The following is a 101,196-nucleotide window of genomic DNA, read 5'->3' on the forward strand; positions in this document are numbered from 1 at the left end:
GGCGCCACGGGCCCGATAGAGCTCACCGCGGAAGACGGCGACCTCACCCTTGACCGGGAAGGGGAAAACTCCAGCGCCAGTCATATCTTTTTCCACGGTCCTTCGTTCTTGTCGAAGAAGCCGACGGCCTCTTCGGTACCGTCGGCGTGCATACGCCAGAGTTCAGCATGGTGGGGGAAGCCGGTGGCCTTGGCAGTCCACTCCGGGATACCCCCGGCGGTGTAGCCGGTGCCGAGGAACGGATCACCATGGGCCCATCCCTCGCTCTGGCTGGCCATGTCGGCGACGTGGTTGGCCCGCTCCTTGTCGCCGACGGCGCCGAGGGACGGCTCGGCACGCATGTCGTGTGGTGCCGGGAAGCGCAGCTGGTACGCCTCGGACGCGCCCGGAGGGGCGGGGGTCCAACCGGCGTCGCCATCGTCGAGAGCGAGCCCGTCGCGCAGTTGGTCCATGCTGCGCAGGTCGGCGGTGTCACGGCCGCGCGCGATGGAGCCGCGGAACTCACTGGGATTGAACTCGTCCGTGCCGGGCTCTGTGACGTTGTCCAGGTAGGCCTGCGCGACATCGGGCTGGAGCACCTTGGTCACCATACGGCCCTCGTCGAGCTTGATCGCTTCACGGACATTGACGACCTCGCGGGCCTGCGCGTCGCTCAGCTCGTTGGTCCGGGTGAGCCGGAGCTTGTCATGCTCGGAGTGGTCCAGGCCGCTTGCCCCCAACTGGTCGTCGATCACCTGGTCGAGCTTGGTCAGCGCCCGAGCGCCGCGTCGCCGGCGTCGGTGACGCGGCGAGACCGCGGTGGCGATCGCCTAATCATCATCGGACACGGCCCGATGATCCAGGGGCCCACAAGGCTGCCCGGTGGCCAACGGATGCCACCAAAAGTTGAGGCGGGCGAGGCGCTTGGCTAGGGTGCGGGCCGGGGGTATGGAGATCATGGAAAACAGCAGGTCCGCAGGAGTCTTCCAGGAACTGGAGGACGACGCCCCGTTGATGGTTGGCGGCTACCGGCTCGTGGCGCGGCTGGGTTCCGGTGGTATGGGCAAGGTCTACCTCTCCTACACCCCGGCCGGCCGCCCCGTGGCGATCAAGGTGATCCGGCCGGAATTCGCCGAGGACCCGGAGTTCCGGCGGCGGTTCGCCGACGAGGTGGCAGCCGCCCGACGCGTCCAGGGGCTGTGCACAGCGCCGGTACTCGACAGCGACACCGACGGCCCGCGGCCCTGGCTGGCCACGGCATACGTGCCCGGCCCCACGCTGTCCTCCGCGGTCGCCGCCCATGGACCGCTTCCGGTATCGACCGTGCTGCTGCTCGTCGCCGGTATAGCCGAGGCGCTGCAGGCGATCCACGGCGCGGGCCTGGTGCACCGCGACTTGAAACCGTCCAACGTGCTGCTCGCCCCCGACGGTCCGCGCGTCATCGACTTCGGCATCGCGCGGGCCGCCGACGCCACGGCGCTGACCGCGACAGGAGTGGCCGTCGGGACGCCGTCCTTCATGGCGCCCGAGCAGGCATCCGGTGCCGAGGTCACCGCAGCGACGGATGTCTTCGCTCTCGGCCAGGTGGCCGTCTTCGCCGCGACAGGCGCCCCCGCCTACGGGGACGGACCCTCGCACGCTGTGCTCTACCGCATCGTCCACCAGGAACCGAACCTGTCCGCAGTGCCGGCGGAGCTGCAAGACCTCGTAGCCCGGTGCCTGGACAAGGACCCGGGGCAGCGCCCGGCGCTGTCCACGGTCATCGACCTGTGCCGCGCCGCGGGCGACGACACCCAGCTGCGGCGCGGCGAGGGCTGGTTGCCGGCCGGGGTCGCGGCGGGCATTGCGCAGCGGCCACCGGCTCCCGGCCCGGCGCTCACGGCCCCGCTCACCGTGGTGGTGCCGCCGTCCCCGCCTACCCCGCCCTCCCCGTCGCCCTCGTACGTCCCGAAGCCGTCCTCGTACGCCCGGAAGCCGCCGCGGAAACGCACCACGCGTACCGTCCTGTCAGTGGCTCTCGGCGTACTCGCCGTGATCGCCAGTGTCGTGGCGGGGTACACCTTGACGATCAGCGGCAGCACGGCTCCCGACGATACGACGAGGATAAAGTCGCAGGTGGACTATCAGAAGATGACCCTGCCCGTCGGCAGTCACTTCGAGCTGGCCGACACCTCGCTCACACCGCGCCAGGGCTACACGGACGACATCTTCCTGCACTGCCCGGAGTCCGGGAGCTGCTACCTCGGTGCTGATACGTCCCGCCTCACCCGGCTGGACAGCCGCGTGAAGGGATCCCGCGAAACCTGCCGGAAGAAGACCGACTCCACCACCTCCATCAACACCGACACACTCAGCAAAGGCTCGCAGATCTGCGTGCGCAACCAGCAGGGCTGGGCCGGCCTGCTCACCATCAAGAGCAAGTCGCTCGCCGATATCCGCGAGGCGTCCGTCGACTTCCACGTGGAAGCATGGATCGACTCCTGAGGCCGGACAGCCCGTAGCCGCTCGGAAAGCACAGCGGCGCCCGGTATCGGTGAGGTAGTCGCCGGTGAGGTCACTGCCGGGGCTTACGCGCATGCGCCCGCTCAGACGCGGCCTTGCTTCGACCCGCGCGGATGCCCTGGACCGTGCCGAGCGCCTTGTGATGCGCCTGCGAGTCGGGTATTGAGCGGCCCTGCTGCCGCAGGGTGGCCTGATGGAGGTCGCTGGTACGTACCGACGGGGATGGCAATGGCCGGTGCAAGCACGGGCTGATCTCACCGTAGCCGGTACTGCCCGCGCGGGCAGGATCGTGAAGCGGGGGCCGCGACAGGGTTGTCTGGTGATCAACAAGGGGGGGCGTACCGCATGTGCACCGTCGCCGTCGCGTCCGCAGGGCGTGGGGCCTTCCGGCTCTCGCCGGGGTGCTCCTGGCCGCCAGTGCCTGTGATGGCGGATCCGCTGGAACGGCTGAGCCCGCGAGGACGGCGAAGGCTACGGACCCGCAGAAGGCTCCGCAGTCCCAAGGGTCCCTTTCCGAGTCCCGGCTGAAGCCCATGCTGCTGAAGGCGGCCGACCTGGGCGCCGGATATACCGAGGAGCCCGGCGACAGCCGCGACAAGGATGAGTACGGCATCACCGGCTGCCCGGCCCTGGAAAAGCTGTCTGGTGATGGCGAGCTGTAGTCCGCGGTCCAGGTGAAGACCGGATTCGCCTATGCGGGCGAGGCAGGCATGAGCGAGGAGCTCGACAGCGACTCTCCTACTGCCCTGTCCGCCCAGCTCCACACGCTCTGCGACGCCTACGCAGCTTGCCCGTCCTTCACCATCACCTCAGGCTCCTCTCCGATCGACGCCAAGGCCGTCATAATCACCGTCCCCGAACTGGGAGACGAGCGCTACGGTGTCACCGTCACCATGAGCGGCCCCGGAGGCACGATGATCATGAAGCAGATCGCGATCCGAAAGGGCAACGTGTCGGTGCTCCTCATGGGCAGCCCGGGGCTCGTCGACCACCACATCGAAAAAGCACTGAGAAAGATCACAACCGACTGACGTCACCACAGGACCACACCCTGCCCCGGGCGGGCAGGTCCGACCGCGCCCGAGGCACTGCGCCACCTGGATCGGCTGCGAGGACGGCGCAGGGCTGCTGTTGCCTGTGCTTGCCGGCTGGTACGGCAGGGGGCCGTGGACGGCCGGGTGGCCCGTGCATCGCGCCGCAGGGTGCTGGTCATACCCCTCCGAGGATGAAGAAGGGGGCGATCAGCAGCGTGATGTGCAGGCAGGCCAGGCCGAATCGGAGCGCAGCGACGCACCGGGGCAGGAGGACGGCGACCATACCCGTGGCGCCGGCCAGCCACATCACACGCCAGGACAAGTGGACTGCGTCCATCAGCGGGACCGTGCATCCCTGGTACTCGCAGCGGTCGTGGGATACCTGCTTGGTGAGATCGGCCAGGCCCAGCAGAGCGAGAGCGGGCAGGAAGAAGAGCAGTCCGATGGCGGCCATCTTGCGGCCCATGGGGACATAGGCCGGCTGTGCGTCGTGCTGCTGACCTGCTACGGCGTCGCAGGAAGTAGGTGCGGTGGTGTCCATGGTGAACACCTCACACCGCGTGGCTGATCACCCACATCCGTCCCCGTACTCATGACGGGCTGCCGACAAGTACTCAACGAACCAGGACAAGAGGCCTGCACCTGGCCTCGTCACGGTGTGCTCGGACGCTCGCGCTGCTGGCCGGGGACAAGGGCCGAGGCTCTGATGACCGCAGCGGTGCTGTGCGCGGTTGGGGATCGTCTTGTGGACTTCAGCGAGGACGACATCGTCCGGGAGGAGGACGAGTTCCTGATCCGTTTCACCCTGTCCGGCGCACATTGCGAAACGGCTGGAGTTGGTCGGGTGACCGGTGAATGCGCTGGTAGCCAGCGGTCGTACGCAGGGCGCAAAGGGTTTGAGTGACCGAAAATCGCTACCGTCGGTGATCTTTTCGGGGCAGGTTGTCAGTGGTGCGTGCTCTCATACGACCTGCACACGGATGTGCCGATGACCTTGGGGTGGGGGCGCCTTCATGATGGTGCAGGGGAAGACGCAGGTACGGGGAGGCGTTCCCGTACGGGCGCATACTCGGTTATGTCTCGGATCGGGACGTCAACTCACGATCACGGGCATCAGCGGGATCCTGGGCTGGGGCGCCCGGGAGGGCGGCGGCAAGTTCAAGGGAGAGGCCGAAGTCCCACCGCGGTACCGGCTTACTCTCACCGCTCCCGTTGAGTCAGGCGGTGCCCGATGAGCCGCCGGCCGGTACGGCGTACGGCGCGGCGCCGGCCGTCCCGCCGGTCCAGGAAGAAGGACGAGCAGGTTGCATTGCTGGTGGCCGCGGTCGTGACCGTCGGCCTTGTGGCTGCCGTGGTGCGGTGGCTGCTCGCGCACTGGTGGCTCTTGCTCCTCGCTGCCGTTGTCATCGTTGTCGCCAGTGGCCTTTGGCTTCGGCAGACGCGGCAGCGGGCCGAGTGGGAACGTGTGCGGGCGCGGGCGCTGCGGCTGCGCATCGCCGAGCTCGACGCATTGGACCACCGGGCCTTCGAGTTCGCCATACGGGATTTGATGCGTCGGGACGGCTGTAAAGCCGAGCAGCTCGGCGGTGCGGGCGACAACGCCTGCGACGTGCGTGCTGTTGACCCTGCCGGTCGCGTCTGGGCGATCCAGTGCAAACACCGGCGGGACGGGGACGGCGGCGCCGCTGTCGGTGTCGGGGTGTTGCAGCAGGTCAATGGCACCGCTCGGCAGATTCACGGGGCGGACATCGCGGTCATCCTGACCAACGGCCGCTTCACCTCCAAGGCCATCCCTTGGGGGAAGGATCACCGGATCCATCTCGTCGATCGCCGCGTGCTCGCTGAGTGGGCTGCGGGCTCTCGTCCCCTGTGGGATCTGCTGGACCGCATACCGCCCCCACGTCGTCCGACTGCCTTGTCCTGACTCGCGGGGGTGGAACAGCGGATGCGGACGGGGGCTGCGCCGGTATGCCGTGAAACCAGCCACGGGACCAGTGCCCTGTGGCCATCCGTTGCTGATGGGGCTGCCGCAGTGCCCGCTTTGGGCTATGCAGAAGGGCGGGGAGTAAGTGCCGAGGGGAGGGCTGGTGGGGTGACCATCAATGTGGCGGTTTTACTGGCCGTGATCATCGTTGTCCGACTGCGCCGGCGCACGGAAGCCAGGAGCCGGTTCGACGAGAAGCTGACGGTGGTCATCGTGCTGGTATTCGGTGTGCTGGTCGCTCCGACCAGCTTCGGGCAAGGGATCCTCAGTTTCGTGGGTCAGCTCGCGCGAAGCATCTCGCAGTCCGGTGGCTTCTGACCTTCGGCTTCGTCCCCTGCTGTCGAGCATCGGCACCCGCACCTGACCGAATTGGTGCTCGAGTGCCCGACTCGACGCTTGCTCGAGTTTGTTGTGCCAGTTCGCGATGGCGATGGTCAGCATGTCGATCACCATCGCTATGGCCGCTCCATCCTCCCCGCGTTCGAACATGTGGCCTCTGTATGCAAGGGTGCAAGCCGCCTTGTGCAGGGCGCGGTCGTGGAGGCGCTCGGCGCGGATGTGGGAACGCACCGAGCGCTCGAAAGTCATGGCAGCTTCAGTTCTGGAGGCTTTGATGTCGGGGCAGTCAGACGTCCGGCCGACAGCCCCCCGTCGCCGATTACCTGGCGACGCCCGTCGGCGACGGGCGCCAAATGGGTGTCCGATCCGCCGTGCAGAGCGGGGCCGTCCGCGCCCACCTGGTGGCGTGCCAGGACCATGTTCGGCAGAAGACGCCGGGGTACGTGAAATGGGGGTACTCACGGCTGTACTCGTGGAAGGACGCGAGGGAGGCGGCGAACACGGCGCTACCGCATCTACGTGCAGTGGACGACAGTGATCAGCAGCGACAGCGTTGACGCCTATGGTTCAAGATCCTGCGCAATGCCGTGGTCGACGTGCTCCGCAAGCGCGACTGGCGCCCTGTGCTGCCTCTGGCCGCGCTCTGGCGGCTGTGGCGCAGTCGGGAGCCTCGTGGAGTGCTGGACTTGCAGCGACGTAGGGCAAGGGAGGCCTGACGATCGACTGACTCCACGGGTGAAGGGGCCGGTCAGCGGACTCGGGTGTGATCCACGGCTGCCTGTGACAGATCCCGTCGGCCTGCCGCCTTCACCCAGGTGCCGCTCCCGTTCGGGTTTTGACAGCTGCATGTCCTTTGCCGCAGCTGTGCGAGCGCAGGTACTTGTGTGGTCTAGGCTCCCTGGGCCAGTAAATGATCATGCAAGGGGGGCCCATGAAGGTTCGGAAAATCATCGCTCTATCGACTGTAGCCATCACGCTCACCATGCTCACCGCGTGCAGTGGCGGGGACGGCGGTGTGCCAGACATGCCGGGCGGTTCCGATGAGGCGAAGCTCAACGCCTCGCCTGCGCCTAAGGGCTTCACCGCGCCGACCAAATTCTCGCCGGACCCGGTCATCGCGCTGCCCGACTCCGCGACACAGGGCAAGGTCTACATCGGCGGTGACCTGCCGCCTCTGCCGGTAGCGCTGCATCAAGGGACGGTCTTCATCTCGCGGCCGGACGGCCTCGATGTGGTGAGCAGCTACGGCAAGAGTTTCCCGGCCACGATTACCCCTGAGCACTCCCCTGTACTGAGGCTGGAGAGCACGGGCGGCGGCTTCGTGGGCAACAATCCCGCCCATGCGCCGCTCATCACGTCCTTCGGTGGAAAGACGTGGGTTCTGAGCGCGGTGGTGGCAGAGGTGACCGGCTCCGGAACAACCAAGTCTCACGACGTAGTGGAGCTGATGGCGGTAGACACCGCGAACACCAGAACCAAAGCCTGGTTCACAGAGACCAAAGTGACGGTGGAAGACCGGTACTCCAGGGACCGGGGCGAGGCCCATGTCGTCGGCCGGGGCGGGAACACCGTCGTCATCCTTTCCCGTGGCCAGCTCTTCGGCGTCGACCTCACCAGTCGCCGGCATCTGTGGACCGCCCAGGGCACGTACGACGAGGGTGCAGTCGTCATCGGGGACCGCGTCATCGCGCTGCGCGACAGACCTGAGGGCGGCGATCAGGTCGTGGGGATCAGCACGGCAGACGGCAAGGACCTGTGGACATCGCCACGCGCGGCAAGGGACGAGCTCTCGGTCGCGGGGCCAGACACCGTCATGACCTACGAAAAGGCGGAGCAGCAAGGCGGCGACCGGCACCACCTCCTCAACGCCGCCACCGGTGAGATTCAGGCGATCCTTCCCAAGGACGCTCCGAGCTCCGGCTGTGCCTACGACGGCGCTGCCGTGACCGTGTGCACAGACGGGCGAGGTTCCGACAGAAAGGTCGCCGCCTATAACCCCAAAAACGGCCAAGAGGTATGGCGTCTGCCCGACGCAGCCGGCACGCGGGTGGCACCGTCGATCAACCTCGTCCGCGCGGGACTGATATACGGAATGGCCAACGGCAACCCTGTCGTCCTGGACGCTGCCAGCGGCAAGGACAAGGAAAACCAGCCCGGGGTCGCCCCGCATCTCACGGACGGCTACGTGGGAATCACCGAGACCAAGGACGGCCGCGGCCTTAGCGCCTACCGCGCGGTCGGCTGACGCACGAGCCCCTGCCGTCAGATCCGGCTTCGGGGATCAATCAGGCCGTGGTTAGCGGTAAGCACCTGATGATCAGGGCGCGGTCGCCGCGGTTGTGATGCGGGCGGCGTAGACCCGGTGGGCCTTGCGCTCTGCGGGGCTGGCGGCTTCGGTGGCGAGGGCGGCGGCCTGCTGCAGCGCGGTGCGGTGGAGTTCGAGCGGCGCGGTGATGCGGAGGGAGTGGCCCTGGCCGCGGCGGATGGTCCGGCCGGAGGTGAGCGCCGCGCGGACGGCCTCGTCGCCGACGTCAGCGAGGCCCGGTTCGCGCTGGACATGAACTCCCGCCTCGACCTCTCCGCCGCGTCGGCCATGGTGCCCGGCTCCCGCACTGTGCCCGAGGCGCAAGCAGCCGTTCGGTCGCGCACGGGGCGACAGGGTCGGCATCCGTGAGGGCCCGTACCCCCGGCGTCGCCGATGGGCGGCTGGATCGCTGACCGGGGTGAGGCGGCGGGGTCTGGCGCCCTGCCTCCGATACGGGTGCCGAAAGACAGCCCCGTGCAAATGTCGGCCGGGTACCGCAGACGACCGGGCACGTCACGCTCGTTCGGGGCACCGATGACCAGGTCTGCGGTGAGGCCCCCGGGCGCGGCGGGCTGTAGTCGGGGGCGGAGCCGTCCGGAGTCTGCGGCTGCGAGGCTCTCGGCGAATTGACTGGCAGATAGTTAGCCGCCATATTACTTCTCATGAGTGACGAGGATGCGAACCCCGGCGCTGTACCCACGCTCGAACAGGCGCGGAAGCAGATCACGCGGTACGGGCTTGAGGCCGATCCGCAGGCGGTGCTTGTCGCGGTGCGCCTGATGGCTGCCGGGGCGCGCCTGGACCGGGCGTCCGAAGTGCACTTTGCGCGTTCCGGGCTGTCGACCGGGCGCTACCGCCTCCTGGTGGATCTCGAGGACAGTGACGGGGAGAAGGCGCCGTCGCAGCTCGCAAAGAGTCTTGGCGTCTCGCGCGCCACAGTGACCGGCCTGGTCGTTGGCCTGGAGCGAGAGGGCCTGGTGGCTCGCCGCGCCTCAACGGAGGACGGGCGGGGCGCAGTAGTCGTACTCACGGCGCGCGGCAGCCAGCGGTTGCGCGATATGGCCGCGGACCACTTCGCACGGCTTGAGGCGCTGGTCGGTGGACTGGCCGCCGACGAACGCGGGCTGTTCCTCAACCTCCTGGAGCGGATCACTCTGCGGATCGACGCCTTGACTGCCGAATAGCTGCGGCATCACTTCCGTGCGGGGGGCGGCTGCCTCGACCGCGCGGCACCCTTTCCTGCATCCCGGTAGTTAGCCGCCTAATCAACTGGTTAGCCAGCTAATTTATTTTGGAGGAGTCGTATGAGCCCCCCTCCCAGAACCGCCCAGCGCGGTTTCGCCACGCGTCCGTTCACGCTGTGGGAGGAAGTCGCGACCGCCTACCTGGCCCCTGCGCTCACCGCCGGGCTCGGCGGATTCCTCAGCGGCCAGCCCGAACTGACCAGGGCCGCCTTCACCTCCATCGGGGCCACATCGGCCTTGGTGGCCTGCATCGTCGGCGTGTGGCTGCACCGCCGTGGCCGGCCCCGGCGCTGGACAGCCTCGGCGCCGCGACCGGTACTCACCCTCGGACTTGCCATTACAGCGGCCGGAATCGCCGGCCTGGCCGGATGGTTCGGATCCGACTGGCTGCCGTCGCACACACCGGTGCCCGATGCCGGATGGCTGGAGCGGCTGCGGATCGACCTGCCGCTGTCGGCCGGCCTGGCCGCCGCCATCGTCACCTGGCGGTGGCACGGCACGACATCCCGGCAACCGGCCTGACCCAGCCCTTCCCACCCGATTCTCCAGACCCCTCACCCACAAAAGGCACACTGTGATCACCATCATCGGCGCCACCGGCGCCACCGGCAGCGCCCTGCTCCGGCGGCTCATCGAACTCGAAGTCCCCTGCCGCGCCGTCAGCCGTACGCCCGACAATCTGCGCGCCGGCATCGGCACAAACACGCCAGTGGAGATCGTCGGTGCGGACGCCGCAGACCCTCAGATGCTCCGCGACGCGTTCGAGGGATCCACGCAACTGTTCCTCGCCATGGCCAACAGCCCGCGTCAAGCCGAGCTTGAGACCAACGTGATAGACGCCGCAGCCCACTGCGGGGTACGGCACGTGGTCAAACTCTCCGCGCCAGCAGCCGAGCCCGCCTCACCGGTGGCCATCTCGCGCAGCCACTGGCGGGTCGAGGAACACCTGGCGAAAACCGAAATGACGGCTACGCTGCTCCGGCCCTACGCATTCATGCAAAAGCTGCTCCTGAATGCCCCAGCGATCGCCGAGGGCGTACTCATCGGGGCCATGCGCGAGGCACCCTGTAACTACATCGACGTCCGAGACATCGCCGACGTCGCCGCCGAGACCCTCCTGCGCCCCAGCCTTGCCGGCGCCACCTACACCCTGACCGGCCCGCGGGCCTTCAGCCACCCCGAGCTCGCCCGTCTACTCGGCGAGCTGACCTGCCGCCCCGTTCGCTACATCGACCTGCCGCCGAGCGAGTTCCACAGCCACCTCCTGTCCACCGCACATATGCCGCCCTGGCTCGCCAGCCACGTGGTAGAGATCCAGCAACTGGCCATCGCACGCCCGGAATCTCCCAACGACACCATCGAGACCATCCTCGGCCGCCCCGCCAGGACACTGCACACCTTCCTCCGCGAACATCTCCACACGTTCACCAAGACCGCCTGACCGACCGCCCAACCGTCTGCCCCCGCCCCTCACCCTTCTCCGGGATACCGGTCCCGGCATCCTGGAGAAGGGCATGCGAGACGGACATCGTCCGCAGTAGATCGCCATCAGCCTGGCGCTGCGACCCCCAGCAGGCGGAAGTTGTCGCCGAAACCGGCCGCCAGTTCCGCTACCAGTGGGACGGCAGTTCTCATAAATAGTCATTTTGGAGAGACTGACCGGATGGACTGAGCGCTACAGGCGGGCCGCGATAGCTGGTGAGACGGGTTGACGTGCCCGTATTCATCTGCCCGGGGAGCGGGACCGGCCGGGTCTGCTGCTTTGAGCAGTACTGGTGCTGACGAGCACCGAGGTGGCCCTGTGGCAAACCATCACTCAGTGCGATCAGGCCGCCGACCAGCATGAGTGCAGCCGCCACTCGTACCAGAGCCCAGGGCGTGTACAGGAAATCGCACCAGGGAGTGTCCTTGAGGGCCAGCAAGCGCCGTCACCGGATCGTCACCGACATAGCCACTGGACAAACCAAAATAGGCAAGGTTCACCTGATTTCCCACTCTACGGTCGTGATGTTGAAACGGACGCGTGTGTTGCTTCGGTGCGTCGGCTGCGTGTAGTTGGCAGCTCCGTCGATGTTCGCGCCACGCGGTCTCCTGACCGCCTCCCAAACCGGTGGACAAACGCTGCTCTAGTCGAAGTGAACGAAGCCACACCTTCCACGAGACACCGCACGGCTGATGCCCTGGATGGGCCGCGTCAGGGTCCGGGGCGTGCGTTGGCCAGGAGGATGAAAGGGGCGACCATCAGCGCGTACTGGAGACAAGTCATTGCGCAGCGCGCTGTGGCGAAGCGGTTGGGCGCCAGCGCGGCGACGAGGCCCGTTCCACCTGCGGCCCACATCACCGGCCAACACCAGCCAATCGCTTCCGTCAGAGGCCCGGAGCATCGGTCGTAATAGCAAGAGCCCGTTGCCATCTGCATGCCCGCCATCACCACGCTCTGGAGCAGGAAGACGGGCATGAAGAGGATGAGGCCGATGATGGCCAGGCGCCGGCTGGTCAACACGTACGCCGGCGCTTGCCCGGCCTCCGGCCCAGAACGGATGCCGTTGATCGCGCCTCCCGGCCGAGCCGGAGAGGAAGGCTGGTGATGAGTCATGCCGCCACTCCACGACCCTGTGAGAGCCGGTAGATCCGTACCGGTGCTCACGGTGGACAGGCGGAGGTACTCAGACGGTTCTACGTGGGCTGTGCGCCGTGCCCGAGGCTGCGCCGCTGCCGACGCGGCAGGGCCACTCGACCTCGGGGGCCGGCGCTCGAGGTAGGCCTGCCCTTGTTGAGAGGTCGTTGTGAGATTGATCTTGAAAGTGGAGGATCCCGGCGCGAAGTGTTCGCCGGGATCCTCCACCTTCTGGTGGTCGGTCAGCGGCGGGGCGCCAGCGGGTGAAGACGCACCGGTCATCGCCTGCGCCGAGCCGGAACGGGAGGGCGATGCGGTCCAGGGGAAAGGTCTCGCCGGGGGCGTGGGCGGTGTAGCCGCAGCGGGTGTAGAAGGCGGCGAGGTCCGGTCGGTGAAGGTGTGGGCGGAGGCGTCGTGGTACGCCTTCGAGCCCGGCGAGCATTGCGGAGGATGCCGAGCCGTTCTGGGCTCCTTCGGATCAGCGGTGGTCAGGGCTTCAGAGGGAGCCAGGTGCCGTGGTCGGCGATGTACAGGATGGTGGTGAGGCCGGCGTCGTCGAAGGCGTGCTCGAGGGCATCGCGGCCTTCGGTGAAGTGGGCCCAGCCGGTGTAGTGCGCGGGGATGTTGACGGGGGCTCCAAGGATGGCGGCGGCCGCGGCGGCGCGGGCGCTGTCGAGGCTGACCGGGCGCTGACGGAACTTGCCGGGGACGCGGGCGGCGCCGGCGTGCAGGACGGTCGCGTCGATGGGGCCGGTGCGGCGGGCGATCTCGGTGACGGTGCGCAGGGAGGCGTTGTCGCCGCTGACGTAGACGGTGGGCAGTCCGTCTCCGGCGAGGACGAAGCCGACGACCTGGCAGTTGACCTCGCCGTCCGCGTCGCGTTCACCGTCCTGGGGGCCGTGGACGGCCGGCACGGCGGTGATGGTCAGTTCGCCGCCGTCCGGGCGAGTGAGCGTGTGGGTGTCCCAGGCGCCCAAGCCCTTCGCGGGGCCGCCGAGCCGGCCGGCGGCGCCGGTGGTGGTGAGCAGCAGCGGGGCGGCCAGCGCGAAGGCGCGGCCGCGGTCGTCGAGGTTGTCGGCGTGATTGTCGTGGCTGACCAGGACCAGGTCGACGTCGGCGAGCCGGTCCTCGGCGACGGCCGGGCCCTCGGTCTTGGTCAGGTAGCCGTGCGGGCCCGGGGCGTCGAAGGTCGGGTCGGAGACGATGCGGAGCCCGCCAAGGTCGAGGACGGTGGTGGGGCCGCCGACGACCAAGGCCTGGCCATCGTGGCGGGGAAGAGGGGAGGACGAGGCCATGCTGCTGCAGCTCCTTGGGCAGGTGAGGGAGGGAGGACGGTGGGTGCCCCGGGCGGTCCCGGCAGGCCCGTCCCCCTGCAGCCAACCGTAGGAGTTGGCAGGGGCATGCGGAAATGCCGCTCCGGTTGCGGCTATGCCTCACCTGCATAGGTGCAGGTCGCGGCCGCTTCGAGGGCCGCGTCGAGGAAGCGGCGCAGCAGCGCGGAGCCGGTTCTGGCCTCCGGGCGGTAGGCGAGGCGGACCGGGCTGGGCGGTGCGCCGGTCAGCGGCAGGAAGCGCAGCGCGGGGTGGTGGATACGGCGTTCGGCGACGTCGGGGACGATACCGAGGCCGCGTCCCGCGGCCACCGATTCAAGCCACTCATCGAAATTCGCGGTCTGAACGTACCGACGGGGGCCGTCCCCGTGCGGCCAGCACCAGGAGCCGGTGGTGCCGCTGGCGGTGTTGACGACCAGGGTCCACTCACGGGCGTCCTGCCAGCGCACAGCGTCGCCGACGGCCTCAGGGTGATGGCCGCGTGAGGCGGCCCGCCCGCCACCCTCGGCTTCCTCCCAGGCGCGGACGGCGACGCGGTGCTCGTCGTACAGGTGCACCGTGCGCACGGCGTCCCCGACCAGCCTGTCGCCGCGCACCAATGCCACATCTACACCCTGACGGTCGAGGTCGTCGAGCGGATCGTCACAGCGCACCAACTCGACCCGCGCACCGGTCTCGCGCTCGAAGCGGGCGATGGCACGCTGGGCCCAGGGGTCGGGCAGCAGCCAGCTGAAACCGAGCCTCAGCGTCGACTCCTGACGAGCGGCGGCCAAAGCCGACTCAAAGGCGGCCAGGGTCCGCTCCGCGTGGACGAGGAACCCGGCGCCGGTATCGGTAAGGGCGACGCCGCGCGACGAGCGTTCCAACAGCCGTACCCCGAGCCCCGCCTCCAGCTGGGCGACGGTGCGACTCAGGGCCGGCTGCGTGATCAGCAATTCCTCGGCGGCCCGGGTGAACGAGCGGCACCGGGCCACCGCGGCGAACGCCCGCAGGTGCCTCAACTCGATACCGGACGCGCTCGCTGCGCCGGGCGCGGTCACCGTCGCCTCGCACTATGCCTGATGGACATGGATGCAGCGTAACCGGCATGTCCACCCTCCGCGCCAGCGGCCCAGCGTCGCTGCGCAAGCCCCTTTTCCCGGAGAAGACCACGAAAGTGCGTGATCATGAAACAGGTGCTTGTGAAGTCCGCCCACGCCCGCACCGCGGCCCGGGCCGCCCCCCGCAGCCGACCGTGCTGCGGCCCTGGCTGTCGCGATGGGGGTGGGCCGGTTCGCGTACACGCCGATCATGCCGCTCATGCATGCCCAGGCCGGGATGCCGGAGAGCCTGGGGCCTCGCTGGCCACCGCCAACTTGCATCACGGTCCTCAGCACTCGAGCAACCCCCACGGGGCACGTGCGCCTCACTGGGATCGTTCACAAGGAACTAGGAGTCTGCGTCCGTCCCCTCCGCCGGCGCCGTGATGCGGGGTTCGCCGCGGTCAGCTGGCGCGGGCCAGCTGCAGGAGTTCGCCGACCCCTTCGGCCGAGTCGTGCCCGGCGAACGCCGGGAGAAGGCCGTGGACCAGCTCGACGCAGCGCGGGGCGCCGATGCGGTTCGCCATCGCAAGCGCCTGCGTGGCGGTGGCCGCCGCGTGGTCGTACTCGTCGTCGCGGAGGTACGCGTCGGCCTCGTACGCGAGGAACACCGCCTTCGTCTTTGTCCGGGCGACCGGCAGGACCTCGGTGCCGTCCTGGATGAGCTGGTGGGCGTGGCGGCGGTGGCCGAGGTCGAGGAGGCACCGGCCGGAATCGACGGCGAGGTCCGAGGCGGACATCCACACGCACCAGGTGGGGGCTGGGTCGGCGGACCGGGCGCCGAGCTGGTGCTCGGCGGCGGCCAGGGCCCGGCTGCAGGAGAGCTCTTCGCCGAGGGCAGCGTGGGCGCGGCCGAGCCGGAGGTAGAGCACTGAGCGGGCCATGGGGTGGTCGGCGCGCCGGATGGCGTACTCGAGGACTTCGACGGCGGCCCGGGGCTTGTTCAGCCAGAGCGACTGGTAGGCGAAGTCGGCAAGGACTCCGGCGCCCAGGTCGCGGTCGCCGGTGGCGTGAGCGCTGTGCAGCGCGCCGTGCCACAGCTTCCCGGCCCCTGCGTGGTCGCCCTGGTCGAAGCGGTACCAGCCGAGGGTCTGGGACAGGTTCGTGGCGAGGGTGTTGAGCCGGACGCCGATGCCGGTGGTGTGGCGGCTGTCGGCGATCAGGTCCGTGACGGTGTGCAGGTGGGCGTCGAGGAGGCGGTGGGCGTGCTGGCGCTGCTCCGTGGCCAGGGTCAGGCGCTTGCTGGTGTCCTCCAGCATGGTCACGAAGTCGCTGTCCACGCGGCGGCCGCGCAGGGCGGTTGCGACGGCGTGCGGTTCGTCGGTGGCCCATTGCAGGGCGAGTCCGGCGAGGGCTGCGCCGCTGTAGGCGGTGAAGGTGCGGCGGTAGAGATCCATGGTGGTTCGCAGGGCCTCTCGAAGAGCGGTCACGTTGCTGTAGGGGCCGAGAGGCAGCGGTCCGTCCATGCCGGGGAGCCAGTTCGGCCAGCCGAGGGCACGTACGGTGCCGGGGTCGATGCCGAAGACGTCGGCGAGGAGGTCCTGGGATTCGTCGTCGGGGATGACACGTCCGGACTCCCATTTCGATACCCGCTGGGGGATGGCTCCCGACCGCAGCCCCCGGCGCTCGGCTGCCTTCCGGATCAGGCGGGCGAGGTCAGCCTGTGACCAGCCGCGCGTGATCCGGGCGTATGCGAGTGGGTGGCGGATTGGTGTGTCCACGCGTCCCATCCCATCACCGGCAGGACTTCGAAGCCTACCGCTGAAGGGGCCGGGGCTACACCAAGGCTAGCCCCAACTCCTGCACGAGCAATCCGAGTTGACGCTGTACTCGGTCGCGACGCAGCGTGACACCCATGTCGGGTGCTCTGCAGAGTGCTCACCCGGACGGGCCCGCCGCTCGCCTTCAGGTCAGCCTCACCGCCCGCGCGTGAGGCGCCCGTGACCACCGCCCGGGAGGCCGAGGACCCCGCCCGCAGGGAGGACCTGTTCATCCGCGACGTCGACGAACGCCCGGCGCAGTTCGTACGACCCGCTGACATCGACCGCCTCGACGAGCTCAGCGACCAGCAGCCCCTTCCCGTTCCACCTTGCGGGCCGCTCCTGCTCTGCTGCGGACGGCCAAGGGCCTACGCGCGCAAAGAGCCATCAGACGCTACCTAGTCATACTTTCTCCATGTCTACAGCCACGGAGATCCCAGTTCCCGCCCCTCGCCCGAAGCGCCGCAAGGCACTGTGGCTCATCGCCTTAGCCGCGACTGCAGCCTTGGGTGGCCTGACGTACGCCTTCACCGGGGTCAAGGACACCGTTGACGAAGGTTTTCAAGAACGCTCGATGGCCTGCTCGGAGGCCATGTACGCCATGGGCTGGGCGCTTCCCGACCATGCGAGCGACCAACGGTGCACCGAGCTCAGCGGCGGCCTTGCGGGCCACACCCAGTCGGGCACCTTCCGTATACCGCGCGCTGATGCCCGCCCCTGGCTCGATTCGCTCTCAGGAGAGCGGAATCAGCCGGGCGGGGTGGGATCCGACAGTGTGGTGGAACGGAAGGAAGGGCTCGCCCTCAGCATCCTCAGGCCGCCGGGCAGCCTTCAGGCCGACGAGGTGAGGGTGGACGTCCGCTGGGAAAGCAGGGACACCGCAGTCGTCACCTTCGAGACGTTCGACCACTAAGGATTGTCCGACGTCGTCAATTCTGCTCACCCAACCGGTCGGACACGCCTGAATGCGGGGGCCATCAACATCGGCCTGGCCCTCGGCGTGCCGGCCCTCTGACACGTCACGCCCCGCCGTACCTCGGGGCGGTGGCGGCGCTCCGGTTCTGCGAAGGAGTGGCCGGGAAAAGGGTGGGGAGATCGTCCGGTCGTGTGACCCACATCATGGGAACCCGTGCCTCCCACCGGACATATCAAGACGTGATGTCAATACACACCCGCATCAGGGACGGCGACCCGGATTCCTTCCGCCATCTCTTCCGCTTGCACGCCCAGATCGTCCATCGCTATGCCCTCCGCGCCACCGGTGACTGGTCCACCGCCGAGGACGTTGTTTCGCTCACGTTCCTGGAGGCCTGGCGCCTCCGCGCCAAGCTTCCCGAGGAGCCGAACGGTGCGAAGGCCTGGCTGATGGGCATCGCGGTAAACGTCCAGCGCAACACCAACCGTGCCGCACGCCGCCATGAGAAGGCCCTGGCCCGCATGCCCGCCAAGGAAGCCGTGCCGGACATCGCGGGTGAAGTGGTGGGCAGGATGGCGGACGCCGAACAGCTGACCGCCGCGAAGAACGCCCTGGGGAAGCTGCGCCGGTCGGAGCGCGAGGTCGTCACCCTCTGCGTCTGGTCCGGCCTGAGCTATGCGGAAGCGGCCGAGGCCCTGGGCGTGGCCGTCGGCACCGTACGGTCGCGGCTGTTCCGGGCCCGGGAGCGCCTGCGCAAGCTCGCCGAACACGAGCTCCGGCAGCACGCGGACGAGACGGCTGCCCGGCGGCCCGAGCACCTCCACCTGCGCCTGAACCTGAACCGGCCGTACGAGAAGTGGAACCGATGATGCGTATCTTCCGGCGGCCCCAAGCGCCGCTCGACCTCGGCGACTTCGACCTCCTGCTCCCGCGGCAGGCCGAGACCGCCCTGCCGGAGGCCCGGCAGGCCCTGCTTGAAGAGGCCCTGTGGGCCGAGGCGCAACGGACTGCCCCGTGCGCGCCGCGCTCCCGTGCGCGCCGCACGGCCTGGGTCGCGCTTCCAGCCGCCGCGGCCGTGATGGCGGGCGCCGTGATCGTCGCCCCGGAGGGCTCGGGTACCTCGGGTACGGACACCCGCCCGCCGAAGGCCGGCACGAAGCTGGAACCCGGCACCACCAAAGGGCTGTCGGCGACCGTCGACCGCATCTCGCTCGCGGCGGCACGGCAGCCGGTTCTGGAGCCCCGGCAGGACCAGTACATCTACGTGGAGAGCAAGGTGACGGGCGGGTGGGTCGACAGGGCAGGCGGCAAGGAGAAGCTCGTGGTTAATCCGCTGCACTCGCGCCAGGTCTGGCACTCGCCCGACGGCCTCAAGAGTTTCATCTACGAGCCCGGCCATAAGTTCATGGACAAGGAGGGCGAGGACCTCGACCTCGACCCTGCCCGTGAAGTCACCGACCGGGGCTCCTACAACAGCGTCAAGATGCTCCCCACCGACCCCGACGTCCTGCTCAAGCGCCTCTACGGGTCGGGCAGGATGGGCGATGCGCAGGCCGACTGGACGGCGTTCGGGGAGATCGGCCAGCTGTTGGAGGAGCAGATCGCGACGCCGCAGATCAGCGCCGCATTGTTCAAGGCGGCTGCCAAGATCCCGGGCGTCACGCTCGTGGACAAGACCGTCGACGCGACCGGCCGCACCGGTGTCGCAATTGCTCACACCAGCCTCAACAGCCGCCAGGAGTGGATCTTCGACAGGAACACCTATGAGTACCTCGGCCAGCGCGACGTGCTGGTCAAGCCGTATCGGGGCCTCGACCCCGGCGCCGTCACCTACGAGACCGTGGTCATCAAGCGGGCCGTGGTCAACGCGAAGAAGGAACTCCCCGACGGCACGACGCTCTGAGCCTTACGCAAATGCGCCCGGCCGGGGCCGCTCAAGCCCGTCGTACGGGCGTGTGGTGCTACGGGGCGGTGATGGTGCCGGTGGGGGAGGTGCTGTGGTTGCGGGCGCTGGTGGCGATGGCGTCGGGGGTGAGGGTGGGGGCGAAGTCGGCGAGGAGGGGGTGTTGGGCGGCGATGGTGCGGAGGACGGTGCGGGGGGTGACGTTGCTGTCGAGGCGTTTGCCGGTGCGGGTGGTGATCAGGGGGCCGGGGGTGGGGCCGAGGCGGTGGGGGAGGTAGGCGTCGATGGCGAGGACGAGTAGCGGGGGGAGGACCATTACGCGGGTGCCGCCGCCTTTCTGCCAGATTTTGGCGGTGGTGTCGGTGCCGTGGGGGCGGAGGTCGCCTGTGTCGAGGCGGATGATGGCGCCGGGGCGGAGGCCGGCGAGCATGGCGTAGATGAGGGCTCTGTTGCGGGGGGTGACGGGGGCGTAGAGGCCGTCGGCGGCTTGCATGAGGGCGGTCATGTGGGTGGCGGCGATGACGGGGAGGCCGGGTTCGTCGCGGAGGTCGGGGCGGAGGCGTTCGTCGAAGGGGTTGTGTCGGCAGAGGTGCTCGGTGACGGCCCAGATGTAGAAGGTGTGCAGGGCGTTGAAGTAGCGGGCGCGGGAGCGTAGGGCGCCGCCACGGTGGTCGAGCCAGTCCTGGGCGTGGGTGTGGTCGGCCTGCCAGGGGTTGATGCCGGCACGGTGAATCCAGTGGAGCCAGTCGGCGATGTCGTCGCCGTAGTGGTCTGGTGTTGTCCCTTGGAGGGCGCGGGCGGTGCCGTCGCGCAGGGGTCGTCCGTAGCCGCGGTTAAGCCAGCGTGAGAGTTCTTCGAGGCCGGGTACGGCAGCCATAGACACCACCCTGAATCTTTAGATAACAGCCCTACCTCAGCCACCCTACTCGCCGCGGTTGCGGTGGTGCCCGAAAGTGCGGGGCGAGGGGCGCGCGCGTGCGGGTTAGAGGGTGGTGGGTGCGGCTGTTATATAAAGATGTGTCGTGGTTCAGAGAGCCGTAGGGCCAGGGAGTTCCGAGGTTCCGTCCTGCTGAAGGATTACCGGACGGCCCTACTGCCTTCCGGGCAACATGGTGGGGCACGGCCGGCCGTCATCGGCCAAGCCCCCACCATCGCTTGCGCTGCGTCAGGGAACCGGATAGCGGTCGCCCGCCCGGGGCATGACCTGCCGCCACCCCGGAGGGTGCTCTCGCCCCGACCGTCCGCGCGCTCGTCTCGGGCACGGCGCGGACCCTACGGGCCCGCGGCCTTTACTAGATCTCCGCGCACCCCGGAGAACAGTGTCGTCGTCCAGCAGTGAGGTCTCTGCCTGGTTAGCTCGCTTTGCTATCGCCGGTGTGATCGCCGCTGTGCATGGCGCGTCGCCAGCGGCCTTCGACGAACTGGGCCAGCTGTTCCAGTTCCTTGACCATCGCCCGGCCGGGCCCCGCGATATGCATCCGTAGACCTGCCGTACCCCAGGAGACAAGGCCGTCTCCCTCATCGTCTTGCTGGCCACCGCTGCGGTCGGGCTGGTCGTCGGAGTCGGAAGGCTCCGCCTCCCCCTGCGTCAATGGCTGTACCGATGTTCCCCAACCCCGATACCCACGCTGCGCGTGGGCGGCAACGTGGGCACCGAGGTCACCCCGCTGCCCGCGCCTGGGGTCGAGGCCGAAGAAGTCCGGCATGCGGCGCAGCATGTCGCCGACGTCGGCGAAGGCCTGTGGGCGGTGCACTTCGCGGGTGGAGTCGATCAGGTCCGGGAAGGTGCCGGTCCGGCGTGCCTGGGCGATCAGTGAGGACAGTCGCTTGTAGGCGGAGGTGGTGTTGGGGATCGCTCCGGCCGTTGCACAGCGGTACTGGACCTGTCGAAGGGTGACACTTCTCGGGGGGTATTCGCCCACAATGCGGCGGGCGAGCCGAAGCACGTTTTCCCAGGTGATGCGCGGAGTGGGACTAGCTAGTCCTCCTTGGCGTCATCCACCACCGTGAGGGCCACGGGGAGAGCGAAGTCACGTATCCGGACGGTGGTCGAGCCGTTCACGGCAGCGGCGCGAGGGCGTCCAGGAGCTTCCGCAGGGGGAGCAGCTCCGCGGAGGGGATCTCGGCGGTTGTCTCCACAGCGGTGGTCACCGGGGCCAGGATGTCCGAGAGATGGCCAGGCGGGGCATCCGCGTACGGCGCGCGTGGGACGCGTCAGCGGGTGCGTTCGTAGTGGCGGCGTGCTTTTTCGCGGTTGCCGCAGACGGCCATCGAGCACCAGCGGGCACGGTTGGCGCGGCTGCGGTCGAGCAAGAACAACTGGCACTCGTCGTTGGCGCAGGGGCGTAGCCGGCCGGGCATGCGCTTCTCGGTGGCGGCCCAGGCGAGAACCACCTCGACGCCCAGCCGGGCGTGCGGCGGAGTCTTGACCGTCCACTGAAGGCCATCCGAAGTGATCTCCGGGATCTGGTGGACCCCTTCGAGTAGCGGGCTCAACGCGGCGGGCGAGCGTTCTCCGCGCACTATGTCCCGCAGGATGTCCCGCGTCTCGCGCAGCAGCGTCAGTTCTGCACGGCTGCCTTCGCCGCCGTGCTCCCGCGCCCAGTGTCTGCCTCCGGCCGGGTCGCCGAGCGCGTCCTGTTCCTCGCCGTTGACCAGTGGCCTGCTGTTGAGCAGGTCCAGCAGCGTGTCCATCGGGTGCCACTCCCCTCTAACCGGATCAAGTCATTTGACAGGTTAGCTCACCCGTGCTTGCATGGCGAGGAGCTAACCAGATAAAAGACTTGAAGGGGTTAGAAATGAGCTCGGTGCGCCACCGGACTGCCACTGTCGACGGCCATGAGATCTTCTACCGTGAAGCCGGCTCCGCCGACGCCCCCGCGATCGTCCTGTTGCACGGCTACCCGACCAGCTCGTTCATGTTCCGCGAGCTCATCCCGCTGCTGGCCGACGACTACCACGTCATCGCGCCGGACCACCTCGGCTTCGGCCACTCCGACGCCCCCCTCGTGGGAGAGTTCACCTACACCTTCGACGCCCTCGCCGAACTAACCTCCGGACTGCTCGACCAACTGGGCCTGGACCGCTACGCCCTCTACGTGCAGGACTACGGCGCCCCCATCGGGTGGCGCCTCGCGCTCCAGCACCCCGAACGGATCTCCGCCCTCGTCACCCAGAACGGCAACGGCTACGAGGACGGTTTCGTCGAGTCGTTCTGGACCGACGTCTGGGCCTACGGGGCGAACCCCGGTCCCGACACCGAACCCGCCGTCCGCGCCGCGCTGAGCGTCGACGCCATCCGCTGGCAGTACGTGCACGGCGTGCCCGATCCGAGCCTGGTCAGCCCGGACACCTGGGAGCACGACTTCGCCCTCGTCTCCCGCGAGGGCAACGACGAGGTCCAGCTGGCGCTGTTCCGCGACTACCAGAACAACCGCCCGCTCTACCCGCTGCTGCACGAATTCCTGCGCACCAGCAAGGTCCCGGTGCTCGCCGTGTGGGGCCGCAACGACGAAATCTTCGGCCCGGCGGGCGCGCGGGCCTTCGCCCGCGACGCCAAGGACGCGGAGGTGCACCTGATCAACGGCGGCCACTTCCTGCTGGAGAGCCACCTGGACGTCGCCGCGGGTTACCTGCGCGGCTTCCTTGGGCGGGTGCTGGGATAAGTAGGGTCGAGGGCTGGAAACGGAGCCTTTGCAGGCCACCGCGCCAGTCCCGACTCTATTGAGCCGCACGCCGTACGCCGCGGGCGCTGGTAAGGGAGAGTGACGGCCCCTGCCCGGCGTCGGGCGGGTTTCCCGGCCGCGCTTCTACCAGGCCGGCCCGCCCCGCTGGAGCACTTCACCGGTACCCGCGCCCGCCGTACGGCGGCGCATACACCGTCCAGCCCCGAATGCCGATCACGGGGTGACGGAAGAGGTCGAGCGGTGGGGCGGGATCTGGATCTGGACAGGGTGGTGGACCACTTCCGCACGGGCGCCGTACCCCGCCAGCTCGAAGCCCCCCGGAAGTAGCCCCAGCATCACCAAGATCAATCTCAGCGGCACTTTCTGTACCGCAACTACTCACACCCGAACTCCACTGGCATGGCGGCTGACCGTACGCCGCCAACCACAGCCGGGGGGGCAACTTCACCAAACCGGAACCCGAGCTCAGAGCGTGATCACGTGCTTAGCGTTAATGGCTGTACCGATGTTCCCCAACCCCGGGATCCTTCATGCAGCAGAGGACCGCCCAGGGGTCGGGGTGCCCGTTGTCAGCGGCAGCTATGCCAGAGTTCGGCAGGGACCGAGCATCACTGTGATGGCGAAGGCCGGAGGACGGACTCCACCTCGGCGAACAATTCCAGCCACACCCCTACCGTGTGGCTGAATCCAGTGCCATGCTGCTGCGCAGAGGCAGTGATCTTCCCGATCCCCCAACGGAGGCTCTCTGCCCGCCGGTCCCGCTCAGCGCCCCAGGCAGGACCACGCGCCGACCCGCCCGGCTCCCCACGGGAGGGTCGACGCGTGCCCAGCGCCCGAATGACCGCGTCTTCAGCACCGACCAGCTCCGCCAGCCAGCCGAGGCCCCCGGCCCCACGGGTAGATGGCAACACCAGCCAACAGCGGCAGCTGTGGTCACAAGCAGCTGGTAAACGAGCCATCCCATGGACGAGGGCGCGGGCACCGGTAGCGACGCGTTCAAGGCCCCCCGTTTCCGGCTCGAGGAAACAAGGGCCGGGCGCTACTGGTGCCGGCGCAGATACGCACCCGACTCCTCGCCATCGACGTGATGGGTAGCCGGGTGGGGCGAGGTGCCTTGAAACGGCCTCATGGGGGGTTCTTCTTGCCTCTACTCTGCGTGGGTGGTCGAGCATGCAGGATGCGCCGGGTCGGTCTTGACGGAAGCGGACCTGCGTCAGGTGCAAGAGGTGTACAGGCTGGGCGAGGTCCGCGCGGTGCAGTACCTGGCTGACGGGCTGATGAACCGGAACTGGCGTCTGCGCACGGACTGCGGCGAGTTCGTGCTGAAGTGCATCGGCGACGTCACGCCATCGCTTGCTCGCCGGAACCTGGGCGTGGTGTCTGAGCTCGGGGCGCGGGGGGTTCCGGTCTGCTCTGCTGTGCGGACTGCGGAGGGCGACTTGCTCGCCCAGATCGGCAGCCGCAGCTATGCGTTGTTCCCGTGGGTGGACGGTGCCCACATCCGCGGTGTTGATCTGACCGTGGAGCAGGCGCGTGCTCTGGGGTGCGAGCTCGGCCGCGTCCACGTGGAGCTGGCCGGACTGGTCCCGGCCGTGTTGCCGTACGCGCCGGAGACGATGGCCGTCTCCGTCCCGCGGGCTGAGCAGGCCGTGGTGGAGGCCGACCGCCTCCTGGCGCTCGCCTCGGATGATTCATCGGCCTTTGCGGGGTATGTGACGGAGTTCCTGGAGCAGCGGAAGGTCCTGCTGGGCAAGTACGCCGGGCAGCGGCCAGCCAGTGATGTCCCGGCCGGTCGCCATGGCTGGACCCATGGGGACTTCCAGCACCTCAACGTCCTGTGGCTCGATGGCGCGGTGCGGGCGGTGTTGGACTGGGACCGGATTCGTGTGCGGCCGTTGGGTGAGGAGGTGGTCCGGTCGGTCACCCTCCTGTTCGGCCGGGAGGAGGGTGACCTGGACCTGGGTCTGCTGGCGTCCTTCGTTCGCGGGTACCGGTCGGTGGTGGAGGTCGGTGGCGGCGAGCTCGCCGATGCGGTGCACCGGCTGTGGTGGAAGCGGATGTGCGATTACTGGCACCTGGAGTTCCACTACGACCGCGGTGATCACTCCTGTGACCACCTGTTCCTCTCGGCCTCCCGGTTCCTCGACTGGTGGACGGGTCACCTGGACGAGGTGCAGCAGGGTTTCGCCGCCTAGAAGGAGACCAGCGTGCGGGCGCCGTGCCGGGCCTGCCCCCGCTGGAAGGCCTCGTCGATCTGTTTCAAGCCGGGCGGCCCCCATGTCGCGCGGCGCCCGGCAAGACGTCATCGCCCCCTGAAAGACCACGGAGGTCTCGCGCTGTGAACAGTGACGAGCTATTCTCCGCCGCGCCGACGATGTCGACGCACTCCCCGCGGCCGACGTGTGGCTGCGTTCCTTCGACGCCGTGCTGCCGTCCGTGCGCCGTGCGCACGACGACGCCGAGATCCGGAACTGGTTCAGTCGCATGCTGATGCCGCAATACGAGACCTGGGTGGCGGTCGCCGAGAACAGGGTGGTGGGGGTCTTGGTCCTCAACGGCAGGGAGCTGAAGCAGCTCTACCTCGATCCCCCGTGGCGCGGACGGGGGCTGGGCGATCGGTTCATGTCCCTGACCAAGCAGCACCCGCCAGACGGGCTGGCGCTGTGGACGTTCCAGGTCAACAAATCGGCGCAGCGGTTCTATGAACGGCACGGTTTCATCGCGGTCGAGCGAACGGACGGGCTGCGCAACGAGGAGCGCGAGCTGGACGTCCGCTACGTCTGGCAGCCCAGACGTGACAGCAGGTTCGGCCGCCTGGCGGTGGCCCCGCGCGCGTGCGTAGGGCGGTCTCATGGGTTCCACGGATGTTCCTTTTCGCAGGTCAGCGCCCTGCACTCCGGTCTCAGGAGCATCCCCGGGCAAGGCCAGGCCGGGGGTGTTGCGCTTTCGGCCGGTGGACTGCGCGCGGTAGTGAAGGCGACGTCAGGGGGCGTGGGCCTCTGGAAGACGTAGGGCCAGGTGACCTGGGGCATTACCGGGAGCCTGGCCCGGCGCATGTCTGGCGCCGGGACCGTAAATCCGCAGCTCAGCGGGCAGTCAAGGTACGGGCCAAGGGGCAATGAGTGGATCTTGGTTCGCGTCAGGAGCATCATCCATATGGGGATACCGCCTGCGATCGCGTGTCGGATTAGTGGGGTGACGACGCCCCGTGACGGTACGCCAGAACAATGGGTGGCCCGCGTCAGGCGAGTCCGGCTTCTCGCGCGATCCAGCAGGCGGCGGTGATCCGGTGATGGATCTCGGCGTCGGCGCGGTCCTGGAGTCCCTCGGGCAGGTCGTCCATGCTGCCGGTCAGGGTCTTCGGCCCGCGCTATGACGTGGAGACGTAGAGGGTCAGCGCCCGGCAGCGTCACCTCCCCGAAAGCCGCGGTGACGGTGTCGCGTATGTCCTGGGCGTGGAACTCCAGGAGCTGCTCGCCCCGGTGCCCGCGCGAGAGGATGTCGGCAGCGCTGTCCAGCCAGTCGGACTTGGGGCTCTCTGTCGATCCTCGCACGGGCTGCCGACCGCAGCTCCTCGGTGCCCGCTGGCGGTCAGCCGCTGCGTCCAGGCCCGCGATGCCGACGAGCGAGAACTGGGCTCGCCCATCCTGCGGGCCGCGCAGCTGGCCCCCTGCGCACCAGGGCCGCCTCGATGATGGGTGGCCACCGACGGGCGAGCTCCAGAAGCAGCTGCCTCTTGAGCGTCGGCTTGATATTTCCGGAGCTCTGGACTGACCACATGCAATAATCGTCCACATGACGATAATGGTCGCGGACGTGATGAACGCCGCGCGCGACATGGCCGCCAAGCTAGAGGTACCCGTGCGGAGCGTGATCGCATTCAGCGCCTACAGCGACTTCTCCACCTACGTCGAAATCGATGGTGATGATCTCCACTGGATCGTTGCGGAGCGGGCAGGCCGGGAGGTCAAGCGCCGCATCACTCACAACCTCGACGAGCTCATGCACTGGCTTGCCGTCGAGGTCACCTTCGACATGGCTAGCGCCTGGGGAATGAAGCAGCAGAACCTCTTCCCCGAGTGTGAGGTCACCGGCACTGACCGACTGGCCAAGCAGGTCGAACTACTGCGGCGTCTCGACGGCTCCTGGGCCGCGCAGGCCCAGGTGGAGCACAACGACGCACACTCACACGCGTTCGGCTGACGGCAGCAATTGACAGGGGCTATCAGCAAGCCGGCGCCACGGAAGTGGCGGTCGGTTTCTTCGACAAGGACGAGGGGCCGTGGAAAAAATATGACTGACACTGCGGGTTTTCCCTTTCCGGTCAAGGGTGAGGTCGCCGTCTTCCGCGGCGACCGCTACCCAGCCCGTGGTGCCGAGGGGCTATGGCCGTACGTCGAGCTGCTGCCCGAGCCCGGCCACCCCGCACCCGAAGGGCTCACGCCACGCGAGGCCGCCGACGGAACGATGGGATACCCGGTTGCGCCGGAGCGCCTGGAAGCCTGGTACACCGTGACGTGGACGTTCCGCTGGCGCGGCGAGCTCTTCGATTGCACCGACGCCGCACCCGCCACGCTCACGGGCTACTACCTCGGCGCCGACGAACACTTCGCCAAGGAACACCTCAAGCGCCGGGGTATCAAATTCCGCAGCGTCTTCCCGCGAGACGAGGCCACCGAGTTGGAGGAGCACCGTGAGGATCTGCTGCAGCCTCTCCACGCTCTGGTGCGACGTCTGGCCGAGGTTGACCATTTCCGCCCCAAGACCTACGCGGTCCACCACGGCCGGACGTATCCGGCCGCTGCTGAGGCCGACGCATCGGGCCTCATCTCACTGACCACCGGGGATGACCGGCCAGAGGATCTCATCGCCGACCCCCAGGACCCGAGCGGCGAGCACTTCCTGGCCACCCCGGAACAGCTGGACACCTGGTACCGCACCCACTGGACCTTCCGCTGGAAGGGCGGCCCCTTCGACGCCGTCGGAACGGTGGACGGCAGGATCAAGGGCGTCTACACAGGCGACAGCTGGGGCTTCGTCGCGAACAGCTTGCAGCTGACCCAGGAGACAGGTCCCGACGGGGTCCACACCCAGTACACGATCAAGGCGGGCCTCAAAGGCGTCACCGACCTCGAACAGCACCGCACCGACCTACTGCCCAAGCAGTAGCCAAAGCCCTGGGGGCTTGCGGTCGCAGGTTCACGCCGCAGCGGCCCGCAGCTCTAGGCGCGGGGTCCAGCGGCTGACGAGGGCCGGACTGCCAGAGGTGACCACTAGGGTCGGCGAACTGTCGAGCCCGCCACCTACCGCCGCACCCACGGTGTCACCTACTTCGCGGCTGCTACTCGGTCGGCGACGACCAGCTGTGGGACGTCAACCGGCGAAGGGCATCGGCCACGCCTGGGCGGCCCTGCGGTCCATCCGCGCTGCCGCCCGGGCGGTGCCCCCATCTACGTGATCCTCGACAATCTCTTCGTCCAGACCAGGGCTCTGCACGCCTACCTGCGCTGGCGCAACAACAACGCCCGCCACCCCAACGTCCTGACCGCCCAACGACGCGAGCGCGCACGCCTCCGCAGCGTGAAAGGCATCCGCTGGGGCGGCAGACCACTGCAACCCGCAGTCGGACCAGCCAGCCTTGGCCAACCAATGCAGTCACAACACTAGCTGGCCGCACCAGGCATCGTGCGGCGCTACCGCCAAGGGGTTGCCGACGAGTGGGGGCTTTCCAGGGCGTTCGGCTGAAGGAGGGAATGAAGGAGGCCCGGGACGTCCCTCAGCAGTGGAGGTCCCGGACGGCCTTCTCGTGGTCACGGGGCCGGCTTCACCCACTGCCCTTTGCGAAGGGCGGGCACGCTGACGAGGAGCGCAAGGACGGGCACAACGGTGTACCAGGCAAGGCCGCTGGTCGGCCCGAACGCGTCCATCAGTCGGCCCAGTACGAGATAGCCGCAGCCGATCAGCAGGGATTCGACGAACGTGATGATGGAGAGCAGGCTCGCCCGGTAGCGGGAGGGGACGCCTTCGTTGAAGACGTTGTCCACGACCACCGCGGTGGTGTCGGGCACGCCGACGGCGAGCAGGAAGACACCGATCGTCAGCCAGGCCAGGCCGAGGCCGCTGAGTCCGAGGGCGGCGGCGAGGACGAGCAGGGTCAGCGGTACCAGCAGGTGTACGCCCAGTCGCCGGTCGGCTCGGTCGGCGAGAAGGGGGGCGAAGCCGCCGATCAGGTAGCCGGCGGACATCACCACGCTCACCAGTGTGGTGGCGATGCCCTGATCGCTCAGGGTCTCCTGGGCAAAGATGAAGTAGGGGGTCATCGTGGCGTGCATCAGTCCGGACACCACGACCAGGGACGCCAGCCGGGGCGTCAGGCTGCGGAGTACGGCGGCCTTTCCGGCTGGTTCGCCACCCGTGGTAGCGGCCTCCGGTTCGTCCAGTGCGGCCGCGTCCTGGCCACGGACCTCTGACACCCTGGTCAGCAGGACGACCGTGGCCAGCAGCAGCGCCCCGGCGGAGGCCAGATATACCAGCTCCCAGGAGACCTTCTGCAGGCTGCCGCCCAGTGCGATGGCCAGTGCCATGGTGGTGGCGGCGAACGTCGCGTACCGGGACTTCACCTTCACGTAGTGGGTCTCGGCACCACGCCGGCGGAGCAGGTCGTACAGCAGGGCGGTGTCGGCGCCGGAGACACAGGCCATACCGATGCCCTGCAGTGCGAAGAGCGCGACGAACGACGGGAAACCGGAGAGTGTCACCTGGCCCACCAGGCAGCCCGCGATCACCACCTGGCCGATCACGATGCTCGCCCGCCGGCCCACTCGGTCCGCGATGAGTCCGGTGGGGATCTCGGCCAGCGCGCTGATGATGTAGAGGAGCGTCTGCAGCAGCGCGATCTGGGCGGCGGAGAAGCCCTGACGGGCCAGGTAGAGGACGAACACGCCGCGTTGGAAGAGGGAGTTGGCGAGTACGGCGTATGCGTAGAAGGGGAGGGCCACGCGCCGAGCCACCCGTGAGGGCGTGGTGGCGGCCTCACTCGGGGCAGGCGTCGTCGGTTGTCCGGTCTCGTTCCGGACGTCGCTCGAATCCGTGGTCAACGTGCCGTCTCCAGTTCCGATGTCGCCCCGCGGCCGCCGAGCAGCGATTTCACCCGCAGGTATGCTGCGCGGTCCGGCCCATTCTCGCTGAACGCACCCGCGACCAGGAACGGCACGATGTCGGGGGACAGGCCGTGCGGCGAGCCGAGGTCCTCGTACATGTGCGCCGCGCCCGAGCTGAGGAGTGCCAGCACCGCCTGGTGCCGCCAGAGTCGCGGCAGGACGAGGGATGCTTCGAAGCCGGTGCACGCCCCCTGGTATGCGGTCTCCGCGGCGCTCTCGGCCGCGGTGAACACGCTGATGGGCCGGCGGTTCGGGAGGAACGGGTGCACGTACGGCTCGGCGCCGCCGAGTATGCCGTCAGCCATGATCCGGGCGATCAGCGGGCTGTTGTGGAAGCCGTCCAGGTAGGTCCCGGTGGCGATGTGCAACCGATCCAGGGGCCCGGGGCCGAGCAGGGGGAAGGTGTCGAGGGACACCGGTCGGTTACCCACGCGCCATTCGTCGATCTGGGCGAATGCGAAGTCGTTGTTCAGCTGGTCGATGGCGCACTGCAGGAGGAAGTGGCTGAGTCCCGCCGAGGGACGTGTCCTCGGGGTGGCGAAGACGACGTTGGTAGCGCCGATATAGGGGTGCCGTTACGGTAACGGCACCCCAACCTGGCGGCGCGCACCGCCGTTCAGGCACAGGCCGCCACGGCCCTACCGTTGGGGGGCCGCCGACCTGGGGAGACCACCGATGTACTCGCCCCCTGAACCCGCCACCGCCCAGCGCATGCGTACCCAGCATCAGTGGGCCGCCGACACCCTGGACGTCACGTGCGACGAGGCCGGGGAATTCTGGGGATGGGCCGGGCGCACCCTCGGCCGGCCAGGCACCATCGTCGGCGGCCGTCGGGTGTGGCTGCGCCTGGTCACTGCTGCCGAGGCCAAGGCGGCGGGCAAACTCTGGGAGGGGGCTGAGACCGCGCACAAGGCCCTGGGCGCTCTCGACGGCCACCGCCCCGAGCTCCTCGCGATCCACGACACGGTCGAGGACGGCGTTGTTTACCGGGCCGAGCTGAGCGAGCACCTGGACGTGCCGGTCATCTCACCCGACCCCGTCCTGCGCGCCCCCGCCGACCTGGCTCCCGGGTGGTGGGACGACCTGCGGACCGTCCTGGGCACGGTCGCCAACACCGCCACGGACCGGGTCGCCGTCCGGCGTGAATACATCGAGCGGGCCCTGCCCGAATTCCTCGACGTGCCCGCCCCGGAGAACACCCGATGGGTCACCGCCCACGGCGACCTGCACTGGGCCAACCTCACCACCCCCGCCCTGCGCATCCTCGACTGAGAAAGCTGGGGGCGGGCACCCTACGGGTACGACCAGGCCACCCTGCTCGCCTACAGCCTCCTGCAGCCCGACACCACCCACCGCGTCCGCACGGCCTTCCCGGAACTGGGCACGCCAGCCACATGGACGGGGGAAGCCGTCATCGCCGCCGAGCTCCTGCAAACCGTCTCCCGAGGCCACAATCACGACCTCAAAGGCCCACTCACCATATGGGCCGCGCAGCTTCGTGCCCGCACTACAGCGTCTGTTCACCCGGGTTCGTCGTACGGTGCGGGGCCGGTCTGGTTCGGGCATCTGGACATCGGCTACGCCCTGCGGGAGCAGGCATGAGTTGCGTGTGTTGTGCTGGAAAGGATGACGAATCCCACCTGGAGGCAGAGTGGTGGATGCGGCGGCAGTGGGAAAGAAGCGGAAGATCTTCCTTGTGCGCCATTGGAAGATCGCGGTTAGCGCGCTGATCTTGGGCTCGGCTCTGTTCCTGGCGTTTTCACTCGGCGGTTCGGGCGTGCTCACCGTACTGAAGAAGCACGTTCCCCTGGTGCCTCTCATCCTCTTCTTGGCATGCTTGTGGTGCGGATGGGCAGCCAACAAGGTCTATCGCAATGCCCATCCGACTCCGCGTACGGCGCCTCCGATCAGATGGTGGTGGGTGGCCGTAGCTGTGGCGATTGTAGTGGCGGCTGTCTGGGTGACGACCGCGGTACTGCTTTCACAGATGGGGAACCTGCCCATCTCCGCCGACCGAGAGAAGCAACGGGTTGAGGTCGTACGTACCGGTTTGGCCGCGGGCGCCGGCGCCGGTGCAGCACTTACGGTCCTTCTCGCATTTCGCCGACAACATCATCATGAGCAGGCCACGCGGAACCTCGAGAAGGACGCCGACGAACGGCGTATCACTGAGCTGTTCACTAAAGCAGTCGAGCAGCTGGGGAGCTCTCAGGCCCCGGTGCGCATGGGGGCTCTGTACTCTCTTGAGCGCGTCGGCCGGTTCGCCCCAGACCATCGCCAAACCGTCATGAACGTCGTCTGCGCATACCTTCGCATGCCCTATACACCGCCGCCAGAAATCTCCAGCGATGGAACTGCCTCCCGCAGGGTTGCTCGCCCAATTGACGCCCTGAGATCGCACCTTAAAAGGAAATCCATCAGCGAGGTTAGACAGGAGCTTGAAGTTCGCGTAACCGCTCAGAGGATCCTGGCACAGCATCTTCAGCCAGGCGAAAAGTTCTGGGAAAGGATGCATGTCAATCTAAGCAATGCCACCCTAGTCGACTTCACCATGCATGAAGCAAGAGTGACAGTCGCCCATTTCTCCAATACCACTTTTATCGGGACAGCATTTTTCAGGGATACAGTTTTTGGGAATGCCGCTTTTTTCATGGATGCCACATTCGGCGGGGCGGCACATTTCGGCGGAGCCAAGTTTGGAACCGACCCGCTCACTGAAGGAGGCGTGTACCGGAAAGGGGCTTTTTTTGACAGAACCCTGTTTTCTGGCTACGCAAACTTCAGGGACGCCATCTTTAAGAGGGCAACCTTTACCGAATGCACGTTTGGCAGCCTAGTCGAGTTCAGTAGCGGGGCAGGAGACTCCTTTTGGTTCGGGGATGCGCGGGTCCTGGAACCGCATTGGAAGCATTCCTGGCCATCGGGGTGGGGGGCTACGGCCCCCCGTAAAGGCCCCGGTCACTTGGTCGAACGGCCGGCCCGAACCGCTTGACGCTAAGCTGCCGATCATGCTCAACGCATCCCCCGAGGCCGTACTGCGGGCACAGACTCGCGTTCGACGCGCCGGCCCACCTCCTCATCATGCCTGGCTGGTCTTGCAGGAGGGCGACTCTCCTGACCGTTCCCGGGTAAATCTGCTATTTACCCGGGTAACAAGCATCGGGTCTGATCATGTTTCCGCAGGTCAGAGCGTTGCGGTGTCGGATCGGGGTAGCGGGGCCCGCGCGGAGATCACGCTGGGTTACTCGTCCCCTGGCCGTCGCTTCGGGAGCGCGGTGTGCCGGGGCTGATCGCGACCTGCCGGGAGTGGCTGGCCGAGACACACCCGAAGCACCCGTGGCCGGCCGGGCAGCGCGTACCGGACAAGCCGGGGACGCCGTACCAGTACGGGCTGACCATGGTGCGCATAGCCGAACACCTCGACCCCGACGGCGGCCGGGACGCCGCCGAGTTCGAGGACGCCGAATACGCGGCCGCACTGCGCGCCCTGTGGGGCGACCGGGCCGAGGCAACCTGGAACCGCAACCGGCAGACCGTCCTGTCCTTCCTCGAATGGGCCCGCGACGCCGAGTACACCACGGCCAAGCTCCCCGCCCGGTGCCGGCCGCGCACGATCACCGTCGACACCACGAAGGCCGTAGACACCGAAGAAGACCTGTCCTCGCTATGGGACGCGGAGCAAATCACGCTGAGGGAACGGGCGTTGTGGCGGCCAATGTACGAATCCGCCGCCCGTGCCTCCACCCTGCTCGGCATCGACGTGCCGCACGTGGACCTCAAACGGCGCCGGGCCCGGTCAGTCGACAAGGGTGGCCACGTCGAGTGGCTCCACTTCGAGCAGCAAGGCACAGACCTGCTGGAGGAGTACATCGGCGACCGGACCTGGGGCCCGGTCTACCTGACAGTGCGCAAGCCCTGGAACTGGCGCACCCGGGACACGGCGGTCGACCTCGGGCCCGGCGGCGGATACCGGCTGTCGTACGACCGCGCGGAGGAGATCTTCAAGGAGACCTCGGCCGCGTTCGGGATCGACGGCACCGGGGACTTCGAGTTCACCTTCCTCACCCTCCACCAGAAGCGGCACTCCCGCCTCACCCACCTCGCAGAAGAGGGCTGGGATACCCCCATGCTCCAGGCCCTCTCCCACCACAAAGACCCCCGCACCCTGCACAAGCGGTACACCAACCCGTCGCCAGCTGCCGTGCAACGGGCGCTACGCCGCCGCGAACAAGGAAGGGGCTGAGCCGACCCCGGACAATGCCAGGCACGAAGACGGAGTCGCCTGCGATCTGCAGACGGCCTCCCCGCTCCGGCGCCTTGGAATCACAGGCAGATCAGCGCTTCATGGCTGGACGGAGACCGCATCGCTGCCCCCGGGGCCGTCGGAGCGGCGTCCGGTCAGCTTTGTACCGGACGGCTGGACTACCGAGGGTCGTGCAGAACAGTGGCCCACTCGGGCAGCTGCGCCGGCACACCCAGAGCGGTGTCGAGCAGGAGTACCGACCCCTCGGACACCGTCACGTCCCGCATCGCCATCTTGTAGCGGCCTTCAAGAACACCGGGCAGCCAACCCGGCAGGCCATCCTCCCCTATACCCATCTGCACGGGTACATCGGCGGTGGACACCTCCTCGGGGAGCGGTTCCAGCAGCACGACGACCTTTGCCTGAGCCCCGTAGCCGCCGACCGCTCGAGAAGCTTGCACCCAGCGGTCCGACACTGGCATGGGGTCGCCGACCGGTCGGCCATGAGCCGCGAACGGGGTCACTGTATTGCCGACGATGTGCAGCGTCGCAGGCAAGGGCAACCGGGGAACGTCAGCCTCCATTTCAGGGCCGAGGAACACTGCTGCCGTGTCGTACTCGGTGCCACTGCGCGCAGCGGGGATAACGGCCGTGGTGAAGTGGATTCCCATACGCGGGCTCGTAGCCGCGCGGTCTGACAGCCGAGAGTGAAACAAGGGCGCAGTCGGCGGTCGTCCCTGCGTCCTTGTTGGAGCACCAGGCCGTCAAAGTCACTTGGCCTTGGCCTTGGCACGCCCAGGCTCGGCGTACAGGCCCCGGCCGGCCATGCGCAGCGTGCCTTCGCTGACGAGCCGGTTCAGGTTGACGCGAAGGCTCTCGACCTGGCTGCGGGTCGGCTCGGTCATGCCCACCACCACGGCGATCTCGTGGGCACGCATCGCGTATCCGGCTTCCTGGACAACCTTGAGGGCCTGTTGCTTCCGCTCGCCTCGCCGTCGCCGTGCCGACGACAGCTCGACCGTGCTCGCCGCGGGCACGTCCATCTTCTCGGCGATGACTGGGAAGCCCTGGAGGGCAGCGTCCAAGCCCGCGATCTTCTCCTCGTGCCACGCGACGATCTCGCGGAGGTTCTCCAAGGCCTTGGCGTGCTGCTGCTTCCCAGCAGTGAGCAGCTCGACAACCTCAGTGCTCATGTCTGGCTCCACCTCATTGTCAGTGTCTGGTTTCAGCACACCGTACGAGGCGGCACGGCACGTGCTCAGTCAACCAGTGACTGAGTGCCAGGGGTCTTCACCTCTAGTGGCTGAACCGTCCGGATCGCTTGAAGCTTTTCTGCTCAAGCCCCGCTGATTAGCGGCAGGTTGGTGGCATCGCGCAGTGTGCTTCAGCGGTGAGGCGAAGCTCTGCGTCTCGTGGCCATCCTCGGGGCGTTCCTCGCGACGGAGCTGGTCACCGCGGCGGCGGACTGACCACCTTCGGACCGAGAGCTGGCGTCAGTGCTACCTGGCTGGTGAGTGTTCGAGCCGCGTTGGGCAGTAATGACGGGGGTGGCTCCCCCTCAGTTCCCGTGAGGAGGAGCCACCGGAGAGTCGGAATTGCGTCAGGCGGTCAGGTTGGAGCCCCATGTGTCGGAGCGAACCTCGGTGACGAAGGAGGACCAGGCGGCCGCTGGGATGAGAAGAGCGGGCCCAGACTTATCCTTGGAATCGCGGACGCCGACCTGGCCGGCCCTGGTGGTGAGGTCGGCGACCTCGATGCAGTTGGTGCCGTTCTCCTGGCTGTAGGAGGACTTGAACCACGCCTCTTCGGGCGCGACGTCGGGTGCCATGCGGTGATTCACGATGCCTTCATCTCTCGTGCTAGTCGTTGCAGAAAGGTGGGTGTTTCGGCCGGGGCCAGTGCACCCGCTCGAAGGGCGTCGAACTTTCGAGTGAACGCCCAGATCGTGGTGTCCTTGTCGCTGACGTTCGATCCTTCGGCACCATCGCTTTGCACAACCGTGGGAAGCGGAGCGCCGAATTCTAGGAGGGGAGCGAACTCCAGCAGGGTGAAGTTCGTGCTGGAGCGGTAGGTGGCGCTGTTCATCGGCATGACCTGAATCGTCACGTTGTCGAGTTTGGCGAGGCGGGTGAGCTCCTCGTACTGCTCGCGCATGACGTCACGGTCTCCGATCAGTCGTCGAAGGGCGGCCTCGTCGAGGATGGCCCACAGTTCCAGGGGGCTATCCGTACGGGTGAGCGCATCCTTGCGCTCCATGCGGAGCTGTGTGGTCCGCTCGACGAACTCTGTGGTGGTCTCCTCGACCGGTTTCGCTGCCAGGAGCATCTCCCGGGTATAGCGCTCCGTCTGAAGCAGTCCGTAGACCACGTTGGGCTGCCACGCCCGTGCCGTGCGAGCACCGCTTTCCAACCCGACGAACATGGCCATGCCCGACGGCATGGTGCTGCGGTACGGCGCCCACCAACCACGGTTGAGAGAGCCACGGTGGATTTCCACCAAGAACCGGACATCATCCTCATCCACGACGCCGTAGCGGTCGAGGATTGTGCGAAGGTCGGCCACAGCAGGCAGCGCCGTGATCCCGTTTTCGACACGGTGAAGCTTGCTGGGGGAGAACGTCAACCCGTCAACAGCTTGCTCAAGGGTGAGTCCGGACTTCTTGCGCAGCCGCTTGAGTTCCCAGCCGAGTTGCATGCGCCGGACCGTGGGCCCGGTTGGTGCTGCCACGAGTGTGCCTCCCAAGGGGGTGAGCCTGCCGTGCCACGGTGCGTGCTGAGAGTGTGACACCGTCAGTCCTCCTTGCACAGCCCGAAGCCGGGCTCATCGCATATGCCATCTCGGATGAAAATTTCACGCTCTCTTGCACACCAGTTTTGAGCGGAAGATGCTGGCTTCGCTACCCCTTCGTCACGTCCCGTAGCGGGACACAGGCGTTGCCCGCGGGGTGGCGTGCGCCCAGACCCTGCCGTCGGGAACGTTGCTGGAGGTGTAACTGTGCCTGCGCCGAACACCATCAATCCGCCGCCCGCCTGGCTGAAGACGTGGATCCCGGCCTTCGACACCGTACGCAAGGAGGTTGGTGTCGTGACCGGCATCGGGGATCCGTTTGCGGTGGACGAAGTGCCGACGACGGCCTACTTACGCCCCGAGCAGGGCGGTACGGAGTGGCAATGTGAGATTGCCAAGTTGGAGCCTGTGCTGCCGCCGAGCGGATCTGCCCACGAGGAGCAGCACTGATGGGCGCCGCCGTTGCCGACACGGCTCGCGTGAAGGCTGTCGGAGAACCCAGGCGATGGATGCCGCTGACGAGGGAAAACGTGGCCTACGTCCTGGAGAGCATGCGGCGCTGGAAGCCGCTCTCCGTAGAGGGCGCCTTCGAGGACCTGAACGAGCTCCTCGGCGAGCAGACGCCACAGCCCGAGCGCTTCGACGAGCTTGCCGAGCGTCTGCGCGGCCATCTGATGCAGCTCGTCAATATCGCCCTGGCCGACCTCTCGGGCAACGAGGGCCCGACAGACCCCCTCATCGAACGGGCCCGCGCACAGCGCTCCCAGGAACTCCCCGGCGACGACCGAAGGGCACTGGGACACCTCCGCCGGCTGGCCAGAACCACCGCTGAGCTCCTGGAACTGCTGATCGAGACGAGGAAGATCAAGGACACTGCATGATGCCGCCCCACTACCCGCCACTCCCTGTCGCCGTCCTGCCCCCGCAGTCCGCCAACGACTACGAGGCGTATCGGAACCGCCTCGTCGACCTCTCGGTGCTGGAACTGAGCCTTGCCATCCATGTGTTCCGTGTGCCCCTTCTGGCCGTTGCCGCAGGAGGACCGCGCCGGGGCGGGGCGTTGGTGAGGTCGGCATGCTGAGTCGTAGGGGCCTGGTCCCTTACATCGCAACGTGGAGCGAAGAGCAGCCCATCCGCGCGGTCATCATCGCCAACCCCCGCCAGCCCGGCATTGCCTTTGTCAACGAGAACCCTCAGGATCGCGACACTTTCGGGGTGCTGTGGGGGACCAACAGCATCGGCTGGGGAAAGGGCAGTCCGCAACTGGGCCACGTCCATCCGCAACGACAGCGTCGCGCCATGAACAACCTGCTGTGTCAGGTCTGCGCCGGTCCCGCTGATGAGAGGTTCGAAAAGGACAAGAAAAACAAGGATGGCGTGGGCGTGCTGTGGCTACTGGACGGCGACGTCCCGGAGCCGGAGGGCGAAATCACGTCACACCCTCCGGTGTGCGTACCCTGCGCTCGCCTATCGGTCCGGCACTGCCCGCAACTTCGTAAGGGCTACACAGCTGTGCGGGTGCAGGCCCCCACCATCGACGGCGTGTACGGCAGGCTCTACCACCCTGCCCATCCATCGCCCGTCGCAGGCAAGAAGGGCTACGTGCACTACACAAACCCCGACGTCCGTTGGGTGCTCGCCGCGCAGCTCTTCGTCACGCTGCATAACTGCACAGTCGTAAACCTGGATGAACTCGCCCATAACGCGGACATGCACGTTCCCTCCCTCACCTGACGAGGATGAGGAAGTGAGCCGACAGCTGCCTGCCGCACCCCCTTCGGGAGGTCCACGTGACTGAGCCACACGTAGTCCGGACCACTGTCTGCCTTGCAAGCGATCAAGTGGCGGCAGCCGACCGAGACGCCTTCCTTCTCCGAAGCGCCCCAGCACCTGCTCGCCCGCCGCCCCGCTGACCTGCCCCCCCCTTGGGCCTGTAGCCCCCGTCTCAAGCCCTGGAGGGCGGCTCCCCGGCCGGCCCGCCGCCGTGGCAGCGGTGGTTGGGCCAGCCTCCGGGGGAGCGCTGTTTCATGCGGCGGGACAGCGCTCTCCCGGCCCCTGGAGTTCCACGGGCTCTCCCGTTATGAGGACGGCAGGGTCCGGGACGACTGGGCCGCAAGGACGCTTCGAGGCACTTGCGGCCCGTCCAATCTTCGAGGTTCCCGGTCGGCCAAGCGGCCTACGAGCATGGCAACCGGCCGGGACCTTGAAGAGCGCACCCCGGGAGTACGCGCGTTCTACACTCCCGGGCATCGAACTCCTGGCCCAGACAGCACGCCGAGCCGGGCCAGGTGCGCAAAGCACATCCAACTACTGCAGAGCAGGAGGACAGAGATGAACGCGAGCGTACCGAACAACCCGGACGCGTCGAGCGGCTTCGACCTGGACGTCACCACGGTGGAGGTCGCCGACCCGGCCAGCCTGGTGGGCGTCACCGATGACGGCTGCGGCGCCACCTGCGGCGCCTGCGTCACCGGCGTCCACTAACCGCTCCCGCCACGAAGTGGCCGGTGCCGCCGTGGGGATTGCCCTGCGGCGGCACCGGCCGCACCGGTTCCGCTCCACGCACCACGGAGGTGAGCGTGCTCGCGTACCGATCAGGAAGCGCTGCCCTTGTACGTGCCGTCGCCAGCCCGGCATCTGCTGTCCCGCCGTGGCCGGACCTGACGGATCCGACGCCCCAGGGCGTCGCGTCCATGACCAGTTGGCTCCGGGCTGTGTGGCAGCACGACGGACTTGCGGAAGGCATCCGGCACGCCAGCCCCGCGCTCGCCGAGCGGGTACAGACGCTCTGCTCGGCCGGAGATCCTGCTCAGCGTGATGTCCGGCGCGCGGTACTGTCCGTGATTCGCTACCTGCTGCGCGCGGCGAACCGCGCCACGCCGTTCGGTCTGTTCGCTGGCGTCACCACTGCCGTCTTCGACACGGAGCCGGTTGCGCGGTGGGGGGTGGATCACCGGGCCGTGGTGCGGGCCAGCCCGGAGTGGCTCTCGGAGGTGGCCGCCCGCCTGGAGGGCTGCCCGCAGCTGCTGGCGCGGCTGCCGGTGGTCGTCAACAGCACGCTGGTGATCCGCGGTGACCGGCTGATCGTGCCGTACCAGCCGCAGGTGCGCGAGGGGGGAACCGGGGCTGTGGAGGTCGCGCTGCGCCATACCGCGCCCGTGCGCATGGCGGTGATGGCGGCTTGCAGCCCGGTGCCCTTCGCCGACTTGGAGGCGAAGCTGCTGGCCGGCTTCCCCGAGGCGGGGGTGGAGAGGGTGGCCGGGCTGCTGAGGGAGCTGGTCGTCCGGCGCGTACTGCTGAGCGCGCTGCACGCTCCCAGCACGCAGACCGCTCCCCTGGAACATCTGGTGGCGCAGCTGGATGCGGTCGGAGCTGACGAGGTCGGTGAGGTCGCCGAGCTGGTGGGTGAGTTACGGAGCATCCGGACGGACCTGGTGCGCTGCACGGCTCGCCCCGTCGGTGCGGCCCGAGTTGCCCGGGCAGCGGCGGCCGCGCGGATGCAGCAGCTCATGCCCTCTCGCCGGCATCCCTTCGCGGTGGATCTGCGGCTCGACGCGTCGCTGCGCCTGCCCCACGAGGTGGCGCGCGAAGTAGAGCGCGCGGCCTCGGCTCTGGCCCGCGTGAGTGCCGCGCCGTACGGAGCGGCGGCGTGGAAGGCCTACCACCAGCGGTTCTACGAGCGTTTCGGCCTGGGCTCGATGGTGCCCGTCCTGGACGTCGTGGCGGACAGCGGCATCGGGTTCCCTGACGGCTATCCCGGCTCGGTGGCCCCGGAGCGTCACGCGCCGGTGTCGAGCCGCGACGAGGCCCTGGTCCGTCTCGCGCAGCGCGCGGTACTCGACGGAGAGGAGGAGGTCGTGCTCGATGAGGGGCTGCTGGCGTCCTTGGAGCTCGGGCCGGTGCGCACTCCGCCGCACCTGGAGGTGGGGGTCCGTGTGCACGCAGCCAGCACGGCGACGTTGAAGAAGGGGGATTTCCTGCTGGAGGTGGTGAGTGTCTCCCGGGGTGCTGGGGTGAGCAGCGGCCGGTTCCTGAGCGTGCTGGACGCCCGGGGGCGCGCGGCCCTGGCGCAAGAGCTTGCGGATCTCCCGGCTGCCGATCGTTTCACGGTGCCGGCGCAGATCTCCTTCCCCCCGCTGGATCCGGGCACGGCCCATGTGGCGCGGGCCCCGCAGGTTCTGCCGCTGGTGATCAGTCTGGAGGAGCATCGCGCGCCCGGCGAGGGTCTGCTGACGGTGGAGGATCTGGCGGTGGGCTGCGACGGGCGCCGGATGTACCTGGCGGCGCCGGGGCGCGGCCACCGGGTGGAGGCGGTGGGGATGCACGCGTTGAACCTGCACACGCACACACCGCCGCTCGCCCGGTTCCTGATCGAGCTCAGCCGCGCCTCGTGCTCGGCGGTGACGGTGTTCGACTGGGGCGACGCGGCACGCACGATGCCGTTCCTGCCGCGGCTGCGCTGGGGCCGTACGGTGCTCTCCCCCGCGCGGTGGCGCCTGGAGCCGGCCGAGCTGCCCGCCCGCTCCTGCCCCTGGGCCGAGTGGGACGAGGCCCTGGCCGTCTGGAGAGCCCGGCGCCGCCTGCCGCGCACGGTGTACCTGACGGAGGGGGACCAGTTGCTCGCGCTGGATCTGGGCGAGGCCGGCCAGCGGGTGGTGCTGCGTGCCCATCTCGACCGGGGGGCGCCGCTGGTGCTGACCGAGGCGCGCCGCGAGGCCGGGTGGTGCGGGGGCCGGGCGCACGAGGTGATCGTCCCGCTCAAGGCGGTTGCCGCACCGGCGTGGCCGCGCCTGCCCCGGCCCTCCACAGCGCGGATCATGGCGCGGGGCCACGGGCTGGTGCCGGCCGCGTCCCGTGTGCTGCTTGCCGGCCTGTACGGGGATATCCGCCGCCAGGACACCGTCTTGACGGAGCACCTGCCAGTGCTGCTGGAACGGCTGGGAGGCCCGCGGTGGTGGTACGTACGGTTCCGCGACCCGGACCAGCAGCTGCGTCTGCGTATCGCGCTGAGCAGCAGCGAGGAGTTCGGGCCGACAGCGGCGGCCGTGAGCACGTGGGCGGAGGAGCTGCATCACTTAGGCCTGCTGCGCGAGGTGCGGTATCCCACTTCGTACCCGGAGACGGGCCGGTGGGGATCCGCAGCAGCCTGGGACGCCGCCGAGGACGTCTTTCGTGCTGACTCGCGTGCCCTGCTCGCCCAGCTCAGGCAGCCCCTCCGCCCGCACCGGCGGGCGCTGGTCGCCGCGCACACCGTCGCTATCGCCTGTGCCTTTAGGGGCGGTACGGCGGCGGGGATGAGCTGGCTGATCGACCGCATTCCTGCCACGGCGCCGGAGCCGGTGCCCCGCCGGCAGTTCACCGAGGCCGTACGGCTCGCCGACCCGCGCCACGAGTGGAAGGCCTTGCGTTCGGTCCCGGGCGGCGACGTCATCGTTGCTGCGTGGGCGGAGCGCGATGCGCTGCTGTCCGCCTACCGCAGCCACTTCCCCAGTCCGGACACCCACGGCATCGACCCCGATGCCGTGCTGGACTCCCTCCTGCACACGCACTTCGTGCGCGCCGTCGCTGTGGACTTTCCCGAGGAGGCCATCGGTCTGTACCTCGCCCGGGCCGCGGCCCTGGCCTGGACGGCTCGCACCACTGGCAGGCCCACGTGAGCGCGCACCCGGCCTTCAGCCTCGCCTGCAGTATCAGCGACCGTCTGGCCCATCCCGATGACGCACCGAGCGGGCCCAGCAGCACCGGCTGGTGGCGGCAGTCTCTCGCCCACGGCGTCCCCGGCATCGCCCTGCTGCACATCGAACTCGCCGCGGCCGACCTGCGATCCTGGCAGCGCGTCCACAACTGGCTCGCCGCCGCCGCTCAGGCCCCGGTCACCGGCGGGCCCGATAGCCACCCCTACTACGGCGCGCCGGCCCTCGCACACGTCCTGGCGCTCGCCGCCGAGCACCGGCCTGGCGCCTACGACCGCGCCCTTCGGTCTCTGGACCGGCAGATCCTCGCCGACGTGCACCGCCGCGTGGCGGCAGCGTACCGCCGCATCGACCGCGGCGAACTCCCGGCCCTCGCCGAGTTCGACACGATCCGCGGCCTGACCGGCTACGGCGCCTACCTCCTGCGCCGGGACCCGGACGGGGACAGCATCCGCAGCATCATCGAGTACCTGGTATGCCTGGCCCAACCCGTCAGCACGCGGGAGGGGCCGCTGCCCGGCTGGTGGACCCTGAGCGGCCCCTCCGGCCGAGGCGACGAGCAGTTCCCCGGCGGCCACGCCAACCTCGGCGTCGCGCACGGCATCGCCGGACCCTTGAGCCTGCTCGCTCTCGCCGCCCTGCGGGGCACCACGGTCGACGGGCAGCTCGAGGCCATCGGCAGCATCTGCGACTCGTTCGACCTGTGGCGCACCGACACCGGGTACGGGCCCGCCTGGCCGTACTGCGTCACCCGGAGCGAATGGCGCAGCGGCCGCCTGGCACCGTCCGTACCAAGGCGCCCGTCGTGGTGTTACGGCACGGCCGGCCTCGCGCGCGCACAGCAGCTCGCCGCGCTGGCCCTGGCGGACACCGGCCGCCGGCTCGCCGCGGAAACCGCGCTGGCCCGTGCGCTCGCCGACGGCCCCCAGCTCGCCGCGACCGCCGACCCCTCCCTCTGTCACGGCTTCGCCGGTCTCGCCCACATCGCCGCCCGCGCAGCCGACGACGCCCTCCCGGAAACTGCCCGGGAACTGCGCACGCTGCTGCCCGCCCTCCTGAACGCCGTGCATCCCCGCGGCGCCGACCCCCACCGCGCCACCGCCTCGCTGATGGATGCGGCCGACCGCGGCCCCGGCCTTCTCGATGGCGCGGCCGGAATCGCGCTCGCTGTCCTCGCGCCGAGCGCCACCGGATCGCCCCGCACCGCCTGGGACGCCTGCCTGCTCCTGTCCTGACCCCCTTGTTGCTTTTTGAGGACACCCGGATGCCTACCGACTGGCAGCAGCTCAACATCACCTTCGCCGACCGTGCCACCGCCCAGCACGTCATCGCCTCGGCCCTCACCCCCGCCCTGCTCGCCGCCGAAACCAGCGGCCTGCACAGCTGGTGGTTCATGAACAAGCAGCCCTGGCCCCTGCGCTACCAGCACCACACCCCCGGCGCTCTCGCCCTCCACGGCCTCTTGGACCAGCTGGCGGCCACCGGCCAGATCATCACCTGGACGCACGCGATCTACGAGCCGGAGAGGCACGCCTTCGGCGGCGACACGGCCATGGACGCAGCCCACGCGCTCTTCCACCACGACAGCCGGCATCTGCTCACCTACGCCCCCTCTCCAGCCGCCCGGCACCTCGGCCGCCGGGAGACCTCGATGGTGCTGTGCACCGCGATGATGCGCGCCGCCGGCCTGGACTGGTACGAGCAGGGCGACGTGTGGGCCACGGTCGCCGAGCACCGGCCCCACCCGCACCCCCTTCCTCCCCGGAAAGCTGCCGCGCTGACCCAGTCCGTACGGACCCTGATGAGCGCCAGCATCCCGGCGCTGTGTGATCCGGCGGCCGGCGGCCCCCTCGCCGGAGCGTGGATCGCAGCGTTCGAGGAGGCCGGGAAAGCCCTGGGACATCTCGCGCGCACCGGCCATCTCACCCGCGGGCTCCGCGCAGTCCTGGCCCACCATCTGCTCTTCCACTTCAACCGCGCGGGCCTGTCTCTGCAGGACCAAAGCACCTTGTCAGCACTAGCGAAAGTAGCCGTCATGGGAACGAGTGACAGCGCCCCGTCAGCCCCCACCACCCGCCCCGCCCGCACTAGCGTCGGCCCGGTGAACAGCGACACCATCGACACCACCGACGCCGCCGCCGAACGCCTGCGCCACGCCCTCGTTGACCAGATCAAGGCCCAGGGCGGCGCGCGCCTGCCCCGCACCGAAGCCGCCATGCGCACCGTCCGCCGCGACCTCTTCGTCCCCGAGGTGCCCCTGGAGGCCGCCTACGCCAACAGGCCGGTGGACATCAAGTACGACACCGACGGCACATCAATCTCCTGCGCCTCCCAGCCGGGCGTCGTCGCCCTCATGCTGGACCAGCTCGACGCCCAGCCAGGTGAGCACGTCCTCGAACTCGGCGCCGGCACCGGCTACAACGCCGCCCTCCTCGGCCACCTCGTCGGCGAGAAGGGGCACGTCACCACCCTCGACGTCGACGACGACCTGGTCGAAGGCGCCCGCGCGCACCTTGCCGCAGCCGGCGCCACCAACGTCGAGGTACTCACCCGCGACGGCGCCCTCGGCCACGCTCACGGAGCGCCGTATCACCGGATCATCGCCACCGTCGGCGCGCACGGCATCCCCCACGCCTGGCTCGACCAGCTCGCCCCCGGCGGCCGGCTCGTCACCCCGCAGCGCCTCAAGGGCAGCGTCTCGCGCTCCATCGTCTACGAGAGCCGCGAGGGCCGGTGGATCTCCCTCGGCTCCCAGATGAACACCTTCATGCCGCTGCGCCGGGGCATCGCCGACGACGACCGCCGCGTCATCCCCCTCAGCACGGACGGCACCGTGCGCCTCCAGGCACCGGCGGGGCAGAACATCGACGCCGACACCCTGGCCGGCGTGCTGGACCAGCCACGCACCGAAGAGTGGACCGGAGTGACGGTCCGCGCCGTGGAGTCCCCCGAGTGGATGGAGCTCTATGTCTCCTGCAGCGTGCCCTCCGGCCTGATCCGCATGCTGTTCCCACACCAGGCCAAGGGCACCCTCCTCACCAACGACCCCTATCCCTCCTCGACTGCGGCCGTCGACAAGGGCGCCGTCACCTACCTCGCCCGCCGCCTGGCCGACCGGACCACGCCCGAAGGCGACAAACTCTGGGAGTTCGGCGTGATCGGTCACGGACCGGGCGGCGAGGAACTCGCCGCTACGGTCGCCGACGCCGTCCAGACCTGGGACCACCACTACCGCAACCGCGAGGCCACCTTCGAGATCCAGGACCTCGACGCCCCCGCCATCGAGCCGCGGCCCGGCCGGTTCACCCTGGAAACACCTCTCAACCGGATCGTCGTCGACTGGCACTGAACGACGCCCACACCACGCCGGTGCCCGTCAGCCGCTGCGCCGACGGGCACCGCCGTTCCCGGCCCCTGCCACCGTCCCCTGGGGGAACCATGGATCCGCACGGCCCGACAGCCCGACGCTTCCCGCTCGTCGCCCGCTTCCGCCCCGCCTGCCTCCCCCTGCCCGAACGCGTCGCCGCTCTGATCGACCTGGCCGACACCGCCGCCCGCAAAACCGACCAAGGACTCGCCTCCGCGGTCTACAACCAGACCGCACTCCTCGCCTCCGACGTGGGCCTGCCCAACCTGGCCCGCGCGATGTGCCACCAGCACGCCGCCGCATACCTCCACGCCTGCCCCCTGCCGAGCAAGAGCGCGATCCGCGCCCTGGAACCCGTCGTCAACCTCGCCCGCCTCCAGATCCGCGCCGGCCGCGAAGACGACGGCCTCCACCGCCTCCGCACCCTGTACAACGCCGTCAGCACCGGCGCCTCCGCCCGCTTCGAAGACATCACCGTGCCCGCCCACCTCACCACTGACCGGGAAGGCCGGCAGGAGATCCGCGCCTGGCTGTGGCGCGTCCTCCTCGCCGACGGCACCCGCGCCCTGACCACCACCGGCCGCTGGACGGACGCCCTCACCCACCTTGAAGAGCACCACGGCATCGGACAGCGCATGCTCGACGGCCGCCAGGTCGCCGTCCTCGCCGCCCTCACCTCCAGCGACACCACCACGGCCAGCACCCTCCTGAGGGAAACCGCCCCCGGAGACCCCTGGGAGCACATCGTGACCAACTGCCTGACCGTGCTGTACCGCCGCGATGCCGGGCTACTGGCTGACGACTACCTTGCAGACCTGGCGGGCTCGTACCTCGGCCACGCCGCCGAGCCGGGCCTAACCGTCTTCGATATCCGACTCGGCCTCTCGGTGCTGGACGTGGTGAGCCCTGCTGACCGCCCCGCCGCAGGGCGCCTCGTGCACGACTTGGCCCGTCGGACCGCGGAAGCCCACGACGGATACGCAGCGCGCGAGATACTGACGCACCCGACGTTCACCATGCTCGCCACGGACCGACAGACACAGGAATGCAGGCACCTGGTCCAAGCCTGTTCCCTCGGCACGGAGGACATCCCCGACCGGCTGCACAACGACCTCATAGCCGCGCTGGAGACCAGTGCCCGAGTGATCCGAGACAGCTTCGCCGAGGGAGAGGCCCCTTGGCAGTAACTGCGACAAATTCGGTCTGTGAAACGTCTCTCAAAGTGCAGGCGTGGCCCAGGCCGGGTGCCACCGCTCACACCAGGGAGATTGCCGAGTGACGGTCACGAGCGATTCTCGCCCCATGTCTACTGAACCGATCCGTAAGCACCGCTGGGTGGTCGCCGCGACGATCGTGGTCGACGAGGATGTTGCCCGTATCGCGGACTTCCGCGGTAGCTGATGAGGCCTGGCGCGACCGCGACCACCGCGGTGTTCTGTGGGTCCGCTACTCCCAGGCCCTTGGAGAGGATGGCCGGCCCTGCGGCGCTCCCCAGTGGAGTGACGTCCATCCGTGGCGGCAGCGCGAGATGATGCTGCGCCTTCGCTGCCAGGTCTGTGCTGGACCCACCAAGACTGCCCGCGGCTACCTCTTCCTCTCCGGTTCACGCAACGGCACGGCTTCCCCGCGATGGCCCGAGGGAGCGCTGCAGGCGCAGCCTCCGCTGTGTCTGGAGCACGCGCGTCTTTCCGTGCGCTCGTGCGGGTTTCTCACGAGGGCCGGGCATGTCGCCATGCTGGTCGAGCGTCCTCAGCTGTTCGGCGTCATCGGGACCTGGTTCCAGGTGACCAAGCGCGGCCTGGTCGACGTGGAGGTGGAGGACCCCAAAGAGCCCGTGTCATACAAGCACCCCAATCTCCGGTGGTTCCTCGCCTCTCAGCTCGTGCGCGTGCTACGAGATGTGACGATCGTCGACCTCGACGAACTCGAGCTCGCCGAGGCCGGGCCGGTGACCGGCTGATGCGGTGGGACAAGCGCAGTGGGGTGCCCTTCATCACCGCGTGGAGCCTGGAGCAGCCGCCCGAGGACGACTGGCTCGTGGCCCACCCCAATGGGTTCGTCGCGTACCACGATGAAAAGCCGCATTACCGTGACGAGGAGATGGTGCTGTGGGTCGCCTGCCGGATGCTCCAGGGACATGGAGAGCCGGAGCTGGGCCGGGTCCATCCCCGGCGGCAGAAGGCCGCCATGGAGGAACGGCTCTGCCAGATGTGCGCTGAGCCCGCCGACCAGAACGAGCAGGGAGTGCTGTGGCTGCTCGACGGCGACATGCCCCGCGAAGGCGCATGGACGGCCGAGCCGCCCGTCTGCCGCGCCTGCGTTCCAAGAGTCGTCTGCGCCTGCCCCGCACTGCGCCGGAGCTTCACGGTGTTGCGGGTGAAGCACCCGGTCGTCGAGGGCGTCCACGGTCGGCTCTACCAGCCGGCTCCCGGCGGTGGCCTCGTGCCCGGGAAGAAGAGGTTTCTGCGGTATGGCGATCCCTTGACGGCCTGGATGGTCGCCGGGCAGCTGTACTCGGCCCTGCACGGCCTGACCCAAGTGGCGCTCGAAGAACTCGCTTCCGACGACGAGCACCTGAACACCGCTTGCGGAGCGCCGTCGAGCTGACCGTTCTGCAAGCGGTACTCCTCCACAACCCCCTAGACGCCCCGGGCTGCGCGTGGCCAAGGATCGGCAGGAAGGCCGCGTGCCAGCGGGATTGTGCGGCTGGCGTGGCCGAAGGGAGGCAGACCGGTGGCGAAGAAGAAGTCCGTGCCGACGCTCACGCCGTTCAGGGCCGATGCGATCGCGGTGTCCATGCCAGACGCCCCGGCGACGGACGGATCATGCACTACGTGCCGGGCATGAAGGTGACCCAGCCCTACCGGCAACAGTTCTGGGCAGCGGTCCACGCCGACGCGATCGATCCGGAGCAGGAGGCGTGGTGCCTGGTGTGGATGGACCACCCTCCCGCGTCCGCTCATCCCGACGCGATGGCGGCCACTGCCGCGGCCTGCGATCAGTACCAGGGTGGGAGAAGGCGGTGTACGGCCAGAGCCCGGGCCCGAAGTACTCCGCCGCCAGCAGCCCTTCCTCCCCCGGATCGCGGCGGCCGATCAGCACCCCCACCGGCGGTCAGAAGGGATGGATGAGCCGACGCCCGCGCTGAGGTGCCGAGCGTGCCGGGGCGAAGAAGGCGGCGCAGCAGTTCGGCCAGACGGCGTGACCTGTGTGAGCCACACACGGTGTTTTCACAGGTGACGGTGTTGGGGTGGGAGTCTGTCAGCTGTGAGAGTGGCGTGTCGTCGTCCCTGGATTGAGCTGGCTCGAGCTCAGCGTCGCCAGACGAACGCCCTTCGCCGGGCGCGGGCCGAGCGGGCCAGTCTGCCTCCCTCCGCAGTGTCCCGGCCGGCGGGCCGTACAGCATGAGCTCAAACGCACAGTGGCGTAGCTTCCGGTCTGAGCAGCCACTCGCGCAGGGCAGGGGCGACGGGATAACGTGGTGCAAAGTCCACAGCAGCACTGCGTGACAGTCGGGCTGTGGGGCCGCTGAGTGCCGGACCGGAAACCGGTGCTCGCATAGCGGCCTGAAGAAGGCCCCCACCGATGGCCGGAAATCCGTCGGCGAGGGCCAACCGCATGGTGACGGTTTTCGACCGTCAGCCCTCAATGTCTCTGAGGACTGGCGGTCACCGTCCGGTGGACCACCCCCAAAGCTCCCGAATCACAGCTGCGATCCGTTCGCGAAGCAGCCTCCTGCGGTGACGCCCCATCGGCGCCCCCCTTCCAGACGAGGCAGCCGTGAATCCCGATCGACTGCCGCCATCTGGAATCGGGCCGGGCCCCGAGGGCCGGGGTCCGGAACGTCCATGGAAGGGGGGCGCGTTGAAGCGCTGACGCCGACCCTATACCTGGGCCATGGGCAGATCAGGCGGTCTTCCGGGAAAGGCGAACCCCGCCTTGCGGCACTCCGCAGGCCCACACGCCGGGGCTCGGGGAACTGCGAGGCCGATCCCGTGGATGGCCGCAGCTCGCGCAGGGTGCGCATGGGCGGTGGTTCAGGCATGGGGCGGTGTTCGGCGGACGGCGCAGTCACGGTGACGGCCTCCTTCGTGAGGGAACCGACGCTACTCGGTGAGCCGGGACCCGCGCGGCCCGTTCCGGGCCGCGCCCTTCAACCTGGTACCCGTCACCAGGACAGGAGCAGCAGTTCGCTCGTGAGGCCCGGCCCAAGGGCGAGGAGGAGGCCGGCGGAGCCCGTGGCGGGCGGTGCGGCGAGGGTCCTGCGGAGGACGTCGAGCACCGAGGCGGAGGACACGTTGCCGTACTCGGCCAGCGAGTCCCGGGAACGCGCGAGCGCCCCGGGCGGCAGAGCGAGGCCGCGGTCCAGGGCCTCCATGATCTTCGGGCCGCCGGGGTGGCAGACCCAGGCGGCGACGTCCTGCGTGCTCAGCCCGTGGCCCGCGAGGAAGTCGTGGACCTCGCCGGGGAGGTGCTTCTCGGCGAAGCCGGGGACCTCGGGGGAGAGGAAGGCGGCGAAGCCGCCGTTGCCCACGCGCATGCCCATGAGGTGCTCGGTCCCCGGATGCAGTCGGCTGCGGGCCGCCACCAGCGCCGGGCCTGCCGCCTCCCGGGCCCGGCGGGCGCCGAGGACCACGACGGCGGCGGCCGCGTCGCCGAACAGGCTGGTGGCGACGAGGTTGGCGACGGACGTGTCCGCGTACTGGAAGTTCAGCGAACACAGCTCGACGGAGACCAGCACGGCCACGTCGTCGGGCCGGCCCCTCAGGTAGTCGTGCACCCGCGACAGACCGGCGGCACCTCCCGCGCAGCCGAGACCGAGCAGCGGCATGCGGGCCACGTGAGCGGGCAGGCCGGCCCGCTGGATGAGCTCGGCGTCGAAGGACGGGACGCAGACCCCGGTGGTGGTCGTGGTGATGACGGCCCCGACCTCGCCGGGCCGCACGCCCGCCGCGGCCAGGGCCTGTTCGAGGGCGTCGAGGCCGACCCGGCGGGCGGTGGCGGTCCACGTCTCGTTGTACTCGGTGAACGTGCGCGGCCGGCGGTACTCGGCCAGGGGCAGGGACAGGTTGCGGTACGCGATGCCCGTGTGCGCGGCGATGCCGGTGAACTGCCGGCGCACGACCGCATCGGCGGAGAGGAACGCCTCGGCGAACACGGTGGCGATGTCCCCCTGACGGTGCCGGTGCGGGGGCGCTGACACCGCCACGGAGGCCACCCGGGGAGCCACCGGGCTCATGTCGCTCATCAGGCCTCCCAAGGGCGGTCGCGCCGGCGACCGCGTCTGCTCGGTACGGGACAGCCCACGGTGACGCGGGCCCGGCCCGTCCGGCAGGGCGTGAAGCCGGGCGTGAGAGCGCGTCATGCGGCGTGGAGGGTCTGCGGTGCTTTCGGAGGCCAGGGGAAGGCGATGGAACCCCGGGCGCGCGGGGTAGCCAAGTGGCCGTCAGCCGCGCCGTGGCCGGCGCACGTGCAGGAAACGAAGGAGTACCCATGGTCGGCAAGCGTGGCGCCGGGATCGCTCTGTCCTCCCTCGCCCTGGTCGCTGCGAGCGCCGGAGCACCGGCGGCCCAGGCCCATGATGGTGGCCATGGCCATGGTCATGCCGTGGACTGCTCGGGCCGGGAGGACATCACCTACACCCCCGGGCTCGGCCTCTCCAGCAGCCCCTCGACCGTCAGCGTCGACGGCACGTACCACTGCGCGGACGGCCCGGGCCACCTGGTCACGGCCACGTACCACACCGAGGGCACCACCGGAGGCAGTTGCCTGCTCCTCGCCGGGAACCGGTCGGAGGAGACCCTGCACTACGCGGACGGCGGCACGACCGTCATCGCGTACCGCTCCGGTCCCTCCGTCCGGCTCGTGGGCGTCAACACCGCGGTGCTCGACGGCGTGGTCGTCGCCGGACGCGGCAAGGGGTCGGTCGCCGAGAAGACCATCCACACGCTGCCCGCCGGCCTGCCGACCGACTGCGTGCTCGCCGACGGCATCAAGCACACGATCGCCTTCACGCACCTGAGCGTCCACCCGTGAGTAGGTTCGGGGACTGGCGCGGTGGCTTCCGCTCCGTTTCCAGTCCCCGCCGCTTCAAGCCGTACGTGCGGTTCTCCCACATACGGCTTTCCGACATCGATCACCGACTGGCATGCGCCGTCGCCCGGGAGTGGGAGCGAACAGCCCACGCGGCCGCGGCCACCGCCGATGCGGTCCGTTAGGCCATGCCATGCGAGGGCTGCGGGCAGGGCCGGGCAGCCGCCCGAATCGGTTCCCGGCCCACTGGCACCGGCGTACTCGACCGGCCATGCCCTCAGCGTATGCCGGGCCGCCCGTCCTGCTCCGGCTCCCGCTCGGCGTCCAGGACGGCGGCGCAGGTCGCGGCCGGGTCGCCGGCGTGGGTGATCGCCTGCTCGTGGGGGGCCGGGGGTTCGAAGCGGGCGAAGAAGTCGTCCAGCGCGGCGGCGGTCACGATGAGGGCGTTGGCGTCCGCGCGCTGGTTCCGGTCGGCCAGGCGCCGCAGGAGTTCACCGCGGTCGACTGGTAGATAGACCAGCCGCCACCGGCCGCCTGCGGCCTCGACCAGCCGCCAGTGGGCCAGGCGGTCGTCCGGGGCGACGCGGTCGAGCATCAGCCCGCCCACCACCTGCCGCCCCGCTTCCTCCGCCGTGGCGATCACCTCGGGCAGTGAGGCGGGGTAGGTGTGGAGCTCGTCGGAGTCGGCCAGCAGGTACCAGCCGGGCCCCGCTCTTGGCAGCGAACGATCGCTTTGAATGCTTTCATCGCCTCAACGAGGCTCGCTTGCCGCACGACACGCACGCTCGGCGTGGTGGGAAACGCGCGGCGGTACTTCGTCAGGAGGACGAGACGCGTTCGAGGGCGGGCCGTTCCATGTCCCCGTTGAACCGGTAGGCCGGCAGTGAGCTCGCCTTGATGAGGCGGAAGCCCTTGCCGCCGTTGTTCAGCGTCGTGGTGCCGGCCTTGCCGTCGGCGACCCAGTGCAGGACGATCGCGAACGCGCAGTCGCCGGTGACGTTCTTCGCATTGACGAGGAAGTCCTCGGGGTCGGTGAGGCTGACCTTGAAGGGGAAGCGCACCGGCGGGATCGCCTTGCCGTCGTTGTCTTGGCCGGCGTCCGCGGTCACCTTCACCGGCCGGCGAGCGAAGTCCGCGGTGAACGACCTCTGGGGCTGCGCCGCGCCACAGCCGAACGCGGTGTTGATGACGACGCCGCGGGTCGGCGGGGCAGCGCTGCGCAGGACCGTGACCTCCATGCCCGTAAGAAGCACCGACTCCTCGGTACGACCCTGCACCGTCATGTCCACGGGCGGACTGTACTGGTCACTGACCAGCTCCGTCGCCGTCGCGTCCTTCGTGTGGTTCTTCCACGCGGTGAAGTACTGCTCCGGCGGGCCGTCGTACCAGATCGTCGGGCACTCGCCGTCGGACCATGCGGCGCGCACGGCCAGCGGCGGCTTGCCTGTCCAGACCGGCCCGTCCGGCGACGTGCCGTCTGCCGAGGACAGGGGCGCGGGTCCGTGCCCGGCGGACGGCGCCGCCGAGGCACCGGTACGGCCGTCGGCGGCCCCGGCCGGGGCCTGGTGATCGGTCAGCAGCCAGACGCCGCAGCCCGCGGCCAGCAATGTGGCCGCGGCGGCGGTGGCCACCCCCCAGGGGGCGAGCCGGCGCCGACCGGCGACGGGGCCCCCGGCCGGCGCCGCGTCGTCCGGGGCCTCTTCTGTCTCCGTTCTCGCCGTTCTCGCCGTTTTCACCGTGCGTCCGGCGGCCTCGGCCTCGTTGCGCTGCCTGCGCGCCGCGTCCCACAGCCGCAGTGCTTCGGTCGCGGCCGCCTGGCCGCCGAGCGCCCGGGCGACGGCCTCGACGTTCTCGCGGCGTGAGAAGCCGCGGCCCTTGAAGAGGTGCGTCAAGGTGCCCTGGGACAGCGACGAGGACTGGTCGTTCTTACGGACCCGCTTGATGATGTCCCTGTAGCTGGGCGATCCGTGCGTCACCAGCAGCTCGCGCATGTACCGCGCGAGCTCCTGCACCGCGTCCTCCTGCGCCGCCGCGTCCTCGATGTCGACCACGCCCGTACCCCTCCCGCACTCCTCCGCCCCTTCCCCGGGCGTTCGGTGGAGCGCAGCCTAGACCGGGCCGCCCGGACCAGAGGCGGCATCCGTTCAACGGGCTTCAGTCCTCTTCAACGCCCTTCAAAGTCCTTCAACCACCTTCAGACCAGCGGCGAATCACGGCGCCGGGCCTTGAACTCAAGGCATCCCACCCGATCGGCCGGGCCCCGTTCGTGCCTCGGCCTCGTTGCGTCCGGAGCTGCCGTGACCCTCACTTTTCACTCGCCCCAGGGACTTCATGAACTCCTGTACGCCTGGGGGGTCCTGCAGCGTCATGCCCGCCCGGAGCGGTGCGTCACGTATCTCGTCCAGCACACGGGCCTCGCGCTTCGCGACCTCGAACACCTGCGGCTGGTACGCAACCGCTGCGCCCACCCGGAGGACGGCTGGCCCGCTCAGGCCGAGATGGACCGCGCTCTGTCCATTGCCCGCCGTGCCCGTCGTCGCCTGGGGCTGGACGAGTGATCGCGGCGGCGTGGCCGTTGGAGGGGAAGTTCAACGGCTCGGGAAGGCAGGGTTTCGACGCCTTCAAGGCCCACTCCGACCAGGTCACCGCCGATCTTAACGGCGCCCTGAATGCGATCGTGGGCGGTCGGTCCGGAAATGGACTCGTCCTTCGGCGAGGGTGACCAGGAACCGGCAGACAACGCGCGTCAGCAGATCGACCGGTGCCACGGCCGGATCGACGTCGCCGACCCCCGCCTCGGCTTCCGCCGCGTCACCCGTCACGGTCCGCCGGTCGGGTGGGCGGACGAGGCCCGCAGCATTGCCACGCGCCGGCGCCCACCTGCCACGAACCCCGGCGTAGGCGGCCCCGGTCGGCGAGAATGGAGGCCAGGACGAGAGGGGAGGCCCACCCTGCGCAGCGGTCGCCTCTTCGAGCACCCGGCGCCGGGGCGCCCCGGCATCTGTCCGAAGTCCCGAGAAGTGGTCCTGACCGGCAAAGAACTGACGAACAGCTACGAGTGCGCCTGCGGAACCTGGGCCCGGATCACTCACAAAGACACGCTCGCCCAGCACCCCACGCCGGAAGGGCAGCGCTGTCCCCTGTCCGGAGAGCCGGTAACGACAGCCGCTCCCCGCCCTGCCGTGAAGGGGCTGCTGCGCATGGTGCCACCCGCGCCGACCCAAGGGTGGCGGGCGGAGCCGCTCCCCAGCAGCGGCGGCTCCAGCGTGTATGCGATCCCGGCCGGCCTGCCCGGCCACGGGCGACGGCGTCGTTGACCGCCTAATGGCGGCGACTCCCAGACGACGTAGCTGCGCCGGGCTCGCTCCCGGGGACGGTGCCGCGCATTCTGCACTCAGGCGAGCTAACGAGGGTCTACCAGTGATGGAAACGATCATTGGCGTCGTCGCGACACTCGTCGGCGTTTTCGCGGGCGCGTCCCTGACACAGCGATCAGCTGACAGGCAGCGCCGGCTGATCGCCACCTTTGACCTGCACCGGGAACTGCACGGGGCGGAGATGATGCGCGCCCGGTTCGCCCCAGCTGAACTGGTCGAGCAGCATGCGGACAAGGACTACCGGGAACTGCGGGATCTGTTGGGCGCCCCGGCGATGTCTGACCTCCGCCAGGTCATCTACTTTTTCCAGCGGCTCTGGTTGGCGATCGAGCTTGGCGCCCTCCATGAGGAGTACGCAGCACGCCTGTTTGGCGACACGTTCTCCTGGTGGTACGACACTACGTTCCAGTCCATGCTCGTTCCGTCAGAAACCGAGATGGCGCGTGACATCGAAGCTCTACACGGTTGGCTGGTGAGTCATGCAACCGAGGCGCAACAGCAATACTGGCGGGGAGCCGACCCTGATGCGTGGCGAAGGCGAGATGCGTAAGGCTGACGGATACTGTCCCGCCAGCCTATCGACCCGGTCGATCCTGGGATTCATCAGAGATGACATCTCGGCGGCCGCCTTCACCGGCCGATTCGGCCAGGTGAGGGGGTGCAGCCCTGCCCTGCGCTGGGAAGGCAGGCATCAAACCGCGCCACCCAGCGTCCTCGATTCACATCGACTTTGATCATGCAGACCCGCGCCAGGCGACCCCGGACTCGCATCGAAAAGACACACAAGCTTGACAGGATCATCCTGTCATGATGGCATTTGGTCATGCTGTACAAGACTCCAGCTCTGGACGCCGACGACCACCATGTGCTCGAAGAGATCGAGCAGATGCGGATGCGCCTGCGCCACCAGCTGCGGGCGCAGCCTCGCTGGTCCGGTCAGCTGCGGCGCAACCTCACGGCTCGCGCGATCGCCGGGTCGAACACCATCGAGGGCTATGCCGCCACCGTCGATGATGTCGAGGCGTTGATGGCGGGGGAGGAGCCGCTGGAGACGGCGGAGCGGACCCGGGTGGAGCTGGAGGGCTACCAGCGGGCGATGACCTACATCCAGGCCCTCGCCGACGCCGGGGAGGGATTCCGCTACGACGTCGGACTGCTCAACGGTCTGCACTTCATGCTGCAGGGCCACCACCTCGACAAGCGCCCGGGCCGCTGGCGCGACGGCCCGGTCTTCGTCACCAGCCCCGACGACCCCCTGGTCCCGGCCTACACCGCGCCGGACTTCGAGGACGTGCCCGCCCTGACGGGGGAGCTGATCGACTGGCTCAACACCGGTGACCTCGACGCCCCGGTCCACGTACGAGCCTCCATGGCGCACCTGAACCTGGTGAACATCCACCCGTGGAAGGACGGCAACGGGCGCATGTCCCGCGCCGTGTCCACCCTCGTCTTCGCCCGGGAATCGACGAGCCTGCTGCCGCCGGAGTTCTCCTCCATCGAGGAATGGCTCGGCCGCGCCCAAAACACCTACGCCTACTACCGCGTCCTGCAACAGGTCGGCGGCCCCGCCTGGACCCCCGACCGCGACACCCACCCGTGGATCCGCTTCTGCCTCGAAGCCCACCATCGCCAGGCCCAGCAGGCACAGCGCCGCACCGACCTGCTCTCCCGCGCCTGGATCCACCTCGGCGAAGCCGCCGAGCATGACGGACTGGACGAGCGCGTGGTCTACGCACTGCTGCCGGCCTTCTGGGGATCGAAGGTGCGCCGCACGGTCTACCAGGCCGACGCCGACCTGTCCGAGCAGCAGGCCATCCGCGACATCCGCGAACTGGTCCGCCTCGGCTGGCTCGAAGCCCAGGGCCAGGCCCGCTCCCGCTACTACGCCCCAGGCCCTCGCATGGCGAGCGCGCAGGACCAGATCCGGCAGGCCGTCGAGCCCTACGCCGACCCTTACGCGCCCCACACCTGACCAGGCACAACTACGCCGACGGCTCCCGGTGCTACTCTTCGTACAGACTTGAAGGGGCACTCGCCACTGGCCACTGCCCCTCTTTTCTTTGGCTCGCACGCCTCCTGGTGTGCGGGCCTTTTGTTCTTGGTCGCCGTACGGCGCCCTACTCGGCAGCTCCGAACAGGCTTCGCCGGTCCTGGACGAGCTGCTGCCAGCGGGCGCCGGCCTCGGCGTCGTCGATCCAGCGTGTAGCAGCGGTGGCCACCGGGATGACAGCGCTCGCGCCCGAAGACGTCGCTCGGCTCGAGGCGCCATCGGCCGGATGCTTGCCGCCGCTGTGGCGGGCGGCCGCCGAGGGTTTGGAAGTGCACTGGGCGGTGGTGCTCGGCGCGGACCGGCCGCTAGGCACCTGGCTGCGCGCGCATCCGCAGGCGAAGGTGCACCTCGATGTGCTGTTCCCCGAGACCAACCAGTTACAAGACCGACCGACGAGGTCTCCGACGAGCCGCGCATCCGCCTGGACCTCGCCGACCGCGTGTCCGTCGCCCCGGTCCCGAAGAGCTTGCGGATCACTGCCTGGCACCCGGGCGGTGGCGCGCATAGGTTCGTCGTCGACACCGTGCTGGGCAACCTGGGATCGAAGCCGGCCGTCGTACTGAGGCTGCCCGCCGGATAGGCAGCACCCCCGCAGGTCCGGGACGTCGCCGGCCTGAAGGGAGCCCGCATCGGCTGGTCGGAAAACCCGAATCCGCCAAGTGAAACTATTGCACAGTCGGGTCAGCCCCAGGAATAACTGCATACAGGAAACCCACTGCAATCACAGTATTCCTTTCAGAGTGCTGGTTCGGTTTTGTCGCTGAATGGCCTGGAAGCAGGGGAGCGCGGTGAGAGGGACGGAGACGTGCGGATTCCGTACTCGTGGCGCAGCGCAGAGAGGGCGGCGAGGTAGCCGGACATGCCGTGCACGCTGGGACCGGGCGGTGTGGAAGCGGAGCACAGGTATACGCCAGGCAGGGGCGTGCGATAGGGATCAATCTGAGGTATAGGCCGCAAGATGCTCTGAGTGAGTGTGAGGGCGCCGGACCCGATGTCCCCGCCGACATAGTTCGGGTTGTACGACTCGTACGCGGAGGCGGTGATACCGCGCTGGGCGATCACTGTGTCGGTAAAACCGGGGGCGTAGCGCTCGATGCGGGCGCGCACGATCTCGAGCGGGTCGCGCGTGTCGCCGTTGGGTACATGCGCGTACGCCCATACGGGGCGCTTTCCAGGCAGCCCTCGTCCGGGGTCGGTCGCCATGGAGTCGACCACGAGCACGAAGGGCTCGGTGGTGGCGACGCCTTTCGAGGTGAGGGTTTCCTGGAGGAACATCTCGCGTTGTGTGCCGCCGAGGTGGACTGTTCCTGCCTTGGCGACCTCGGGATCGCTCCAGGGGATCGGGTCAGTGACGAGGAAGTCGGCCTTGGCGGCAGCAGGCCCGTAGCGAAAGCGCGCGAGGCTGCGCGTATAGCGGCTGGGTAGCCTGTCGCCGGCGATCTGAACAAAGCCCTTCGGGCTTGTGTCGAGCAGCACGGTCTTTGCGTGGCCGAGTTGCTTCAGATCGGTGATGCGTTGCCCGGTGTGAATCTTGCCGCCATGTGCAGTGATGTCGTCGGCCAGTGTTTGGGCGATGCGGGCGCTGCCGCCCTGCGGTATGGGCCAGCCCGTGCCGTGCGCAAGGTGTCCCAGCAGGAGGGCGACTGCGCCGGAGGCGAGGCTGGGCAACCTCCCGACGGCATGCGCGGCGACGCCTGTCAGCAACGAACGTGCCTGTTCTGTACGGAACAGCCTGGGCGCGAGCGGGCTGCCGTGGGCGAGGACCCAGGGCGCCAGAAGCAGAGGAGCCAGGAGGTCGCGGGGGATACTGCGCTGTCCGGAGAGAAACAGGTCGACAACGCCGGTGCTGTGACGAATCAGTGGTTCCATCATGGCCCGCCACCGGGCTCCGTCTGGGCCTAGGTGCTCACAGGTGGCGTCCAGGTCGTGAAACGCGAGAGCGGCGCGGCGGCCGTCCAGGGGGTGGGCGTAGCTGATCTCGGGCTGCAGGAGTTCCACGCCGCGCGCGGAGAGGTCGAACTCGCGGAAGAACCGGGAAGCCGCAGCCATGGGATGTACGGCTGCGCAGATATCGTGCACAACGTCTGTGTCGAAGAGGGACTCGGTGCGCAGGCCGCCGCCGATGGACTCCTTGGCCTCGTAAAGATCGATGCGGAGTCCAGCGCGGGCCAGGGTTGCTGCGGCGGCGAGGCCGTTGGGACCGGTGCCTACCACCGCTACGTCTGTTTGGCTCATAGGGGGCTCCTGAGACGTTTTCGCTGCTCGGGTGATGTGCCGTGATGACGGGAGTCGGGCGGCGCTGTGAGCAGCAGGGGGGAACGCCACCGCCGCTGTCCTAGAGAACAGCGACGGTGGCGAGCAGGAGGAAGGCAAGCAGAAGCATCGCGAACCGGCTCCCGAGCAACGCTGTCTTGAGTGGAGAGGGGGCATGCGGGTGGCTGGCTGTCGAGGTTCGTTTCGTGGCCGATTGGCATGCAACGAGTGCGAGTAGACCGCATCCGAGAGCCCAGGATGTGGGCGGAACGGTGAGCCAGTCTCCGAGGCGGCGTACCAGCGCGAGGAGCGTCGTTCCGAAGGCAAGACTCAAAATGAGGTATGTCCGGTGGAGAGCCGTGGGCCTCCTGAGGAGCATGACGTAGAGGGCGGGAAGGGCGGCGCCGGCGATGCACAGCAGGGTGACGGCCGTGCGGGGCGAGCGTGGCTGCGGGCCGTCTGGAGTGAGTCCCAGGAGCCGTTGGCCGATCGCCACTACCGGCTGGTCCGTGTTCGACAGAACCACCACACCCTGTTTGCTGTTCCGGTCGAAGCCCATGTAGGAGGTGAAGCCGCCGGTAGCGCCATCGTGCCAGGTGATGTCCCGACCTTCCATGGAGGTGGTGTACCAGCCCAGACCGATCCGTCGGGCGTGACCGGCCTCGAACCGCGGCGTCGCCGCGTCTGCACCTGGGCCGACGCCGAGTGCCACAGACCTCAGCAAGAGAGCCATATCCTTGCTGGTGGTCCAGATGTCGCCGGCTGGTGAGTAGCCCGAGGCGAGCCAGTGCTGCATGGTGGCGCCTGCAGCCTTCTGCCCCGTCGCACTTCTGGCTGGAATATCAGCCTCGCGTTGCACAATTTTGGTGCTGTTCATCTGCAATGGTGTAAGCACATGATATTTCAGCAGTTCGACATAGGGTTTTCCCGCGACACGGGCAGCGGTGTGGCCTGCAAGAGCCATACCAAGGTTAGAGTACTGGAATCTTCCGACACTGCTGGCAGCAGCATTTTCTGCCGCAGCAAAGATATCCTTCTCCGTTATTCCCCGGTACGGATCATTGCCAAATATTCGTGAGCTCGCATCGCGAAGGAACATGTCGATATTCGACGGCATCTGGTCCAGCCCGGACCGGTGGCTGGCCAGGTCCCTGAGGGTGACCGACTTCAGTGCTGGGTCATCGAATTGCATGCTGGGCAAGAGCCTCTCCAGCGGAGAGTCAAGCAGTAGACGGTCGTGCTCTGAAAGCTCGGCGAGCAGCATCCCTGTCATAGGCTTCCCGAGCGAGCCTGCCTCAAATACCGTGGACTCGTCGACCTCCGGTCGTTCCGGATTACCTGAGTCCCCGAGGCCTGCAAGGCGGATTTGATCACGGTCGATGAACGCGACCGAAAGCCCGCGGTAACCCGGCGAAGCCCCTACAGCCGTACGAACGCGCTCAGCGAGCTGGTGATCCCCTGTAGTCCTGCCACCGAGGTGCGCCGGACGCGGTGCGAGGAATGCGACTGCTGCCAAGGTGATTGAGGCCGACACGCCCAGTGAGGCAAAAATGCGGAGCCACCATTGCTTTTGCCGCGATCGAGCCGACCACACACTAGTCACCCTTTTCAGGAAGTTTTAACGGGTTCAGCCTGAACTGTTGCCGCCAGGTCTTTGCGGCTTCCCAAAGCCTTACGGACCCTGTTGGCAAGCCGCTTGTAGTGACCGTCTCCCATGATGACCAGCTCCAGGGCAATCATGGTGGCAGAAAACGTCACGAGGCCGGACATAAAAAGTCCGATGCCCAGATGCAAGAGAATCCCTCCGGCGACAACAAAGGGACGCAGTGAACGTTTCAGGAGGAGGAATGAGAATGCAATTTGGAAGAACACTGTCGCATACGTGGCCGCGACGACGAGCGTGGCATGTTCATAAATAAAGCGATTTACCCCCGGCCATCCGAACTCACCGACGCGAAGGATGTAGTAAAGCGCTGTGCCGTTCTGCCAACGCTCACCCTGTATTTTGTACATACCCGAAACCAGGTAGACGGTGCACACTTGAAGAATTACAGCAAGGAGGCCGGCATGGTGCAGGAGAGAGGGAACCCTCTTCCTCATCGATATACTCTCGAAACTCACCCCCTTCCGCCTTTTCATGCGGGCATCAAGAGACAAGTATGCGCTTGAGTCAACAAACATAAAGAAGACTAGCACTATGGCAGTGACATTGTCTCCACCGTCCAGAATCAGCGGGTTCCTCTGCTGCAACGACCACAGAAATACGTAGTGAAGAGCCGTTGTTATGCGCGTCTTCCAGCCCAGCGTAAACAGCAGGGCGACGATGATGCCGACGTGAAATACGAGCTCGAACCAGGCATCAGTTTTTGCGACAGAATAAAGAGAGAGGGCTTCGTTCTCGGGCGCCATGAAACTGCGCCACGGCCACACGCCTTGTGGACCCCAGAGAAAATCGCGATCAAAGTAATCCCGCAGATAAAAGTAGAGGCCCACGCCACCGAGCACAACCCGCGCGAGTGCAGCACCGATAAGCCCATGCCGCCTACCGCTGAAATATTCCAGCCAGGAGTAGATCCTTGTTTTGGCGTCAAGGATCAGGGAGGCCCCGGCCCCCGTGCCGCTGATGCTACTGTTCACCGCTTGACCTTACCCGGCTTCATCCAAGCCAGATCGTAGTAGGAGACCTTGCCCTTTGTTTCCCGTGAGTAGCGCTGGGAAAATCGCGGATACTCGTTTCGAACGATCCTTACCTGCACATATTCGATGTCTTTGCCCCACCGCTTCTCAGCTTCCGTGCCGGCGAACCCCTGAGTGAATCGAATCGCCTCGTCCCGGGCTTTCTCCTCAGCCTGGGAAAGCGGAGGCTCGCTACCCTTTCGCTCCTGCGCCTTGGAGCCTGTGCCGTTGGCGCTGTCCTCCTTCTTGCTCCGCAGCTTCTCAAGCTCCGGGTCTTGCCAGGACTCCAACTGATGGACCACGCCACTGGGGACGCGTGTAGCCCTCGAAGGCCACAATCTTTCCGCGTACAGCTTCTTGAGATTCGGCGAAGTGACATCGGACCATTTGGTCACCAAAACCGATCCCCCCGGGCCCTTCTTCTTCGCCCTGATGAGCACTCCGGAGTCCGTGTCGACAGGATTCGGGGCGAAGAGATGCCAGTCCTGACTAAAATGCGGGGACATATAGGAGTTAATTTCCTCACCATACTTCTCTTTAATCGGATTAAAGGGGGTGTTGTAAAGAGCCGTCATCGAGAAATGAAAAGCCAGGACCAGGACCATCATGGCCCCGGTTGCAACGAAGACCGATCGTTTGGTTCTGCTCCACTGCACGATCGACGATCTCTGGGAATCCGAACTATCCACTGCTACTTGCCTTCCGGGGGTAATGCCTGTGCGGCGGGCCAGATCGAGGCGCCCGCCGCACAGAAACTTTCATGCAACTACTGTCAGTCGAAGGCGCGGGACAAGCCATTCCCGCTGGTCTCCTGATGAGCAGCAGCACCGCCTCGCCGGAAGTTCGTATTGTTTCCGGCCTTGCGCGCGGGCGCGCCCCAGTCAACCTGCTTCGCAGCCTCCCAAGCGGCGTTACCAACGAAAGCGCCAGCAGCCTTGGTAGCGAAAGACCCCCACCCGGCCGGCGCCGCCTCGCCGTCAACAACCTTTTCCGGTTCGGCCGAGGCCTCCCGGAAAGCAATTGCGGTGGTCTCGTCCTGAGAGGCAGATGCTACGGGATCGGCAGAAGCCGCCGTAGCAGCAAAGATCGTGGCACCGACAGCAACAGCAGCGCCCGTAATAATGAGCTTGGTTCTGATCAACTTTCTTCCTTAAACAACGGCAGGTACACGCCGACCAAGAAATATCCCCCACTGATTGCGGGCGGTGATTGAAACCTTACAGCTCGAGATGATCTTGAAGCTGTGACGCGAAGCACATTATGAGAACAAAGGACGATATGGCTGAAACATGCCGCGCTGGCGTGAAATCCACCCTTGGTGGCGGCTGTGCAAAAAATAATGGCCGGATTGCCCGGCCGCCAACGAGAAGTTGTTTTGAATTCAACAAAAGAGGTGTAGTAAGAGGAGCGCGCCTCGCCGCGAAGCGGTCTATCGGCGGATTCAGTTCCGACGTGGTCTGCAGATCAACGGGGATAAGACGAGCGATGATTTCGTGCGCGCAACCAAAGGCTCGGCCGCTATGCGCTTCTACCCGCCCTGGTGCCACCGACGCCGCCAGTTGGCCAGCCGCCCACGATCACCTTATGGCAGGCCCTCGAGGGGTTCCTCGACCTGCAGGATGCCCCAGTGACATGACGCCGCCTGGTCGATGTGGCGACTGAGCGGGAGAGCCGCTTTCTGACGGTTAGGGAGAAGACGACTACCCATTAGGCGGCACACTGGCGCCTCATACAAACGTCGCACCGAAACGCGCGGCCAGGTCTGCCGTCGCCCCGGCCTCGTCTGCGGTGGGGCGCTGCTTCATACGGACGGCCTCAATGGCGAACTGCGCGCAGCTTGGCGATATCTGTTCCGCCGAACCCCTCGCTGCTCTCCTTGTCGTCGCCGGTCAGGTCGCCGTCCTTGTCGTAGAACAGGTCGTGGTTCGCAGAGTTCCAGTTCTCCACGACATGCAGGCCCTCGTGGATCTCGCGGCGTAGTTCGGTGTCAGCGAGGTGGTCGCAGATGAACGCCGTACGAACGGCCCGTCCCAGTTCCTCGATCGCCTGGTCCGAGACGGTCGGGCGTGACCGTGGTCGGACAAGACGAGAACGTGCCCAGGCGGCAGTCGGCGCATGTCGTGGAAGTAGCTGCGGCCGGCGATGACGTCCACGCTAGTCAACGCGAAGGAGCCCATCGGCAGCGACAACTCCGCCCACGCCACCCTCACGGCCATAAAGGGGCTGCGGCCGTAGCCCACAACGCCCCCGTCCCCCCTGCGACACGCACAAGAAAGCGAGCCTGGGCAGTGGGCGAGGCAAGAATGATGACGGGGGGCGAGTGACACACTGCCCCCGCCTGTTGGACGGACGTTCAGCCGGCTTTGGCGGTCGGCACCTGGCCCAGCTCTGCCTGGCGCAGGCGCTTTGCTTGCATCTGGGCCAGGGACTCCAGCGCCTGGGCGCTGTTCGGGTCCTTGTCCGAGTCTTGGTATGTCAGGACGGCGATGACGGTGCCCACGCGGACGGTCATCGTGATCCGCGGACCGGCGTAGGGGGCCCGGGGATCGGCGTAGGCGACGCTCTCGTCGCCGGCTCTCTGCATGGAGACCTCGGCGGCCCCGATTGCTCCATTTTTCTTGCGGTTCTTGAATGCCCTACTGGCCACTTCCCGGCCGGGACACGCCAGCAGGTCCCAGTTCACGGCGCCGGAATCGCCAGGTGCCCTGTACTGCACAGTGCCGGTACTCCAGTGCCACCAGCAGCCCTCAGGGCCATCGCCGTTCTTGGAGCACCGCTTCTCCCGGGGTACTTCCCGGGCCTTGAGCTGCGTCAGACCCGACTTCCAGCCCACTGGCATGCTCTGAAGATCCGGTAGAGCCTTTCTCAGGGCCTCGGCATCGAGCACGGTGTCGGAACCGCTCTGGCGGCTTTCGCCTCGCGCGTCACTCACAGGACTTGTCCCCTCGTGGGAACCGGCCTCACCTCCACCGCATCCGGTCACGGACACCATCAACCCCGTTGCCAGCACCCACGCGCGAGAGCGCGATCCAGACCAGAGGCGTCGCACGAGACCCCCCTTCTGATCCTTCGTCTCAAAGCGTTGAGTAGAGCATAGAAGGCTCAGGTTGCCCGCGCTGCCGCAGGTCAGCTGGCTGCTGCGGAGCATCGAAGCGCTTGGGATCCGCTCCCGATCCGGCAGTCCCGGAAGAAGGTCCTGGTTGCCGTCAGGTATCCGGCTTCGTGCGCGGGGGTATCGGCTCGCCATCGCGCTTGCTGAGGTCGAACTCGCATGGGATGTACTCCCCGATGGTCAGGCGGTCGACCTTGGCGACCCCCAATGTCCGTGACGACGACAGTGATCTCCTCGCCGACCTCGAAGTCCTCCGGCGGACCGGCCACCGGCCTACTGGGTCCGGCCGATATTCCCGGCAGGGACCTTCGCCGTGTCCGTGGAATCCCGCCTCAACGAAGGGCACGCGTGCAGCTCACAGAGCAGGTCGTGCGGTTCTGTCACTACATGCCGACCACGGATCGGGAGAAGTTCCTGCGTCTTGTCGACAGGATCGCAGCTGAGCCTGGTTTCCGTCTCGCCCGAGATGAGCCCTGGCCGCCGCGGTGAGGGGCTTCTCTGGAGCACTCGTGATAGGTGAAGAGTGGTCGGCGCCTCACCGACATGTATCGCGCCATCGCTATCCGCCCTGGCCGCCATGGCGTCAGCTCGAGACCTCGTACCTCGGCATCGGTCGTCGGCTCACTTCCGGTGCATCACTGGATTCCCAAGCTCATGCGGCCACTTGTCCGCCCCAGGCACAGAGCGTTGGCAACGATCTCGGCCCCATAGAGACGCTCTGCCTCGTCGCGGCCCAGGAAATCGACGGTGGAAGTGACCAGGCCTGTATCCCCCAGCATGAACGCCTGGCGAACCGCCCGGACGTGTTCGCGAAGGTCGTCGTCGGGCAGTGGCTGCTGGTCGCCGTCGGCCAGTTCTTCGGTGCCGACCAGGCCCGGGTGAAGCCTGGTGATGGCCTGGCGGACGAGACGGGCGACAGCGTAACTGCGCGGAGTCTGCCAGGTGCCCTCCCATTCGGTGTGGCGGTCGGTCTCTGCCTGTCGCGACTCGCGCCACCAGCAGACCAGTGCCTCCCGCTTGGCAGGCGTGTCGTAGAGCAGGTGCGCACCGAGGAGGCGGTGGGCGAGAAATCCGGAAGGCCGGTGGATGGCGCGGGCCGGGGAGTGGACGCCGAGCACGGCTATGACCTCGGTGGTGGTCCATCCGGTATCGGAGACGTCACGGACGATCCACGCGATGCGGGGTATGGAGGCGCGGTGGAGCCACGGCACCTGCCGGATGAGATCTCGGGCGAGCTGGTAACGGCGGCCGACCGCGTTGAGCCTGCGGGCCGGCCTGGGCTTCTTCAACCTCGTAGCAGACCTGTTTCCCGCGTCGAGCTTGCTCTCAGGGGGTTGGGGAGAACTACCCGCAGTCGAACGACTTGAGGAAGTACCCCCCATTGGGGTGCAACGTGGGGCCGGCGTCACAGGCTTCTGTCGCCGCTTGGAGTTACGGGGGCGGCGAGGGCGTTTCAAGGCTCGCTGTGCCATCTTCGCGAGGCGCTTCATCAGGGGCCGGCCGGCGTCCTCGATCCCGCGTACGGTGCGGATGTACGGGTCGGACGTGCCTGTCCGCAGGTGTAAGGCGCGGTCGAAGGCCGGTGGGATGGTGCGGGCGAATTCGCTGGCCTGGCCGCCTTGGCCGCTCACCCTGGTTCCCTTGGCTCGGTAGGTGAGCAAGCCGGTCTCTCGCAGGATGGCGAGGTGGTACTGGATGGTGCGTTTGGACAGCTTCAGTACGCGGACGAGGTAGGCGATGCCGGGTCGGCAGGGGCTGAGGCGGGTGAGCTCTGCCGCGATCCGTACGGTTGTCTCGCTTACGCGGCGGGGCCCGTGGTCGCGGTCGGAGGCGTAGGCGCTGGTGAAGGTGAACCAGCAGACGGCCTGCATCCAGGTGAAGCCGTCGGTGGCGATACGCCCCGGGGTCGTGGCCAGCCACTGTTCTGGGTACAGAGTTGCCGGCTTCCCCTGGGCGGGGGCCGAGGGCAGGGCAGAGTGCACGGCGATCCGTTTCGGGGTAGCGCGAAGTAGGCTCGTCGCGCCGGGAGGCGAAGACGGGCCTTACGGCTGGCAGAAGTGCCAGTGATGTGAGGCCGTTACACGGCCCGCGTGGTTACCAGAGGGTGAGAGCCGACTGCCTGGGGCTCCGCCGGCGGCTGCGCGATGGCGGGAGTCACTGGTGCTGCGGGGACTCAGGATGCGAGCCGCCGTGGGAGCGGGAGTGGCGAAGAGCACTGCGTAGGTTGGGTGGAATCTTGTCCTCTTCCGCCGTCAGCCGGGTCGGGACGTTCATGTGAGCGGCGGGCAGGTGGGTGCGCAGTCGTACACCGATTCCGAGTACCCCCTGGTGAAGGAGTCCGATCGCCGCAGCCTCCCTGCGAGCGGTGTTATCGAACCCCGGGCGCTTTAGGGACGCTGGATCTTCCGTCGGTCGCTGCTCATCGGCTACCCCCCTTGATGCGGCCGTTCGGGCGTTCTCTCGCCCTGCCGACTACTCGTCGGCAGGGTGAGCGTCTTCTTGCCCAGCGGTCGTGCGGGGTGTCAGGTCGTGTGCGGCGCGGTGGCCGCCTTCGGTGCTGCCCTGCATTGCGCTGGTGGCACGTTTCCTGGTGTGTGCGGTTGGCCTCTGACTGTCCGAGGCGGAGCGGTGGTTGCGCCGACGGAGGTCAGACACCGTCCCGCCCAGCACGACTCGTTGATCACCTTTTGGCCCCCCGCAGCGGCACGGACGGTGGAGGCGCTGGAGAGCGTCTCCACACAGGGTTGTCGACGTACGGGATCATGCTGGGCCCGCGACACAATGTCAACAATTGTAGAGATGGGCGTGTCTACCTCACTCCGGGGCCACCATCGTGTATGTGCAGCATGGCGTGAGCGGCCAGCGCCGGATAACCTCTGACGAACTTGTGCATGTGAGCACTTCACCTACGCCCGAACCAGGAGAGCACCCCGGCCATGACCGACGCCCTCGACGCGTTTCATGCGGATGATCTCGAGAGGGGCATCGCATCGGTCGACGAGCTACTGCACGTGCTCGGCCTCAGCCGCGAGGTCATCGACTTCGACAAGATCTCCTACGACACAGGACTCACCGTCGAGCGCGTACGCGGCCTCCTCGCCGGAGAGGAAGCCGGCACCGAAGACCTCAGCCAGACGTTCCAGCGACGCCTCGTCTTCCTGAGGGAAACCCGCCGCAAGCCCAATGGCAAGAAGTACACCCTCGACGAGATCGGCCAGGGAGCCGGCATCTCCAAAGGGCAGGTCGGATTCCTGCTGAACGGCCAGCGCATGCCCGGGCTGGCAGGCGTCAGCAAGCTCGAGCGGTTCTTCGCGGTTCAGCCAGGCTTCTTCACCGCCACCGACCGGCAAGCGCTTCGCCGGGCGCTGCAGCCCATCCACGAGCAGCTCACCCATCTCGCGCTGCTCAAAGGCCAGGGCATCACCCGTCTCGCCATGCGCAGTGGAGCGAGCGGTGAGGACAGCAAGCTCGACCGGGAGCTTCGCGCGGCTCTTACCGTCGCTCTGGCAGAGCCGGAGGGGGACGGGGAGGACCCTGAGCTCCGTGAGCTCACGGAGGAAATCCGGGCACTGCCCACCAAGAGCCGCAGGCGTATCTTCCCGGTGCTTCGTGGCCTCCTGGGCCTGGCCCGCCCCGAGGAGGAAAAACCCGCCCGGCCCTCGGCCGCCGAGGTCTGAGCGACCATCGACGAGCGGTGACCGTCGTGGCGCGAGCGATGTCCGGTGCCGTGAACGGGACACTGTGCGAGCAGCAGTCTGTCGCCGGTCGCGCCCATGCGGCGGGCGCCCTGCGGAAAGAGCTGGTGGGCATCCCACTTGGCGCTTCTCAGGCCGAACGTGAACCAGCCGCCGGCGGCGTGCATCACGACCTGCCTGATGCCGAGTGCCCACACGCTCCGGCTCCCGGGACCACATGTGGGGACCAGTCGCCGGCCTGCGCAGACGACGCGCACTTCGCCGACCAGCGGTGCGGCCGACGGCAGAGGTGGCGCAAGCCTTGTGGCCCGGCAGAGGGAGTCCGGGCAGGCGGGCCTGGGCAGGGAGTGGCGGCCCGGCGGCGCCCAGGGCACGCCCGCCTCTGAGTTCGACTGTTGTGCTCACCAGGCCACGTTCTCCTGAGCGAGTGCACGGCGTCGTGAGTACTCGTACTCAAACCCGTCCGATGGATGCGCAGACAATGGCGGCTGTCCGTCCGGACCGATCGCCCCTGCCGAGGCGGCAAGTTCCGCACGAACTCAAACCGGACTGCCTGACTCCGGTCCTGGGGGTGGCCGACACCGCCCGCCGCTGCGGCCGGGGACCAGGAGGCCCCGACGCGAGGTCTCTTCTCGGCCATCACGTTCACCCCGCGACAGCTCATATATGCAAATTCGGACACGATGCGGCACGTTGCGTTGTCAGCCATTCACAGGCAGGTAGGTTTACGGCCGCAGAACGAACAGATGTTCCTCGATGTGTCGCTGCGGAATCGCACGGAGATAGGCCAGTCAACCGACCATGTCCAAGCCCTTCAGCAGGCGACGCCAGGCTGACGACCCATCACCCGGACCGGAGCGGAAGCCTCCGGGCGCAGATACGAACCAACCGCCCGGTTCCCTCTGGAGAGCCCTGCGGGAACAATGCGCCATACTCGTCGCCACCTGGTCGATCACCCGGCTCATCCACCGAGACCTCGGACTCTCCGGCATCAGGGACATACAAGATCTCGTGGACGCGGTCGCCACGAAGCGTGGCAAGCCCATCACCGTGACCGCGGTACCCCTCCCACCCGAGGTCTCCGCGTTCTGCGCCAGAGGCAGAGACCGTGACCACATCGTCGTCGACGCGAACGCGGCCGAGCTCACACGCCTCCACGCACAACTTCACGAGCTCTTCCACCTCTGGGAGGAACATCCCAGCGGCGACGGCAACGACCAACCCATGACCGAGGAAGCCGTCCGCCGGCTCCTCCCAGGGCTCAAACCAGGCCCCGTCCTTCAAGTCCTGACCCGATCGCACTACGACAGCGCTCACGAGCGCAGAGCCGAGGCGTTCGCCACCGTCATGCTGCAGCGACACCTACGACTCCGCCGCGACCGCAACACCGACGGCCTCATCACCTCAACCCTTACGCACAGGAGAACGGGTGTCTGAGCACGCCTCAAACATCGCCTACCTGACCATCTGCCTCATCACCTGCGTGATCGCCTGCTGGAAAGGACTGGCCGCCCTGCGCGACCCCACCCCCACACTGGTCCTGATCACCACGACCTTCGTGTGCTGCGTGGCGGTCTACCTGACGGCAGCTCCCGTCGGCTACCGCGCTCTGGGAGAAGCCGTCGGCCAGCCCAGCTTCGCAACCCTGCCGGTCTACATCGGCATCCTCACCTGCTTCGCCCACCTCCACCTGCTGGCCCTGCTGTGGAATCCGCGACTACGGCAGACACCAGGAAAGGTCCGCCGCACCATCACGGCATGGAGCACCGCGTACGTGGCAGCCGCCGTCGTCATGGCCGTCGCCTTCTGCTCCGCCGACCTCAGCGGCCCGGCCGATCCGCTCAAATTCAACACGAACTTCGCCCACGACCCGCTGATTCTCCTCTTCCTCACCATCTTCCTGACCATGCTCACCTGCGGCACGCTCAGCGCCTGGCGCCACTGCCACAAGATGACGCTGGACGACCCCACCCTGCAGCACGCCGTCCGCGCCATCGGCGTCGCCAACCTCTTCTACTTCGCCTACGCGGTGTGCAACGCCCCGGCCATCCTCTGCGCAGCACTGGGCAGCCATGCCCTGGACACCGTCGGCGTCCTGGGATCCTCCTTCGGCGCGACCGGAGCCCTGATCGCCAGCTACGGGCTGTCGGGCGCGGCAGTAAGCGCCTGGCTCAAGGAATGGCGAGACATCCGGGCACTGCAGCCCCTGTGGGAGCTGGTGGTAGCCGGCGTCGATCACGAACTCGCCTTCTCCGAGCACAGCGCCCGCAGCCACCGCCTGGGGTGGAACGCCGGCTTCAACCTGCACCGCAGGGTGATCGAAATCCTCGACGGCATCCGGGCACTCCGCCGCTGGGGATCCCAGGCCCCCGTCGAAGCCGTCCACGCGCTGCACGCCCGCGACTTCCAGAGCAATGACGGCAAGTGCCTGCCCCCGCACGAAATCGAAGCGATCGCGACGGCCGCGGCCCTCTGCTTCGCCTCCGAACGCTTGCAGGCCGCCCGGCAAGCAGCGAGCTCAGCAGGCCGACCGGGCCGGCTCACGCCACCGGAGCAGGAGGCCGCCCCCATCCCCGGCGAGAACACACCCGCCGCCGATGAACGCGCCCGGCTGCTGCGCGTGGCCCAGGCCCTGCACCACCCGCTGGTGACCGCGGCCCTGCACGCCTGCACGCAGGGGACCGAGCCTGCCATGCCCTGACCAGGACCAGACCAGCGAGCGCTTCAGCCGGACACCACGCGAACATCACACCGCCTGCCTCCGCGCGATGCCCGGCCAAGACACCGCGATAGTGTCCCAACACCGCAAAGGACCAACGGAGTTCTTCCGGCGCTAACGACAATGCGGACACCACATCCGCCGAGTGGGGGTTTCATGCGACGAGTAGTTGTCATGGGTGGAAGCTTCGCCGGCTTAATGGCCGCTCGCGTACTGAGCGACCACGCCGACGAAGTCGTCGTCCTCGAACAAGACGAGATATCCGAGAACGGACTGGGCCCAGGAGCGCCCCACCGGGCCCAGCTCCATGCCCTCCTCGCCATGGGGCACATGCAGCTCGAGCGCTGGTTCCCCGGCATCGTCAAGGAGCTCATCGCGGACGGCGCGCAACTGGGGACCGGCACAGCCATCCAGTTCTACGTCGACAACATCCTCAAGGTCCCGGTCCCCGACACCGAGATGATCGGCGCCACACGCCCGTTCATCGAAGCCCATCTCCGAAGCCGAGTTGCGGCGCTGCCCAACGTAGAGCTCAGGACAGCTCAGGCACGCGACCTGATCATCAGCGGCGATCAGGTCCGCGGCGTACGCTTTTCATCGGCATCCGACGGCCGACACTCCGCCACGCCCGACGGGGAGCTCGCCGCCGACCTGGTGGTCGACGCCATGGGGCGCTCGAGCCGGCTGAGCAGCTGGCTGGAGCACCACGGCTGGGAACAGCCCCCTTTGCACCGTCTGCGCGTGGACCTCGGCTATGCCACGGCGTTCTTCCAGCGCGGTGACGAGCTTCCCGGCACCCAGATGGCGCAGGCCACTCCAGGCCCGGCGAGCAGCTACCGGCCCGCGATCACCGAGCCGGGAGCCCTGACGGCAGTAGAGGGAAACCGGTGGAGCGTCGTCCTGGCCGGCTACACCGACTACCGCCCCAGCCGTGACCCCGAACAGTTCCTGACCCGCATGCGCCGGTGCGTCCCCCCTCTGCAGGAGGTCGCGAACCAGTGCGCCATGGTGGACGACGAGGTCAAGACCTACCACTTCCGGGAAAGCATCAAGCGTGACTTCGCCAGCCTCGGCCGCCTCCCCCGAGGCCTGATGGCCATAGGTGACGCACTCGCCTCGGTGAACCCCATCTACGGCCAAGGCCTCACCCTCGCCACCTTGCAGGCCTCATGCCTCTCCGCCCACCTCCAAGCCGGAGGCCGGCCCCAGGACAGCATGTGGGGGTACTTCAGGCGGGCCAGAGCAGTCGTCGACGCCGCCTGGCAGTTGTCCTCGACCGCCGACCTCGCCCAGCCTCATGTCACCGGCCCCTACCCGCCGGGGTACCGCCTCCTTCGCTGGGCAGGCGACAAGGTCATGGTCGCCTCGATCTTCGACCCGGTCGTGAACCAGGCCTTCATGGATGTCCTCCACATGAAGGCTCACCCCAGGACACTCACCAATCCACGACTGCTCAAGCGCGCCGCACGAGCCTTCGCCATACCCGCCGCCTGACAAGACACTCGCGCTGCCTGCCCCGCACCGAGCACAGCGGCCCGACGGCCGGTCCCGCACCCTGGCGAGCACCAGGGGCGGGGCTCACCACAGGGCGGCTGGGTGCTCAGGCTCAGCAACGGGCGCTTTCGGGGCCGTGACTGTCCGCCGGGGCGTCTGGCGGAGGCCCGGCACCATCACCATCTACCCGGCGACACAGCCCTGTCATTGCCGGCGCAGCCGCACTCGTACGCGCCGGCGCGGCTGGCCGTGCTGGAATCGGTGCGGGTCTCGTTCGACGCCACGACCGCGGTGGCCCGCCATCGGAACCACCAGGTCGCAGACCTGGTCATCGGCACCGCGGTGGACATCGGCGCCTTCCACCGCGCGCGGACTCCCGCCCCGTGCACTGCCGAGACGCTGCTGGTTTTCTCGGTGCACGGCAAGGGCATCGTCATGCGCCCGGACGCCCCACGGCCCGCGCCCCGGAAAGACGCTTCCGGCGCTCATCAGCAGCAGGGAGCTCGACCCCTGGCGGAGCTTTCACCTCGCCCGCCAGCACCGCCGCATCCACCCACCCCCTGACCAGGACGGATACGCCCCACGGCCTGATCCACACCATCTTTCAGTCATGGGGATCTGCGGTCCCGAAGCGCAGGTTATCCAGGGTTCCCGAAAGCATGGACACGAGATGTCAGGCCTTGATCCAATAGGGGATGACATCGTTTTGGACGGGCAAGCGGGTACGCCTGCGCGGTATTGAGCCCGATGACTGGACCGCGTTCATGCGCTTCGCTGAGGACGAGGAGCGACTGGGAGACGTACTGCACCCACCCCGGTCCGCCGAGGGCTGTCGCGCCTGGGTGAAGGAGCAGTCCGCTGCCAAACCTGACGGTGACTGCTTCCAGCTGGCGATCGAAGCCGTCGACACGGGGGAAATAGTCGGTGCTGTCGGCTCGCATCACGCTGACCCACGGATGGGCTGGTTCGAGTACGGCGTCACGATCGGCGCCGAGCATCGCCGCAAAGGCTACGCGGCAGAGGCTGTGGTGCTGCTGTTGCGCTTCATGTTCGCCGAGCGGCGCTGTCACAAGTGCGAAGCGCGGGTCTTCGCCCATAACGAGGCATCGCTGGAGCTTCATCGCCGGCTCGGTTTCGTCGAGGAGGGCCGCCTCCGCGATCACGTGTTCCTCGCCAGCCGGCACCACGACCTCGTCATGATGGGCATACTCGCTGACGAGTTCGCCCAACTGCACTCGATAGGAAACCTTGAGTAGGAGAGCAGGCGATACCCCAGACCGCCGCGCGTCTCCCCAGCTCAAGCAGTCCCTACCGGCGAGCCACACCCTTCTCGAATACCTGTGGCAGGCGGCCTGGTCCTTCCACCACAGTGGTGATCCCGCCGCCGAGGACCGGGCCGCCGCCCACGCGCTCACCATCCTGGCCAGCGGTGCCCTGCAGGCAGCTGAATCGATCGGAGACCAGGCCGGCGCCGCTGAGCTGACGCCAGCTCAGCGGCATGGCGCAGACGTCTGCATCCGCTACCTCGCCAGCAAGGAAGCGTTCCTGCGCTACGACCGTGCGCTCGCGGCAGGCTGGCCCATCGCGACCGGCGTGATCGAGGGCGCCTGCCGGCATCTGATCGCCCGACCGCCTCGACATCACCGGCGCCCGATGGGGTCTCGACGGCGCCGAAGCCGTCCTGAAACTCCGCGCGCTCATCAGCAACAGTGACCTCGAGGACTACTGGCGCTTCCACCTTGCGCGCGAGCACTGCCGTGTCTACCCGTACCCTGACCAGGGCAGATACCGTCTCGCAACCTGATCAACGCTCTACGTCCCGCTGCTGGGCGTCCGAGTCCGAATATCCCATTCGAGGCATCTCAGGTCCGACGATGTGCTTCGGACCTCCGGCCAGTAATGCCTGAAGGGTGCCCCGGTCTCAAGGGCGTCGGCCAGAACATTGAACAGCCCGGCGAGGCTGGGCGCCCACTCGGTTGCGTCGACGGCGCCCGAACCGATGCCCATCTCATAGACGCGGCCGTACGTCGGGCCGGGACGGTGGTCGACGAAGGCGACGCCGCCGTCGATGGGGAGGGCGAACGGGACCCACTGGTGGGCATGCCCGTTGAGGTCGTCCTCCTCCCACAGCTCGGACGCAAGGTTCTCCTCACCGAACTCGACGAGCTCCACATGCTGCGAAGCGATCCGGCTGGTGCAGCTCAGCCGGTGACCCAGCGGCAGAAAGCCGCCTGGCTGGTCGCCCACCGCAACACCAGCCTGGAGCTCGGCGACACCGTTGTGCCGCTCAAGCAGTGCTCTCAGCTCCGGGTGAAGAGAGAAACCAAGGTCTGCTTCAAGCCCGGTGATCTCCTGCGCGGTGGCGGACGGCCGCAACGCGGCGTAATCATCCGGCGAGTTCGTGGCCAGCCAGGAGGTGAAGCGATCCCACGCCTGATCGAAGTCGCCAAGGTCTATGTGAGTCATGGTGCGACCCTAAAACGCAGCGCTGACATCCAACCCTGTCGCGACTCCCTCCAGCAGAGCTACACCCGTTGGCGTTGACCACCCAGGATCCGTCCGTGTTCCGGGCGGCGGCATCGGTGCCTGCCTGGAGGGCGCGCAGGATCTTCCAGGTCCCGTCGGCAGACCAGCGGCGGTGGCGTTCATAGACGGTCTACCAGGGGCCGTAGCGTTCGGGCAGGTCACGCCAGGGAATCCCGGTCCACGTCCGCTAGAGCACTCCGTTGACCACCGTGCGGTAATCGGCCCGCCACCCGCCCGGCCCGCCGGTCGCCGGCAGCAGCGGAACAATACGTTCCCATTGCATGCTGGTCAGTTCATGCCGCCGTACCATGCAAAGCTCCAACCCGCGACGGCAGATCCACCACCCGGACACGAGACACCGTTCAGGGGCGTCCACTGCAGGCTCAGACCTCCTGCCTCGTTGGCTACAGGATCGGCGGGCACGCGGAGCCATAGCCGGCGTGCCCATGGGAAGGAGCCGCCAAGCACTGGATCTAACCAGTGGATCAAGTCGGGTTTGGCTCCTATAGTTGACCGACGCACAGATATCACGAAAAGGGTGGGGAATACCTTGAAGTTATCTCGCATGGCCGCGGTGGTCACCGTGGCTGCCATCGCTCCGGCCGTCCTGCTGACCTCGTCGGCCTTCGCTGATGGCGCCGCCACGGGCTCGTCTACACCGTCGGCCCAGAGCTCGGTGACGAAGACCGCCGGGCAGCAGAGCGAAGAGCCCACCGGCAAGGACCAGCAGGTGGAGAAGGACCGGAACGAGATCCTGCGCATCATCAGCCTCGGAGGCCCGGGGGTGAAGGCTGCGGGCAAGGCGGCACTCGATGGCACGCCCGCGGACATGAGGAAGTTCCTCGAGACCGGTCAGTTCGAGGAAAGAGACACCGACAACGAGGTCCTCATCTCGCGGATCATCTACTTCGGTGGTCCTGGGGTGAAGGAGGCCGGCAAGGCCGCACTGAAGGGCACTCCGGAAGACCGGGTCGCCTTCCTGGAGGCCGGTCAGTTCAAGGCCCTGGACGAAGACAACTATGTCCTCATCTCGCGGATCTTCAATGAGGGGGGACCCTTCGTGAAGGCTGCGGCCAAGGCGGCGTTGAAGGGCACTCCGCAGGATCGGGTCGCCTTCCTCCAGACCGGTCAGTTCGAGGCACGCGCTAAGGACAAGAAGGCCTAGAGCTCAAGACTGTCTCGTGGTGCTGTGATCAGGTCCGGGCCGAGCGAGGGCCGGTCGGGCATGCGGGCGACGCCGCTGGTGGCCCAGCAGAGACCGTTACTCTTGAGATGGCAGTCCCGCAGGATCTCCCTCTTGATGAGGGCCTGATGTCACCCAGGCTTGCGTCTACCCGGTGCCAGGGACAGCAGGGCTGTACCAGCTGATGATCCGGCCAGCGGCCGCCCGGGAGATACCAAACTGCAGAGCGAGATGCCGCATCGTGAGGTGGGTGCGGCAGTACATCGCCACCAGCAGCACCCGGTCCTCCCGCGTCAGCACCCACGGACGGCCCGGCCGGTCCGGGACCAGAGCCCGGGCGCCCTCACGGTGGACAGCCCCGCACCAGACGCTGGAACTGACGCGGGCGAAGCCCAGTGAATACCTCTATGAGTTCGCGGCGTTGAGCGGTGACGACCTACACAACCCGCTCAACGCCGCACCCGATCCGGACACCTTGTTCCCCGCGAACAAGATCGACATACCAGTGAACTCGGGACGCGCGCGGCAGTGCGCAGTGCAGAGCGTGGCAAGTGTCGGGGCCGCCGTATCCGTCACGATCATGGTGCTGACGGTGACGGAGGCGACCGTGTCGAGGTTGTCGGCAACGACGGAGGACAAGGCCAGCACGCGGCTCGAGATGCCTTCGTCGTCCGCTTCGGCCTGCATCAGGCACAGCGCGGGAACGATCAGTCGGTCGCCGGGGCCCAGGCCATGTTGCCCGCCAACAGGTTCAGCGTCCTGTGACCGCCTGCGAGGGCTTTGACAGCGCTCGCATCAAGGATGATCACGCAGCAGCGTCTCGAGCCGCCCGAACCTTCTCGGCAGCGATCTTGTAAATGTTGCCGAGCACGTCAGGGGCCTGATCGAACTCCTCATCGCTCACCTCTACACCGATCACACGGCACACAACCTCCCGATCAGCAGCCAGCCGCTCCGCCCGCTGCACCGCGGTCGGCTGCTCTGCGGCAAGAGCCTCCACAAGCCGGCCGATACTCACGCCACGCTCCCTCGCAAGCTCAGCAAGGTGATCACGCCTCTCGCCGAGCTTGGATCATCGTCGGCTATAGAGCATCACCATAGAGTCCCTACAGCGACTGAGGTCAGGGGACGCCCCCAGACCGGACGTTGACCTCAGTCACCACAACCCAGCGGGCGGGTACTCGCCTGATACGGGATCGGGGCAAAATCCCACTGATCGCCGACGGCCTCACCGTCCTGGCATCCATCTCCGTACGTCGCTGGATAGCTCGGCTTGGACGACGAGCACTCCGCAACGTGCCAGGTCAGATGCCGCAGCGCTCGTTCCTGGACGCTCGATTCTACCGACGGTAGAATCGAGGGATGGGCAAGCCGACGAGCATCAAGACCAGCGAAGACGTCCGCGACCGGCTGCGTATCCTCGCGGCCGAGCGCGGCACCACCATCACGGAACTACTGGAGGAGCTCGCGGCCCGCGAGCTCACAGAAGCCGAGCGGGAGCAGCGCGCCCTTGAGGCCGCCCGCGAGCTCGGGGTCGAGTACACGGAGCCGGTGCAACAGGCCGGCCGGGACGCCTGGGCGAGGATCCGCGCTCACCAGGGCGGCGCCGCCGCATGAATCTCACGGCGGTTTTGGATCACACCGCTCTAGCCGCCTTGTACCGAGCGGATCCGTTCTTCACCGGCCTGTACATCGAAGCCTCCCGCGGTGCCGGCCGCGTCCTGATCCCGTCACTGTCCGTTCTCGCCGCCGAACGGCAGGTCCCTGGTGCGGGCCAGCATGCCGCGTCGTTGCGGTTCGCGGAGAGCATCCCGTTCACCGCGGCGCACGCCGTGGATGCGATGGCCTGGCCGAGCGCCGACTGGCCGGTGGCGCATGCCGCCGCGATCGCCTGGCAAGCAATCAAGGCGGGGGAGCCCGCGACCGTACTGTCTCTGGCACCCGAGCTGTACGCAGGCGTCGGCATCACTCCACTGAATCCCACCTGACGCACCACTGCGAACCTCGGCCTCCCCGAACCTCCAGCGATCGTTCCCAGTGAACGACGACAGGAGGCCCAGATGAGTTTCAAGTGGGTGCGGTGCCTGCAGCACGCCGATGCCCACAGCCGTGGTGTGCGCGGGTTGTCAGTACGGATGAAGGCCTGGGCTCGGCGGCGCTGGCAGTTCCGTTCCAGGAACCAGAGGATGCCGCCGGCGCCAGGCGTGCACCCCTGCTCGCCGACCTGATCTGCAGGCCAGAAGTACTGCGGTCTCGACGAGGTACGAAGCCTTTGGGGCACCGCCCCGGCGGGAAGACGGGCCGGCTCGGGACGGGGAGGCTTTACCGCTCTACCGACAAGAGGCAATCGGTGTCGGCCAGCCTCGGTCCGGGCGCCCAGAGCGATTCATGCAGACCACTCACATCTAAGGTCCCCACTGAGCCCGCTCGCCGAGGTCGCCTGGCCCTCGAACTGTAGGCTGAGAACAACTCACTGGGCTGGTCAGTCACTTGACTCTCGCTGCCAAACGCGAGGTCAAGAGAACTGCTGAACCAGCCTCAGTGCCCGTAGAGGACATGCATAAGGAGCACAGGCAATCGTGACCCACCTAGGCATAGCCCGGCTGAAGAGTGCGACGGGAGCCGTCGCGATCGCCCTTACTCTCTCCGCGTGTGGGTCATCGCAGAGTCCTGACCACACGTCGCCCACTGAGGCCAAGTCGGCCGACCCCCTCGCCGGGACTGCCGAACGTCCGTTCAGCTCGGGCGCCACCCCGCTGACCGCCCAGAAGCTCAAGCAGCGACTGCTGGCCGCATCTGACCTGGGACCTGCCTACAAGGCGGTGCCGCAGGCCGGCGAGAAAGATGACAACGACGGGCTCGGACCCTGTAAGAGAGAGTTCGCCAGGTACGGAATCAAGGACCCCAAGGAGCTCGACCTGGCCGCCGAGGTCAAGTTGGGGTTCGCGCTGGAAGTCGGCGACGGCAGATCTGTGTTGCAGGAGTCGCTTTCAACCGACACTCCCAAAAAACTAGCGGCGGTCTACAAGATATTTTTCGACGTATTGAGCACCTGCGGCCCCCTGGAGGCGCCAGCCGAGCCCGGGAAGCACGGCAAGATCACGATCGAGATAGAAAAAGCGCCACTGCCCACGCAAAAACTTGGGGAAGAACAGTACGCCATCGTTTCTACATCGTCCTGGGACTCGGAGACCGAGGTAACCAAGACCGTCGGCGTGCGTGACGGCAACGTCGGCACCATTTTGACCGGCCCGCCGGACATGGTTGATCAGAACATCGCTAGAGCTGTAGCCAAGGCGAAAGTCGGCAAGTAAGCACACTCGCTGGTCTGCCGGGCCGGACCCGGATTGAGAAGGTGCTGGTCGCGACCCGCAACCGGTAGGAGCGGGTGCTCTGGGCGCGGACCATCGAGCGCCTGGGTGAGGCCGGGGCGGCCCGGCTGCTGGCGCTGGTCGCGGAGGGCAACAAGGGCGGCGCCGCACTTCTGGCACTGCTCAAGCATGACTTGGGCGCGGTCGGCCCCGACTCCCTGCTGACTGAGGTCAACAAGCTGAACGACGTACGCAGACTCGGGCTGCCCAAGGGGCTGTTCGCGGACTGCTCGGAAAGCTGATGGACGCGCGGCGGGCGCGGGCGATCAAGATGTACCCGTCGGATTCCCGCGACACCGCCGAGGACGTACGGATCACGCTGCTCGCGGCGCTGCGCTCCTCCCGGCAGGCGGAGATCACCGACGCTTTGGGGGACCTACTGATCACCCTGGTGTAGAAGATCAATGCCCGCGCCGAGCAGCGGCTGGAGAGCCAGCTCACAGCCGAGTTAAAGAAGATCCACGGCAAGGAGGGCATCCTCTTCAGGCTGGCCGCCGCGGCGAGCAGCCAGCCCAAACGCAGGCCGGGGCCGTCGAGTCCGGTAACGAGCGCATCACAGGCGGCACCGACGACGTCGCTCGCACGAACCTCTCCCATGCTCCAGAGAGCGGCGTGGCCCTGAAGATCACGTGCTGCTGATTCAGCCGAGGTCACCTATTTGGGCATTGCCTCACTGTCGCATGGCCGCGCGCACCAGGGCGGTCAGCAGGTGGTAGCGGGTGATGACCGGGCCAGTGCCGATCATGACGTATTCAAGAGAGATGTCCGGCTCGTCTTCTGTGTAGATGGTGAGTGCGGTCAACCGTTCGTGGAGGGCCCGCCACATCGCGGCTCGGATGAAATGGCCGTGCCACGGGCGTTCCCAGGGCTGAGGTGGGTTGTCCTCGTCGTCATCCGGCTCACCTTCGATGAGGGCATGTGCTGCACTTCTGTCCCTCTCCTCTGCGGTGGCCAGGCGCGACAGCAGATTGACCTGAGTGTCCTGTGGGGTGTTTCGAGCGGCCAACGCCTCACGGGCCAGGGCATCACCGTCGAGGCCGGTGTGCCGCAGAGCGAGTTCACAGGCGTAGCGGCGCATGGCGGTCAGGTGGTGAGGGCCGAGGTCGGCCAGGTACTGGGCGAAAGGACGCTCGCTCAGGAGAGGGGAGTTTTCCCAGCCTTGGCTGAGCACGGCCTGCTTCACAGGCTGGATGGGGACGAGCTGGTGGGTTCCCGTACGCCAGGCGGTGTCCAGCACCGCGCCGGTTGCCCTGGCTACGGCTGTGATTCCGGCGGCCCATCGCAAGGGCAGGCCGGCTGCGAAGTCCAGTCCGTCGAGGTAGGGCTCCCATGCGGTCGGCTGTGCGCCTGCTCGGTCGTCGGGGGAGAACATGTCGAAGCTGGACTGAACGAGACCGTTCTCGGCAAGGCTGAGCCGACAGTGTGCGTTGATGTTCCAGAACACGCTTGAGGTGCGGCCGAGCCGGGACAGCGGGCGCAGCACCTCTTCGCGCGTCCCCTGATAGTTGTTGTCCTCGAGGACTACGACCGCGTCTCCGGCCCGGGAGACGAAGACGCACGGACGGTCCGCAAATGCTCCGACGTCGGCGCCTGAGAGCGTGACGGGGCGCGCCTGGGCGAGATCGCCGCCGAAAGCCCGGATCACGTCAGCAGGGGCCGCGCCCGTCACGGATGTCACGCACATCGCCCCGCTCGAAGCCAGCCATCGGACGGCTTCAGTGCAGCGGTCATCGTCATCAGTTCTTGATAAGGCCATGGGCCCACTATGGGTGCTGCCACTGACATCGCCCTGGTCACAGGCTCCACCCGCCACTCGGCCATCCGGTGAGCTGCCAGCGATGCACCATGCCGGAGGGCGGGAGCAGCAATGGCACCTGACAGCCTGCCATCGCGTCCACCGGGTATACCACAGATGGGTTGTCCTTGCGAGATCCGCACTCGTGGTCCTCACGCCATTCCAGGGCCGCCACCGTGCCTCGGGCCCGCTTCGCATCCATCAGAAAGGAAAGCGCACGACCTCCGGCGCTATTCAGCTCAAACGACCGTGGCTCACCTCCGCCTGCGCGGAGAGCACGTGGGGTGGGTGGTCCCTCCGGCCGGTCGGCTCGGCTCACCTCCGCCTGCGCAGAGAGCACACCACGATGGTGTCCGCGGCCTGACCGGTCTCCGGCTCACCTCCGCCTGCGCGGAGAGCACGCGGCGATGCGCTTCTCTTGTTCCTTGGTGAGCAGCTCACCTCCGCCTGCGCGGAGAGCACACCACCCCGCTCAGCCCCGGGTTTGACCCCGGCGGCTCACCTCCGCCTGCGCGGAGAGCACGACAACGTCCTGCCGCTGCCGCTCCACCACACCGGCTCACCTCCGCCCGCGCGGAGAGCACGAAGTCCGTGACCGGCCCGGCCCCCGTCGAACCGGCTCACCTCCGCCTGCGCGGAGAGCACTCGCCGTACAGGCCCACGAGGTGGTCGTACAGCGGCTCACCTCCGCCTGCGCGGAGAGCACCCCCATGGTTCTCGGGCCCCTTTCGAGCTCGCCGGCTCACCTCCGCCTGCGCGGAGAGCACTAGCCCCGTCTGGCCCTAGTGGTTGGGCGGGGCGGCTCACCTCCGCCTGCGCGGAGAGCACATCATGCCGGGGATGCCAGACATGCCGGGATACGGCTCACCTCCGCCTGCGCGGAGAGCACCGCCCCGCCGCCGAACGCCGCACGTTCAAGGTCGGCTCACCTCCGCCTGCGCGGAGAGCACCACCCCGGGAACGAGCAGCTCGCCGTACCCGGCGGCTCACCTCCGCCTGCGCGGAGAGCACCTGTCGCGCACCTGGGGGTTCTCGTCGGCCACCGGCTCACCTCCGCCTGCGCGGAGAGCACTCTTGGCGCCCGCCGGCCTGACCGGTCGGGCTCGGCTCACCTCCGCCTGCGCGGAGAGCACCTGTGGCCGCGTGATGCGAAAGGCCGCCGGGCTGGCTCACCTCCGCCTGCGCGGAGAGCACGGCGTGGCGGGAGACCGGAGCGACGGCGGACCTGGCTCACCTCCCTCCGCCTGCGCGGAGAGCACAGCTCCCCGCCTCCGAAGAGGTGGCTGACCTGCGGCTCACCTCCGCCTGCGCGGAGAGCACTACGAGGGCGGCCGTCGCCGCGTCCGCGTCGCCGGCTCACCTCCGCCTGCGCGGAGAGCACCCTTCGCGACCTGCGACGTTAGAAGGGGTTTGCCGTTTCTTTGCCCCCTTCCTCCGGTGGTGGAGCGCCGAAGGCGACGAGCGTCATGCCGTCGAAGTCAACGGGGTTACGTCGCCGATGACCGGCTGTGCGTAGGTCGAAGCCCTGCTCGTTGGCCGCAGGATAGGTAAGGACGGCTATGCCGTCCTCGATGCAGGCACTGACCGCTGTCCAGAGCTCGTCTCGGACCTTCGCGGATACCGTGCCCACGTACAGCTCGGGGGTGACCTCGAGGAGCCAGCGGGTGAGGGCACCGCGGAGGTGGTCTGGGACTGCCGTCACGGACAGGGTGATCATGGAGGGCATGGGTGTGCCCCTCGGTTGGTCATCGTGATTCGTCTCCGGCGTAGTTGATGCCGCCGGGGAGCGGTCCGGAGACGGGGTCCCACAGGTCGACCAGTTGTTCTTCCAGGTCGACCTGGTCGGGTTCCTGGTCCGGCTCGAGTAGTGCCTGGACGTCGGCGACGATCCGGGGCATCAGGCGGAAGAGTCGCAGTCCGTCGCGAAATCCTCGTCGCGCTACCTGCTCGGGGTGGGGGGAGTCGTGGAGGGAGAACGCCAGGGGGATGGTGAGCTCTGCCTTGTACAGGTCGGCGATGTCGTAGACGAAGGCCTGCTGGTTGCCGCTGTGGACGAAACCGAGGGCTGGGGAGCAGCCCATGGCGAGCAGTGTCGCGTGCACGATGCCGTAGAGGCATGTGTTGGCGGAGGAGAGGGCCAGGTTGACGGGGTCTTGTTGGTCCCAGCTGGCGGGGTCGTAGGTGCGTCTGAATCGGCCGATGCGGTGTTGTCGGGCCAGGAGTTGGTAGAAGGCCTTGAGGCGCTGTCCTTCCATGCCGCGCAGTTGTGCCAGTGAGGCGTTGGCCGGGGCGGTTCCGGCACCGAATCTCTGCTCATACATGCGTACGGCGACCGCGAGGCGTTCGTTATCGTGCGCCCAGGCACGGGCTTGGCGTTCGAGCCATTTGGTGCTGAGGGAGTCGGGTGTCATGCCGGCGTAGGCGCGTACGCCTCCGGAGCCTGCGACGACCACGGTGGTGCCGTGCCGGGCGAGGGTGGTCATGGCTCGTGCGGTGATGCTGGTTCCGGGGCCGAGCAGGACGCAGCTGAGGGCCGCGGTGGGGATGTAGACGAGTTCGGTGCCGCGTTGTTCGGTGGTGACGACGGCGCATACGCCGGTGTCGTCCTGCTGGACACGGACGATGTCCAGGTAGAGGAAGGACAGTGAGTCCCCGATGCGGGGGAGCATCGCGACGGTGGGTGCGGCGAGTTTGCGTCGTGCGGTGGAGTAGGTGGTCATTGAGGCCGCCGGGTCGCTGGTGCGAGGCTGAGCAGGCCGCAGCCGTAGGCTTTGCCGCGCCCGATGCCGGTGAGGAGGGTTTGCTTGAGAGCCTCGGCGTCGGTGATGTAGGCGGTGCCTTCGAAGCAGGTGCGGACGTGTCTGATGCGCTGCTTGTCCTGGCTGCGTTCTCCTCTTGCCGCGTCCAGGGGTGTGGTGTGGACGCTGGTCAGTTTCAGACCGGCCTTTTCTTCGGCTTGGCGCTGCCACCATTGTTCGGCTGCGTGGCCGTTGAGCGGGACGATGGCCTGGGCTCCGGCTGCACGGGTGGTGGGGCCGGACTTGCGTACGGCGCTCGCGGTGATCCGGTAGCGGACTTCCAAGCCGTTGGTGAGGACGTGAAGGAGCTGGGTGATGTCCTTGGCTGCCGCTGTTCCGTAGCCGCTGGGGAGGCGGTCGAGGGCGGGGGCCACGTGGCTCTGGACGAGGATGTGGCTTGTGCCCTGCGCACCGCCGGGTGCGTCTTCGATGCGGTAGAGGACGCCCATGCGTTCGCGTGCCCGGTCTCCGGCGCCGTCGGGGAAGAGCATCATCAGGCGGTGATGCATGCCCACGGCGCTGGCGAGATCGCGCCGCGCGTCTCGGTGTCGCAGGTCGGGCTGGATTCTGGTGAGCCACAGCTTCATGCCGCGGCTCCTTCAAGGGCGTGATCGGCGAGGTAACGGGCCAGTTCCCGGAGGTAGTCGGTGCCGAGTCCGCCGCACTGCTTCGCGGGCAGGGTCACGGAGTACCGGTAGAGGGGGCGCGCGCTGTAGGAGCGTCGTCGGGGGGCCAGATCGATGGGGTCGTCGGTGACGTCTCCAACGGGGGTCGAGGCGTCCAGGGCGTCCCGGGCGGCGTCGTGCGGCAGGTGGTTGGCCAGATGGCCGAGGGGCGCGTCGGAGTGGAAGTCCGTCATGATCTTTTTCTGGCTGCGCTGTCTGGCCAGGGGCAGGTTGACCAGGTGGGTGAACGGGTCGGGTAGCAGGCCGATCAGGAGAGGGCCCTCCGGTGGGCAGGAGCGCCGGCCCAGGTAGGGCGGCCAGGTGGGCGAGCGCAGGGCCTCGGCGCATGTGGCGAGCAGGGGGAGGTCGGTGCTGGTGAGTGCTGCGGTGAAGGCGGCGTCGGCGAGGTAGTAGCGCTGGGAGAGCAGGGTGCCTTGTGAGGGTGGGCGTTTCTTGCCTTCCGCGGTGGTGACTGTTGCCTTGGCGGGCAGGCCGCCGCCGACGGTGTGCAGGTCGCGCAGCAGGATGCCGGGCCGGTCGGTGCGGGTGGTCAGTGACAGGCGCGCGAGGTCGTCGACCGGTTCGCCGCGGCGGCGTCCTAAGCAGGCGGCGAGCATGCCGATGAGGCCTGAGCGGGTCGGGAAGCGCGCGGTGTCGCGTTCGTGGAAGCGGCTGTGCGTGCCCCAGGACTGCAGGGGTCCGGCGAGGTGCAGCAGGAGGCCGTAGGTGGGTGGCTCGGTGGTGCTCACGCGTCCTGCCCGAGCGCGGTGGTCACGGCGGAAGCGATCAGGTCGTCGAAGGAGTCGGCGCGTTCGCCGAGGCCGGTGAGGTCCTTGTCCTCCAGGCTGGCCCAGCCGGAGGAGAGCAGGCCTCGGCGGCCCAGCAGGGTGGTGGCGGCCGTGGCGTACCGGTCCAGGGCGTGGCGGGAGGGCTGGGCGTAGCCGCCGTCGCGGTCGGCCGTGACGGGCTTTTCGAAGGCTGCCGCGTAGGAGACGGGCCGGTCGGCGCGGACGGCAATGTGAACGAGGTCGGGGATGGTGTGGGGGGCGGTCGCGGTCTTCTTCGCTTCGGGGAGAGAGAGGATGAAGGCTTCAGCGAAAGCCTGGGCCAGGGAGCGGGCTGCGGCCTGGTCGCCGCCGATGTTGTGCAGCAGGTCGGTGAGGTCGAGGGTGGCGTAGCGGTAGAAGACGCCGGCGCTGAACTCGGCACTGCCCATGTGGGCGCTGCCGGTGGTGTCCTGCCAGGTGGCCGTGATGTCGTCGACCGCGGCGAAGTAGTCGACTTCGACATCTGTCGCGTGCGTGGTGAGTGCGTGTGCGACCTGGACGGCTCCGTCGACTCCGGCGTCGTCGATCTCGGCGAGCATGCGGCCGAAGAGGTTGATGACGCCGTTGCGGGAGCGGAGTACGGCGTCGATGGCGTCCTTGGGCAGGATGCTCTTGCCGCCCTTCTTCATGTCCTTGGCGGCTTCGAGCTTCTCCCGCTCGGCCTCGGCGATGTCGGCGAGCTCGCCGACGGCGGCCGCGGGAACGTAGACCATGGCGTTGGTGCTCCAGGCGGGGTCGTCGTTGGACGGGGGGTCCGCCTTGATGCTGCTGCCGACGGCGATGTGCTGGCCGGCGCGTCGTGCCAGGTCCTGGGGCCATCCGCGCTCTTGCGCCAGGTGGCGTTCGACGGCTTCGCCGATCCGGCGGGTCCGCAGGGCTTCCTCACCGACGGAGCGCTGGAAGTAGCGGCGCACGGCGCGCTTCCAGCACTGGCTGCTGACGCGGGTGCGCTCGCAGCCACCGTACTGGACCGTTTTGACGGAATTGGTGTCGTCGCGGTTGAGGTTGGAGTACGGCACGCTCTGCAGGACGTGCAGGTCGATGAAGCGGCGGGATGCCGGGCCGGTGCCGGTGCGGGTCTCGGTCATGGGTGACTACTCCTTGATGCGTTGTCTCGGCGGCGTTGTCCGAGCCTGAAGTGAATGAGGCAGGTGCCGGGGTCAGGGGCTAATCGGCAGCCGGCTCGGCGACGGGGGAGGTGTCATCGCTGTGCCGTGCGGCCTCCAGGTCCCGGCGATGGCGGGTGCGGTAGAAGTCCTGCAGCCACCGACGGCCGATGTTTCGCCGGTCCCGGGGCCAGGCCCGCAGGTCCACCAGGAGGCGTGCCCAGTCGGGTGGTGTGCCGCGGTCGCACAACTGCCGCACCGCGGCCGGCAGGTGGCGGTGAAGGCCTGCGGTGCTCTGCCGGGTGAGGAGGTTCATCCGTGTCTCGGCCGCGCTTTCCCGGATCCCTTCACGCGGGCCTCGGCCCACTGCGACAGCGAAGGTGAAGCCGAGGCTTTCGCCATAGCGGCGCTGGCGCCTCTTCTCCAAGGCTTCCGGCCCTTGGCTCTCCTCGGCGCCGCCGACGGCGGTCGTGTCTTCGCTATCAGGTACCGCCTGCTCCGGGGCGCCAGCGCTGTTGTCCGAGGAAGCAGGGCTCTCGGTTTCGTCCGCTGCCGCTCCCCGCCTGTGGGTGGCGATGAGGGCAGCGACCGTGTAGAAGGCGCGCTGGGCGTCGTCGTCGTTCACCACGGTCGGCGGCAGCAGGGGGGCGATGACGCGATGCATTCTCGGTACTTCGTCCAGGTCCTTGCCCAGTCCGCTGCGCAGGGCAGCGCGTACTCCGGAGTCCCCGGCGCTGGCCCGTTCCACCGCCCGCACAAAGGCCCGTGCCTCCGTCAGCCACGGGGCGGGGCGCGGTCCGGTCTCCGTTGGAGGATCTTGTACGGCCGCCACGTCGGTCATCAGCTCTCCGTCCCGTCGGCTTCAGGCGCCGACATGTGCTTCGCTCCCGCAGACGCCCTCACGCGCCCGCCGTACAACTCGATCCGAGCGGCCTCCACAGCTCTGGCGCCCCGCATGCTCGCGGTCGCGACCGCGGTGACGTCGTCGAAGATCCGCTCGGCCAGCATCCGGAAGGCCCTGGCAGCCCCGTCGAACTCCCGCTCCTGCAGGCGCCGCCAGAACTCGGTCTCGGCCGCGGGCCAGTAGCGCGCGGCTGCCTGCGCGGACCAGCCGCAGTCCTCTGCCTTGCGGGCGTTGCTGAATGAAGCCCAGGCCTGTTTTGTCGCACGGGCGAGCCGGGCGCCGGCGCGTTCACCGGCCACACGCAGCTGCCCGACCAATTGGGCACGCTCGAGGTTCTGCTCCTCGGAGAAGTCGCCCACGATGGGGGGAGTCGAGGCAGATACCAGCTGGGTGTCCTTGGCCTGTCCCTCTTGGTGGATTCCCAGGGCCTGCACCCGCAGCGATCTGTGCCCCTTTGCCAGGTCTACCGCAGTGCGGAACACCCGCGGCCGGGTCGTGCGGATCCCGGGCGGCTCTTCCATGAGCAGTGCGTCCAGGTCTCGCCACGGGGCCCGCTGGGAATCGGCGTAGCGGGCGTAGTCATTGCCTGCCTGGCTGACCTGCCGAATCAGGTAGTCGTCATCCCGTGGATGCCGCTGACGAAATGCCCAGGTGATGTACGCGTCGCCTACTGCCGCGCCGGTGTCATCGGGGACGAGAAGGACAGCGTGCTGGGTGCGGGCAGTCAGCTTCGACATGGGACCGGTCACCACGTTTTTGATGGACAACGGGTCCGGCAGGTCAGGGCTCTCCCACGGGCAGGGATCCGCCGTCGGGTCATAGAGACTGGAGAAGTCCGTCTCGGGCAGCCCCGCGAGGAGCGTCTCGAAGAGCGTGCTTCCCAGCGGATGGTAAGACAGTGCCGTCCGCAAGGGGCCGGCCGTGGAATTGGCTTCCCGCGTGCCTCGCACCGTACGGGCTGAGCAGCGGCCCGACGGACCGTAGTAACGCCACACCAGCAGGTGGAACAGGGCTTCGTCCCGGTCAACGGGATCGGGGCGGGCATCGGCCGCGTGCTGGAACCACGAATGGTTGGAGCCTGAGGGCCGGGTCGTCACCAGCTTGTTCAGGCCTGCCGTACGGTCGCACTCAGAAGCCAGCCTCGGGTCCTGCAGGAAGGGCCGATGCGGGTCAAAGAGGCGAAATGCGCCGGAGTGTTCGCTGAAGTACGCATCCACCGCCTCCACGTCGAACCGTTGCCGGTCCAGTACCGCGAAGCGCTTTTCGTGCCAGTCGCCGGGTACTTCCTCCTCCCGCTTCAGTCCATCGAGGCCGGTGATGCGCGCGGTTAAGGCGTACAGGATCCGGTACAGCGCCGAGAGCGCGGGAGGAAGAGGCACCGCCAGCGCGCTGATCTCATGGGCGCGTACGACCAGTTCCCGGAGCCCGACTTTAGGGGGCCGGCTGTCGGCTGGGGCACTCTCAGTCCAGCGCACGGGGAAGACGGGTTCGACCAGGAGGTCGAATGGGTCTGCAGAAGACATGCAACCTCACACACGAGGAGAGGGATGGCAGGCTCACGCCCGCATGACCAGGAGGAATCCCGGTTCTCAGCGGAGATGAGCCGGATGGTGCGGGCTCGGCGACCACGCAGCTGTCAGCCGGGCCCGCACGAGAGCAAGCAGCCTCTTCCCGTGCGCTGTAGCGAACGAAACAGGCTTTCTCGCATCCTAGGGAGAAGTGTGGGGAGATTTCCTAGGAACTGGCGAAACCTTGATCGGAAAAAATGATCGTCCGATCTCCGACGCGACACGTCCACTGGGGTTGACCGTCCGGACCCGGGCCGGGTCGCATCGGCAGCACCGTCAGACCGGCCAGCACTGGCCACTTCCTCCACGAGGCAGGCACCTCGTGTGCATCCGTACGGCCGGCCAGCCAGCGCCCCGGGAGGGGAGCGCTCTGCAGCATCACCGCTCGTACTTCCGCCCCGGTCAGGGATCCGTTTTGCGGCAGCGGCACCGTCCCCTCCGGGTCCAGACTCACCGTTCCGTCGGGCTGCTCGAAGGCGCACACCACACGCGCTGAATCCGCACCCAGCCGCGTTGTCACCAGCGCCTCATCCACCAGCTGACCGCCTTCATTGCTCAGCCGGGACAGATCGAACAGTTTTATCGGTGACGCGATCGCCGTCAGCTGCGCCAGCGTCTCCTCGGCCATCTCCGTGCCCTGCCGCTCAGCCTCCAGGATGCGCAGCCGCTCCCGCTGAGCGGCATCCCCCATGCAGTCGGCGAGGTCCGTCGCGTACACACGATCGACCAGCCTCTGCACATCCCCAGGAACGTCTACCCCTCCCTGGGCGTCAGAGCGAAGCAGCTCGCTGGTCCGCACCAGGAGATCTTCGAAGTAGACGGTCCCCCACGATGCCGGCGCCCTCACCTCGCCGTCCACCGTGGCCGGCTCGAGCACGACCACCCGCGGGTCATCCCCCACCCACTCGGGCCTCCCGCCGGCCCCGAAAGCGAGCTTGCTCCGGTCGTGTCGCATGCAACGCCCAGCGCGCTGCAACAGCTGGGCCAGCGGAGCCAGATCACTGATCACAAGATCGAAATCAAGGTCCAACGACTGCTCCACCACCTGTGTGGCCACCAGTACCGAAGCCCTCGGGCGCGCACTCTCACCACGGGCTTCAGCCTCGCCCGGCTTACCGAAGGCCTCCTCACACACTTGGGTGATCTGGGCACGTCGTGCCGCGGGATACCGAGAGTGAAGCAACAGCAACCCGTCATCGCTCGCGGCCAGTTCCGGAAACCTCTCCCGCAAGAAGCGGTAGGTCTGCTGAGCCTCGGCCACAGTCGTGCAGCACACCAGCACGCAGCCACCCTCGCTCACCACAGGAGCAAGAGCCTGCGCCAGTGCTGTCAAGCGCCGCACCGTTCCCGGCTCGGTGCCGCTGCCGGCATCGTCGCCGTCCCAGATCACAGGGATCGGCTCCAGACGGAGCCTTCGCGAACGGTCACTACCCACCCGCAACGGAGGAGTGACCTTGCCCGTGGTCGCGCTCACGAAGAACCAACCGGGATACACCGGCTCGACCGGCGAGGGCTTCATGTACCCACACCCCCGCCGATAGGCCTCCACCAACACCGACGCGGTACGCCCCGCCAGTGTCGCGGACAGCAGCACCACCGGAGCGCCCATCGCACCCAGCCACTCCAGCAGCCGCACCAGCAGACTCTGCATCCATGGCCCGTACGCATGGGCCTCGTCGACGACCAGAACCTTGTTGGACAGGCCCAGCAGGCGCAGGATGTTGTACCGCACTGGCAGAACACCGGTCAGCGCCTGGTCGATCGTGCCGACTGAGACCGGAGCGAGCAGACCACGCTTGGCTCCGCGTAGCCATTGCCCGGCTGCCACCCTCGTGCCGTTCTCCGACAGCACTGAGCCGCCCTGGACGCCAGTAGTCGTCACTGCCGACACCGCGTAGTCCTTGCTCAGCCAGGCCATGCTGTGCAGCAACGTCAAGAACCGCTCGCCCTCCGCGTTGCCCTCGACGAAATCCCGCACCCGCAGGTACATGGCGTCCGCGGTCGCCATCGTCGGCAGCGCGAAGTACACCCCTGATGACCCCGCAGCCCGGGCCATGACCGATGCGGCATGCAAGCCCGCCTCCGTCTTCCCGTCTCCAGTGGGCGCTGTCACCACCAGCAGGCCAGGCCCGTCGACCAGCTCCTGCAGGCTCCCGGCCAGCGAAGCCTGCAGATCATTGGGCTGAAACGGAAACTGCTCGCTGAAAGGGACGTCCCGGAAGCTGCAAGCCCCAAGGCCCACCTCCGCCACAATCGCCTCGGCACTCGATACAGCCGTTTGCCAGTGCTCACTCAGGCCGTCATCGCCCGCGCGCCATCCTGCCCCGGGCAGACGCTCCTTGATCACATGCTCCTGGCTGGCAAGCCAGTCAGCCACCACGATCAGCCCCAGCAGCGGCACCGCAGCGGCCGCGGGCACCGGACCCAGTAACTCATCACTGTCTCGGCCCATGAGGCGGCGTACCGCGGCAGCATGCGCCAGCCGCTGACTGGACCAGCCTTCCCCGCCCAGGCCCGGAGCCCAGCCCAGCGGATTCAGCGCATGCTTCTGCTCCAACGGGCGGTAGAAACAGCCATGATGGCCCGCCAGCAGCTGGGCGATCTGATGCTGCGCGGAGGCCGCTATCCGCCTCTCCTCCTTGGGGTACCCCCAGAGGTCGAACACCTCGGGCAAGACCCACTGGGCTGCTACATCGTGCCGGAGCTTGCCCTGCATGGCATCAAAACCACCCCGGTAGACAGAATCACCAGCGAGCTCACGGTGCGCATCAGTAACCAGCGCTTGGAAGGATGGCGTGGCCTTTCCAAGATCATGCAGCCCAGCCCACGTGCACACCAGGCGCCGGCAGACCTCGACCGGCACCCCCACCAGCGCAGCCAGCCGGTCACGAGCCCGATCCGTCAGCACCCGATCCCACAGAGCGCCGGCTATCGCACCGGTATCCAGCAGATGGCAGACGAGCGGGTAGCGCGTATGGCCATCCAGCCCATCCGACTTGCCCCATAACCGCTGGTCAACAGACTCCGAGCACACCGGACCTCCAGGTGCAGACTACAGCTCCACAACGACAGCCCAGGTGTACCACCCACCACTGACAATCAGGTCCGTCACCGATCACTCCGGCACGACTCGAGTGGCTTCCCGCTGTCGCTCACGGGTGGGCAAGGCCTGCCACTACTTCCGCCTGTGCCACTGGACGAACTTTTGCTGAGCGGAGGGCTTCACTAGCGGCAGACAAGAACGCCACCAGGTACCCAGCCACTCGTGTTGGGCAGTGAATTTAGCTCAGCCAGTGCAGAGGAGCCGGGACGTCCACTGCGGATCTCACTGGATGGCTGGAGTGACGGCACAGGCCTCAAGATCACACCCTGCACTCAAGGGGCACACCAGAAGACGGTTGGAACGTCTCGCGATCGTGTTCAATGGGGCCCGTGTCGCACTTCCCATGCGTCAAGAACAGGCAAAGCCACTACAACGCTGCAGGTGGCGAAGGGAGAGCTCCGCGCAGGCGGAGGTGAGCCGCAGCTGATCTCGTCGGATCGTCGCTGGCGGCAGAGAGCTCCGCGCAGGCGGAGGTGAGCCGGTGATCGCGTTCAAGGACCGGAGGGCAAGCTGGAGAGCTCCGCGCAGGCGGAGGTGAGCCGTCGTGCATCAGGTAGTCGCCAACAGGGGGCTGAGGCCAGCGGCTGAGCAAGAGTGATCTGATCGGGACCGCCGTTCCAGCCGGACAGCGACCGGGCGACAGCCAGCGCGTCAGCTCGACTGTGGCGGAGAGGGCAGGATTCGAACCTGCGTGGGCAAAACCCGACCGTGAGCTGTGCTCTGGTCCCCGATAAGCCACTCCGGGCACCTCTCCGTGACCTGAGCCGGATATCCCGGCCCGCTCACAAAGGCAACACTGCCAGCCCCCGCTGACACAGCCCTGACACACTACTGACCAGCAACCCAGGGGTGTACGGTAGGACAATCTCCGTGCTGGGCAAGCAAATTGGGATCCCGGCACCCCCAGCCCCAAGGAGGCGTGAGCTCGGCGCAGGCGGAGGTAAGCCGTGGGAGAGGTAGTTGCCCTTGGGGTTCAGGCACGCGCGCTCCGCATAGGCGGAGTCGAGCGGACCCTGGTCTCCGCGAGAGCCGGCGCGTACTTGTGAGCTCCACGCGAGCAGAGGTGAGTCGGTGCCCCGCAGGATCAACGCAGTCACGGCTGTCTGTCCCCTCTGCGCGGAAGGGAAGCACCGAGCAGGCAAGCCCAGTACCTAGCTTTGGGCGTCTGAAGCGCTGGCCTCCTCTGGCCATCCCACCAGCCACTCTTCCCACCAGAGTCTGCCGTCCTCAACGGTCGCTTCCCAGATGTCATCGTCAGCGAACTCGATGATCTTGTCGTCGCTCTCCAGCGCATCGGCCACAGCTTCCAGCAGGACAGCTATGGAGGCGTAAAGAGGAGAAGGGTCGAGGTAGGTGCTGTTGTCGTCCCGGTCGTACGTACCTATCCGGCCGCACGTGGGACCGGGGGCCTGGTCAACGAAATAGTGGGAACGGCCGTCGGTCCGTGCGAAGGGCACGCACATGCGATGCCAAAAGGTGCGCTCCCCGCCACCTCTGGGGACTTTGTTCATCTCACGGGCCGTCTCGTCAGGCGACAGGCCGCCACGCTCACACAGGTACGCCAGGTCGCTCTTCGCAGCTTGATACACCTCGGCAATCTCGCGCGCCGTGACCATCGCGTCTACCGGTGGGATCACCACGACGCCCTCGGATCCGTCATGACGCCGCAGCGAAGCGATCAGATCGTCAGGGAAAGGCACTCCCACGACGCGCTGCGCGTATGCGATGTCGGAGTCACTGGCCGGACCCGGTAGTTCCGCGTAGCAGTCCGGAGCGTTGACACGCAGCCACTCCTCGATGCGCTCCCAAGAGCGTTCCACACTACTCATGCCGCATACTCTCACCCGAAGATCGCTGAGACGTATGTCTGCGTAGGCGGAGTGAGTCAGCCTTCGTTACTCCGCCTCGTGCCTCGTGGCAGCTTCAATCAGACGAAGGTTAGGCCTCGAGGCGACTTTGGGCATGCTGCCGCGACTGCATCACGGGCGGGGACCGAGGGACCACTGCTCCGCAAACGAACACACCGCAGGGGCACCAACCAGGAACGACAGCAGCAACATGCTGGCCGTGCCCTCGGCACGGTTCACTGTCCGGCAAAGGACGCAACGAGCAGGCTCCTGCTCGCTGACTACGGGTGCTGGGCGAGCAGGCGGGCGAGCCGCTCGCCGATCACGGAGGGCAGGCCCACCACGAGCCCTGTCTCCGACCCGTCACAGAACGACCACCAAACGTGTTGAGCAAGCTCCACAGAGGCGGAGGCAATCTGGAACAGCACGCACGAGCACGCATTGAGCCGAGAGCCGCAGCTAGCGCTCGACACAATCACGGGCAAGCTGTGAGATCGGCGCAGGCGAAGTGAGCCATCCTCGGAGGTACGGGCGTAGGCCGCGTGTACCTGACCTCAGCGCGAGCGGAGGTGAGCCGAGGCCGCGCCGCGTAGGCATCGAAAGTCGGGGCGACTTGGGCTCCGCGCAGGCGAGGACAAGCTGGGCGCGACGGTAGAGCAGGCGATGCAATGCGGCGAGCGCTGTACAGGCCAGAGGCTAGCCGTAGTTGGGGGCGCGCGGTGACCGCGCCAGTTGGGAGCTACTCCGGGACAGTTACGGTGTTGGACGTCCGGCCGCGTTGGCTCATCTCTGCCTACGCGAAGCAGGAAAGTACAAAGACTTTAGGTTCAAAGGGTTCTGTGGGAGCGATCCTAAGCACAGAGGATTCCTGGGAAATTTGGTCCTGCTCGCACGTGGGCAGCAGGGGGCAGCCACGCTTGACACGGCCTTCTCCCCCATTCCTTAACCACATGCCTCGCCCCGCCGACTAGCACCGGCACGTGTCACAACTCTCGGCACGCCCCGACATCGACGTCTATCGATAGCGCACGGCTTGGGGTGATGCAGGCTGGCCATGGGGTGCGCCACCTGTCAAGCCTCCCGCAGATCCTGGCAGGCAGCGTGACCGTGCTGCTGACAGCACAGAGTCTGGTGCCGAGGTCTTCCAGCATTGGAAGCCCCAACCCACTCTGATGCGCGTCACGTCACGTGCGGATCAGAGTTGAAGCCCCAGGTACCTGCCGCTGTTCAAGTCACGGATGATCAGTAGGTGCGTGTTCATGTGGAGAGAAGTTCAGAGTTCCGGCAGAACCATGTTCTGGTCCGGGTCCGGACGTCGTGCGGAAGCGCCGTGGTGCAGTGGTGCGGTAACCCGGCAGCTGCGGACGGCCCGCACCACATCGAGTGGACCATCGACGAGGAGATCACCTGGGGGCACAACGCGAGCCCTGCCGCTCTCGCGCGGCCAAGAGTGAGCTCTGAGGGTAGCCAGGTCTGTCTACGGGGGAGACTCATGCTCGAGATGGACGGCATCGCGGTACTCGAGCTGGCCGGCTCGCAGATTCTGCTCGACACCGCAGACCCATTGCCCACAGAGATCGACGGCACATGGGTAGAGCTCCGCTTCGAGCGTGACCACGTGGCCATCTACCCCTACGAACTCTGATCTGACACCAGGGCTTACGACAAGACCGGCGAGGCTGCAAAACTGAACCCAGCCCCAGCGGCTGCGATGGCGAACTGGCATAGGTCCATCGGTACGGTGCTCTACTCTCAAGCCTTCTCCCGGCCTGTCCATGGGCATGTCCAGCTCTGCGGGCACCAGAGATCTCAGGCTCGCATACCTCCGTTTCGACAGCTGACGCGGATGGGCCCGAGTTCTCCCTCATCAGCGTCTGCTGACCAGGCGTTGGCTTCGTTGACAACTCATGCGTTGGTGCAGTTGGCCTGGGTAGCCGTCCACCCGGAGACAGAACACTGTCCGCTCTACGAAGACGGAATGTTCATCCGCCTTCCCCTGACCCATAACGGCGTTATGGGTCAGGCAGCCGATGGGTCGAGCCATCCGCGGACTGCCGCAGCGATGCTGGAGTGAGTTCCGCGCAGGCGGGACTCCTCTATCAAGCAGGTAGTCGAGACCAACTGAGCGTTTCCACACCCGCTTGCGTCGTCGCTTTGGATGATTGTTGGCCGGTTCCCAGTTTGGGAACAGCTGCCGAGCGAAGACTTGAAGCATGGCTTCCGGCCTCGTCTCCCTGCTATCAAGGTGGGGTAGATCGATGCGCCGGGGATGGCAGACCAACTGCGGGGACTGCACGAAGCGGGTGGAGACCCTGGCTTGGAGCAGTTCCCCGATCCCACTGCAAAGCCGCTACAACGCCGCAGGTCGTGAAGGGTGAGCTCCGCGCGAGCAGAGGTCAGCCGAGCCCCCCACCGCATGACCACCCGTACCCCGAGTGGTCTCCGCCGGCGGAGGTGGGCCGGTGGTCTTTGCGTCGCGCCAGCGGCGGCCGGAGTGGTCTCCACGAGGCGGAGGTGAGCTGGCGGCGACGGCATGACCGACGCCGAGCAGCAGGTGGAGGAGAGCATCGCCCTGTTGTCCACCGAGCGATCCGTGGATTCGGCGCTGGTCGACAAGGCGACCGCCAGACTTGTCCGCTGGATCAGGTGCCACCGTGATTCAACATGAGCTTGGCGGCGGGGCGGCACGGGCGTCCCATGCGGGCGCAGCGTTCCTCGAAGTCCGGCGGCAGCCAGCTGCGGCCCAGTAGTCGCGGATGGGCTGGGAACGATGCGCGCGCGGTCAGAGCGAAGATGAGCGAAGCCCAGGGTGTGTGAATGCGAACGGTGGAGTACTGCCCACGGGTATCGACGAAGCTCGTTTGAAAAACATCGGGTCCCACGAGGTCGATCTCCCTCCAGCCATCTGACTGCCAGTAGAAGCTGAGTGCGCTCGTCGGGTGTGCGGAGAACATGCCCTGTACAGAAATAGTGATCTCACTCGTGCCGTCCATCACCCACCGGGGTTGGGCGTTACGCCACGCCTGGTTGCGCCGGGAGGAGTTGGTGAGAGCAGTGGCCGCCATGCTGGCGAGCACGAAGGCTGGGCTGCCGACCGCAAAGCCGCCTTCATGCACGTAGCTGCCGTCACCCAGAGCCCTCCAGCTCACTCGCTGTCCTGGCCCCACAGCCAGAACGCGGTCGCCGTAACCGAGCCTCGCGGTGGAGGCAATCAGCGGACGCCGATCCAGTCGGCCCTCAACAAGGTCAGCGAGGATGTCGCACGTGTGCCACAGATACTCATCCATGGGGGACCACACCAGCGGTTGGTACCCCGGCAGGGGCGGTAAGGACTCAGACACGGTCTCTCCGTCATCACTACATAGGGATCTTCAGACTACGTTCCGCGATCAGGCACTCCGTGCCAGCCCTCCAGCAGGGGCGAGGCCCGGTCAGCGCGGTCCACGTACGGACCTTCTTCTCCTCGCCCGGATTGTTTCGGGATGACGTGGCAGGCCAGTCGTCTGGTTGGGCAGAGTCCGATCATGAACTCAGTGGGAGAGGACGCGGGAGTCGTCGAAGCGGCCTGACGGAAGCTCTTCGGCTATGTGTACGTGAGCGAGGCGCTTGTAGCCGCCGCCTACGCCGAGCCTCGGCTGCGGCAGCTCTATCCGGCCGACGCCGCTCTGTCGCTGCCGGCGCGGCGGCACTCGTACTCGCTGGCCCGGCTGGCCGTGCTGGAATCAGTGCGGGCCTCATTCGACGCCCCGACGGCGGCGATCACGCGCCGCTGCGGGCCGGTGATCGGCAAACGCCAGGCCGAAGACCTGGTCATGGACGCCGCAGCGGACATCGACGCGTTCTACCGGGCACGGATTCTCGCCCCGTGCACCGCCGGCACGCTGCTGGTGATCTCGGTGGGCAGCAAGGGCGTCATTATGCGCCCGGACGCCCTGCGGCCCGCGACCCGCAAAGCCACCGCTGCCCGTCCCGGTCTGTTCCGCACCCGTCTGGCATCCGGGGAGAAGCCTGCCCGGAAGCGCATGGCCACTCTCGCCGCCGTCTACGACGCCGAACCCGCACCCCGGCGTCCACATGACGTAATCGCTCTGCCCGGAGGGCGCCACGGTCGGCGCACGCTCAGGCCCGGGCCGAAAGCTGCATCGAAGTGGCTGCACGGGATCGGTCATGGCCGACGCTGCGGCGGTCGTCAAGGCGGTCGTCAAGGCGGCCTTCGGCCAGGCCGAAGCCCGGGACCCCGGTCACCGGCGCCGCTGGGTCGTCCTCGTCGACGGCGCTCGCCATCAGCTCGACCTCATCCAGTCCGAAGCCGCCTGCCGCGGCATCGCTGTCGATGTCGACTTCGTTCATGTTCTCGAATATCTGTGAGGCGCCGCGTGGTGTTTTCACGCCGGTGGTGATCCCGCCGCCGAGGACTGGGTTGCCGCCCACGCCCTCAGCGTTCTGGCAGGCGGTGCTCTGCAGGTTGCCAAGAGCATCGGAAAGCAGGCTTCCGCTGGCGAGCTGACGGACCAGCAACGATATGGCGCCGACGTCTGCATTCGCTACCTGACCGGCAAGGAACCCTTCCTCCACTACGAACGCGCGCTCGCCGCGGGCTGGCCCATCGCGACGGGCGTGATCGAGGGAGCGTGCCGGCACCTGATCGGCGACCGGCTCGACATCACCGGCGCCCGCTGGGGACTCGCCGGAGCCGAAGCCGTCCTCAAGCTTCGCGCGCTCATCAGCAACGGTGGCCTCGACGCCTACTGGAATTACCACCTCTCCCGAGAACACCGCTGCGTTTATCCAGACGCTGACCAGGGCAGATACGCCCTCACCTCCTAATGACGGCAACTGCACTCAGAACGACTCGCACCACTGAGCCCTGACCAGCGGGTCCACAGGGCGCCGCTTGACCTTGCCACTGGCGGCAGGGTTGAACGATCACGGCATGGACACCAGCACCGCACCGCAGCCCAGCAGGATCGTCGCCGTCACCGGGGCCGGCACCGGGATCGGCCGGGCCACCGCCCGGGCCTTCGCCGCCGAGGGCGCCCACGTGCTCGCCGTCGGCCGGCGAGCCGAACCGCTCCATGAGACCGCCGCCGGTCACAAGAGGATCACCCCGCTCGCCGCGGATATCACCGCCGCCGGAGAGCCCGAGCGAATCATGCACACCGCGCGGGAGCTGCACGGCCGATTGGACGTGCTGGTCAACAACGCCGGCATCGTGCACAGCGGTGCCCTCGGCACCCTCACACCGGAGACGATCACCCCGCAGATCGCCACCAATCTGACCGCTCCCATCCTGCTGACCCAGGCCGCGCTGCCTCTCCTCGAGGCGACTGGCGGGGTGATCGTCAACGTGAGCACGTCAGTTGGGCAGCGGGCCTGGCCCGGTAGCTCGGTCTACGCGGCGACCAAAACCGCACTGGAGCTGCTGACCCGCAGCTGGGCGGTCGAACTGGCGCCCCGCGGCATCCGCGTAGTCGCGGTCGCCCCCGGCGCAATCGACACCCCGATCGGCGAACACCAGGGCCTGACGCCCGAGCGGATGGCCGCGGTGCGCGAATGGCAGCTGGCGCACACCCCGTTGGGACGGATCGGCCGGCCCGAAGAGGTGGCCTGGGCCATCACCCAGCTCGCCTCGCCGGCTGCGTCGTTCGTCACCGGAGTTGTGCTCCCGATCGACGGAGGGGCGGTCGTGGCGTGATAGGAGTGGCCCCGGAGGTGGAACGGGTGAGGATCGGTGAGCTTGCCAAGATGACCGGGACGACCTCCCGTGCCCTGCGGCACTACGAACAGGCCGGGCTGATCTCCTCCGAGCGAGCCCTCAACAGCTACCGCATCTACGACGAACGGGCAGTGGTACGAGTCCGCAACATCCGCTACCTGCTGGCCGCCGGACTCACTCTCGACGACGTGCAGGTGTTCCTGCCCTGCCTGGACGGCGATATGGCTGCCGCACCGCCGTCGGACAAGGGGCTGCGGGTCGCACTGGAACGGCTGGCGGTCCTCAACGAACGGATCGCTGCCCAGACCGCGGCCCGCGACCGGCTGGAAGCCGCACTCCGGCACAAGACCGGCAACCGGGTCCGCCCGGTGGCCTGACCCAGTTGCCTCACGGCAGAAGCCGAAGACACCCTCACCGCCTGGCCAACAAACTCACTCAAGAAGAGCCGC

At 67.7% G+C, this 101,196-nt stretch carries 92 protein-coding genes, 6 pseudogenes and 1 CRISPR repeat array (1 of these 99 only partly in view); of the genes and pseudogenes, 53 read left to right on the forward strand and 45 right to left on the reverse strand.

Annotated elements, in window-relative coordinates:
- Window positions 1-84 carry the beginning of a hypothetical protein gene (locus AB4K12_RS27790; RefSeq protein WP_368437153.1) on the reverse strand. It extends 819 nt beyond the left edge of the window, so 84 of the gene's 903 nt are visible here — the first part of the coding sequence; it begins with the start codon at window positions 82-84; its stop codon lies off the left edge, out of view.
- Complete coding sequence (locus AB4K12_RS27795) at window positions 81-734, reverse strand: hypothetical protein (RefSeq protein WP_368437155.1); 654 nt, start codon at window positions 732-734, stop codon at window positions 81-83. Before AB4K12_RS27795 ends, AB4K12_RS27790 begins: the two co-directional genes overlap by 4 nt.
- 202 nt (window positions 735-936) lie before the next feature.
- On the opposite strand from AB4K12_RS27795, the gene AB4K12_RS27800 reads away from it, so the two are divergent.
- From AB4K12_RS27800 to AB4K12_RS27810, 3 genes are all read left to right on the forward strand, one after another.
- A complete protein-coding gene (locus AB4K12_RS27800) occupies window positions 937-2,463 on the forward strand; it encodes a serine/threonine-protein kinase (protein ID WP_368437157.1) in 1,527 nt (508 codons plus the stop codon).
- Between the two features lie 551 nt (window positions 2,464-3,014).
- Window positions 3,015-3,143 (forward strand): hypothetical protein, encoded by a 129-nt coding sequence (locus AB4K12_RS27805; protein ID WP_278186467.1) that lies wholly within the window; start codon window positions 3,015-3,017, stop codon window positions 3,141-3,143.
- A 48-nt stretch (window positions 3,144-3,191) separates the two neighbouring features.
- Window positions 3,192-3,512, forward strand: coding sequence for a hypothetical protein (locus AB4K12_RS27810; RefSeq protein ID WP_368437159.1), 321 nt, complete (start codon window positions 3,192-3,194; stop codon window positions 3,510-3,512).
- A 178-nt stretch (window positions 3,513-3,690) separates the two neighbouring features.
- On the opposite strand, the gene AB4K12_RS27815 is transcribed toward AB4K12_RS27810, so the two are convergent.
- Window positions 3,691-4,056, reverse strand: coding sequence for a hypothetical protein (locus AB4K12_RS27815; protein ID WP_368437161.1), 366 nt, complete (start codon window positions 4,054-4,056; stop codon window positions 3,691-3,693).
- Between the two features lie 165 nt (window positions 4,057-4,221).
- Here AB4K12_RS27815 and AB4K12_RS27820 point away from each other — a divergent pair, with 165 nt between their 5' ends.
- The 4 genes from AB4K12_RS27820 to AB4K12_RS27835 all read left to right on the forward strand — a co-directional run bounded on the left by AB4K12_RS27820 (window position 4,222) and on the right by AB4K12_RS27835 (window position 8,083).
- Window positions 4,222-4,419, forward strand: a complete 198-nt coding sequence (locus AB4K12_RS27820) for a hypothetical protein (RefSeq protein WP_368437163.1) — start codon at window positions 4,222-4,224, stop codon at window positions 4,417-4,419.
- Window positions 4,420-4,746: 327 nt separating this feature from the next.
- Window positions 4,747-5,439 carry a restriction endonuclease gene (locus AB4K12_RS27825; RefSeq protein WP_368437164.1) on the forward strand — a complete coding sequence of 231 codons (693 nt, stop codon included), beginning with the start codon at window positions 4,747-4,749 and terminating at the stop codon, window positions 5,437-5,439.
- 168 nt (window positions 5,440-5,607) lie between these two features.
- On the forward strand, window positions 5,608-5,817 hold the full coding sequence (locus tag AB4K12_RS27830; RefSeq protein WP_207248774.1) for a hypothetical protein: 210 nt from the start codon (window positions 5,608-5,610) through the stop codon (window positions 5,815-5,817).
- Between the two features lie 952 nt (window positions 5,818-6,769).
- Complete coding sequence (locus tag AB4K12_RS27835; RefSeq protein WP_368437166.1) at window positions 6,770-8,083, forward strand: PQQ-binding-like beta-propeller repeat protein; 1,314 nt, start codon at window positions 6,770-6,772, stop codon at window positions 8,081-8,083.
- Window positions 8,084-8,155: 72 nt separating this feature from the next.
- On the opposite strand, the gene AB4K12_RS27840 is transcribed toward AB4K12_RS27835, so the two are convergent.
- The gene (locus tag AB4K12_RS27840) at window positions 8,156-8,467 is read right to left on the reverse strand and encodes a hypothetical protein (RefSeq protein WP_368437168.1); all 312 of its coding nucleotides are present in this window, start codon (window positions 8,465-8,467) and stop codon (window positions 8,156-8,158) included.
- Window positions 8,468-8,805: 338 nt separating this feature from the next.
- Between AB4K12_RS27840 and AB4K12_RS27845 the strand changes: the two genes are divergently transcribed.
- From AB4K12_RS27845 to AB4K12_RS27855, 3 genes are all read left to right on the forward strand, one after another.
- On the forward strand, window positions 8,806-9,327 hold the full coding sequence (locus tag AB4K12_RS27845; protein WP_368437170.1) for a MarR family winged helix-turn-helix transcriptional regulator: 522 nt from the start codon (window positions 8,806-8,808) through the stop codon (window positions 9,325-9,327).
- A 120-nt stretch (window positions 9,328-9,447) separates the two neighbouring features.
- On the forward strand, window positions 9,448-9,909 hold the full coding sequence (locus AB4K12_RS27850) for a hypothetical protein (RefSeq protein WP_368437171.1): 462 nt from the start codon (window positions 9,448-9,450) through the stop codon (window positions 9,907-9,909).
- Window positions 9,910-9,961: 52 nt separating this feature from the next.
- Complete coding sequence (locus AB4K12_RS27855; protein WP_368437173.1) at window positions 9,962-10,828, forward strand: NmrA family NAD(P)-binding protein; 867 nt, start codon at window positions 9,962-9,964, stop codon at window positions 10,826-10,828.
- Between the two features lie 753 nt (window positions 10,829-11,581).
- On the opposite strand, the gene AB4K12_RS27860 is transcribed toward AB4K12_RS27855, so the two are convergent.
- The 4 genes from AB4K12_RS27860 to AB4K12_RS27875 form a co-directional block, all read right to left on the reverse strand.
- Window positions 11,582-11,983: a hypothetical protein gene (locus AB4K12_RS27860; RefSeq protein ID WP_368437175.1), complete on the reverse strand. Its 402-nt coding sequence runs from the start codon at window positions 11,981-11,983 to the stop codon at window positions 11,582-11,584.
- A 509-nt stretch (window positions 11,984-12,492) separates the two neighbouring features.
- Window positions 12,493-13,299 (reverse strand): MBL fold metallo-hydrolase, encoded by an 807-nt coding sequence (locus AB4K12_RS27865; protein WP_368437176.1) that lies wholly within the window; start codon window positions 13,297-13,299, stop codon window positions 12,493-12,495.
- A 131-nt stretch (window positions 13,300-13,430) separates the two neighbouring features.
- The gene (locus AB4K12_RS27870) at window positions 13,431-14,375 is read right to left on the reverse strand and encodes a LysR family transcriptional regulator (protein WP_368437177.1); all 945 of its coding nucleotides are present in this window, start codon (window positions 14,373-14,375) and stop codon (window positions 13,431-13,433) included.
- A gap of 443 nt (window positions 14,376-14,818) precedes the next feature.
- Window positions 14,819-16,135 (reverse strand): helix-turn-helix transcriptional regulator, encoded by a 1,317-nt coding sequence (locus AB4K12_RS27875; protein ID WP_368437178.1) that lies wholly within the window; start codon window positions 16,133-16,135, stop codon window positions 14,819-14,821.
- Window positions 16,136-16,589: 454 nt separating this feature from the next.
- On the opposite strand from AB4K12_RS27875, the gene AB4K12_RS27880 reads away from it, so the two are divergent.
- The 3 genes from AB4K12_RS27880 to AB4K12_RS27890 all read left to right on the forward strand — a co-directional run bounded on the left by AB4K12_RS27880 (window position 16,590) and on the right by AB4K12_RS27890 (window position 18,993).
- On the forward strand, window positions 16,590-17,087 hold the full coding sequence (locus tag AB4K12_RS27880; protein ID WP_368437179.1) for a hypothetical protein: 498 nt from the start codon (window positions 16,590-16,592) through the stop codon (window positions 17,085-17,087).
- Between the two features lie 245 nt (window positions 17,088-17,332).
- Window positions 17,333-17,959 carry an RNA polymerase sigma factor gene (locus AB4K12_RS27885; protein WP_368437181.1) on the forward strand — a complete coding sequence of 209 codons (627 nt, stop codon included), beginning with the start codon at window positions 17,333-17,335 and terminating at the stop codon, window positions 17,957-17,959.
- Window positions 17,956-18,993, forward strand: coding sequence for a CU044_5270 family protein (locus AB4K12_RS27890; protein WP_368437183.1), 1,038 nt, complete (start codon window positions 17,956-17,958; stop codon window positions 18,991-18,993). Before AB4K12_RS27885 ends, AB4K12_RS27890 begins: the two co-directional genes overlap by 4 nt.
- A 58-nt stretch (window positions 18,994-19,051) precedes the next feature.
- Here the strand turns inward: AB4K12_RS27890 and AB4K12_RS27895 are convergent, their stop codons facing one another.
- The 3 genes from AB4K12_RS27895 to AB4K12_RS27905 form a co-directional block, all read right to left on the reverse strand.
- Window positions 19,052-19,870: a tyrosine-type recombinase/integrase gene (locus tag AB4K12_RS27895; protein WP_368437185.1), complete on the reverse strand. Its 819-nt coding sequence runs from the start codon at window positions 19,868-19,870 to the stop codon at window positions 19,052-19,054.
- Window positions 19,871-20,345: 475 nt separating this feature from the next.
- The gene (locus tag AB4K12_RS27900; protein WP_368437187.1) at window positions 20,346-20,939 is read right to left on the reverse strand and encodes a hypothetical protein; all 594 of its coding nucleotides are present in this window, start codon (window positions 20,937-20,939) and stop codon (window positions 20,346-20,348) included.
- 268 nt (window positions 20,940-21,207) lie between these two features.
- On the reverse strand, window positions 21,208-21,687 hold the full coding sequence (locus tag AB4K12_RS27905; protein ID WP_368437189.1) for a CGNR zinc finger domain-containing protein: 480 nt from the start codon (window positions 21,685-21,687) through the stop codon (window positions 21,208-21,210).
- 104 nt (window positions 21,688-21,791) lie between these two features.
- Between AB4K12_RS27905 and AB4K12_RS27910 the strand changes: the two genes are divergently transcribed.
- The 6 genes and pseudogenes from AB4K12_RS27910 to AB4K12_RS27935 form a co-directional block, all read left to right on the forward strand.
- Window positions 21,792-22,658: an alpha/beta fold hydrolase gene (locus AB4K12_RS27910; RefSeq protein WP_368437191.1), complete on the forward strand. Its 867-nt coding sequence runs from the start codon at window positions 21,792-21,794 to the stop codon at window positions 22,656-22,658.
- 1,181 nt (window positions 22,659-23,839) lie between these two features.
- On the forward strand, window positions 23,840-24,874 hold the full coding sequence (locus AB4K12_RS27915; RefSeq protein ID WP_368437192.1) for a phosphotransferase: 1,035 nt from the start codon (window positions 23,840-23,842) through the stop codon (window positions 24,872-24,874).
- 205 nt (window positions 24,875-25,079) lie between these two features.
- Window positions 25,080-25,691 carry a GNAT family N-acetyltransferase gene (locus AB4K12_RS27920; RefSeq protein ID WP_368437194.1) on the forward strand — a complete coding sequence of 204 codons (612 nt, stop codon included), beginning with the start codon at window positions 25,080-25,082 and terminating at the stop codon, window positions 25,689-25,691.
- Window positions 25,692-26,474: 783 nt separating this feature from the next.
- Window positions 26,475-26,882, forward strand: a complete 408-nt coding sequence (locus AB4K12_RS27925) for an Imm63 family immunity protein (protein ID WP_368437196.1) — start codon at window positions 26,475-26,477, stop codon at window positions 26,880-26,882.
- A 90-nt stretch (window positions 26,883-26,972) separates the two neighbouring features.
- A complete protein-coding gene (locus tag AB4K12_RS27930; RefSeq protein WP_368437198.1) occupies window positions 26,973-27,848 on the forward strand; it encodes a hypothetical protein in 876 nt (291 codons plus the stop codon).
- A gap of 126 nt (window positions 27,849-27,974) precedes the next feature.
- Window positions 27,975-28,346: pseudogene (locus AB4K12_RS27935) on the forward strand (hypothetical protein); the annotation flags it as partial.
- A gap of 143 nt (window positions 28,347-28,489) precedes the next feature.
- On the opposite strand, the gene AB4K12_RS27940 reads toward AB4K12_RS27935, so the two are convergent.
- The gene (locus AB4K12_RS27940) at window positions 28,490-29,689 is read right to left on the reverse strand and encodes an MFS transporter (protein WP_368437200.1); all 1,200 of its coding nucleotides are present in this window, start codon (window positions 29,687-29,689) and stop codon (window positions 28,490-28,492) included.
- An 83-nt stretch (window positions 29,690-29,772) separates the two neighbouring features.
- Window positions 29,773-30,402 (reverse strand): FAD-dependent oxidoreductase, encoded by a 630-nt coding sequence (locus tag AB4K12_RS27945; protein WP_368437322.1) that lies wholly within the window; start codon window positions 30,400-30,402, stop codon window positions 29,773-29,775.
- Between the two features lie 112 nt (window positions 30,403-30,514).
- On the opposite strand from AB4K12_RS27945, the gene AB4K12_RS27950 reads away from it, so the two are divergent.
- From AB4K12_RS27950 to AB4K12_RS27960, 3 genes are all read left to right on the forward strand, one after another.
- Window positions 30,515-31,111: a hypothetical protein gene (locus AB4K12_RS27950; protein WP_368437202.1), complete on the forward strand. Its 597-nt coding sequence runs from the start codon at window positions 30,515-30,517 to the stop codon at window positions 31,109-31,111.
- A gap of 379 nt (window positions 31,112-31,490) precedes the next feature.
- Window positions 31,491-32,831 (forward strand): pentapeptide repeat-containing protein, encoded by a 1,341-nt coding sequence (locus AB4K12_RS27955; protein WP_368437204.1) that lies wholly within the window; start codon window positions 31,491-31,493, stop codon window positions 32,829-32,831.
- A gap of 285 nt (window positions 32,832-33,116) precedes the next feature.
- Complete coding sequence (locus tag AB4K12_RS27960) at window positions 33,117-34,082, forward strand: tyrosine-type recombinase/integrase (protein WP_368437206.1); 966 nt, start codon at window positions 33,117-33,119, stop codon at window positions 34,080-34,082.
- 179 nt (window positions 34,083-34,261) lie between these two features.
- Here the strand turns inward: AB4K12_RS27960 and AB4K12_RS27965 are convergent, their stop codons facing one another.
- From AB4K12_RS27965 to AB4K12_RS27980, 4 genes are all read right to left on the reverse strand, one after another.
- On the reverse strand, window positions 34,262-34,753 hold the full coding sequence (locus AB4K12_RS27965; protein WP_368437208.1) for a hypothetical protein: 492 nt from the start codon (window positions 34,751-34,753) through the stop codon (window positions 34,262-34,264).
- Between the two features lie 99 nt (window positions 34,754-34,852).
- Window positions 34,853-35,275, reverse strand: coding sequence for a hypothetical protein (locus tag AB4K12_RS27970; RefSeq protein WP_368437209.1), 423 nt, complete (start codon window positions 35,273-35,275; stop codon window positions 34,853-34,855).
- 407 nt (window positions 35,276-35,682) lie between these two features.
- Window positions 35,683-35,910, reverse strand: a complete 228-nt coding sequence (locus AB4K12_RS27975; protein WP_368437211.1) for a DUF397 domain-containing protein — start codon at window positions 35,908-35,910, stop codon at window positions 35,683-35,685.
- Window positions 35,911-35,918: 8 nt separating this feature from the next.
- On the reverse strand, window positions 35,919-36,776 hold the full coding sequence (locus AB4K12_RS27980; protein ID WP_368437213.1) for a helix-turn-helix domain-containing protein: 858 nt from the start codon (window positions 36,774-36,776) through the stop codon (window positions 35,919-35,921).
- Window positions 36,777-37,076: 300 nt separating this feature from the next.
- Between AB4K12_RS27980 and AB4K12_RS27985 the strand changes: the two genes are divergently transcribed.
- The 11 genes from AB4K12_RS27985 to AB4K12_RS28035 all read left to right on the forward strand — a co-directional run bounded on the left by AB4K12_RS27985 (window position 37,077) and on the right by AB4K12_RS28035 (window position 48,536).
- Window positions 37,077-37,319 (forward strand): hypothetical protein, encoded by a 243-nt coding sequence (locus tag AB4K12_RS27985; RefSeq protein ID WP_368437215.1) that lies wholly within the window; start codon window positions 37,077-37,079, stop codon window positions 37,317-37,319.
- A 59-nt stretch (window positions 37,320-37,378) separates the two neighbouring features.
- Window positions 37,379-37,750, forward strand: coding sequence for a DUF6415 family natural product biosynthesis protein (locus tag AB4K12_RS27990; RefSeq protein ID WP_368437216.1), 372 nt, complete (start codon window positions 37,379-37,381; stop codon window positions 37,748-37,750).
- Window positions 37,750-37,950, forward strand: a complete 201-nt coding sequence (locus tag AB4K12_RS27995; RefSeq protein ID WP_368437324.1) for a DUF6302 family protein — start codon at window positions 37,750-37,752, stop codon at window positions 37,948-37,950. Before AB4K12_RS27990 ends, AB4K12_RS27995 begins: the two co-directional genes overlap by 1 nt.
- Window positions 37,944-38,603: a hypothetical protein gene (locus AB4K12_RS28000; RefSeq protein WP_368437218.1), complete on the forward strand. Its 660-nt coding sequence runs from the start codon at window positions 37,944-37,946 to the stop codon at window positions 38,601-38,603. The genes AB4K12_RS27995 and AB4K12_RS28000 overlap by 7 nt, the downstream gene beginning before the upstream one ends.
- A 597-nt stretch (window positions 38,604-39,200) precedes the next feature.
- A complete protein-coding gene (gene fxlA, locus AB4K12_RS28005; RefSeq protein WP_368437220.1) occupies window positions 39,201-39,353 on the forward strand; it encodes an FxLD family lanthipeptide in 153 nt (50 codons plus the stop codon).
- Window positions 39,354-39,562: 209 nt separating this feature from the next.
- A complete protein-coding gene (locus AB4K12_RS28010) occupies window positions 39,563-42,526 on the forward strand; it encodes a lantibiotic dehydratase (RefSeq protein WP_368437222.1) in 2,964 nt (987 codons plus the stop codon).
- Window positions 42,523-43,797, forward strand: a complete 1,275-nt coding sequence (locus AB4K12_RS28015) for a lanthionine synthetase C family protein (RefSeq protein WP_368437224.1) — start codon at window positions 42,523-42,525, stop codon at window positions 43,795-43,797. The genes AB4K12_RS28010 and AB4K12_RS28015 overlap by 4 nt, the downstream gene beginning before the upstream one ends.
- A 29-nt stretch (window positions 43,798-43,826) precedes the next feature.
- Window positions 43,827-45,911 (forward strand): methyltransferase, FxLD system, encoded by a 2,085-nt coding sequence (gene fxlM / locus AB4K12_RS28020; protein ID WP_368437226.1) that lies wholly within the window; start codon window positions 43,827-43,829, stop codon window positions 45,909-45,911.
- An 89-nt stretch (window positions 45,912-46,000) separates the two neighbouring features.
- Window positions 46,001-47,116, forward strand: coding sequence for a hypothetical protein (locus AB4K12_RS28025; RefSeq protein WP_368437228.1), 1,116 nt, complete (start codon window positions 46,001-46,003; stop codon window positions 47,114-47,116).
- 545 nt (window positions 47,117-47,661) lie between these two features.
- Entirely contained in the window at window positions 47,662-47,889 is a 228-nt protein-coding gene (locus tag AB4K12_RS28030; protein WP_368437230.1) for a hypothetical protein, read from the forward strand.
- Window positions 47,889-48,536, forward strand: coding sequence for a hypothetical protein (locus tag AB4K12_RS28035; protein ID WP_368437231.1), 648 nt, complete (start codon window positions 47,889-47,891; stop codon window positions 48,534-48,536). The genes AB4K12_RS28030 and AB4K12_RS28035 overlap by 1 nt, the downstream gene beginning before the upstream one ends.
- A 1,561-nt stretch (window positions 48,537-50,097) precedes the next feature.
- On the opposite strand, the gene AB4K12_RS28040 is transcribed toward AB4K12_RS28035, so the two are convergent.
- The gene (locus tag AB4K12_RS28040) at window positions 50,098-51,177 is read right to left on the reverse strand and encodes a type III polyketide synthase (protein ID WP_368437233.1); all 1,080 of its coding nucleotides are present in this window, start codon (window positions 51,175-51,177) and stop codon (window positions 50,098-50,100) included.
- Between the two features lie 245 nt (window positions 51,178-51,422).
- On the opposite strand from AB4K12_RS28040, the gene AB4K12_RS28045 reads away from it, so the two are divergent.
- On the forward strand, window positions 51,423-51,965 hold the full coding sequence (locus tag AB4K12_RS28045) for a hypothetical protein (protein WP_368437235.1): 543 nt from the start codon (window positions 51,423-51,425) through the stop codon (window positions 51,963-51,965).
- Between the two features lie 274 nt (window positions 51,966-52,239).
- On the opposite strand, the gene AB4K12_RS28050 is transcribed toward AB4K12_RS28045, so the two are convergent.
- Complete coding sequence (locus tag AB4K12_RS28050; RefSeq protein WP_368437237.1) at window positions 52,240-52,605, reverse strand: hypothetical protein; 366 nt, start codon at window positions 52,603-52,605, stop codon at window positions 52,240-52,242.
- 175 nt (window positions 52,606-52,780) lie between these two features.
- Window positions 52,781-54,013: a hypothetical protein gene (locus AB4K12_RS28055; protein WP_368437239.1), complete on the reverse strand. Its 1,233-nt coding sequence runs from the start codon at window positions 54,011-54,013 to the stop codon at window positions 52,781-52,783.
- Window positions 54,014-54,259: 246 nt separating this feature from the next.
- On the opposite strand from AB4K12_RS28055, the gene AB4K12_RS28060 reads away from it, so the two are divergent.
- From AB4K12_RS28060 to AB4K12_RS28075, 4 genes and pseudogenes are all read left to right on the forward strand, one after another.
- Window positions 54,260-54,520 (forward strand): hypothetical protein, encoded by a 261-nt coding sequence (locus AB4K12_RS28060; RefSeq protein WP_207248862.1) that lies wholly within the window; start codon window positions 54,260-54,262, stop codon window positions 54,518-54,520.
- Window positions 54,514-54,718, forward strand: a pseudogene (locus AB4K12_RS28065) (hypothetical protein); the annotation flags it as partial. The gene AB4K12_RS28060 and the pseudogene AB4K12_RS28065, both read left to right, overlap by 7 nt.
- 667 nt (window positions 54,719-55,385) lie before the next feature.
- Complete coding sequence (locus tag AB4K12_RS28070; protein ID WP_368437241.1) at window positions 55,386-55,889, forward strand: hypothetical protein; 504 nt, start codon at window positions 55,386-55,388, stop codon at window positions 55,887-55,889.
- Between the two features lie 273 nt (window positions 55,890-56,162).
- On the forward strand, window positions 56,163-57,311 hold the full coding sequence (locus AB4K12_RS28075) for a Fic family protein (protein ID WP_368437243.1): 1,149 nt from the start codon (window positions 56,163-56,165) through the stop codon (window positions 57,309-57,311).
- Window positions 57,312-58,124: 813 nt separating this feature from the next.
- Here the strand turns inward: AB4K12_RS28075 and AB4K12_RS28080 are convergent.
- From AB4K12_RS28080 to AB4K12_RS28115, 8 genes and pseudogenes are all read right to left on the reverse strand, one after another.
- Window positions 58,125-59,819, reverse strand: a complete 1,695-nt coding sequence (locus AB4K12_RS28080; RefSeq protein WP_368437245.1) for a phytoene desaturase family protein — start codon at window positions 59,817-59,819, stop codon at window positions 58,125-58,127.
- Entirely contained in the window at window positions 59,725-61,245 is a 1,521-nt protein-coding gene (locus tag AB4K12_RS28085) for a serine hydrolase domain-containing protein (protein WP_368437247.1), read from the reverse strand. Before AB4K12_RS28085 ends, AB4K12_RS28080 begins: the two co-directional genes overlap by 95 nt.
- A 5-nt stretch (window positions 61,246-61,250) precedes the next feature.
- Window positions 61,251-62,279 carry an HTTM domain-containing protein gene (locus AB4K12_RS28090; RefSeq protein ID WP_368437248.1) on the reverse strand — a complete coding sequence of 343 codons (1,029 nt, stop codon included), beginning with the start codon at window positions 62,277-62,279 and terminating at the stop codon, window positions 61,251-61,253.
- Entirely contained in the window at window positions 62,276-62,926 is a 651-nt protein-coding gene (locus tag AB4K12_RS28095) for a DUF5819 family protein (protein WP_368437250.1), read from the reverse strand. The genes AB4K12_RS28090 and AB4K12_RS28095 overlap by 4 nt, the downstream gene beginning before the upstream one ends.
- 164 nt (window positions 62,927-63,090) lie before the next feature.
- The gene (locus AB4K12_RS28100) at window positions 63,091-63,459 is read right to left on the reverse strand and encodes a hypothetical protein (protein WP_368437252.1); all 369 of its coding nucleotides are present in this window, start codon (window positions 63,457-63,459) and stop codon (window positions 63,091-63,093) included.
- Window positions 63,460-64,133: 674 nt separating this feature from the next.
- A pseudogene (locus AB4K12_RS28105) lies at window positions 64,134-64,379 on the reverse strand (Tn3 family transposase); the annotation flags it as partial.
- A gap of 292 nt (window positions 64,380-64,671) precedes the next feature.
- Entirely contained in the window at window positions 64,672-65,250 is a 579-nt protein-coding gene (locus AB4K12_RS28110) for a hypothetical protein (RefSeq protein ID WP_368437254.1), read from the reverse strand.
- A gap of 815 nt (window positions 65,251-66,065) precedes the next feature.
- On the reverse strand, window positions 66,066-67,412 hold the full coding sequence (locus tag AB4K12_RS28115) for a winged helix-turn-helix domain-containing protein (RefSeq protein ID WP_368437256.1): 1,347 nt from the start codon (window positions 67,410-67,412) through the stop codon (window positions 66,066-66,068).
- Between the two features lie 954 nt (window positions 67,413-68,366).
- Between AB4K12_RS28115 and AB4K12_RS28120 the strand changes: the two genes are divergently transcribed.
- From AB4K12_RS28120 to AB4K12_RS28145, 6 genes and pseudogenes are all read left to right on the forward strand, one after another.
- Entirely contained in the window at window positions 68,367-69,107 is a 741-nt protein-coding gene (locus tag AB4K12_RS28120) for a helix-turn-helix domain-containing protein (protein ID WP_368437258.1), read from the forward strand.
- A gap of 819 nt (window positions 69,108-69,926) precedes the next feature.
- Window positions 69,927-70,562, forward strand: a complete 636-nt coding sequence (locus tag AB4K12_RS28125; RefSeq protein WP_368437259.1) for a hypothetical protein — start codon at window positions 69,927-69,929, stop codon at window positions 70,560-70,562.
- Window positions 70,555-71,826, forward strand: a complete 1,272-nt coding sequence (locus AB4K12_RS28130; RefSeq protein ID WP_368437261.1) for an MAB_1171c family putative transporter — start codon at window positions 70,555-70,557, stop codon at window positions 71,824-71,826. The genes AB4K12_RS28125 and AB4K12_RS28130 overlap by 8 nt, the downstream gene beginning before the upstream one ends.
- Window positions 71,827-72,042: 216 nt before the next feature.
- On the forward strand, window positions 72,043-73,338 hold the full coding sequence (locus AB4K12_RS28135; protein ID WP_368437262.1) for an NAD(P)/FAD-dependent oxidoreductase: 1,296 nt from the start codon (window positions 72,043-72,045) through the stop codon (window positions 73,336-73,338).
- 695 nt (window positions 73,339-74,033) lie between these two features.
- Window positions 74,034-74,594, forward strand: coding sequence for a GNAT family N-acetyltransferase (locus AB4K12_RS28140; RefSeq protein WP_368437264.1), 561 nt, complete (start codon window positions 74,034-74,036; stop codon window positions 74,592-74,594).
- A 289-nt stretch (window positions 74,595-74,883) separates the two neighbouring features.
- Window positions 74,884-75,055, forward strand: a pseudogene (locus tag AB4K12_RS28145) (ISKra4 family transposase); the annotation flags it as partial.
- Window positions 75,056-75,150: 95 nt separating this feature from the next.
- Here AB4K12_RS28145 and AB4K12_RS28150 read toward each other — a convergent pair.
- Window positions 75,151-75,804, reverse strand: a complete 654-nt coding sequence (locus AB4K12_RS28150) for an SMI1/KNR4 family protein (protein ID WP_368437266.1) — start codon at window positions 75,802-75,804, stop codon at window positions 75,151-75,153.
- A 124-nt stretch (window positions 75,805-75,928) separates the two neighbouring features.
- Window positions 75,929-76,174 (reverse strand): annotated as a pseudogene (locus AB4K12_RS28155) (transposase); the annotation flags it as partial.
- A gap of 255 nt (window positions 76,175-76,429) precedes the next feature.
- Here AB4K12_RS28155 and AB4K12_RS28160 point away from each other — a divergent pair.
- A complete protein-coding gene (locus tag AB4K12_RS28160; protein WP_368437268.1) occupies window positions 76,430-77,029 on the forward strand; it encodes an ALF repeat-containing protein in 600 nt (199 codons plus the stop codon).
- A gap of 201 nt (window positions 77,030-77,230) precedes the next feature.
- Here the strand turns inward: AB4K12_RS28160 and AB4K12_RS28165 are convergent.
- The 3 genes and pseudogenes from AB4K12_RS28165 to AB4K12_RS28175 form a co-directional block, all read right to left on the reverse strand.
- Window positions 77,231-77,456, reverse strand: a pseudogene (locus tag AB4K12_RS28165) (transposase family protein); the annotation flags it as partial.
- Entirely contained in the window at window positions 77,453-77,734 is a 282-nt protein-coding gene (locus tag AB4K12_RS28170; protein WP_368437270.1) for a hypothetical protein, read from the reverse strand. The pseudogene AB4K12_RS28165 and the gene AB4K12_RS28170, both read right to left, overlap by 4 nt.
- Window positions 77,735-77,852: 118 nt before the next feature.
- Window positions 77,853-78,065, reverse strand: a complete 213-nt coding sequence (locus AB4K12_RS28175; RefSeq protein WP_368437272.1) for a hypothetical protein — start codon at window positions 78,063-78,065, stop codon at window positions 77,853-77,855.
- 344 nt (window positions 78,066-78,409) lie between these two features.
- On the opposite strand from AB4K12_RS28175, the gene AB4K12_RS28180 reads away from it, so the two are divergent.
- From AB4K12_RS28180 to AB4K12_RS28200, 5 genes are all read left to right on the forward strand, one after another.
- Window positions 78,410-78,664: a hypothetical protein gene (locus tag AB4K12_RS28180; RefSeq protein ID WP_368437274.1), complete on the forward strand. Its 255-nt coding sequence runs from the start codon at window positions 78,410-78,412 to the stop codon at window positions 78,662-78,664.
- Window positions 78,661-79,035: a PIN domain-containing protein gene (locus AB4K12_RS28185; protein WP_368437276.1), complete on the forward strand. Its 375-nt coding sequence runs from the start codon at window positions 78,661-78,663 to the stop codon at window positions 79,033-79,035. Before AB4K12_RS28180 ends, AB4K12_RS28185 begins: the two co-directional genes overlap by 4 nt.
- A 591-nt stretch (window positions 79,036-79,626) precedes the next feature.
- Window positions 79,627-80,361, forward strand: coding sequence for a hypothetical protein (locus tag AB4K12_RS28190; protein ID WP_368437278.1), 735 nt, complete (start codon window positions 79,627-79,629; stop codon window positions 80,359-80,361).
- Window positions 80,362-80,435: 74 nt separating this feature from the next.
- Window positions 80,436-80,660, forward strand: a complete 225-nt coding sequence (locus AB4K12_RS28195; RefSeq protein ID WP_368437280.1) for a hypothetical protein — start codon at window positions 80,436-80,438, stop codon at window positions 80,658-80,660.
- Window positions 80,660-80,815 carry a hypothetical protein gene (locus AB4K12_RS28200; RefSeq protein WP_368437282.1) on the forward strand — a complete coding sequence of 52 codons (156 nt, stop codon included), beginning with the start codon at window positions 80,660-80,662 and terminating at the stop codon, window positions 80,813-80,815. The genes AB4K12_RS28195 and AB4K12_RS28200 overlap by 1 nt, the downstream gene beginning before the upstream one ends.
- A gap of 273 nt (window positions 80,816-81,088) precedes the next feature.
- On the opposite strand, the gene AB4K12_RS28205 is transcribed toward AB4K12_RS28200, so the two are convergent.
- From AB4K12_RS28205 to AB4K12_RS28250, 10 genes are all read right to left on the reverse strand, one after another.
- On the reverse strand, window positions 81,089-82,174 hold the full coding sequence (locus AB4K12_RS28205) for a DUF6461 domain-containing protein (RefSeq protein WP_368437284.1): 1,086 nt from the start codon (window positions 82,172-82,174) through the stop codon (window positions 81,089-81,091).
- Between the two features lie 1,438 nt (window positions 82,175-83,612).
- Window positions 83,613-83,939 (reverse strand): type I-E CRISPR-associated endoribonuclease Cas2e, encoded by a 327-nt coding sequence (cas2e, locus tag AB4K12_RS28210; RefSeq protein WP_368437286.1) that lies wholly within the window; start codon window positions 83,937-83,939, stop codon window positions 83,613-83,615.
- A 19-nt stretch (window positions 83,940-83,958) separates the two neighbouring features.
- Entirely contained in the window at window positions 83,959-84,933 is a 975-nt protein-coding gene (gene cas1e, locus AB4K12_RS28215; RefSeq protein ID WP_368437288.1) for a type I-E CRISPR-associated endonuclease Cas1e, read from the reverse strand.
- Window positions 84,930-85,598 carry a type I-E CRISPR-associated protein Cas6/Cse3/CasE gene (cas6e, locus tag AB4K12_RS28220; RefSeq protein WP_368437290.1) on the reverse strand — a complete coding sequence of 223 codons (669 nt, stop codon included), beginning with the start codon at window positions 85,596-85,598 and terminating at the stop codon, window positions 84,930-84,932. Before cas6e ends, cas1e begins: the two co-directional genes overlap by 4 nt.
- A complete protein-coding gene (cas5e, locus tag AB4K12_RS28225; RefSeq protein WP_368437292.1) occupies window positions 85,595-86,425 on the reverse strand; it encodes a type I-E CRISPR-associated protein Cas5/CasD in 831 nt (276 codons plus the stop codon). Before cas5e ends, cas6e begins: the two co-directional genes overlap by 4 nt.
- Window positions 86,422-87,591, reverse strand: a complete 1,170-nt coding sequence (cas7e, locus tag AB4K12_RS28230) for a type I-E CRISPR-associated protein Cas7/Cse4/CasC (RefSeq protein WP_368437294.1) — start codon at window positions 87,589-87,591, stop codon at window positions 86,422-86,424. The genes cas5e and cas7e overlap by 4 nt, the downstream gene beginning before the upstream one ends.
- A gap of 79 nt (window positions 87,592-87,670) precedes the next feature.
- The gene (casB, locus tag AB4K12_RS28235) at window positions 87,671-88,450 is read right to left on the reverse strand and encodes a type I-E CRISPR-associated protein Cse2/CasB (protein ID WP_368437296.1); all 780 of its coding nucleotides are present in this window, start codon (window positions 88,448-88,450) and stop codon (window positions 87,671-87,673) included.
- Window positions 88,450-90,036, reverse strand: a complete 1,587-nt coding sequence (gene casA, locus AB4K12_RS28240; protein ID WP_368437298.1) for a type I-E CRISPR-associated protein Cse1/CasA — start codon at window positions 90,034-90,036, stop codon at window positions 88,450-88,452. Before casA ends, casB begins: the two co-directional genes overlap by 1 nt.
- A gap of 211 nt (window positions 90,037-90,247) precedes the next feature.
- Window positions 90,248-93,115 (reverse strand): CRISPR-associated helicase Cas3', encoded by a 2,868-nt coding sequence (gene cas3 / locus AB4K12_RS28245; protein ID WP_368437300.1) that lies wholly within the window; start codon window positions 93,113-93,115, stop codon window positions 90,248-90,250.
- Between the two features lie 459 nt (window positions 93,116-93,574).
- A CRISPR array of direct repeats spans window positions 93,575-93,726; the repeat unit is 29 nt; unit sequence GAGAGCTCCGCGCAGGCGGAGGTGAGCCG.
- A 609-nt stretch (window positions 93,727-94,335) separates the two neighbouring features.
- Entirely contained in the window at window positions 94,336-95,013 is a 678-nt protein-coding gene (locus AB4K12_RS28250) for an SMI1/KNR4 family protein (protein WP_368437302.1), read from the reverse strand.
- A gap of 1,510 nt (window positions 95,014-96,523) precedes the next feature.
- Between AB4K12_RS28250 and AB4K12_RS28255 the strand changes: the two genes are divergently transcribed.
- Window positions 96,524-96,676: a hypothetical protein gene (locus AB4K12_RS28255; protein ID WP_368437304.1), complete on the forward strand. Its 153-nt coding sequence runs from the start codon at window positions 96,524-96,526 to the stop codon at window positions 96,674-96,676.
- A 997-nt stretch (window positions 96,677-97,673) separates the two neighbouring features.
- Here the strand turns inward: AB4K12_RS28255 and AB4K12_RS28260 are convergent.
- A complete protein-coding gene (locus AB4K12_RS28260) occupies window positions 97,674-98,318 on the reverse strand; it encodes a hypothetical protein (RefSeq protein ID WP_368437306.1) in 645 nt (214 codons plus the stop codon).
- An 832-nt stretch (window positions 98,319-99,150) separates the two neighbouring features.
- Window positions 99,151-99,807, reverse strand: coding sequence for a hypothetical protein (locus AB4K12_RS28265; RefSeq protein WP_368437308.1), 657 nt, complete (start codon window positions 99,805-99,807; stop codon window positions 99,151-99,153).
- A 157-nt stretch (window positions 99,808-99,964) separates the two neighbouring features.
- On the opposite strand from AB4K12_RS28265, the gene AB4K12_RS28270 reads away from it, so the two are divergent.
- The gene (locus tag AB4K12_RS28270; RefSeq protein WP_368437310.1) at window positions 99,965-100,726 is read left to right on the forward strand and encodes an SDR family NAD(P)-dependent oxidoreductase; all 762 of its coding nucleotides are present in this window, start codon (window positions 99,965-99,967) and stop codon (window positions 100,724-100,726) included.
- A gap of 26 nt (window positions 100,727-100,752) precedes the next feature.
- Window positions 100,753-101,124: a MerR family transcriptional regulator gene (locus tag AB4K12_RS28275; protein WP_368437312.1), complete on the forward strand. Its 372-nt coding sequence runs from the start codon at window positions 100,753-100,755 to the stop codon at window positions 101,122-101,124.
- Window positions 101,125-101,196: the final 72 nt, after the last annotated feature.

Origin of the sequence: Streptomyces sp. C36 (genome assembly GCF_040932295.1) — a bacterium.
Taxonomy (GTDB): domain Bacteria; phylum Actinomycetota; class Actinomycetes; order Streptomycetales; family Streptomycetaceae; genus Streptomyces; species Streptomyces triculaminicus.

Coding starts and splice junctions, on each gene's coding strand:
- AB4K12_RS27885 (WP_368437181.1), top strand. CDS start 17,333: ATGTCAATACACACCCGCATCAGGGACGGCGACCCGGATTCCTTCCGC.
- AB4K12_RS27845 (WP_368437170.1), top strand. CDS start 8,806: ATGAGTGACGAGGATGCGAACCCCGGCGCTGTACCCACGCTCGAACAG.
- AB4K12_RS27910 (WP_368437191.1), top strand. CDS start 21,792: ATGAGCTCGGTGCGCCACCGGACTGCCACTGTCGACGGCCATGAGATC.
- AB4K12_RS28180 (WP_368437274.1), top strand. CDS start 78,410: ATGGGCAAGCCGACGAGCATCAAGACCAGCGAAGACGTCCGCGACCGG.
- AB4K12_RS28080 (WP_368437245.1), bottom strand. CDS start 59,819: ATGCCCCCTCTCCACTCAAGACAGCGTTGCTCGGGAGCCGGTTCGCGA.
- AB4K12_RS27950 (WP_368437202.1), top strand. CDS start 30,515: ATGTACTCGCCCCCTGAACCCGCCACCGCCCAGCGCATGCGTACCCAG.
- AB4K12_RS28095 (WP_368437250.1), bottom strand. CDS start 62,926: ATGATGGTCCTGGTCCTGGCTTTTCATTTCTCGATGACGGCTCTTTAC.
- cas1e (WP_368437288.1), bottom strand. CDS start 84,933: ATGACCACCTACTCCACCGCACGACGCAAACTCGCCGCACCCACCGTC.
- AB4K12_RS28135 (WP_368437262.1), top strand. CDS start 72,043: ATGGCCGCTCGCGTACTGAGCGACCACGCCGACGAAGTCGTCGTCCTC.
- AB4K12_RS28250 (WP_368437302.1), bottom strand. CDS start 95,013: ATGAGTAGTGTGGAACGCTCTTGGGAGCGCATCGAGGAGTGGCTGCGT.
- fxlM (WP_368437226.1), top strand. CDS start 43,827: ATGCCTACCGACTGGCAGCAGCTCAACATCACCTTCGCCGACCGTGCC.
- AB4K12_RS27860 (WP_368437175.1), bottom strand. CDS start 11,983: ATGACTCATCACCAGCCTTCCTCTCCGGCTCGGCCGGGAGGCGCGATC.
- AB4K12_RS27825 (WP_368437164.1), top strand. CDS start 4,747: ATGAGCCGCCGGCCGGTACGGCGTACGGCGCGGCGCCGGCCGTCCCGC.
- AB4K12_RS28025 (WP_368437228.1), top strand. CDS start 46,001: ATGGATCCGCACGGCCCGACAGCCCGACGCTTCCCGCTCGTCGCCCGC.
- AB4K12_RS28120 (WP_368437258.1), top strand. CDS start 68,367: ATGACCGACGCCCTCGACGCGTTTCATGCGGATGATCTCGAGAGGGGC.
- AB4K12_RS27890 (WP_368437183.1), top strand. CDS start 17,956: ATGATGCGTATCTTCCGGCGGCCCCAAGCGCCGCTCGACCTCGGCGAC.
- AB4K12_RS28040 (WP_368437233.1), bottom strand. CDS start 51,177: ATGAGCGACATGAGCCCGGTGGCTCCCCGGGTGGCCTCCGTGGCGGTG.
- AB4K12_RS27970 (WP_368437209.1), bottom strand. CDS start 35,275: ATGAGCACTGAGGTTGTCGAGCTGCTCACTGCTGGGAAGCAGCAGCAC.
- AB4K12_RS27965 (WP_368437208.1), bottom strand. CDS start 34,753: ATGGGAATCCACTTCACCACGGCCGTTATCCCCGCTGCGCGCAGTGGC.
- AB4K12_RS27865 (WP_368437176.1), bottom strand. CDS start 13,299: ATGGCCTCGTCCTCCCCTCTTCCCCGCCACGATGGCCAGGCCTTGGTC.
- AB4K12_RS27805 (WP_278186467.1), top strand. CDS start 3,015: ATGCTGCTGAAGGCGGCCGACCTGGGCGCCGGATATACCGAGGAGCCC.
- AB4K12_RS28150 (WP_368437266.1), bottom strand. CDS start 75,804: ATGACTCACATAGACCTTGGCGACTTCGATCAGGCGTGGGATCGCTTC.
- AB4K12_RS27880 (WP_368437179.1), top strand. CDS start 16,590: ATGTCTACAGCCACGGAGATCCCAGTTCCCGCCCCTCGCCCGAAGCGC.
- cas2e (WP_368437286.1), bottom strand. CDS start 83,939: ATGCCCTCCATGATCACCCTGTCCGTGACGGCAGTCCCAGACCACCTC.
- AB4K12_RS27815 (WP_368437161.1), bottom strand. CDS start 4,056: ATGGACACCACCGCACCTACTTCCTGCGACGCCGTAGCAGGTCAGCAG.
- AB4K12_RS27905 (WP_368437189.1), bottom strand. CDS start 21,687: ATGGACACGCTGCTGGACCTGCTCAACAGCAGGCCACTGGTCAACGGC.
- casA (WP_368437298.1), bottom strand. CDS start 90,036: ATGTCTTCTGCAGACCCATTCGACCTCCTGGTCGAACCCGTCTTCCCC.
- AB4K12_RS28125 (WP_368437259.1), top strand. CDS start 69,927: ATGTCCAAGCCCTTCAGCAGGCGACGCCAGGCTGACGACCCATCACCC.
- AB4K12_RS28075 (WP_368437243.1), top strand. CDS start 56,163: ATGCTGTACAAGACTCCAGCTCTGGACGCCGACGACCACCATGTGCTC.
- AB4K12_RS28035 (WP_368437231.1), top strand. CDS start 47,889: ATGCGGTGGGACAAGCGCAGTGGGGTGCCCTTCATCACCGCGTGGAGC.
- AB4K12_RS27850 (WP_368437171.1), top strand. CDS start 9,448: ATGAGCCCCCCTCCCAGAACCGCCCAGCGCGGTTTCGCCACGCGTCCG.
- AB4K12_RS27820 (WP_368437163.1), top strand. CDS start 4,222: ATGACCGCAGCGGTGCTGTGCGCGGTTGGGGATCGTCTTGTGGACTTC.
- AB4K12_RS27990 (WP_368437216.1), top strand. CDS start 37,379: ATGCCGCTGACGAGGGAAAACGTGGCCTACGTCCTGGAGAGCATGCGG.
- AB4K12_RS27930 (WP_368437198.1), top strand. CDS start 26,973: ATGACTGACACTGCGGGTTTTCCCTTTCCGGTCAAGGGTGAGGTCGCC.
- AB4K12_RS27810 (WP_368437159.1), top strand. CDS start 3,192: ATGAGCGAGGAGCTCGACAGCGACTCTCCTACTGCCCTGTCCGCCCAG.
- AB4K12_RS28205 (WP_368437284.1), bottom strand. CDS start 82,174: ATGGCCTTATCAAGAACTGATGACGATGACCGCTGCACTGAAGCCGTC.
- fxlA (WP_368437220.1), top strand. CDS start 39,201: ATGAACGCGAGCGTACCGAACAACCCGGACGCGTCGAGCGGCTTCGAC.
- AB4K12_RS27925 (WP_368437196.1), top strand. CDS start 26,475: ATGACGATAATGGTCGCGGACGTGATGAACGCCGCGCGCGACATGGCC.
- AB4K12_RS28170 (WP_368437270.1), bottom strand. CDS start 77,734: ATGCAGGCCGAAGCGGACGACGAAGGCATCTCGAGCCGCGTGCTGGCC.
- AB4K12_RS28045 (WP_368437235.1), top strand. CDS start 51,423: ATGGTCGGCAAGCGTGGCGCCGGGATCGCTCTGTCCTCCCTCGCCCTG.
- AB4K12_RS28260 (WP_368437306.1), bottom strand. CDS start 98,318: ATGGATGAGTATCTGTGGCACACGTGCGACATCCTCGCTGACCTTGTT.
- AB4K12_RS27980 (WP_368437213.1), bottom strand. CDS start 36,776: ATGCAACTCGGCTGGGAACTCAAGCGGCTGCGCAAGAAGTCCGGACTC.
- AB4K12_RS28185 (WP_368437276.1), top strand. CDS start 78,661: ATGAATCTCACGGCGGTTTTGGATCACACCGCTCTAGCCGCCTTGTAC.
- AB4K12_RS27835 (WP_368437166.1), top strand. CDS start 6,770: ATGAAGGTTCGGAAAATCATCGCTCTATCGACTGTAGCCATCACGCTC.
- AB4K12_RS28030 (WP_368437230.1), top strand. CDS start 47,662: ATGCTGGTCGAGCGTCCTCAGCTGTTCGGCGTCATCGGGACCTGGTTC.
- AB4K12_RS27895 (WP_368437185.1), bottom strand. CDS start 19,870: ATGGCTGCCGTACCCGGCCTCGAAGAACTCTCACGCTGGCTTAACCGC.
- AB4K12_RS28255 (WP_368437304.1), top strand. CDS start 96,524: ATGCTCGAGATGGACGGCATCGCGGTACTCGAGCTGGCCGGCTCGCAG.
- AB4K12_RS27975 (WP_368437211.1), bottom strand. CDS start 35,910: ATGGCACCCGACGTCGCGCCCGAAGAGGCGTGGTTCAAGTCCTCCTAC.
- AB4K12_RS27995 (WP_368437324.1), top strand. CDS start 37,750: ATGCCGCCCCACTACCCGCCACTCCCTGTCGCCGTCCTGCCCCCGCAG.
- AB4K12_RS27800 (WP_368437157.1), top strand. CDS start 937: ATGGAAAACAGCAGGTCCGCAGGAGTCTTCCAGGAACTGGAGGACGAC.
- AB4K12_RS28070 (WP_368437241.1), top strand. CDS start 55,386: ATGGAAACGATCATTGGCGTCGTCGCGACACTCGTCGGCGTTTTCGCG.
- AB4K12_RS28160 (WP_368437268.1), top strand. CDS start 76,430: ATGGCCGCGGTGGTCACCGTGGCTGCCATCGCTCCGGCCGTCCTGCTG.
- AB4K12_RS28140 (WP_368437264.1), top strand. CDS start 74,034: ATGACATCGTTTTGGACGGGCAAGCGGGTACGCCTGCGCGGTATTGAG.
- AB4K12_RS28200 (WP_368437282.1), top strand. CDS start 80,660: ATGGACGCGCGGCGGGCGCGGGCGATCAAGATGTACCCGTCGGATTCC.
- casB (WP_368437296.1), bottom strand. CDS start 88,450: ATGACCGACGTGGCGGCCGTACAAGATCCTCCAACGGAGACCGGACCG.
- AB4K12_RS28010 (WP_368437222.1), top strand. CDS start 39,563: ATGACCAGTTGGCTCCGGGCTGTGTGGCAGCACGACGGACTTGCGGAA.
- AB4K12_RS28000 (WP_368437218.1), top strand. CDS start 37,944: ATGCTGAGTCGTAGGGGCCTGGTCCCTTACATCGCAACGTGGAGCGAA.
- AB4K12_RS28270 (WP_368437310.1), top strand. CDS start 99,965: ATGGACACCAGCACCGCACCGCAGCCCAGCAGGATCGTCGCCGTCACC.
- cas6e (WP_368437290.1), bottom strand. CDS start 85,598: ATGAAGCTGTGGCTCACCAGAATCCAGCCCGACCTGCGACACCGAGAC.
- cas7e (WP_368437294.1), bottom strand. CDS start 87,591: ATGACCGAGACCCGCACCGGCACCGGCCCGGCATCCCGCCGCTTCATC.